This window comes from Nonomuraea sp. NPDC050786 (assembly GCF_040654115.1).
In the GTDB taxonomy this organism is placed as follows: domain Bacteria; phylum Actinomycetota; class Actinomycetes; order Streptosporangiales; family Streptosporangiaceae; genus Nonomuraea.
The window spans coordinates 1-113,294 of sequence record NZ_JBFAHJ010000024.1 but is presented as its reverse complement, the minus strand read 5'-3'; the positions used below and the strand labels follow the sequence as shown (position 1 = coordinate 113,294).

The 113,294-nt window shown below is 69.2% G+C and carries 106 protein-coding genes, 4 tRNA genes, 2 pseudogenes and 1 riboswitch (1 of these 113 running past the window's edge); of the genes and pseudogenes, 52 read left to right on the top strand and 60 right to left on the bottom strand.

What is annotated here, in order from left to right; genetic code table 11:
- Positions 1-374: the 5' portion of an ATP-binding protein gene (locus tag AB0H84_RS35400; RefSeq protein ID WP_357614243.1), read on the bottom strand. The gene continues 946 nt to the left of window position 1, outside the view; 374 of the gene's 1,320 nt are visible here — the first part of the coding sequence; it begins with the start codon at positions 372-374; its stop codon lies off the left edge, out of view.
- Positions 371-1,042 (bottom strand): response regulator transcription factor, encoded by a 672-nt coding sequence (locus tag AB0H84_RS35395; RefSeq protein WP_357614241.1) that lies wholly within the window; start codon positions 1,040-1,042, stop codon positions 371-373. Before AB0H84_RS35395 ends, AB0H84_RS35400 begins: the two co-directional genes overlap by 4 nt.
- A 123-nt stretch (positions 1,043-1,165) precedes the next feature.
- On the opposite strand from AB0H84_RS35395, the gene AB0H84_RS35390 reads away from it, so the two are divergent.
- On the top strand, positions 1,166-1,705 hold the full coding sequence (locus AB0H84_RS35390) for a hypothetical protein (protein WP_357614238.1): 540 nt from the start codon (positions 1,166-1,168) through the stop codon (positions 1,703-1,705).
- 2 nt (positions 1,706-1,707) lie between these two features.
- Here AB0H84_RS35390 and AB0H84_RS35385 read toward each other — a convergent pair whose 3' ends face one another.
- Both AB0H84_RS35385 and AB0H84_RS35380 read right to left on the bottom strand, forming a co-directional pair.
- Entirely contained in the window at positions 1,708-2,784 is a 1,077-nt protein-coding gene (locus AB0H84_RS35385; RefSeq protein WP_357614235.1) for a hypothetical protein, read from the bottom strand.
- Positions 2,785-2,901: 117 nt separating this feature from the next.
- A complete protein-coding gene (locus AB0H84_RS35380; protein ID WP_357614232.1) occupies positions 2,902-3,402 on the bottom strand; it encodes a YtxH domain-containing protein in 501 nt (166 codons plus the stop codon).
- A gap of 153 nt (positions 3,403-3,555) precedes the next feature.
- Between AB0H84_RS35380 and AB0H84_RS35375 the strand changes: the two genes are divergently transcribed.
- Together AB0H84_RS35375 and AB0H84_RS35370 are read left to right on the top strand one after the other, a co-directional pair.
- On the top strand, positions 3,556-4,092 hold the full coding sequence (locus tag AB0H84_RS35375) for a peptidylprolyl isomerase (RefSeq protein ID WP_357614230.1): 537 nt from the start codon (positions 3,556-3,558) through the stop codon (positions 4,090-4,092).
- Between the two features lie 324 nt (positions 4,093-4,416).
- Entirely contained in the window at positions 4,417-5,304 is an 888-nt protein-coding gene (locus AB0H84_RS35370; RefSeq protein WP_357614227.1) for a rhomboid family intramembrane serine protease, read from the top strand.
- 34 nt (positions 5,305-5,338) lie between these two features.
- Here the strand turns inward: AB0H84_RS35370 and AB0H84_RS35365 are convergent, their stop codons facing one another.
- Positions 5,339-5,584, bottom strand: a complete 246-nt coding sequence (locus AB0H84_RS35365; protein WP_357614224.1) for a cell division protein CrgA — start codon at positions 5,582-5,584, stop codon at positions 5,339-5,341.
- Positions 5,585-5,726: 142 nt separating this feature from the next.
- Between AB0H84_RS35365 and AB0H84_RS35360 the strand changes: the two genes are divergently transcribed.
- From AB0H84_RS35360 to AB0H84_RS35350, 3 genes are read left to right on the top strand one after another with little or no spacing between them, the layout of a single operon-like run.
- Positions 5,727-6,353 carry a class E sortase gene (locus AB0H84_RS35360; RefSeq protein ID WP_357614221.1) on the top strand — a complete coding sequence of 209 codons (627 nt, stop codon included), beginning with the start codon at positions 5,727-5,729 and terminating at the stop codon, positions 6,351-6,353.
- Between the two features lies 1 nt (position 6,354).
- A complete protein-coding gene (locus AB0H84_RS35355) occupies positions 6,355-6,513 on the top strand; it encodes a hypothetical protein (protein WP_357614218.1) in 159 nt (52 codons plus the stop codon).
- A complete protein-coding gene (locus AB0H84_RS35350) occupies positions 6,510-7,082 on the top strand; it encodes a gamma-glutamyl-gamma-aminobutyrate hydrolase family protein (RefSeq protein WP_357614216.1) in 573 nt (190 codons plus the stop codon). The genes AB0H84_RS35355 and AB0H84_RS35350 overlap by 4 nt, the downstream gene beginning before the upstream one ends.
- 155 nt (positions 7,083-7,237) lie before the next feature.
- Here AB0H84_RS35350 and pknB read toward each other — a convergent pair whose 3' ends face one another.
- From pknB to AB0H84_RS35315, 7 genes are all read right to left on the bottom strand, one after another.
- A complete protein-coding gene (pknB, locus tag AB0H84_RS35345) occupies positions 7,238-9,100 on the bottom strand; it encodes a Stk1 family PASTA domain-containing Ser/Thr kinase (RefSeq protein WP_357614214.1) in 1,863 nt (620 codons plus the stop codon).
- An 83-nt stretch (positions 9,101-9,183) separates the two neighbouring features.
- Entirely contained in the window at positions 9,184-10,536 is a 1,353-nt protein-coding gene (locus AB0H84_RS35340) for a serine/threonine-protein kinase (protein ID WP_357614211.1), read from the bottom strand.
- 21 nt (positions 10,537-10,557) lie between these two features.
- Positions 10,558-12,018, bottom strand: coding sequence for a penicillin-binding protein 2 (locus AB0H84_RS35335; protein ID WP_357614208.1), 1,461 nt, complete (start codon positions 12,016-12,018; stop codon positions 10,558-10,560).
- Positions 12,015-13,433 carry an FtsW/RodA/SpoVE family cell cycle protein gene (locus AB0H84_RS35330; protein ID WP_357614205.1) on the bottom strand — a complete coding sequence of 473 codons (1,419 nt, stop codon included), beginning with the start codon at positions 13,431-13,433 and terminating at the stop codon, positions 12,015-12,017. The genes AB0H84_RS35335 and AB0H84_RS35330 overlap by 4 nt, the downstream gene beginning before the upstream one ends.
- Positions 13,434-14,741: a Stp1/IreP family PP2C-type Ser/Thr phosphatase gene (locus tag AB0H84_RS35325; RefSeq protein ID WP_357614202.1), complete on the bottom strand. Its 1,308-nt coding sequence runs from the start codon at positions 14,739-14,741 to the stop codon at positions 13,434-13,436.
- A complete protein-coding gene (locus tag AB0H84_RS35320) occupies positions 14,738-15,205 on the bottom strand; it encodes an FHA domain-containing protein (protein WP_344999426.1) in 468 nt (155 codons plus the stop codon). Before AB0H84_RS35320 ends, AB0H84_RS35325 begins: the two co-directional genes overlap by 4 nt.
- Before the next feature lie 17 nt (positions 15,206-15,222).
- Entirely contained in the window at positions 15,223-15,963 is a 741-nt protein-coding gene (locus tag AB0H84_RS35315; protein ID WP_091081864.1) for a DUF3662 and FHA domain-containing protein, read from the bottom strand.
- A 200-nt stretch (positions 15,964-16,163) separates the two neighbouring features.
- On the opposite strand from AB0H84_RS35315, the gene AB0H84_RS35310 reads away from it, so the two are divergent.
- A tRNA-Leu gene (locus AB0H84_RS35310) sits at positions 16,164-16,246 on the top strand.
- Between the two features lie 254 nt (positions 16,247-16,500).
- On the opposite strand, the gene AB0H84_RS35305 is transcribed toward AB0H84_RS35310, so the two are convergent.
- Both AB0H84_RS35305 and AB0H84_RS35300 read right to left on the bottom strand, forming a co-directional pair.
- A complete protein-coding gene (locus tag AB0H84_RS35305; RefSeq protein ID WP_357614200.1) occupies positions 16,501-17,514 on the bottom strand; it encodes a hemolysin family protein in 1,014 nt (337 codons plus the stop codon).
- Positions 17,511-18,860, bottom strand: coding sequence for a hemolysin family protein (locus AB0H84_RS35300; RefSeq protein ID WP_357614197.1), 1,350 nt, complete (start codon positions 18,858-18,860; stop codon positions 17,511-17,513). Before AB0H84_RS35300 ends, AB0H84_RS35305 begins: the two co-directional genes overlap by 4 nt.
- A gap of 440 nt (positions 18,861-19,300) precedes the next feature.
- On the opposite strand from AB0H84_RS35300, the gene AB0H84_RS35295 reads away from it, so the two are divergent.
- The 6 genes from AB0H84_RS35295 to AB0H84_RS35270 all read left to right on the top strand — a co-directional run bounded on the left by AB0H84_RS35295 (position 19,301) and on the right by AB0H84_RS35270 (position 24,192).
- Entirely contained in the window at positions 19,301-20,347 is a 1,047-nt protein-coding gene (locus AB0H84_RS35295) for an LCP family protein (RefSeq protein ID WP_357614194.1), read from the top strand.
- Between the two features lie 17 nt (positions 20,348-20,364).
- Positions 20,365-20,970 carry a TenA family protein gene (locus AB0H84_RS35290; protein WP_357614191.1) on the top strand — a complete coding sequence of 202 codons (606 nt, stop codon included), beginning with the start codon at positions 20,365-20,367 and terminating at the stop codon, positions 20,968-20,970.
- Positions 20,971-20,988: 18 nt separating this feature from the next.
- Positions 20,989-21,867, top strand: coding sequence for a DNA-formamidopyrimidine glycosylase family protein (locus AB0H84_RS35285; RefSeq protein WP_357614188.1), 879 nt, complete (start codon positions 20,989-20,991; stop codon positions 21,865-21,867).
- Between the two features lie 105 nt (positions 21,868-21,972).
- Positions 21,973-22,362, top strand: coding sequence for a helix-turn-helix domain-containing protein (locus AB0H84_RS35280; protein WP_357614470.1), 390 nt, complete (start codon positions 21,973-21,975; stop codon positions 22,360-22,362).
- The gene (locus AB0H84_RS35275) at positions 22,359-22,682 is read left to right on the top strand and encodes a rhodanese-like domain-containing protein (protein WP_357614185.1); all 324 of its coding nucleotides are present in this window, start codon (positions 22,359-22,361) and stop codon (positions 22,680-22,682) included. Before AB0H84_RS35280 ends, AB0H84_RS35275 begins: the two co-directional genes overlap by 4 nt.
- 73 nt (positions 22,683-22,755) lie before the next feature.
- Positions 22,756-22,871, top strand: a riboswitch (TPP riboswitch).
- Positions 22,861-24,192, top strand: a complete 1,332-nt coding sequence (locus AB0H84_RS35270; RefSeq protein ID WP_357614182.1) for a cytosine permease — start codon at positions 22,861-22,863, stop codon at positions 24,190-24,192. (Overlaps the previous riboswitch by 11 nt.)
- Here AB0H84_RS35270 and AB0H84_RS35265 read toward each other — a convergent pair.
- Complete coding sequence (locus AB0H84_RS35265; protein WP_357614179.1) at positions 24,158-24,730, bottom strand: methylated-DNA--[protein]-cysteine S-methyltransferase; 573 nt, start codon at positions 24,728-24,730, stop codon at positions 24,158-24,160. The two genes, AB0H84_RS35270 and AB0H84_RS35265, sit on opposite strands and share 35 nt — an antisense overlap.
- Before the next feature lie 92 nt (positions 24,731-24,822).
- Here AB0H84_RS35265 and AB0H84_RS35260 point away from each other — a divergent pair, with 92 nt between their 5' ends.
- The gene (locus AB0H84_RS35260; protein ID WP_357614176.1) at positions 24,823-26,691 is read left to right on the top strand and encodes a PAS domain S-box protein; all 1,869 of its coding nucleotides are present in this window, start codon (positions 24,823-24,825) and stop codon (positions 26,689-26,691) included.
- A 136-nt stretch (positions 26,692-26,827) separates the two neighbouring features.
- A complete protein-coding gene (locus AB0H84_RS35255) occupies positions 26,828-27,265 on the top strand; it encodes an ATP-binding protein (protein ID WP_357614173.1) in 438 nt (145 codons plus the stop codon).
- Here the strand turns inward: AB0H84_RS35255 and yidC are convergent.
- From yidC to AB0H84_RS35240, 3 genes are all read right to left on the bottom strand, one after another.
- On the bottom strand, positions 27,249-27,890 hold the full coding sequence (gene yidC, locus AB0H84_RS35250; protein WP_357614171.1) for a membrane protein insertase YidC: 642 nt from the start codon (positions 27,888-27,890) through the stop codon (positions 27,249-27,251). The two genes, AB0H84_RS35255 and yidC, sit on opposite strands and share 17 nt — an antisense overlap.
- A gap of 83 nt (positions 27,891-27,973) precedes the next feature.
- Positions 27,974-28,174, bottom strand: coding sequence for a DUF6412 domain-containing protein (locus AB0H84_RS35245; RefSeq protein WP_357614168.1), 201 nt, complete (start codon positions 28,172-28,174; stop codon positions 27,974-27,976).
- The gene (locus AB0H84_RS35240) at positions 28,171-28,344 is read right to left on the bottom strand and encodes a hypothetical protein (RefSeq protein ID WP_357614165.1); all 174 of its coding nucleotides are present in this window, start codon (positions 28,342-28,344) and stop codon (positions 28,171-28,173) included. The genes AB0H84_RS35245 and AB0H84_RS35240 overlap by 4 nt, the downstream gene beginning before the upstream one ends.
- 94 nt (positions 28,345-28,438) lie before the next feature.
- Between AB0H84_RS35240 and AB0H84_RS35235 the strand changes: the two genes are divergently transcribed.
- Together AB0H84_RS35235 and AB0H84_RS35230 are read left to right on the top strand one after the other, a co-directional pair.
- The gene (locus tag AB0H84_RS35235) at positions 28,439-29,137 is read left to right on the top strand and encodes a response regulator transcription factor (RefSeq protein ID WP_357614162.1); all 699 of its coding nucleotides are present in this window, start codon (positions 28,439-28,441) and stop codon (positions 29,135-29,137) included.
- Positions 29,137-30,249, top strand: a complete 1,113-nt coding sequence (locus AB0H84_RS35230) for an ATP-binding protein (RefSeq protein WP_357614159.1) — start codon at positions 29,137-29,139, stop codon at positions 30,247-30,249. The genes AB0H84_RS35235 and AB0H84_RS35230 overlap by 1 nt, the downstream gene beginning before the upstream one ends.
- Before the next feature lie 21 nt (positions 30,250-30,270).
- Here AB0H84_RS35230 and AB0H84_RS35225 read toward each other — a convergent pair whose 3' ends face one another.
- A complete protein-coding gene (locus AB0H84_RS35225) occupies positions 30,271-30,699 on the bottom strand; it encodes a hypothetical protein (RefSeq protein ID WP_357614156.1) in 429 nt (142 codons plus the stop codon).
- Between the two features lie 187 nt (positions 30,700-30,886).
- On the opposite strand from AB0H84_RS35225, the gene AB0H84_RS35220 reads away from it, so the two are divergent.
- The 3 genes and pseudogenes from AB0H84_RS35220 to mptB form a co-directional block, all read left to right on the top strand.
- Positions 30,887-31,234, top strand: a complete 348-nt coding sequence (locus AB0H84_RS35220) for an STAS domain-containing protein (protein WP_344999369.1) — start codon at positions 30,887-30,889, stop codon at positions 31,232-31,234.
- A gap of 426 nt (positions 31,235-31,660) precedes the next feature.
- On the top strand, positions 31,661-32,395 hold the full coding sequence (locus AB0H84_RS35215; protein ID WP_357614153.1) for a glycosyltransferase: 735 nt from the start codon (positions 31,661-31,663) through the stop codon (positions 32,393-32,395).
- A gap of 162 nt (positions 32,396-32,557) precedes the next feature.
- Positions 32,558-33,742, top strand: a pseudogene (gene mptB, locus AB0H84_RS35210) (polyprenol phosphomannose-dependent alpha 1,6 mannosyltransferase MptB); the annotation flags it as partial.
- Positions 33,743-34,142: 400 nt separating this feature from the next.
- Here the strand turns inward: mptB and AB0H84_RS35205 are convergent.
- Positions 34,143-36,653, bottom strand: a complete 2,511-nt coding sequence (locus tag AB0H84_RS35205; RefSeq protein WP_357614150.1) for a hypothetical protein — start codon at positions 36,651-36,653, stop codon at positions 34,143-34,145.
- Positions 36,654-36,889: 236 nt separating this feature from the next.
- On the opposite strand from AB0H84_RS35205, the gene AB0H84_RS35200 reads away from it, so the two are divergent.
- The 4 genes from AB0H84_RS35200 to serS all read left to right on the top strand — a co-directional run bounded on the left by AB0H84_RS35200 (position 36,890) and on the right by serS (position 40,948).
- A complete protein-coding gene (locus AB0H84_RS35200) occupies positions 36,890-38,095 on the top strand; it encodes a glycosyltransferase 87 family protein (protein WP_357614148.1) in 1,206 nt (401 codons plus the stop codon).
- Positions 38,096-38,117: 22 nt separating this feature from the next.
- The gene (locus AB0H84_RS35195) at positions 38,118-38,537 is read left to right on the top strand and encodes a DUF4446 family protein (RefSeq protein WP_357614146.1); all 420 of its coding nucleotides are present in this window, start codon (positions 38,118-38,120) and stop codon (positions 38,535-38,537) included.
- Positions 38,538-38,587: 50 nt separating this feature from the next.
- Positions 38,588-39,511: a prephenate dehydratase gene (pheA, locus tag AB0H84_RS35190; RefSeq protein ID WP_357614143.1), complete on the top strand. Its 924-nt coding sequence runs from the start codon at positions 38,588-38,590 to the stop codon at positions 39,509-39,511.
- 174 nt (positions 39,512-39,685) lie between these two features.
- Complete coding sequence (serS, locus tag AB0H84_RS35185) at positions 39,686-40,948, top strand: serine--tRNA ligase (RefSeq protein ID WP_357614140.1); 1,263 nt, start codon at positions 39,686-39,688, stop codon at positions 40,946-40,948.
- On the opposite strand, the gene AB0H84_RS35180 is transcribed toward serS, so the two are convergent.
- A complete protein-coding gene (locus AB0H84_RS35180; RefSeq protein WP_357614137.1) occupies positions 40,912-42,270 on the bottom strand; it encodes a hypothetical protein in 1,359 nt (452 codons plus the stop codon). The two genes, serS and AB0H84_RS35180, sit on opposite strands and share 37 nt — an antisense overlap.
- Positions 42,271-42,409: 139 nt before the next feature.
- Positions 42,410-42,613, bottom strand: coding sequence for a cold-shock protein (locus AB0H84_RS35175; protein WP_043619750.1), 204 nt, complete (start codon positions 42,611-42,613; stop codon positions 42,410-42,412).
- Between the two features lie 250 nt (positions 42,614-42,863).
- On the opposite strand from AB0H84_RS35175, the gene AB0H84_RS35170 reads away from it, so the two are divergent.
- A complete protein-coding gene (locus AB0H84_RS35170; protein ID WP_357614135.1) occupies positions 42,864-43,634 on the top strand; it encodes an HAD family hydrolase in 771 nt (256 codons plus the stop codon).
- Between the two features lie 115 nt (positions 43,635-43,749).
- Here AB0H84_RS35170 and AB0H84_RS35165 read toward each other — a convergent pair whose 3' ends face one another.
- Complete coding sequence (locus AB0H84_RS35165; protein ID WP_344999351.1) at positions 43,750-44,265, bottom strand: bacterial proteasome activator family protein; 516 nt, start codon at positions 44,263-44,265, stop codon at positions 43,750-43,752.
- A 5-nt stretch (positions 44,266-44,270) separates the two neighbouring features.
- Positions 44,271-45,227: an NAD(P)H-quinone oxidoreductase gene (locus AB0H84_RS35160; protein WP_357614132.1), complete on the bottom strand. Its 957-nt coding sequence runs from the start codon at positions 45,225-45,227 to the stop codon at positions 44,271-44,273.
- A 114-nt stretch (positions 45,228-45,341) separates the two neighbouring features.
- Between AB0H84_RS35160 and AB0H84_RS35155 the strand changes: the two genes are divergently transcribed.
- The gene (locus tag AB0H84_RS35155; protein WP_357614129.1) at positions 45,342-47,372 is read left to right on the top strand and encodes an AAA family ATPase; all 2,031 of its coding nucleotides are present in this window, start codon (positions 45,342-45,344) and stop codon (positions 47,370-47,372) included.
- Position 47,373: 1 nt separating this feature from the next.
- Here AB0H84_RS35155 and AB0H84_RS35150 read toward each other — a convergent pair.
- Positions 47,374-47,460 (bottom strand) — tRNA-Ser (locus tag AB0H84_RS35150).
- 51 nt (positions 47,461-47,511) lie between these two features.
- Between AB0H84_RS35150 and AB0H84_RS35145 the strand changes: the two genes are divergently transcribed.
- Positions 47,512-47,838 (top strand): STAS domain-containing protein, encoded by a 327-nt coding sequence (locus AB0H84_RS35145; RefSeq protein ID WP_357614126.1) that lies wholly within the window; start codon positions 47,512-47,514, stop codon positions 47,836-47,838.
- Positions 47,839-47,850: 12 nt separating this feature from the next.
- Here AB0H84_RS35145 and AB0H84_RS35140 read toward each other — a convergent pair whose 3' ends face one another.
- From AB0H84_RS35140 to AB0H84_RS35115, 6 genes are read right to left on the bottom strand one after another with little or no spacing between them, the layout of a single operon-like run.
- A complete protein-coding gene (locus AB0H84_RS35140; protein WP_357614123.1) occupies positions 47,851-48,696 on the bottom strand; it encodes an NUDIX domain-containing protein in 846 nt (281 codons plus the stop codon).
- A 12-nt stretch (positions 48,697-48,708) separates the two neighbouring features.
- Entirely contained in the window at positions 48,709-49,428 is a 720-nt protein-coding gene (locus tag AB0H84_RS35135) for a M15 family metallopeptidase (protein WP_357614120.1), read from the bottom strand.
- A 47-nt stretch (positions 49,429-49,475) separates the two neighbouring features.
- Positions 49,476-49,952, bottom strand: a complete 477-nt coding sequence (locus AB0H84_RS35130) for a universal stress protein (RefSeq protein ID WP_357614117.1) — start codon at positions 49,950-49,952, stop codon at positions 49,476-49,478.
- 13 nt (positions 49,953-49,965) lie between these two features.
- Positions 49,966-50,202, bottom strand: coding sequence for a hypothetical protein (locus AB0H84_RS35125; protein WP_357614114.1), 237 nt, complete (start codon positions 50,200-50,202; stop codon positions 49,966-49,968).
- A complete protein-coding gene (locus tag AB0H84_RS35120) occupies positions 50,199-50,612 on the bottom strand; it encodes a hypothetical protein (protein ID WP_357614111.1) in 414 nt (137 codons plus the stop codon). The genes AB0H84_RS35125 and AB0H84_RS35120 overlap by 4 nt, the downstream gene beginning before the upstream one ends.
- Entirely contained in the window at positions 50,609-52,414 is a 1,806-nt protein-coding gene (locus AB0H84_RS35115; RefSeq protein ID WP_357614108.1) for an MDR family MFS transporter, read from the bottom strand. The genes AB0H84_RS35120 and AB0H84_RS35115 overlap by 4 nt, the downstream gene beginning before the upstream one ends.
- A gap of 94 nt (positions 52,415-52,508) precedes the next feature.
- On the opposite strand from AB0H84_RS35115, the gene AB0H84_RS35110 reads away from it, so the two are divergent.
- The 4 genes from AB0H84_RS35110 (at position 52,509) to AB0H84_RS35095 (ending at position 55,969) form a co-directional block, all read left to right on the top strand.
- On the top strand, positions 52,509-53,078 hold the full coding sequence (locus tag AB0H84_RS35110; RefSeq protein WP_357614105.1) for a TetR family transcriptional regulator: 570 nt from the start codon (positions 52,509-52,511) through the stop codon (positions 53,076-53,078).
- A gap of 128 nt (positions 53,079-53,206) precedes the next feature.
- Positions 53,207-54,535: a glycoside hydrolase family 6 protein gene (locus AB0H84_RS35105; protein ID WP_357614102.1), complete on the top strand. Its 1,329-nt coding sequence runs from the start codon at positions 53,207-53,209 to the stop codon at positions 54,533-54,535.
- 102 nt (positions 54,536-54,637) lie between these two features.
- Positions 54,638-55,618 carry an LLM class flavin-dependent oxidoreductase gene (locus AB0H84_RS35100; RefSeq protein WP_357614100.1) on the top strand — a complete coding sequence of 327 codons (981 nt, stop codon included), beginning with the start codon at positions 54,638-54,640 and terminating at the stop codon, positions 55,616-55,618.
- Between the two features lie 72 nt (positions 55,619-55,690).
- Positions 55,691-55,969 carry a hypothetical protein gene (locus AB0H84_RS35095; RefSeq protein ID WP_357614097.1) on the top strand — a complete coding sequence of 93 codons (279 nt, stop codon included), beginning with the start codon at positions 55,691-55,693 and terminating at the stop codon, positions 55,967-55,969.
- Here AB0H84_RS35095 and AB0H84_RS35090 read toward each other — a convergent pair.
- From AB0H84_RS35090 to rsgA, 4 genes are all read right to left on the bottom strand, one after another.
- Positions 55,966-57,588, bottom strand: coding sequence for a thiamine pyrophosphate-binding protein (locus tag AB0H84_RS35090; RefSeq protein WP_357614094.1), 1,623 nt, complete (start codon positions 57,586-57,588; stop codon positions 55,966-55,968). The genes AB0H84_RS35095 and AB0H84_RS35090 overlap by 4 nt on opposite strands.
- A 16-nt stretch (positions 57,589-57,604) precedes the next feature.
- Entirely contained in the window at positions 57,605-58,693 is a 1,089-nt protein-coding gene (locus AB0H84_RS35085; protein WP_357614092.1) for an FAD-dependent oxidoreductase, read from the bottom strand.
- Positions 58,694-58,870: 177 nt separating this feature from the next.
- The gene (locus AB0H84_RS35080) at positions 58,871-59,383 is read right to left on the bottom strand and encodes an N-acetyltransferase (protein WP_357614467.1); all 513 of its coding nucleotides are present in this window, start codon (positions 59,381-59,383) and stop codon (positions 58,871-58,873) included.
- A gap of 50 nt (positions 59,384-59,433) precedes the next feature.
- The gene (rsgA, locus tag AB0H84_RS35075) at positions 59,434-60,528 is read right to left on the bottom strand and encodes a ribosome small subunit-dependent GTPase A (protein WP_357614089.1); all 1,095 of its coding nucleotides are present in this window, start codon (positions 60,526-60,528) and stop codon (positions 59,434-59,436) included.
- Positions 60,529-60,890: 362 nt separating this feature from the next.
- On the opposite strand from rsgA, the gene AB0H84_RS35070 reads away from it, so the two are divergent.
- From AB0H84_RS35070 to AB0H84_RS35045, 6 genes are all read left to right on the top strand, one after another.
- On the top strand, positions 60,891-62,294 hold the full coding sequence (locus AB0H84_RS35070; protein ID WP_357614086.1) for an MFS transporter: 1,404 nt from the start codon (positions 60,891-60,893) through the stop codon (positions 62,292-62,294).
- Entirely contained in the window at positions 62,291-62,773 is a 483-nt protein-coding gene (locus AB0H84_RS35065) for a pyridoxamine 5'-phosphate oxidase family protein (RefSeq protein ID WP_357614083.1), read from the top strand. The genes AB0H84_RS35070 and AB0H84_RS35065 overlap by 4 nt, the downstream gene beginning before the upstream one ends.
- A 160-nt stretch (positions 62,774-62,933) precedes the next feature.
- Positions 62,934-63,491 (top strand): hypothetical protein, encoded by a 558-nt coding sequence (locus tag AB0H84_RS35060; RefSeq protein ID WP_357614080.1) that lies wholly within the window; start codon positions 62,934-62,936, stop codon positions 63,489-63,491.
- A gap of 78 nt (positions 63,492-63,569) precedes the next feature.
- Positions 63,570-64,499 carry a phosphotransferase gene (locus AB0H84_RS35055; RefSeq protein ID WP_357614077.1) on the top strand — a complete coding sequence of 310 codons (930 nt, stop codon included), beginning with the start codon at positions 63,570-63,572 and terminating at the stop codon, positions 64,497-64,499.
- An 82-nt stretch (positions 64,500-64,581) separates the two neighbouring features.
- Positions 64,582-65,607: an ATP-binding cassette domain-containing protein gene (locus AB0H84_RS35050; RefSeq protein ID WP_357614074.1), complete on the top strand. Its 1,026-nt coding sequence runs from the start codon at positions 64,582-64,584 to the stop codon at positions 65,605-65,607.
- A complete protein-coding gene (locus AB0H84_RS35045) occupies positions 65,604-66,440 on the top strand; it encodes an ABC transporter permease (RefSeq protein WP_357614071.1) in 837 nt (278 codons plus the stop codon). Before AB0H84_RS35050 ends, AB0H84_RS35045 begins: the two co-directional genes overlap by 4 nt.
- Positions 66,441-68,126: 1,686 nt before the next feature.
- Here the strand turns inward: AB0H84_RS35045 and AB0H84_RS35040 are convergent.
- A pseudogene (locus AB0H84_RS35040) lies at positions 68,127-69,317 on the bottom strand (BTAD domain-containing putative transcriptional regulator); the annotation flags it as partial.
- Between the two features lie 645 nt (positions 69,318-69,962).
- On the bottom strand, positions 69,963-73,094 hold the full coding sequence (locus AB0H84_RS35035; RefSeq protein WP_357614068.1) for a discoidin domain-containing protein: 3,132 nt from the start codon (positions 73,092-73,094) through the stop codon (positions 69,963-69,965).
- Positions 73,095-73,397: 303 nt separating this feature from the next.
- On the opposite strand from AB0H84_RS35035, the gene AB0H84_RS35030 reads away from it, so the two are divergent.
- Together AB0H84_RS35030 and AB0H84_RS35025 are read left to right on the top strand one after the other, a co-directional pair.
- Positions 73,398-77,477, top strand: a complete 4,080-nt coding sequence (locus AB0H84_RS35030; RefSeq protein WP_357614065.1) for a LamG-like jellyroll fold domain-containing protein — start codon at positions 73,398-73,400, stop codon at positions 77,475-77,477.
- 80 nt (positions 77,478-77,557) lie between these two features.
- On the top strand, positions 77,558-83,710 hold the full coding sequence (locus AB0H84_RS35025; protein WP_357614464.1) for an RHS repeat-associated core domain-containing protein: 6,153 nt from the start codon (positions 77,558-77,560) through the stop codon (positions 83,708-83,710).
- 498 nt (positions 83,711-84,208) lie between these two features.
- On the opposite strand, the gene AB0H84_RS35020 is transcribed toward AB0H84_RS35025, so the two are convergent.
- Positions 84,209-84,523, bottom strand: coding sequence for a hypothetical protein (locus AB0H84_RS35020; protein ID WP_357614062.1), 315 nt, complete (start codon positions 84,521-84,523; stop codon positions 84,209-84,211).
- A 258-nt stretch (positions 84,524-84,781) separates the two neighbouring features.
- Here AB0H84_RS35020 and AB0H84_RS35015 point away from each other — a divergent pair, with 258 nt between their 5' ends.
- A complete protein-coding gene (locus AB0H84_RS35015; protein WP_357614060.1) occupies positions 84,782-85,318 on the top strand; it encodes a transglutaminase domain-containing protein in 537 nt (178 codons plus the stop codon).
- Here the strand turns inward: AB0H84_RS35015 and AB0H84_RS35010 are convergent.
- The 3 genes from AB0H84_RS35010 to AB0H84_RS35000 all read right to left on the bottom strand — a co-directional run bounded on the left by AB0H84_RS35010 (position 85,306) and on the right by AB0H84_RS35000 (position 87,904).
- The gene (locus tag AB0H84_RS35010; protein WP_357614058.1) at positions 85,306-87,273 is read right to left on the bottom strand and encodes an AarF/UbiB family protein; all 1,968 of its coding nucleotides are present in this window, start codon (positions 87,271-87,273) and stop codon (positions 85,306-85,308) included. The two genes, AB0H84_RS35015 and AB0H84_RS35010, sit on opposite strands and share 13 nt — an antisense overlap.
- Positions 87,274-87,334: 61 nt before the next feature.
- Complete coding sequence (locus AB0H84_RS35005; protein WP_357614055.1) at positions 87,335-87,619, bottom strand: hypothetical protein; 285 nt, start codon at positions 87,617-87,619, stop codon at positions 87,335-87,337.
- Positions 87,620-87,831: 212 nt separating this feature from the next.
- Positions 87,832-87,904, bottom strand: a tRNA-Arg gene (locus AB0H84_RS35000).
- A 194-nt stretch (positions 87,905-88,098) separates the two neighbouring features.
- Between AB0H84_RS35000 and AB0H84_RS34995 the strand changes: the two genes are divergently transcribed.
- From AB0H84_RS34995 to AB0H84_RS34970, 6 genes are all read left to right on the top strand, one after another.
- Entirely contained in the window at positions 88,099-89,298 is a 1,200-nt protein-coding gene (locus tag AB0H84_RS34995; protein WP_357614052.1) for a histidine kinase, read from the top strand.
- The gene (locus AB0H84_RS34990; protein ID WP_357614049.1) at positions 89,295-89,936 is read left to right on the top strand and encodes a response regulator transcription factor; all 642 of its coding nucleotides are present in this window, start codon (positions 89,295-89,297) and stop codon (positions 89,934-89,936) included. The genes AB0H84_RS34995 and AB0H84_RS34990 overlap by 4 nt, the downstream gene beginning before the upstream one ends.
- A gap of 337 nt (positions 89,937-90,273) precedes the next feature.
- On the top strand, positions 90,274-90,564 hold the full coding sequence (locus AB0H84_RS34985; RefSeq protein ID WP_357614047.1) for a hypothetical protein: 291 nt from the start codon (positions 90,274-90,276) through the stop codon (positions 90,562-90,564).
- Positions 90,557-91,297 (top strand): prolipoprotein diacylglyceryl transferase family protein, encoded by a 741-nt coding sequence (locus AB0H84_RS34980; RefSeq protein ID WP_357614044.1) that lies wholly within the window; start codon positions 90,557-90,559, stop codon positions 91,295-91,297. The genes AB0H84_RS34985 and AB0H84_RS34980 overlap by 8 nt, the downstream gene beginning before the upstream one ends.
- Positions 91,294-92,835, top strand: a complete 1,542-nt coding sequence (locus AB0H84_RS34975; RefSeq protein WP_357614041.1) for a radical SAM protein — start codon at positions 91,294-91,296, stop codon at positions 92,833-92,835. Before AB0H84_RS34980 ends, AB0H84_RS34975 begins: the two co-directional genes overlap by 4 nt.
- A gap of 90 nt (positions 92,836-92,925) precedes the next feature.
- Positions 92,926-93,204 (top strand): hypothetical protein, encoded by a 279-nt coding sequence (locus tag AB0H84_RS34970; protein ID WP_357614038.1) that lies wholly within the window; start codon positions 92,926-92,928, stop codon positions 93,202-93,204.
- Here the strand turns inward: AB0H84_RS34970 and AB0H84_RS34965 are convergent.
- From AB0H84_RS34965 to AB0H84_RS34955, 3 genes are read right to left on the bottom strand one after another with little or no spacing between them, the layout of a single operon-like run.
- The gene (locus AB0H84_RS34965) at positions 93,194-94,405 is read right to left on the bottom strand and encodes a hypothetical protein (protein WP_357614035.1); all 1,212 of its coding nucleotides are present in this window, start codon (positions 94,403-94,405) and stop codon (positions 93,194-93,196) included. The genes AB0H84_RS34970 and AB0H84_RS34965 overlap by 11 nt on opposite strands.
- Positions 94,402-94,869, bottom strand: coding sequence for a SigE family RNA polymerase sigma factor (locus tag AB0H84_RS34960; RefSeq protein ID WP_357614032.1), 468 nt, complete (start codon positions 94,867-94,869; stop codon positions 94,402-94,404). The genes AB0H84_RS34965 and AB0H84_RS34960 overlap by 4 nt, the downstream gene beginning before the upstream one ends.
- 48 nt (positions 94,870-94,917) lie before the next feature.
- Entirely contained in the window at positions 94,918-95,376 is a 459-nt protein-coding gene (locus AB0H84_RS34955) for a MaoC family dehydratase (RefSeq protein ID WP_357614029.1), read from the bottom strand.
- A 320-nt stretch (positions 95,377-95,696) separates the two neighbouring features.
- Between AB0H84_RS34955 and AB0H84_RS34950 the strand changes: the two genes are divergently transcribed.
- Positions 95,697-96,878, top strand: a complete 1,182-nt coding sequence (locus tag AB0H84_RS34950) for an ATP-binding protein (RefSeq protein WP_357614026.1) — start codon at positions 95,697-95,699, stop codon at positions 96,876-96,878.
- Between the two features lie 103 nt (positions 96,879-96,981).
- Here the strand turns inward: AB0H84_RS34950 and AB0H84_RS34945 are convergent, their stop codons facing one another.
- Entirely contained in the window at positions 96,982-97,773 is a 792-nt protein-coding gene (locus AB0H84_RS34945) for a MauE/DoxX family redox-associated membrane protein (protein WP_357614024.1), read from the bottom strand.
- 7 nt (positions 97,774-97,780) lie between these two features.
- Positions 97,781-98,725, bottom strand: a complete 945-nt coding sequence (locus AB0H84_RS34940) for a hypothetical protein (protein WP_357614021.1) — start codon at positions 98,723-98,725, stop codon at positions 97,781-97,783.
- A 217-nt stretch (positions 98,726-98,942) separates the two neighbouring features.
- Here AB0H84_RS34940 and AB0H84_RS34935 point away from each other — a divergent pair, with 217 nt between their 5' ends.
- A complete protein-coding gene (locus tag AB0H84_RS34935) occupies positions 98,943-99,440 on the top strand; it encodes a SigE family RNA polymerase sigma factor (protein WP_357614018.1) in 498 nt (165 codons plus the stop codon).
- Positions 99,441-99,470: 30 nt separating this feature from the next.
- Here AB0H84_RS34935 and AB0H84_RS34930 read toward each other — a convergent pair whose 3' ends face one another.
- Positions 99,471-99,956 carry a MarR family transcriptional regulator gene (locus AB0H84_RS34930; RefSeq protein ID WP_357614461.1) on the bottom strand — a complete coding sequence of 162 codons (486 nt, stop codon included), beginning with the start codon at positions 99,954-99,956 and terminating at the stop codon, positions 99,471-99,473.
- Positions 99,957-100,062: 106 nt separating this feature from the next.
- On the opposite strand from AB0H84_RS34930, the gene AB0H84_RS34925 reads away from it, so the two are divergent.
- Positions 100,063-100,626 carry a YceI family protein gene (locus AB0H84_RS34925; protein ID WP_357614016.1) on the top strand — a complete coding sequence of 188 codons (564 nt, stop codon included), beginning with the start codon at positions 100,063-100,065 and terminating at the stop codon, positions 100,624-100,626.
- Between the two features lie 184 nt (positions 100,627-100,810).
- Positions 100,811-100,900, top strand: a tRNA-Ser gene (locus AB0H84_RS34920).
- Between the two features lie 86 nt (positions 100,901-100,986).
- Here the strand turns inward: AB0H84_RS34920 and AB0H84_RS34915 are convergent.
- From AB0H84_RS34915 to AB0H84_RS34870, 10 genes are all read right to left on the bottom strand, one after another.
- Positions 100,987-102,333: a site-specific integrase gene (locus tag AB0H84_RS34915; RefSeq protein WP_357614013.1), complete on the bottom strand. Its 1,347-nt coding sequence runs from the start codon at positions 102,331-102,333 to the stop codon at positions 100,987-100,989.
- Complete coding sequence (locus tag AB0H84_RS34910; RefSeq protein WP_357614010.1) at positions 102,333-102,536, bottom strand: helix-turn-helix domain-containing protein; 204 nt, start codon at positions 102,534-102,536, stop codon at positions 102,333-102,335. The genes AB0H84_RS34915 and AB0H84_RS34910 overlap by 1 nt, the downstream gene beginning before the upstream one ends.
- Positions 102,537-104,138: a replication initiator gene (locus AB0H84_RS34905; RefSeq protein ID WP_357614006.1), complete on the bottom strand. Its 1,602-nt coding sequence runs from the start codon at positions 104,136-104,138 to the stop codon at positions 102,537-102,539. It lies immediately after the preceding gene.
- Entirely contained in the window at positions 104,131-104,331 is a 201-nt protein-coding gene (locus AB0H84_RS34900; protein WP_357614003.1) for a hypothetical protein, read from the bottom strand. Before AB0H84_RS34900 ends, AB0H84_RS34905 begins: the two co-directional genes overlap by 8 nt.
- Entirely contained in the window at positions 104,331-105,758 is a 1,428-nt protein-coding gene (locus AB0H84_RS34895) for an FtsK/SpoIIIE domain-containing protein (RefSeq protein WP_357614000.1), read from the bottom strand. The genes AB0H84_RS34900 and AB0H84_RS34895 overlap by 1 nt, the downstream gene beginning before the upstream one ends.
- 87 nt (positions 105,759-105,845) lie before the next feature.
- Positions 105,846-106,163 carry a hypothetical protein gene (locus tag AB0H84_RS34890; RefSeq protein ID WP_357613997.1) on the bottom strand — a complete coding sequence of 106 codons (318 nt, stop codon included), beginning with the start codon at positions 106,161-106,163 and terminating at the stop codon, positions 105,846-105,848.
- Positions 106,160-106,570, bottom strand: a complete 411-nt coding sequence (locus tag AB0H84_RS34885; RefSeq protein ID WP_357613994.1) for a plasmid replication, integration and excision activator — start codon at positions 106,568-106,570, stop codon at positions 106,160-106,162. Before AB0H84_RS34885 ends, AB0H84_RS34890 begins: the two co-directional genes overlap by 4 nt.
- Before the next feature lie 122 nt (positions 106,571-106,692).
- A complete protein-coding gene (locus tag AB0H84_RS34880; protein WP_357613991.1) occupies positions 106,693-107,409 on the bottom strand; it encodes a GntR family transcriptional regulator in 717 nt (238 codons plus the stop codon).
- 287 nt (positions 107,410-107,696) lie between these two features.
- Positions 107,697-108,029, bottom strand: coding sequence for a hypothetical protein (locus tag AB0H84_RS34875; protein ID WP_357613988.1), 333 nt, complete (start codon positions 108,027-108,029; stop codon positions 107,697-107,699).
- Complete coding sequence (locus AB0H84_RS34870) at positions 108,026-108,364, bottom strand: hypothetical protein (protein ID WP_357613985.1); 339 nt, start codon at positions 108,362-108,364, stop codon at positions 108,026-108,028. Before AB0H84_RS34870 ends, AB0H84_RS34875 begins: the two co-directional genes overlap by 4 nt.
- A gap of 200 nt (positions 108,365-108,564) precedes the next feature.
- Between AB0H84_RS34870 and AB0H84_RS34865 the strand changes: the two genes are divergently transcribed.
- Positions 108,565-109,788 (top strand): XRE family transcriptional regulator, encoded by a 1,224-nt coding sequence (locus tag AB0H84_RS34865; protein ID WP_357613983.1) that lies wholly within the window; start codon positions 108,565-108,567, stop codon positions 109,786-109,788.
- On the opposite strand, the gene AB0H84_RS34860 is transcribed toward AB0H84_RS34865, so the two are convergent.
- The gene (locus AB0H84_RS34860; RefSeq protein WP_357613980.1) at positions 109,766-110,329 is read right to left on the bottom strand and encodes an NUDIX hydrolase; all 564 of its coding nucleotides are present in this window, start codon (positions 110,327-110,329) and stop codon (positions 109,766-109,768) included. The two genes, AB0H84_RS34865 and AB0H84_RS34860, sit on opposite strands and share 23 nt — an antisense overlap.
- Positions 110,330-110,558: 229 nt before the next feature.
- On the opposite strand from AB0H84_RS34860, the gene AB0H84_RS34855 reads away from it, so the two are divergent.
- Entirely contained in the window at positions 110,559-111,422 is an 864-nt protein-coding gene (locus AB0H84_RS34855) for an ATP-binding protein (RefSeq protein ID WP_357613977.1), read from the top strand.
- 64 nt (positions 111,423-111,486) lie between these two features.
- Here the strand turns inward: AB0H84_RS34855 and AB0H84_RS34850 are convergent, their stop codons facing one another.
- Positions 111,487-112,554 (bottom strand): hypothetical protein, encoded by a 1,068-nt coding sequence (locus tag AB0H84_RS34850; RefSeq protein WP_357613974.1) that lies wholly within the window; start codon positions 112,552-112,554, stop codon positions 111,487-111,489.
- Positions 112,555-113,075: 521 nt separating this feature from the next.
- Positions 113,076-113,294 (bottom strand): hypothetical protein (locus AB0H84_RS34845; protein WP_357613971.1); only part of this gene is annotated, 219 nt, incomplete at its 5' end.

Here is a 113,294-nt window from a genome sequence, read left to right as displayed (position 1 = left end):
GCGTACTTCCGCGGCTCCGCCCAGCCGGCGGTCGAGGCCGCCTTGTCGTCGGTCAGCAGCACGTCGGGGTCGGCGAACTTGGCCGTCGTGCCGTCGCTCAGCTGAATCACGCCGTCCTTGCTCGCGATCTGGATCGGCCCGGGCTCTCCCCCGGCAGGCGGCTCCTCCTTGGCCCGCTCGATCTTCAGGGTCTCCACGTACGGAGCCGCGGCCACGGCCTTCCTGGCCGCCTCGGCGTCGGCGTTGCGCTGCAGCGCGCCGCGCAGGACCGCCACCAGCGCCAGGGCAGCCAGGCCCAGGGCGAGGGCCACCACGAGGGTGGCGGCGACGGTCGCCTTCAGGCGCACGGAGGAGAGCACGGCCACCAGCTTCACGCCGCCTCCAACCGGTAGCCGGCCCCGCGGACCGTCATGAGCGTCGTCCTGCCGAAGGGAACGTCGATCTTGCGGCGCAGGGCGCTGATGTAGACCTCGACGATGTTCGGGTCGCCGTCGTAGGAGAAGTCCCAGGCCTGGGCCAGCAGCTCGCTCTTGGAGACCACCTCGCCGGCCCGGCGCGCGAGCGCGTGCAGCACCGCGAACTCCTTCGGCGTCAGCGCGATCTCCGCCTCGCCCCTGCGGCACTTCAGCGCGGCCGGGTCGAGGACCAGGTCGCCCACGGTGATCGAGACGGGCCGCTCCCGCCCGCCCCGCCGCACCAGCGCCCGTAACCTGGCCAGCAGCACTACGTACGAGAACGGCTTGGCCAGGTAGTCATCGGCCCCGTTGTCGAGCGCCTCGGCCTCGTCGTAGATGCCGTCCTTGGCCGTGAGCATCATGATCGGCGTCCAGTCGCCGGCCTCGCGCAGCCTGGAGCAGAGCGCGTACCCGTTCATCCTGGGCAGCATCACGTCCAGCACGATCACGTCGTACGTGTTCTCGGTGGCCATCCACAGGCCGTCGCGCCCGTCGTGGGCCACGTCCACCGCGAAGCCCTCGCCCGCCAGGCCGCCCTTCACCAGCTCGGCCAGCCGCTCCTCGTCCTCCACCAGTAGCACTCGCACACCGATCAGCGTGCCTCAGGTCACCTAAAGCCAACCTGAAGATCATTTAGGTCCTCTTCAGGATCGTTTAAGGTACGCCGCGCCAGGCTCGAGGCGTTCGACCGATCCCAGTGAGGAGAATCCATGTTCAAGCGACGTCTCGCGGTGCTCGGCGCGGTCGCCGTACTCGCCATCACCGGCCTGGCCGGCTCCGCCATGGCCGACGAGACCCCGGCCGCCCCCGGCGCCAAGGTGACCTGCAAGACCGCCGACGGCAAGACCATCACCCTGCCCGAGATCGGCGGCAAGGTCGCCACGGGCGACGGCAAGGCGAAGCTGATCCAGCCCGACGACAAGCTGAAGATCGACCGCGTTCCCGGCAGCGAGGCCCTTCCGCCGGACGTGGTGAAGGCCAAGCCGCTCCCGGACGGCGAGCTCCCGCCGGACGTGGTGAAGGCCAAGCCGCTCCCGAACGGCGAGCTCCCGCAGGGCGTGAAGATCGAGCGGCTCCGGGACGGCGTGAAGGTCGAGGCGCTCCCGGACGGGAAGCTCCCCGAAGGCGTGGAGGCCGCCCCCGCGCGGCCGGCGGAGCCCGGGGATGAGGCTTTCGAGCTTGCGCGGCCGCGGGCCGGCGCGCCCGAGGGCGCCGGGAAGGTGCTGCTCATCTGCGAGAAGGCCGGCTGAGCTCACTCCGCGAAGGACGGGTGCGGCCCCAGCGCCCAGTACTCGTAGAGTCCGTGGCCGACGAGCCCGTCGTACTCGAAGCGCCCGACGGCGTCCACCATGCCCCACATCCTCGCGGCGTCGTCGGGCAGCCGGTACGTCACGCCCTGCACGACGGGCCCCTCGCCCTGGTACATCCCGTGCTTCCAGTCCGGCTCGAGCCCGTAGCCGGTGCCGACCATGAGATGCACCGGCAGGAGGGGAGTGCAGCGCACGTCGAACGGCTTGCCGCCGGGCGGGGAGAAGGTGATCGTGGCCTCGACGACGTCGCGGGTGCCGGGGGCGTAGACCGGGCGGTACTCCGGCCTGCCGAGGTACTCCTCCTCGCGCCCGTCCGACCACACGCGTACGGCCTCCTCCAGCACCCGGCGGCCGCGCTCGTCCTCCTGGATGATGCAGAGAATGGCGTGGTCATCGAAGCGCATGGGCGCGTAGAGCCAGTAGAACGTGCCGGGGTTCTTGGCCTGGATGCCGGGCGGCTCGGGCTCGCCGACCGGCCTGATGCCCCAGGACCGGTCCCTGGTGCCCTGCCAGCGGTCGGGTGTGACCGGTATGTCCTCCTCGCCGATCCTGATATTTCCGGACCAGACCCCTGTCTGCGCCAGCCGTACCGAGTCGAACATGACCCGCTCCTGCCACCGCAGGAAGTGCCGGGGCTCCAGGGTCGCGGGGATCGTGCCCTCCCAGAGGAGGTCGAAGGAGAGGCCGTGCTCGTTCGGCTCCAGGACCACCCTGAGGCGCTTGAGCCCTTCGAGCACCTCGACGCGGAACGGGCCTGTCTCGGTGTTCATCCGGTCGGGGCCCAGCTCGCGGGAGGCCCGTACGACGCGGTGCAGGTCTCTGTGACGTACGCAGGCGAAGGCGTCGGTGACGCCCAGGTTGGGGTACTGGCCGAGGCCGACGATCAGCATGAGCTCGTCGGTGCCGGGGTGGCAGTTGAAGTAGTAGCGGTCGTAGAAGTTGCGATCGGAGGTGGCGACGTGCCGCATGACCTGGGCGGTCTGGTGGACGGGGTAGTCGTCCAACGGGGAGAGGGCCATGTCCGGGTTTGTAACAAGCGCTTGGTGGCGCGTCAACGGGCTCGGAACAGAGAAGCGCGCCCTCGGACTCGCATCCGGGGGCGCGCTTCTCTTGCCGGCGGCACCGGCAGCGGCAAATCAGGACATCTTGCGCGATGCCTCGTCCGCCTTGTTCGACACATTGGTCGCCATCCGGTCGGCGGACTCGGCCGTCCTGTCCGCCTTCTCGCTGACCCAGCGTGACGCATCCGAGGCGGATTCCTTCATGTGCTCGGTCCACTGCTGAGCGTTGCGGCGATAGAACATGTAACCCATCGTCCCCACCGCCACACCGGTCAGCAGCATGAGCATGGGCCATCGCCGCGACCGCGTGGGCTTGGGATCGATTCTCCTGGCCGCCCGGGTCAGCATCGAGCTGACCGCGGGAGCGACCTGCTCCTCGATCCCGTGCGCCGCGGACTCCAGCCGCGGCGCCGCCCAGTAACGGGCGTCCTCGAAGCGCTGGGCGGCGGCCATCTTGGCCTGGTCCGCCATGGGCGCCATTCGGTGGCCGGTTCGTACGGCCCGGGCCTTCATGCGGCCCATCCACGTGGCGGGAACCTCTATGACCACGCGGCGTCTCTTCAGTGTCAGGGACACGACAACCTCCCCTGTCGTTGGATCCCGAGCCTGACCTTCCCTGGACGAGGCGGCTCAATCCTGGACAGCCGTGGGAGGATGGCTCTAATGGCCGAACGGCCATGGCTCTGAAACATCACGAACCAACCCTGTACAGAGGGGGGCAGCTGTCTCGTGGCTGAGAAGCTGATCGCTAATCTGAAGACCAATCGCGGCGATATCAAGGTCGAACTCTTTCCCACCAAGGCGCCGAAGACGGTGCGTAACTTCGTCGAGCTTGCAGAAGGCACGCGCGAGTGGACGCACCCGGGCACCGGTGACAAGAGCACCGACCGTTACTACGACGGCACGATCTTCCACCGGGTCATCTCCGGCTTCATGATCCAGGGCGGTGACCCGCTCGGCCAGGGCATCGGCGGCCCCGGCTACGAATTCGACGACGAGATCCACCCCGAGCTCTACTTCAACCGCCCGTACCTGCTGGCCATGGCCAACGCGGGCGTCCGGTTCGGCAAGGGGACCAACGGGTCGCAGTTCTTCATCACGGTCGTGCCCACGCCTCACCTGAACGGCCGGCACACCATCTTCGGCGAGGTGGTCGAGGGCCAGGACGTCGTGGACGCCATCGCCAAGACCAGCACCGACCGCCGCGACCGACCGGTGGAGGACGTCGTCCTGGAGTCGGTCACCATCGACCGCGTCCAGTCCTGACCTGAACGCGCCTGCTCGGCCCGGAGCCTGGACCCACCCCTCCACCCAGGCTCCGCCCGGCCCTGCCCGCCCACCGTCCCCCACTCCCGCCCGGACCCCGCACGCTCGCCTGCCGCCGCGGCTCCCGCATGCGACAGTGCCGGGCGGGCAGCGCCGGGCAGGCAGCGCCGGGCAGGCAGCGCCGGGCAGGCAGTGCCGGACGGCCGGCTCGGGCTGGGCGGGCGAAGCAGCCCTGGAGGGGCGGCGTGGGGCGGGTGGCGAGCCTGGGGCGGCGGGCTGGCCGGTGGGACGCAGGCAGGGAGCGTAGGTCATAGGCTTCCGGTTATGACCAGCCAGCCGCCCAGCCCGCCACAGCAGCCCGAGCAGCCCGCTGAGGCGGTGCCCACGTGCTACCGGCACCCGGACAAGGAGACCTGGGTGCGCTGCCAGCGCTGCGAGCGCCCCATCTGCCCCGACTGCATGCGCGACGCCTCCGTGGGCTTCCAGTGCCCGGAGTGCGTGGCCGAGGGCAACGCGGCCATCCGCCAGGCCAGATCCACCTTCGGCGGCAGCGTCGTACGCACGCCGATCGTGACGTACGCGATCCTGGCCATCACCGCGTTGGTCTTCGGCGGCCAGCTGCTGACGGGCAACGCGCTCGGCGCCGCACTGGCGATGTGGACACCGGGAGTGGTCAACGGCGAGTATTACCGCCTGGTCACCGTCGCCCTGGTGCACGACAGCGGCAACCCGCTCCACCTGCTCTTCAACGGCTGGGCCATCTTCGTGATCGGCCCGTACCTCGAACGAGCCTTCGGCCATCTCCGTTACGCGGCCGTCTACCTGCTCAGCGCGCTGGGCGGCTCGGTGCTCAGCCTCTGGCTCGACCCGCTGACCACGGCCACGGTCGGCGCCTCGGGGGCCGTCTTCGGCATGTTCGGCGCCGTCTTCGTGGTGGGCCGCAGGCTCAATCTGGACGTGCGAGGCATCACCCTGATCATCGGGCTCAACCTCGCCATCACGTTCGTGCTGCCCGCGATCTCCGGTCTGCGCATCAGCTGGACCGGTCACGTCGGCGGCCTGATCACCGGGACGCTGCTGGCGGCGGCCCTGGCCTACGCCCCCACGCGCAACAGAGCCCTCTGGCACGTGCTGGCCATCGTGGGGACGCTGGCGGTGCTGGCCGTGCTCGTGATGGTGCGGACCTCGGCCATCATCGCCAGCGTGAGCTGACTTCCCCAGCCTGTGGAAAAGACTGTGGAAAGAACTAACGCCAGCGGGTGGAAAGCACTACACCGAAGACGATGAAAACAAACCCGATCAGCAGGTTCCAGTTCTGGAGGTCTTTGAAGAAGGGCGTCGTCGGTGCGACGTAGTAGACGGCGATCCACAGGATGCCGATGATCCACGCCACCACCATCGTGGGCGCCAGCCAGCGCGGGCTGACCTTGACCTGCTGCGTTCTCTGCGGCGGCGTGTAGACCGCCTTCTTGCGAGCCTTGGACTTGGGCACTGGTAACTCCTGCTGAGGGCCTGGGCATCCGGATCGTCCGCAGGCTCTGGCGTTAAGCGTAGTTGAAGGTCCCCAGGATAGTCGCCACGCGCGGGACATGGCGATCCCGGGCCGTCGCATCTCGCCGGAATAAACTCGTCGAATGCGGACCATGCTCCGGGCCATGGGGGAGACGAGCATCACCGCGGGCCTGATCCTGATGTTGTTCTGTGCCTACCTGCTCTGGGGCACCGGCGTGTACACCGAGCGAGAGCAGGAACGGCTCCAACACGAACTGGCGGTGACGAAGCAGGGCAGACCAGGGGCGAAGAAGCCGGACAAGCCCGTGCCGGGCTCGGCCCTCGCTCTGCTGCGCATCCCCAAGCTTGGCCCGCACTACTCGTACGCCGTGGTCGAGGGCGTGGAGACCGAGGACCTGAAGAAGGGTCCCGGGCACTATCCCGGCAGCGCCATGCCCGGCCAGGTCGGGAACTTCGCGCTGGCGGGGCACCGCACCACGTACGCGGCCCCGTTCAACGAGATCGACCAGCTCGAACGCGACGACGAGATCGTCGTGGAGTCCCGCGAGGCCCGCTACACGTACCGGGTGACCTCGCACGACGTCGTCGAGCCCACCGAGATCGACGAGTTCGCCCCTGTGCCCGGCAAGCCCGACATCCGGCCGATCCGGGCCTTCATCACGCTGTCCACCTGCCACCCCGAATACTCGGCCGCCCAGCGCTACATCGTGCACGGGGTGCTCAAGGACATCGAGCCGAGGGAGGAGTGACATGTACGCCTGGCTCTGGCGCAAGCTGCCCGGCACCGCGTGGGTCAAGATGCTGACGGCCGCCGTGCTGGTCGCTGTCACGGTGGCCGTACTGTGGGAGGTCGTCTTCCCGCTGCTCGAGCCCATGGTGACGCTTGACGAGGTGAACGTAAGGAAATGAGCCGTGTGCTGGTTGTGGACAACCACGACAGCTTCGTCCACACCATCGTGCAGTATCTGCGCGAGCTGGGTGCCGACTGCGACGTTCGCCCGCGCGACGACGTACGCGTGAGCGACGCCGACGGCTTCGACGGCGTCCTCATCAGCCCCGGCCCCGGCACCCCCGAGGCGGCCGGCGTGAGCGTGCCCCTGGTCCGTCACGCGGCCGAGAGCGGCCGGCCGCTGCTCGGCGTCTGCCTCGGCCACCAGGCCATCGCCGTCGCGTACGGCGCCACCGTCTCCCGCGCGCCCGAGCTCGTGCACGGCATGACCAGTGCCGTGGCCCACGACGGCAAGGGCGTGTTCGAGACGCTGCCCTCGCCCGTGCGGATGACCCGCTACCACTCGCTCGCCGTGCTGCCCGGGACCGTCCCCCAGGTGCTCGACGTGACCGCCCGCACCGAGGACGGCGTCATCATGGGCCTGCGCCACCGCGAGGCGCCCATCGAGGGCATCCAGTTCCACCCCGAGTCCGTGCTGTCGGAGCACGGCCACCGGCTGCTCCAGAATTGGCTGCGCCGGATCGTGTAACGAACGTCTTCCGCCGAGCGACTACCAAATGAGCGTCCCCGCCGTTGCCCCCGAGCGGCGGGGGCGTTTTGTGTGCGCGCAGGCGACAGAAGCCCCCCGGGAAGACGAAGAAAAGGGCCGCCCGGGAAACCGGGCGGCCCTTTTCGCTGCCTTGATCAGCCTCCGAGCCCGTCGTCGCCGAGCGGGTTGTCCTCGGTCTGCTGCTCGTCCTCGGACGGGGTGTCCGTCTGCTCCTCCGTGGGCTGCTCCGTCGGCTGCTCGTTGGTGGGCGGCTGCTCCGAGTTCAGCTCGGGACCGGTGGAGACCACGATCGTCACCGTCGTGCCCGCCGTGTACTTGGCGCCCTCACCCGGGTTCTGCTGGATGACCGTACCCTCGGGCTGGTCGCTCGGCTGCTCCGAGACCCTGGGCTTGAAGCCGGCAGCCCTGAGTTGGTCGGACGCGTCCTTGACGGTGAGCCCGATCACGCTGGGCACCTCGCCGAGCTCCTTGGGCACGTAGAGGGTGACGATGCTGTCCTTGTCGACTTCCTCGCCGGCCTTGGGGTCGGTCTCGATGACCGTGCCCTGCTTCTTGGAGGAGTTCTTGGTCTTGACCGTGCCGCGCAGCCCGGCGTCCTCCAGCGCCTTCATGGCGTCTTCCTGGGACATGCCGATGAGGCCGTCGGGCACCTTGATCTTGGCCGGGCCCTTGGAGATGACAAGCTTGACGTTGGAGCCCTTGTCGACCTTGGTGCCCTCGGGCGGATCGGTCTTGATTACGCTGCCCTTGTCGACGTCGTCGCTGTTCTCTTGGACGACTTCGACCTTGAACTGGAGATCCTCCAGCTGCTTCTTCGCGTAGTCCTTCTCCTGGCTGACCAGGGACGGGATCGCGATCTGGGTGTCGGTCGGCGTGCCCTTCGAACCGAACACCATGTAGCCGACCGTGATGAAGGCGCCGATGATCAGCAGCGGGATGACGATCCAGAGCGCGGTCTTGACGGCGTTGTTGCCGCCTCCGCCGCTCGCCCGGCGCCGCCCGCCGCGTCCGCCGCCGTCACCGTCGCCGTACTCGTACGGGGGGACCGCGGTGGTGCGCTGCGTGGCCGGGCCCTGCGCCGCCTGGGTCGCGGTCATCATCCGCGTGCCCTGGACGTTGTGGTTGGCGGTCATCGCCATCGTCTGGGCGTCGGTCGGCATCCCGGACATCGCCCGCTGGATGTCGGCCCGCATCTCGCCCGCGCTCTGGTAGCGGTGGGCCGGGTCCTTGGCCATGGCCTTGAGCACGATCGCGTCGGCCCACTGGGGGATGTCGCGGTCGATCTGCGACGGCGGGATCGGCTCCTCGCGTACGTGCTGGTAGGCGATCGCGACAGGGGAGTCGCCGGTGAACGGCGGCTGCCCGGTCAGCAGCTCGTAGAGCACGCAGCCGGTGGAGTAGATGTCGCTGCGCGCGTCGACCCGCTCGCCCCGCGCCTGCTCAGGCGACAGGTATTGAGCCGTGCCGATCACCTGGGCCGTCTGCGTCATCGTGGCCGCGGAGTCGGCCATCGCACGCGCGATGCCGAAGTCCATCACCTTGACGTCGCCCGCCCGCGTGATCATCACGTTGGCCGGCTTGATGTCGCGGTGGACGATGCCGCCACGGTGGCTGTAGTCGAGCGCCCGCAGGATGCCGTCGACCAGCTCGACCGCGCGCTCCGGCAGCAGCCGCTTGTCCTGGCGCAGCAGGTCGCGCAGCGTCCGGCCGTCGACGTACTCCATCACGATGTACGGCACGGGTGCGCCATCGGTGACGTCCTCGCCGGTGTCGTAGACCGCGACCACGGCCGGATGGTTCAGCGACGCCGCGGACTGGGCCTCGCGGCGGAACCGGGCCTGGAAGGTGTGGTCACGCGCCAGGTCGGACCGGAGGGTCTTGATCGCGACTATGCGGTCCAGCCGGATGTCTCGGGCACGATACACCTCGGCCATGCCGCCGCGCCCGACGACACCGTCGAGCTCGTAGCGACCTCCGAGTAGCCGAGGCTGAGTCATTTCCTGCACTGTCCCTTACCGTTCATCTTGGGTACCGGCCTGCTCGGGGGGCCGCCGGTGTCCATCATCGACCCCATAGCGCATCACGTCTCCTCCTTGGGCGGGTTTGTAGCACCCGGGTCCGGCGAGGCGGTGGGTGTCGGAGTTCTCTGTGTCGTGGTGGGCGTCGGGGTGGGTGTGGGTGTCGGGGTTCGGGTGGTCGGGGTCGGTTTCGGTGTCGGCTTCTTTGTGGGAGTTGCTGACTTGCTTACCGTAGCTGACCGCGAGGGTATAGGCCTCGGCGACTTCACCGGAACCACAGGGGGGCGCCTGGTGTGTTTCTTCTTCGGCGTGGGCGACGGCTGCTCCGACGTGCGTACGGCCGACCTGCTCGGCTCGGCCACCTCGGGCGTCGCCGTCTCGGCGGGCGGGCTGCCGCCGAGCGTGATGGCGGTGAGCCCCACCGCGGCCGCGCAGCCGGCGGCGGCCACCAGGGCGAGCGCCCTCTTGGGACGCCTTCCCCCGGCCGGCTCCTGCAGCGTGGTGGCCTGGTCGAGGTGGTCGGTCTCCTGCTCGTCCTCCAGCGCGGCCTCGCGTACGCGGAAGCCGCCCGGGTCGGTGAGCATGCTGAGGTCGGCGACCGGCGCGGCGCCGGCCAGCGACTCGCGCAGCACGTACGCCCGGTCGGCCGCCTCCATCGCCGTGGCGGGGCGCCGCGCGGGGTCCTTGGCCAGCAGCGCCATGACGAGGTCGCGCACCGGCGCGGGCACGTCCACGCCGAGCGGCGGCGGCAGCTCGTTGAGGTGCTGCAGCGCGATCGCCACCTGGCTCTCGCCCTGGAACGGCGTGCGCCCGGCCAGGCACTCGTAGGCCACCACGCCCAGCGAGTAGAGGTCGGTCGCGGGCGTGAGCGGGAACCCCTGGGCCTGCTCGGGGCTGACGTACTGGGCGGTGCCCAGCACGGTGCCCGTCTGCGTGACCGGCGCGGCCTCCAGTGCCCTGGCGATGCCGAAGTCCGTGACCTTGATGGCACCCTCGGAGGTGACCAGCAGGTTGCCCGGCTTGATGTCGCGGTGGATGATCCCGGCGGAGTGCGCCACGTGCAGCGCCTTGGCCGTCTGGTGGACCACGTCGAGCGTCACCTCGGGCCCGATGGCGCCGTTGCGGGCCAGGATGGCCGAGAGCGGCTCGCCGTGCACCAGCTCCATCACGAGATAGGCCAGATCGCTCTGCTCGCCGTAGTCGAAGATCTGCGCCACTCCCGGGTCGGCCAGGGCCGCGGTCAGGCGCGCCTCGTTCCTGAACCGCTCGCGGAAAGTGGGGTCCGCGTAGATGTGGCTACGCAGGATCTTCACCGCCACCTCACGCCCGAGCAGCTCGTCACGGGCACGCCACACCTCTCCCATACCGCCTGTGGCGATGCGGGAGAGCAGGAGGTAGCGGTTACGGAGCCGCATGACCCAGCAGGTTACCGTCACTCATTTGTTCAGCACCGCCTCCAGCACGGCCTTTGCGATCGGCGCGGCGGTGTGGCCGCCGGTCGCCTCCGCGCCGACGTTGGCCGCACCGGACTCGACGATGACCGCGAGGGCCACCTTCGGGTCCTGGGCAGGCGCGAAGGAGATGAACCAGGCGTGCGGCGGCTGGCCGTCGGCAGTCTCCGCGGTGCCCGTCTTACCCGCTACTTGGACGCCTGGGATCTGCGCCAGGTTGGCGGTGCCGTTCTGAACGACGCTCACCATCATCTCACGCAGCTTGCCCGCCGTCTCGGAGCTGACGGCTTCCGAGAGCTCTTGCGGGTCGGCCTGGTCGACCGTGTCGCCCTTGGCGTCGGTGATCTTGTTGACCAGGTACGGCTTCATCACCTTGCCGTCGTTGGCGATGCCCGCGGCGATCATGGCCATCTGCAGCGGCGTCATCCGGTTGCTGTTCTGGCCGATGGAGGCCATCGCCAGGGCGGCCTTGTCGTAGTCCTTGCCGAAGTCGCTCTGGGCCACCGCCATCGGCACGGCGAGCGGCTGGCCCATGCCGAACTTCTCGGTCTGCTCCTTCATCTTGTCGAAGCCCAGCTCCATGCCGATCTTGCCGAACGGCGTGTTGCAGGACTTCTCCAGCGCGTACGTCAGCGTGACCGAGCCGGAGCCGCAGGCCGTGCCGCCGTAGTTGGGCAGGCTGATGCTCGTGTTGGGCAGGGGCAGCCGCTGCGGCGCGTCCACGGTCGTCTGCGGCCCGCGCGAGGAGTCGTCCTCGAGGTAGGCCGCCGCGGTCACCACCTTGAACGTCGACCCCGGCGGGTACGTCTGGTCGATCGTACGGTTGAGCAGCGGCTGGCCCTTCTCCTTGGCCAGCTCGTCGTAGCGCGGGAAGACCTTGGTCTTGTCGGTGCCGGAGAGCTCGGTGGGGTCGTAGGTCGGCAGCGAGACCATCGCGAGGATCCCGCCGGTCTTCGGGTCGAGCGCGATGAGGGCGCCGCGCTTGCCGCTCTGGCGCAGCGCGTCGTAGGCCGCCTTCTGCGCCTTGGGGTTGATCGTCAGATCGACGTTGGCGCCCTTGGCCGGCTCGCCGGTGAACAGGTCGATGCTCCGCCGCAGCAGCAGGTCGGCGCTGGAGCCGTCGAGCAGCTGGTTCTCGGACTTCTCGATCGCGCTCTCGCTCTCGGGCGAGAAGAAGCCGGTGACGTGCGCGTAGAGCCTGGCCTCCGGGTACTCCCTGATGAACCGGAACTCGTCGCTCTTGGTCTCGACCGACTGTGCGAGCACCTTGCCGCCCGCGGTGATGCGCCCGCGCTCGATGGCGTAGCGCTCGTAGAAGTTGCGGGTGTTGCGAGCGTCCGTGCGGAAGTCCTCAGCCTTGACGGCCTGCAGGTAGTTCACGTTGATCATCAGGAGCGCGAACATGGCCAGACAGGCCACGGCGATGCGCTTCAGAGTGCCGTTCATCGCTGGAACACCTGTGTCAGTCCTTCGTTCTGGATCGCCTGGGGCGGGGGCCGCCGTGCCGCGTCCGACATGCGTACCAATAGCGCGATAAGGATCCAGTTAGCCAGCAATGCCGAGCCACCCTGGGACATGAACGGGGTGACCAGGCCGGTCAGGGGGATGAGGTTCGTCACACCGCCGACGATGATGAAGACCTGCCAGGCCAGGATGAACGACAGGCCGCCCGCCAGGATCTTGGAGAACGGGTCGCGGGCCGCGAGCGAGGTGCGCAGGCCGCGCTGGACCAGCAGGGCGTACATCATGAGCAGCGCCATCAGGCCGGTCAGGCCCAGCTCCTCGCCGGTCGCGGCGAAGATGAAGTCGGAGAAGGACAGCGGGATCAGGTAGGGGTGCCCCTGGCCGAGCCCCGTGCCCAGGATGCCGCCCGCGCCGAACCCGAACAGGCCCTGCATGGTCTGGAAGCTCTTGCCGCACATCGGGTCGCCCGCGCCGCCCTGCTGGCAGACGTCGGCGTTGCCGTAGTAGACCTCGTTGGTGGGGTCGAGCCAGACGTCGAAGCGGGCGCCCACGTGGTCGAAGATCTGCCCGGCGACGAAGGCGCCGCCGACGAAGAGCAGGATGCCGATCAGCACCCACGACGTGCGCTGGGTCGCGATGTAGAGCATCGCGATGAACGTGCCGAAGATCAGCAGCGAGGTGCCCAGGTCCTTCTCGAAGACCAGCACCAGCAGGCTGAAGCCCCAGGTGACGAGGACCGGGCCGAGGTCCCTGGCCCTGGGCAGGTCGATGAAGAGCAGCCGCCGCCCGGCCAGGGCCAGCACGTCGCGCTTGGCCACCAGATAGCCGGCGAAGAAGACGACCAGCGCCAGCTTGGCGAACTCGCCGGGCTGGATGGAGAAGCCGCCGATGCGGATCCAGATCTTGGCGCCCTGCACCTCGCTGAGGCTGCCGGGCAGCACCGCGGGGATGGCGAGCAGCACCAGGCCGACGGCGCCCGCGGTGTAGGTCAGCCGCTGGAGCATCCGGTGGTCGCGCAGCACGATCAGGGTGATCGAGAACATGACGACGCCGAGACCGGTCCACATGATCTGGCTGGCGGCGGACGCGCCGCGCATCCCGGAGGCCTCGAGCCGGTAGATCGTCACCAGGCCGAGGCCGTTGATCAGGGTCACCAGCGGCAGGATCAGCGGATCGGCCCAGGGGGCGAACTTGGCCAGGACGAGATAGGCGGCCAGCATCAGACCGCCCAGGCCCAGGCCGTACGCCAGCATGCCGGCGGGGATCTTGCCGTCGACCGCCAGGCCCACGTTGGCGTAGGCGCCCATGATGATGGCCACCGCGAGGGCCAGCATGACGAGCTGGGCCAAGCGGCGCTTGGCCGGCATCGGGACGGGGGAGGGTGCGACTTCGCTCATTTACCGTTGCTTCGTCTTGGTCGCGCTCGCGGATGGCGTGGGCGACGAGCCGGCGGTCGTGGAGGGGGTGTCGCTGCTCTTCTGGTCCGCGCTCTTCTGGTCTGCGGAGAACTTCAAAGCATTGATCCTCGTCATGCCTTCGTCGACGTTGGTGACCGGGATGCCACTCCTGATCAGCGCCTGGTCGGCCTCGGACAGCTGGGAGAGCTGTCGGCCCGTGGCCTTGGAGACCTGGAAGAGCTGGAACGGCCCCAGCTCCCTCTTGACCCCTTGAAAAACGACCACTTCGTCGCCCCTAGCGCCGACGAAGAACTGGTCCTGGGTCCACTGGTATCCGAAGTAGCCGCCGACACTGACGGCGACCACCCCTACGCCGAGCACGGTGACCAGCACGGGCCACAGACGACGACGCTTGCGCCGGGGCGCCTCGGCGACCGGCTCATCGAAGTCGTCATCGGTGAACACCGGCTGGGGTGCGGTCACCGCGCCGGCTCGCCCCGGCTGGGTCTCCTGCGGGCTGCCGTGCAGCCGGTTCATGCCCGCGGCCCCGACAACGGCGGCCTCGGTGGCCGCCTGCTGCCCATCGGTGAGCTCCAGCACGTCGGCCAGCACGCAGGTGATGTTGTCCGGCCCGCCACCCCGGTTGGCGAGGTCGATGAGCTGGCGCACGACCTCTTCGGGATCGTCGATGTTGGTGAGCGTGGCGTGCAGCGTCTCCGCGCTCACCACGCCCGACAGGCCGTCGGAGCAGAGCAGGTAGCGGTCGCCCACCTGCGCCTCGCGGAGCGTGAGGTCGGGATCGACCTCGCCGCTGCCGTCGAGCGCGCGCAGCAGGATCGAGCGCTGCGGATGCGTGGCGGCCTCTTCCGGCGTGATGCGCCCGTCGTCGACGAGCTGCTGCACCAGCGTGTGGTCATGGGTGATCTGGTAGAGCTCCCCGCGCCGGAGCAGGTAGGCGCGCGAGTCGCCCACATGCACCAGGGCGACCTGGGTGCCGTGCCAGAGCATGGCCGTGAGAGTCGTGCCCATGCCTTTGAGGCTGGGATCCCGCCCCACCATTTCGTGCAGCCTGCGGTTGGCGTCGCGTACCGCTGCCTCGATGGTGTTGAGCAGGTCACCCCCCTGTTGGGCCTCTTCCAGAGAGGCCATGGCGGCGATGGCGACTGAGCTCGCCACCTCGCCGTGTGCGTGCCCGCCCATGCCGTCTGCGACGGCGAGCAGGCGGCCGCTAGCGTACGCCGAGTCCTCGTTCCCTTCGCGGAGGAGGCCGACGTCCGAGCGGGCGGCGTAGCGGAGTGCGATGGTCATTTGCGCAATTCAATGACTGTCTTGCCGACGCGGATCGGAACACCGAGCGGCACCGGGGTCGGGCGGGTGACTTTCGAGCGGTCGAGATACGTGCCGTTGGTCGAACCGAGATCTTCCACGATCCACTGACCGTCCTGGGGGAAGAGCCGGGCGTGCCGGCTGGAAGCGTAGTCGTCCGTGACTACCAGCGTGGCGTCATTGGCCCGGCCAATGGTGATGGGCGTCTCCGTGAGGTTAATGGTGGTGCCTTGCAGCGGGCCACCCGTAACGATGAGCTGGCGTGGCTCGCCCTTTTTGCTTTTGGGCTTCGCCACGGGTTTGGCGGGTTTCACGTTACGTGGGCCCGCGGGAGCCGTGCGTGAACCGAACAAGTCAGTCCGGATCACGCCGACTGCGGCAATGACGAAGAACCACAGCACCGCCAGGAAAGCGAGCCGGATCAGCAGCAGCGTGAGCTCGGACATGGACCGTTTGTCTACCCCTAATCGCGCCGGAACACCAGGGTCGTGCGCCCCAACGTCACTCGCGTGCCGTTCTGGAGCTCGATCCTGCGTACCGGCTGGCCGTTGACGAAAGTGCCGTTGGTGGACCCGAGGTCGACGAGGGCCACCGTCTGGCCCTCTACCCGCAACTCCGCATGGTGTCGCGAGACGCCCGGATCGACCAGACGAAGATCGCAGTCGGTGCCCCTGCCGAGCAAGGTCACCGGAGTGGTGAGCTCGTAGGAACGGTCGCCCTGCGGGTCGTCCTGGGTGGAGACGAGCAGCCTCGGCCGCCCGTTGAACGCGTTCGGCCTCGACGGAGGCAGGTCGCTCGCCGGCTGGCGAATCTCGTCCTGCTCGACCGTCGCACCGCGGATGACGCCGGACCTGATGCGGAACAGCCCCACAGCCAGGTCGCCGGCGGTCTCGAAGCGGACCCGGACCGGTCCCACAAAGGAGTAGCCCTGCTCCTTGGCGTACTCCCTGGCGAGGTTGGCCAGCTCGTGGCTGATGCTGTCGGCGTAGACCTCAAGCCGCTCGCTGTCGGTCGTGGACAGCTCAACCACGAAGTCGTTGGGTACGAGCGTGCGACCTTGAGCGACGATCGCCGCACGCTCATCCATCTCCCGCTGAACCGCGCTGGCGACCTCGACCGGCTGAAGGTCAGATTTGAACGCCCGCGCAAAGGCCCCCTCAACCAAGCCTTCGAGCCTTCGCTCGAAGCGCTGAAGGACTCCCACCGGGTACCTCCCTTCCTCCGTGCATATGATCGCGGCCCCCAGGCGCGTATGGCGCCCGGTTTCCGCTCGTTCCCACGTCACGGTGTCCCTGGCGCTCGTCGGCTGTCGCGCCCAGCTCCTCCGCTCCCGTGTCTTATGCGATCGTATCCGGGTTCAGTACCACTGGCTGTTCCGTGCTAGTGTTCTTTCCGCACCCACAAGGGCGGGTGGCGGAACGGCAGACGCGCACGGTTCAGGTCCGTGTGTCCGAAAGGACGTGAGGGTTCAAATCCCTCCTCGCCCACTCGTTGGCTGGGGGCTCCTGGTCGCAAACCTGGTGGTTTGCTCCCTCGAGCCCCCTCGTCATTTCTCCCGGGGGATAACCCCCGGACCCCCAGCGTTTTCTGGGGGAGTTCCCCCAGGCCCCCCGTCCGGGAGGTCTCCCTCCCGGGCCCTCCATCCTTGTGGGCGGGTTTGGTGCATCGCAAGGGGTGGCGTCAAAGAACCTGTGATGGGCGTGCCTTTTTTTGGAGGCACGCCCTTGTGATTTAGGTCACATTATGCTGCTTTGGTGTCCAGGAGTTCGCCCAAGAGGTCGGTGAGGCTGACCATTCCGATCACTTCGCCTGGTTGATTTGTGACCAGGGCGAGGTGGGCTCTGGCCTCCTGGAGGGCCGTTACCGCTTCTGGGACCTGGGTCACGCAGGGGAGTTTTGGTAGGGGGCGGGAGAGGTCTGCTGCGGTGCTTGACGGCTGCAGGAGAGCGTCTCGGGCGTGTAGGGCGCCTCTTACGTTGCCTGGGGTGCCTACCAGGAGGCGGAGGTGGCCGCTCTTGGCTGCCGAGTCCTTGATTGTTGTGGTGTCTGCCGATGGGGGGACCATTGCCGCCTGGTCTATGGGAACCATCAGGCGTTCTATGCCCTCGTCGTCGAGTCTCAGGGCTCTGGTGAGGAGGTCGTGCTCCTCTCTGTCCAGGAGTCCCATTCTGCCGGACTCGCCTACCAGCATGGCGAGTTGGCGGGGGGTTCTTGTGGTTGCGAGTTCGTTGCGGGGCTTTACTCCGAACAGGCGGAGGATGGCGTTCGTCAGGCCGTTCAGGGCTGACAGGAGGGGGCGCATCAGCCACGTGAAGGCTCGGAACGGGAGGGTCAGGAGGAGGGCCGAGCGCTCCGGGTGGGTCAGGGCCCAGGACTTGGGGGCCATTTCGCCTACCACCATGTGGAGGAAGGTCACCAGGGCCAGGGCGATGGTGAGGGCTATGGGGAGGCGCAGGGACTCTGGGACGCCTACGGCGGCGAAGACGGGCTCCAGGGCGTGTTCTATGGCCGGCTCCGTTACCTGGCCCAGGCCCAGGGTGCAGAGGGTGATGCCCAGTTGGGCGCCGGCGAGCATGAGGGAGAGTTGTTTGCCGCCGCCGATCGCCGATCTTGCCGTCAGTCTGATCAGGCGGTTGTTGTTGCGGGAGGCTATCTCCTCCAGGCGGTGGCGCCTCGAGGAGACGAAGGCGAACTCCGCGGCCACGAAGAGCGCGTTGAAGGCCAGCAGTGCCAGGCTGAGGATGAGCAGGGTCATCGGGCCGCCTCCGCGTGCTTGACCGGGGACAGGCGGACCCATTCGGGCACCCTGCGGTTGAGGGAGATCACTGTCAGCTCTGCCAGGTGTTCCTGTTCGTCTTCCGCGAACGGGTCGGGGTCCTGCTCGATCGGGACCGTCACTGTGTCGCCCTCGTCGGGCATCCTTCCGAGCTTCGCGAGGATCAGGCCCGCGAGCGTGTCGTAGTCGTCGCTCTCCGGAAGTGCCACGCCTGTGGCGCGTTCGACCTCGTCCAGTCGTAGGGTGCCGGGCACCTCCCAGACGCCGTCCGGCCGCTCGACCGCGCCGACCGGCTCCGGGTCGTTCTCGTCGACCAGCTCGCCGACCAGCTCCTCCGCCAGGTCCTCCACCGTGATGACGCCGGCCAGGCCGCCGTACTCGTCGATGACGCAGGCGATGTCGTCCTTGGCCGCGCGCATCTTGTCCAGGACCGCCGGGATCGGCACCGAGTCGGGGATGAGCAGGGCCGGCCGGGAGATTTCCGCGATCTCGCCCTCCTCGAGGCCCGAGGAGAGGAGCTCGCGTACGCCTGTCACGCCCGCCACGTCGCCGTCCTCGTTGAGGACCGGATAGCGGGAGTGGCCGCAGCTGCGCATGATCTCGATGAGGTCGCTGATCGGCTGGTCGGCGCGGAGCACCACTACGCGGGGGCGGGGGACCATGATCTCCTCCGCGGTCCTGTCGCCGAACTCCAGAGCCCTTTCCAGGAGGTCGGAGAGTCTCGGCGGCAGTTCGCCGGCCCTCGTCGACTCCTCGATGATGCGGGAGAGCTCCTCCGGCGTCGCGCCGTGCTCGACCTCCTCGACCGGCTCGATGCCCACGCGCCGGAGCAGACCGGTCGCCGCGGAGTCGAAGAGCTTGACCAGGGGTCCCACCACGGCCAGGTAGACCAGCGTCGAGCTCGCCAGGAACTTGGCCACCGGCTCCGGCCTGGCTATGCCGAGGTTCTTGGGGGCGAGCTCGCCCAGGACCATCTGGACGACGGTCGCCACGAAGACGCCGATGGCGACCGAGAGGCCGGTGATCACGGTGTCGGGCATCCCGGCGTCCGCCAGCCACGGCCGTACGATCGTGGCGATGGCCGGCTCGGCCAGGAAGCCGACCAGCAGCGCCGTGACGGTGATGCCGAGCTGGGCGCCCGAGAGCATGAAGGAGAGGCGGGAAGTGACCTGGAGCGCCTTGTCGGCGGCTTGGTCGCCCGCCGCGGCCTGCTCGCGCAGAAGTGCGCGGTCCGCGGCTACGAAGGCGAACTCCTGGGCGACGAAGTAACCGGTCGCCGCCGTGAGGAGAAAGAGGGCCAGGAGGCCCAGATAAGCGCTCACCATGGTGAGCCCTCAGAGGAACCCGTGCCAGAGCACGGGCGAAGACTCCACGGGTCCGGAGCGGACACGATCTTCCTTTCGATAGAGGTCGTCCATAACCGTAACGATGCGGTTGGCGTCTATGTTTCCGAAGTGACTCATCGCTGGTTCCGCGTACTTTTACGTGGGAAAACCTTGGCCGAGAGTCTTCACTGACGCGGGGTTCGACGTAGCGTTTATGACAACCGAAGGAAGAGGGCAAAGTGTCTGAGGACGACCGGACGCGGGCCATGCGGTCACCAGGCGACGGCCGCCCGCTGCCACCGAAGCCCAATGACGGGCTGGTGCGTTCAGGGGGTGCGCCGGCCCATGAGAGCCCGTTCGGCGGGCCGGGCGCGCCGACGCACAAGCTTCCGGCAGTTCCACAGGGACCCCCTTCGGATGCGCCGCCCAAGGGTGGGCGCGTGTACGGCAAGGCCCGTGCCGGTAACAGTCCGGTCCGGCCGCTGCGCTCGAAGGGCGGTGAGCCGGCCGGTCCCGCGCGGCCGCGCATCCGGCTCTCCGGCAAGACCATTCTGAAGATCGTGGCCGGGCTGCTGGTCGTCCTGCTCGTCGCGGCCGTGGGCCTGTTCTTCTGGATCAACTCCCGGATCACCGGCATCGAGGGCGTGCTCGACGACTACCAGGGCCGCATCGCCGACACTCCGGGCACCAACTGGCTGCTCGTCGGCTCCGACAGCCGCAAGGGCCTGTCGGCCGCGGAGCGGAAGAAGCTGGCCACCGGCAGGGCCGTCGGGCAGCGTACGGACTCCATGATGCTGCTGCACATTCCCGACACCGGCGACAAGCCGACGCTGGTGAGCCTGCCGCGCGACTCGGCGGTCACCATCCCCGGCAAGGGGCGCGACAAGCTCAACGCCGCCTACAACGGCGGGCCGCAGCTGCTGGTCCGCACCGTCGAGTCGGTCACCGGCGTGCACATCGACCACTACATGGAGATCGGGTTCGCCGGGTTCGTGAACATCGTGGACGCCATCGGCGGGGTCGAGATCAACGTACGGGCCGCCGTGGACGACCCGAAGGCGGGACTCAAGCTGAAGAAGGGCACCCAGGTGCTCAACGGCGCCCAGGCCCTGGGATACGTGCGAACCCGCAAGGGCGGCGCGCTGCCCGACTTCGAGCGGACCAAGCGGCAGCGGCAGTTCCTGGGCGCGGTCGTGAAGAAGGCGGCCAGTCCTGGGGTGCTGATCAACCCGTTCACCTCGATCCCGCTGGCCATGAGCGCCACCGACGCGGTCGCCGTCGACTCGGGGACGGGGGCCTTCGACATGCTGTCGCTGGGGCTGGCGATGGGCGACAGCCCGGTGACGACGGTGGTGCCGTTCGGCGGGAACGAGACCGTCCCGAGCGGCGGCACGGCGGTCAAGTGGGACCGCACCAAGGCCCTGGCCCTCTTCGACGCTCTCAAGAGCGACAAGCCGGTTCCCCAGAACATCATCGACAGCAACTGAGCACTAACCTGCCGGCCATGGCCATCTCGGAGAAACTGCACAGCATCGGCCGTCCGATGCTCCAGGCGCAGCTGGAGCATCCCACCGTGGCCGGCATCGGGCGGGGCGACCTGCCCGAGCCGGTGTTCAGGTCGTGGCTGGAGCAGGACTACCTGTTCCTGCTCGACTACGTACGGGTCTTCGCCCGGCTGGCCTGGCAGGCTCCCGCCGGGCACCTGGGCGACCTGGTGGACCTGGCGCACACCACGTACCACGACGAGCTGAGCCTGCACAGGTCGCTGTCGGCGGAGTTCGGGGCGGATCTGGAGGGGGCGGTGAAGGGGCCGGCGTGCGCGGCGTACACGGCGTTCCTGCTGGAGTCCGCGGCGTCGTACGGGGAGGGGCTGGCGGCGCTTTATCCGTGTATGTGGGGATATTCGAGCCTTGGGCGGATATTGGCGGAGAATCCGCCTGATGAGCCGAGATATCGGGCTTGGGTGGACACGTACGCGGATCCGGGGTTCGAGGCGCTGACCGTGCGGATCGCGCAGATGATCGACGAGGCGGAGCCGGACCCGGCGCGGGCGGAGGCGCTGTTCGCCGAGGGGATGGCCCACGAGCTGGCCTTCTGGAACGTCCCCTAGCCGCCGTACGCTGGTGGCATGCCGGAACTTCCTGAAGTGGAGTCTCTCACCCACTTCCTGCGCGAGCGGGCCGTGGGACGTACGGTCCTGGGGGTCGACGTCGTGGCCATCCAGGCGCTCAAGACGTTCGACCCGCCCGTGACCGCGCTCGGCGGGCTGTCCGTCACCGGCGTGTCGCGGCACGGCAAGTTCCTCGACCTCGACTGTGACGGCCTCCACCTGGTCATCCACCTGGCCAGGGCGGGGTGGCTGCGCTGGCGCGACGACCTCTCGGGCGCGAAGCCGGTGCGCCCCGGCAAGGGGCCGCTCGCGGTACGGGTCCGGCTGGCGCCCGACGAGGAGGGGCCGGCGCCCGGGTTCGAGCTGACGGAGGCGGGGACGCAGAAGCGCCTCGCCGTCTATGTCACGAAAAATCCGGAAGACGTCCCCGGCATCGCCTCCCTCGGCCCCGACCCTCTCCGCGAGTCCTTCACCGTCGACGCGCTCAAGCGCATCGTGAGCGGCAACCGCACCCAGATCAAGGGGCTGCTGCGCGACCAGAAGATCATCGCGGGCATCGGCAACGCGTACTCGGACGAGGTGCTGCACGCGGCCAGAATGTCCCCGTTCAAGATCGCGGCGTCGTTGACCGACGCGCAGATCGCCGACCTGCACGAGGCCATCGTCACCATGTTGAGCGAGGCGGTGGAGCGGGCGCACGGGCTGGCGGCCAAGGACCTCAAGGCGGAGAAGAAGTCCGGGCTGCGCGTCCACAACCGGACGGGCCAGCCGTGCGACGTGTGCGGCGACACGATCCGCGAGGTGTCCTTCGCCGACTCGTCCCTGCAGTACTGCCCCACCTGCCAGACCGGCGGCAAGCCGCTCGCCGACCGGCGCCTGTCCCGCCTGCTGAAATGAGCCGCGCTCCGGTTATCGCTCGGCGGGTCGGTTCTCTCTTGTAACCGGGGCATGTTTTCGGCGAGCATGGGCACCGTGGAATCACCCGGTCACTGCGACAGCGCCATGGAAGACGACTACGACGTCCGCCAGTGGGACACGCGGGAGGACTGCGAGGTCCGTCAGATACTCGACCGCATCGCGGACAAGTGGTCGCTGCTGGTGATCGCGCTGCTCGACTGCCAGAGCCTGCGCTTCACCCAGCTCCGCCGCGAGATCGACGGCGTCAGCCAGCGCATGCTCAGCGTGACCCTGCGCCAGTTGGAGCGCGACGGCCTGGTCACCCGCACGGTCCACCCCGTCGTGCCGCCCAGGGTCGACTACGCGCTGACGCCGCTCGGCCGCACGCTCCACCAGACCATCAAGACGCTGGTCACCTGGACGGAGGAGCACCAGCAGGAGATCGCCGCCGCGCGTGCCGCCTACGACGCGAGGCGCGAGATGATGGAAGCATGACCGTACCTGAGATCGAGGCCAGCGCAGTTCCCGACGACGCCTACCTGCTCGACGTCCGAGAGCAGGACGAGTGGGTCGCCGGGCACGCGCCAGAGGCCGTCCACATCCCCATGACCCAGATCCAAGGGCGGGTGGACGAGGTGCCCGGCGACCGCACGGTCTACGTCGTCTGCCGGGTGGGCGGCCGGTCCCTGCAGGTGGCGGCCTGGCTCAACCAGCTCGGGCGCGACGCGGTCAACGTCGGTGGCGGCATGCAGTCGTGGGAGTACGCGCGCCGTCCGATGGTGAGCGAGACCGGGCAAACGCCCTTCGTGGCGTAAAAAGCTACAAAAGCGGGCGTAAAGCCTCCTGTGGCATTTCCGCCGCCACTAGGGCATGATGAGGGCGCCAACTTCAGATCGTCGCGGGAGCTCGGGGTTCGCCGGGCTGAGAGGGCAGCACAGATCCGCTGCCGACCGCCTGAACCTGTCCGGGTAATGCCGGCGTAGGGAGTGTGCGATGACGCATGTCGCCGACGAAGTTCCCCTGACCCTCGAGGGCAGGCCGCCGAAGACCCTGGGCGTGCTCGACCAGGGTGCGCTCTGGGCGAACCTCGGGGTCAGCCTCCTGGGCTTCTCCGGGGCGCTGCTCCTGCTCGACCCGCTCGGCGGGGCCCCGCTCAGCCTGGCCGCCGCGCTGGTGGCCGTCGTGGTGGGCAGCCTCGTCGGCACGGCCATGGTGGGCCTGTCCGCCGTCCCTGGCACGCGGACGGGGCAGCCCGCGATGGTGCTGCTGCGGGGGCTGTTCGGGGCGAGGATCTCGTACGTGCCCACGGTGCTGAACATCGTGCAGATGATCGGCTGGGGTGCGTTCGAGCTGTGGGTGATCGCCAAGGCGGCCGGCGCGATCTTCGGCGCGGTGCCGTACCAGGTGTGGGTGATCGCGGCGGGGGCGCTGACCACCGCGCTCTCCATCTGGCCGCTCGGGTCGGTGCGGATCCTGCGGCGGTACGTCACCATCGGGGTGGTCGTGTCGCTGGTCTGGTTCGCCTGGTTCTTCCTGACCCGGGCGCCCGCGCACACCGGCGGGTCCTGGGCGGCGTTCGCCCCGGCCGTGGACTACGTGATCGCGCTGTCGGTGTCGTGGGTGCCGATGGCGGCCGACTTCGCCCGGCACTCCCGGTCGAGCGGGGCGGCGTTCACCGGCGTGGTCGCCGGGTACACGCTGGCGCAGGTGGCCTGCCTGGGGCTGGGCGTGTACGCGGTGGCCCTGGCGGGGGCGGACGCGGTGCGGGCCGACGGGACGTCGGTGTTCGGCCCGTTCGTCGCGGTGCCGCTGGGCGCGCTCTTCTTCGCGATCCTGGTGCTCCGCGAGACCGACCAGTCGTTCGCCAACGTCTACTCCACCACGCTCTCGCTGCAGAACCTGATGCCGCGCGTGGACCGGCGCATCTTCTCCACCGCCATCGGCGTGCTGACCGTCGCGATCGCCCTGTTCGTGGACGTCAACTCGTATGGGGCGTTCCTGGGCGTGATCGGGGCGGTGTTCGTGCCGATGTTCGCGGTGCTGGCCGTGGACTACTTCGTGCTGGGCGGCTCGCGCGGCTGGAACACCGAGGAGCACGCGCCCTCGCGCTGGTCGAGGCTGGTGCCGTGGGCCCTCGGCTTCGTGGCGTACTGGCTGACGACCTCCACGCCCACGCTCCCGCAGTGGGACGCCTACTGGCAGTCGGTCCGCGAGGCCATCGGCTTCGCCCGGCAGCCGTGGATGAACGGGGCGCTCGGCGCGGCCGTCGTGGCCGCGCTGGTGACCCTGCTCATCGGCGCGTTGACGCCCGCTGCTCGACGTTGAGCAGGTGCTGCTTGGCCGCTTGGCCGCCCGCGTAGTCGCCGAGCCCGCCGTCCTCGCGCACCACGCGGTGGCACGGCACGATCACGCACACGGGGTTGGAGGCCAGCGCGTTGCCGATCGCCCGCAGCGCGCGCGGCCTGCCGATGCTCGCGCCGATCTCCTCCAAGGTCGTCGTCGTGCCGTACGGGATCGCCGTCGTCTTCTGCAGCACCGTGCGGGCGAACGGCGTGGCCAGCGTCAGGTTCACCGGTGTGGCGAACGCGCGCAGGCGGCCGGAGAAGTACGCGTCCAGCTCCCTGCGCACCGGGTCGAGCCGGCGGGCGTCCTGCCCGATGAAGCTGCCCACATGCCTGGTGAGCAGCTCGAACACATTGTTCTCCGGCTCGAAGCTGCACGCCACGATGCCCTTGGCCGTCACCGCGAGCACCAGCCTGCCGACGGCGCCGTCATAGGTGCCGAACGCGATGTCAGGGGGCGTCTCACCTCGATAGGTGCTGGACGTCACGCGCAACAGGGCTTCAAGATCGCCACTCGACATGCGCCCACCCGTCCCCACCGAGAATCACCGTGACCGCAGCGTATCGGACGGATCGCCCGACGGACCCACCTTGCCACGTGCACTATGGAGGAGTGGGGGACGAATGGGCCGGGAGTGACGACGAGATAGCTCGTGCTGCCCTCGCCAGTTCGCCCAACGCCGTCGTGGTCGTCGACCGGGACCAGAGCGTGCTGGTCTGGAACGAGGCTGCCGAGCGGCTGTTCGGGTGGACCGCGGAGGAGATGCTCGGGCGCCGGGCGCCGATCGTGCCCGGCGAGCTCACCGCCGAGCACAACGCCGTCCTGGAGCGCGTACGCACCGGCGGCCAGGTCTCGGTTCGCACCAAGCGCCTGCGCGGCGACGGGACCGTTCTGGACGTCCGGGTCGACATCAGCGCGCTGCGCCTGGGCAGCGCCGTGGCCGGATACGTCTGCGTCCACCATCTCGCGCGCGCCGACGAGCTGGCCAGGAACCGCATGGCCCGCAGGGCGCGGCTGGTGCGCAGGCTGACCGACGTGGTCGGCGACATCAACTCCGAGCTCGAGCTCTCCGCCGTGCTCGACCGGATCTCGGCCAGCCTCACCGAGCTCACGGGGGCGGACGCGGGCGGGTTCGTGCTGATCGAGGGCGACCGGTTACGCCTGGTCAGCACGTACCAGCTGCCGGCCGCCATCAGGGGCACCACCACGGACCTGCGTACGAGCCTCGTGGACAAGCTCTTACGCACCGGCAAGACCGTCCTGCTGCAGTCGGACGAGCTGGACGACCTGGTGTGGGCGCGGCTGAAGGGCCTGCACACGATCGCGCTCGGGCTGGCCGCCGTCGGCGGGCGCCCCTACGGGGCTCTGTACGCGCTGTTCGCCGAGAGCACGCCCGGACACCTCGAGCTGGAGCTGCTGGAGCTGCTGGCCGGGCACGCCGGCATCGCCGTCGGCAACGCGGTGGCCTACCAGGAGGCGGTCCGGCAGCGGGCGCACGAGCAGGCCGTCTTCGACGCCAGTGCCGACGGCATCGCGGTGCTCGACGAGGCCGGCCGCGTGGTGCGGTGGAACCCGGCCGCCGTCGAGCTCACCGCGTTCCCCGCCGAGGCCGTCATCGGCGGGCCGCCGCCGTTCCCGCTGCCCAAACCGGGCGAGAAGGTCACGTTCCAGATGGAGAGCGGGCGGTGGCTGGACGTCGTGAGCGCGCGGATCGAGGAGACCGGCGAGGTGGTCATCGACTTCCGCGACGTGACCACGGCCAAGGAGCTCGAGGAGGCCAAGGACCTGTTCCTGGCCACGACCAGCCACGAGCTGCGTACGCCCATCACGATCGTGCGCGGGTTCGCCAGCACCCTCGACAGGCGCTGGGACAAGATGAGCGACCCCGAGCGCCGCTCGGCCGTCCACACGATCGCCGAGCGCGCCAGGTCGCTGGGCGAGCTCATGGACCACCTGCTGCTCGGGGCCAGGGCGGGGGCGGACGAGCTGAAGGTGCGCATCGAGGAGTTCGACCTGGCGGAGCGGATCGACGCGGCCACCCTGGGGCTGCCCGCGCTGTCGGACAAGCACCGGGTCGAGGTGGACATCCGTGACGGGCTGCCGTACGTGCTCGGTGACGCGCTGGCCACGGACATCGTCCTGGGGCAGCTGCTGGAGAACGCGTTCAAGTATTCGCCCGAGGGCGGGCTGATCAGCGTGGCGGCCTGGCCCGAGGGCGACAACGTGGTCGTGGTCGTGGACGACGAAGGCGTGGGTATCGCGCCGACGGACCGCGAGCGGATCTTTGAGAGGTTTGTCCAGGTGGACAGCGGGGACCGGAGAAGGTTTGGTGGAGTAGGGCTCGGTCTTTACATCGTCCGTAGCCTCGCGAGAGCCCAGGGCGGAGACGTGAGCGCCCATCCGCGACCGGAAGGGGGGACGAGAATGCGGCTCTCGCTACGAGCTGTTTCCCCTATCCGATCCGACACACCGATGCGGTAACGAGGTGGTCACAGTTCCGCTGATCTATCGTCCAATGTGCACAAGCTGTGATCGAGATGCGGTTTCTGGGATCGAGTAACGGGGCATTTCGGTCGTACCGGGGAGTGTTCCCGCGGGGGGCACAGGGAACGGGGAGGTGGGTGTGTCAAGCGTGGTGCTGCTGCCGTACGCGCCGTCCAGCGTCGCCGTCGCCCGCCAGCGTCTGAGCAATGAGCTGCAGGACAGCGGGGTTTTTTCCGCGGCGATCGACGATGCCGTGCTGGTGGTGAGCGAGCTGCTGAGCAACGCGCTTAGGCATGCGCACCCCCTGCCGTCGGGCATGGTCAGAGTGGCCTGGCTGCGGAGTGACGATCACCTCGAGGTGGCGGTGAGCGACGGGGGCGCGGCGACCGAGCCGCGGGCCGGCCGCCCGACCCTCTCATCGCTCGGAGGCCGGGGGCTCGGCATCGTGGAGTACGTCGCGGAGAGCTGGGGGGTCCGGCACGACGGTGACACGACGACGGTGTGGGCCATCCTGCCCGCTCCTCGGGTGTCGATGAACGGGCAGGTCAAGGCCCTTAAAGAGGCCGGCTAGCGAGCACTGCCCGCTCTCCCGCGGCCCACGCCGTGGAGACGAGCAGGTAGAGCGCGCCCGCGAGCGGGAGCACCAGCGCGGCGAGCACGGAGCCGTACGGCAGCCACGGCAGGAGCCTCCTCAGCCACTGCGGTTGATCTTCTGCAACCTTGATGTTTCGGGCGGAGAGCCACGCCACCGCTGCGACCAGCGCAATGACCATAACGAAGACCAAAACCGGCATGCTGACCAGACCGTAATTAGCTACCACGCCGGCCACCTGCTGCCCCAGTGGAGCCCCGAACAGGTCATGACCCACCAGCGCGGTCGGATGCGTGGCCACCCGGTACATCAGCCACATGAACGGCAGCTGCGCCAGCATGGGCAGGAATCCGGCGAAGGGCGAGGTGCCTTCCTTGGCGAAGAGCGCGGACATCTCCCCGGACAGGCGCTCGGGGTTGCGCGCGTGGCGTTTCTGCAGCTCGCGCAGCTTGGGGGCGAGCCGTTCGCGGACCTTCATCGCCCGGTCCCTGCGTACGTCGAGCGGCAGCAGCAGGAGCCGTACGGCCAGGGTGAACAGCACGATCCCGAGCGCGGCGCTGCCCCCGGACAGGTTGATGACGAACGTGACAAGAGAGTCGATCATGAGCCCTACTTCGAGTGATCGAATGGATCAGGGCTCACCCGTCGCGTTCGAGGAGCCCCGCTTGACGTCGAAGCGGGGCATGCTCAAGGAGCTCGTGGACGCGAGCGGCCTGCCGCGTCCGGGTCGCGCTGGCGCTGGAAGGCCGTGCGGCGCGCGTACGACAGCGGAAAGCTTGCCGGCTCCCCACTGAGAACGGGCAGCAACATGGCTGCCCACGTGGCAAGCAGCAGGATCGCCATCATGGTGATCCCGATCAGCCACGGGTCGAACAGGAAGGACGTCAACTCGACCGGGAGGACTTGCCCATCACGGTCACCACGATGAAGACCAGGAAGGCCACCACACCGATGATCAGGGCGACCTTGAGCAGGCCCATCACCATCGGCAGGAGGAAGTTGAAGAGCACGAAGAGGCCGAGCAGGCCCCCGATGACGAGCATTACGACTCTACCCATGCAGCCACCGTACGTCCTCGGACCATGATCCGCGAGGCTTACGAACCAATGACGTCCATGACACTTCCCCGGGTCCTGGCCGTACCGTGAAGGCGTGAACACGCGCATCCTGGTCGTCGATGACGATCCGACCGTCTCCGAGGTCGTCGCGCGCTATCTGGAGCGTGACGGGCACGACGTCGAATGCGTCGGCGACGGCGTGGAGGCACTGCGCAGGGCGCTGGCCGACCCGCCCGATCTCATGGTGCTCGACCTGATGCTGCCCAAGATCGACGGGCTGCAGGTGTGCAGGAAGCTCCGGGAGCGCTGGCCCGTACCCGTGATCATGCTGACCGCGCTCGGCGAGGAGATCGACCGGGTGGTGGGGCTGGAGACGGGGGCCGACGACTACGTGGTCAAGCCGTTCAGCCCGCGCGAGCTGGCGCTGCGCGTGCAGTCCGTGCTGCGGCGGGCCCGCGGGGCCTCCGTCACCGGCGGCACCGGCGTGCTGCGGGACGGGGACCTGGTGGTGGACGTGGGAGCCCACGAGGTACGCCTGCGGGGCGACGAGGTGATGCTGACCGCCCGGGAGTTCGATCTGCTCGCCCACCTCATGCGCAATCCGCGGCAGGCCTTCAGCCGCTCCGCGCTGCTGAACCAGGTGTGGGGGTGGTCGTTCGGCGACTCCTCCACCGTGACCGTGCACGTCCGGCGGCTGCGGGAGAAGATCGAGCGGGATCCGACCGAGCCGCGGAGGATCGTCACGGTGTGGGGGGTCGGCTACCGGTACGAGCCGATGGAGGGCGGCACCTGATGGTGCGCTCCGGCGAGCTGCTCATGGTCGTGGCCGTCACCGCGGGGCTCGGCCTGGTGATCGCGCTGCTCGGCATCGGGGTGATGTGGCGCCTGCGCACCAGGTCCATCGGCGTGATGCTGGCCGTGGTCGTGGTGGTCGCCGTGGCGGCGACGCTGGCCGGGGTCGTGGCCATCATCATGAAGATGATCATCGGCGGGCCCGTCAAGGACTTCGTGCTGAGCGTGGTGGCCGTGGGCGGGCTGGTCGGGCTCGGGGTGGCGTTCGTGCTGGCCAGACGGGTGGTCAGGGAGAGCAGGAGGCTGGTGTCCGCCGTGCGGGCCGTGCCGTTCGAGGCGCCGCGCGGGCTGCCGGCCGAGCTCCAGACCATCGCGAACACCCTGGAGGAGGCGTACGCGCGGGAGCGGGCGCTCGAAGGGGCGCGGCGCGAGCTCGTCGCCTGGGTGAGCCACGACCTGCGGACGCCGCTGGCCGGGATGCGGGCAATGGTCGAGGCGCTGCAGGACGGGGTGGTGTCGGACCCGCCGACGGTCGCGCGCTACCACGCGCAGATCAAGCTGGAGGTGGAGCGGCTCTCGGCGATGGTGGACGACCTGTTCGAGCTGTCGCGGATCCACGCGGGGGCGCTGCGGCTCTCCCGGTCGCGCATCGGGCTGGCCGACCTCGTGGCCGACACGCTCGCCGGGGCCGAGCCGCTCGCCAGGGCCAAGGGCGTGCTGCTCACGGCGGAGGCGTCGGAGTCCGTGCCGGTGGAGGCCGACGCGGGGGCGCTGGGCCGTGCGCTGGGGAATCTCGTGGTCAACGCCATCCGGCACACGCCGTCGGACCGGACCGTGGTGTTGCGGGCCGGGGTGGACGACGACGGGATGGCCTGTCTGTCGGTCGCTGATTGTTGTGGGGGGATTCCTGCGGAGGACCTGCCCCGGGTGTTCGAGGTGGCCTTCCGCGGGGAGGCGGCCCGTACTCCTGCCGCCGGAGGCGGGGCGGGGCTGGGGCTGGCCATCGCGCAAGGGATCGTGGAGGCGCACGACGGGGTGATCGGGGTGGTCAACGACGGGCCGGGCTGCCGGTTCGAGATCCGGCTTCCGGCGGTCGGCTCCGGAGGCCTTTGACCCCCCTGGATCGCCCCCGTCTCAGGCGCTCTCGGGAAGTGTCGCTTCGGGTGGTGGTGGCGCCTCCGCCTGGTCTCTGGGGACGCCGAACGACTCCAACATCGCCCGAAATGTCGGACAAGGCCAGCGCCACATGCAGCTCCGGCACCTCAGGATCGGGTGGGCGGCGTCGCTGGTGATGCCGCCCGCGTCCCTCGGCTGATGGAGATCCAGCAACCGCAGCCCGAGCTCCGAGAACCTGAGCAGGTCACTGCGGGCGCCCGACAGGAAGTCGAGGTCCTCGACCGCGAGCCGGGTGCGGATGGGGACGTAGCCTTCGCGGTTCACCAGGCCGCGGAGGCGTTCGGCTTCTTCATGCCATGACGTGGCCTTCTCTGTGCGGATGAGGATGGTCTCCAGGCTCTCCCGGAGCCCTTGGCGCTGGGGGTCTTCAGGTTTGTCTGTTTTCATCGATGCGGGGCCCGCCTGTCCTGCCCCAGCCCCTCCCTCTCCATGAGGCTGCGCTGGTTCTGGTATCACGCTGTCAAGCTTCGCGTACTCTCCGTTTCCGTGGAGCCCAAACGGAGGACAAAAACCTGTGGTTCCCCTATCGGCGTGAGAACGTGACCGGAAGCCTCCGCGCCGCTAGCCTGCCCATGTGGAGCTCAAGGTCTCGACTCGATCACATGCCGGGTCAGCACTCGTTGCCATCACCGGAGAAATCGACCTCTACACGGCGCCTCACCTGCAGACCGAGTTCACTCGGCTGTTGAAGGAGGGGCCCAGCCGAGTGGTCATCGACATGTCCGCCGTGGATTTCTGCGACTCCACGGGGATGAACGTGCTGCTGTCGGCGCTCAAACGGATGAAGGAGCAGGGAGGGACGCTCGAAGTGGCTGCCCCGCGTCCTGCCGTACGCAAGATTCTGCAGGTCACCGGGCTCGACTCGGTGTTCACCGTGCATGACGAGGTGCCGCAGGAGTTCCTCATAACCGAGGGATCATGACGGTGTCCGTGCGCGGGCGGCGCTTCGGCGCGCCTCCCGGCCGGTGGCGTGCCGCGCAGGGGTACGGATGTCGGCTACGGTGGCGATGGTGACCTGGCCAGGGCCGCCGGTGCCGATCGCCCCGCGTGCGGGGTGCCGGCAGCGGTGCTCGGGCATGGTTTTGGGCGTCGGTCGTGGCGCTCGGGCGGGGTCGTGTTCGGGGCGTCGGCTGTGGCGTCCGGGCGGGTCGTGTTCGGGGCGTCGGCTGTGGCGTCCGGATGCGGCTACGTTCGCGATGCCGACGGCGTCCGGGCGGGAGCCGTGTCCGGGACGCCGGCGGTGGCGCTCGGAGCAGGTCGCGTTCGGGCCGGCCATGGTGCCCGGCCATGGTCCTGGGCCATGGTGCTCGGCTTCGGGAGGGTGTCGTGGGTGTGGAGGTGATGCTCGGTGAGCAGTGGCGGTGACACAGCGGTCGTCATCCCGGCCGTCAACGAAGCCGACCGCATCGCGGCCACCGTCGCGGCCGCCGCGGATCTGCCCGGCGTGGATCTGGTCGTGGTCGTGGACGACGGCTCGACCGACCAGACCGGCAGGGTGGCGCGCGCGGCGGGAGCCCGGGTGGTGCGTCACAGCCGCAACAAGGGCAAGGCCGCCGCCATGGAGACGGGAGCGGAGGCGGTCCGCCTCCTGGACGAGGAGCGCAGCCCTCGCCACCTCCTCTTCCTGGACGCCGACCTGGGCGCAACGGCGGGCGCCGCCGCGCCTCTCATCGAGCCCGTACGCGCGGCCAAGGCCGACATGACCATCGCGGTCTTCACGACGAGAGTGAAGCTGGGCGGCCACGGCTTAGTCGTACGCCTGTCGAAGGAGGGCATCCGCCGCGCCACCGGCTTGGAGCTGGCGCAGCCCCTCAACGGCCAGCGCTGCCTCACCAGAGCCGCCTTCGAAGCGGCGCGCCCGCTGGCGCACGGGTTCGGGGTGGAGACGGCTTTGACGATCGACCTGCTGCGCAAGGGGTTCCGGGTGGTGGAGGTCGAGGTCGAGATGGCCCACCGCGCCACGGGGACGGACTGGCGCGCACAGCTCCACCGAGCCAGACAACTCCGGGACGTGGCACTCGCCCTGGCCGCCAGAGACCCGCTTGTCGTCCAAAATCTCGACAAACTTCGCCCCCATCGCTGACCATCTCCACACCTTTCGATCGTCGATCTGATCATCCGGGCTGTGACGTGCGGGGCCGCTCCGTCTGTCTGTGGCGGGCCGGCTCCACGCGTACGTAATCCACAGAGGGCCTGACCCCGATCCGGGTTGTCCACAGGAACGCCTCGCCCGTCGGAAGCCGCCATGCGAGTGTGCTGGAATTTGCCGGTGACTTCGGAGAAGCGGCACGACAAGGCACGAGGCCGGCTCGCGTGGCCGGCCACGGCGGCGATCGGCGCCTCGATCCTGCTGACGATCACCATAGGTCTTCTGGGCCCGTCGGCGATGGTTCCCGCCCTGACCGGCCCGAGCCGGCACCCGCCGTACTCTCTGGATGTCCACCCCGAGCCCCACCTGGTGATCGCCCTCGCCGCGACCGCGCTCCTCCTGGGCGGCCTCGGCCTCCTGGCCGCCCTCGCCTCGATCCGCACCCCCTCCCCAGGGCTTCCCGGCTCAAAGAGGGGCGAGACACGCACCCTCTGGGTGCCCAGCGCCCGCATCCTCGTGCTCACGGGCTGCGTGGCCGCCGCGATCCTCGCGTTCCTGCCTCCCTCCGGCTCCGGCGACCACCTCAACTACGCCGCCTACGGCCGCATGGTGACGCTCGGCCTGAGCCCCTACACCCATGGGGCGGTCGACCTGCCGGGCGACCCCATCGCCGACGCGGTCGAGGATCCGTGGCGTGAGGAGCCGAGCGTGTACGGCCCCGTGGCAACGGCTCTGCAAGCTGTGGCGAGCTGGATCGGCGGCGACTCGCTCCGCCTGACGATATTCGTGCTGGCCCTGTTCAACGCCGCCGCGTTCATCGTTACGGGCCTCCTCATAGACCGCTTCACCCGGGACGACCCGATCAGGCGGCTGAGGGCCGCTCTCCTGTGGACGGCCAACCCCCTCCTGCTCTACCAGCTGGTGGCGGGCATGCATGTCGACACCCTCGCCATCGCCTGCATGGTCGCCGCCCTCCTGGCCAGAAGCCGCCCCCTGGGCTCCGGCCTCCTCCTGGGGCTGGGCGTGGCGATCAAGGTCAACGCCGGCCTGGTGGCGCTCGGCCCGGCCTGGGAGCTACGGCGACGGCCCGCCCGCCTGGCCCTCATGGCGGCGTGCGCGCTCGCTGTGGTGGTCGCCGGGTACGCGATCGTCGGGCCGGAGGCGATCGCCCCGGTGACGCGCACCAGCAAGTCGATCTCCCACGTCTCGTTCTGGAAACTCGTCCAGGGCTGGCTCCAGGCGATCGTGGGCACCGGCAGCGCTTACCGGGCGGAAATCCAGATCGGCTCGCTCCTCGTCCTCACACTCATCGCCTGGTCCCTGCTGCGCCTGGCCTCCCGCTCCCGAGGCCCAGGCGGGCTCGGGGCGAGCGCGCGGGGGATCGAGCCGGTCGGGGAGAGCAGCCACGCCGCCCCGACGCTGGGCCCCACCACGCGCGAGACAGACACCGCCGCGGCCTCCGGCGAGAGCAGCAACCGCGCAGGACAGAGGGTTGGCGGCGGGCAGGGAGCCGGTGGGCTTGCGGCGCCGGTTGTCGCGGTGGGGCTGGTGGTGGCGTACCTGTTCGCCACCCCGTACATCCTGCCCTGGTACGACGGCCTGGCGCTCGGCTTGCTGGCGCTGGTGGCGGCCTCCGCGGTGGACGGGTTCGTGGTCGCGCACCTGCTGGTGCTGTCGCTGGCGTACCTTCCGGCGAGGGTGGTGGGGCCGCCACAGGACCTCGACTGGCTCAGGACCGTGCTCAGACCTCAGCTCGCGTGGGCGCTGCTTGCTCTGACGGCGGGGCTGATCCTGTGGGCCTGGCGAGCTGCAGGGCGCGAACGCAGGCCGCCAGCGTCAGAGGCACGGCCACTGTCAGGGCCATAGCGGGGATGGCGATGCCGGAGTCGTTCATCAGGAAGCCGACGAAGGCACATGTGAGCGCGCCGAAAAGCCCCGCCCGGAGCGTCGGGGCCAGGTGGTACGCCTGGCTGAGGGCCGAGACGCCCCAGCGCGACGGACGGGCGAGCACCAGGAAGAGGAAGGCCAGCGCGACCAGCGAGAGGAGAGTCAGTGACCAGTTCCCGATGGTCACACCGATCATGGCGCTGAACTTGCGCCAGACGACGGTCCATGCCTGGCCGTCGATGATCTGCTGGACGAAGTTGCCCAGGTGGGTCCGCTGGTCATCCGGGCGCAGCCAGTCGACGACGGAGAGGGCGCCCACCAGCACGGCCCCCACCAGGCCGACGAGCAGCAGCCTCAGCAGGGACACACGCCTGCCGGACAGCAGTATGAGGAAGACCGCCAAGCCGATCACGAACGCCGGGACACCGCCGAAGTCAGCGCCCCAAGAAGGCCACCCGTCCGCGAAGACCGCGAGCCCTCCGTACACGCCGCACACCCCGACGACCACCGTCCTGGACACGCCCCGGCCGAGCAACCACTGGGACACCCCGGCCAGCCCGAGGATGGTGCCTGTGGCGTAGACGGCGAAGGCGATGTTGCTGAAGCCGTAGAAACGTCCTCCGGTCACGGGCTCGTAGCCGGTCACGGCGTTCACCTGGAGCTTGGAGCCCGTCATGACATCGATGAGGAGGGCCAGGGAGGTCACGGCGGCGACCACGGTGAGCGGGCCCAGCACGTGAGTCCGCCATGGACCGGCGAAGGCCAGGGCGGTGACCAGACCGGCGATGGCCACGATCGTCACGATCACCGACAGCATCGGCACCGGCAGCGTCCACCACGGCACCAGCTGGGCCAGGAATGTGGAGATGGCGATGGAACCGCTGACCACCGCCACGATCTGGACGGCTCGGAGGAGCGTTGAGGTCTCCGCGAAGTCGGCGGGCAAGGGAGCGTGAGCCGCTCCAGTGCTGGTGGGGGAGGTGGAGTGGGGCGCTGTGGTGCCGGCGGGTGAGGCGGAGGCGGAAGCGGAAGCGGGGGTGGGGGTGGAGTCGGGTGCTGTGCTGCCAGGAGAGCCGTGGTCTGCGGGGTCGGTGGCGAGGGGCGATGAGTCGGACGTTTCGGGGCGGTTCGGGGAGCGGCGGCGGCGGAGGGCCAGGGCGGCGAAGGCGTAGAAGAGGAGCTGGACCGTGACCAGGACGGTGAAGAACGGGCCGCGGACCTCCCGTAGCACCTGGCTGGCCAGGTCGCCGTCCGCCAGCTCCGACACCGTGTCGGCCGGTGCGGCGGAGGCGGTGCCGTCGGGTTGCCAGGGGCGGCCGACCACCTGGCGCTGGGCGGGAAGGCCGAGGAGCTGGATGGTGGTGGCGGTGAGGTCGGTGATCGTGACCAGGGCGTCCTGGCGGGTGGAGGTGGCGGTCAGGTAGCCGTGGCCGTACGGGCGGCCGTTCGGGGACTTGGCGATCGCCACGTGGAGGTGGGCGTTCGGGGTCACGTCAGAGACGCCTGCCACCAGGACGGTGGTGTCGGGGGGAAGCTTGGCGAGCAGGGTGCCGATCTGGTGGTCCGCTCGGGCCACGGCTGCCTGGCGGGCGGCGGCCGGCAGCGGGGTGGGGACGCCGTACTCGTCCAAGGGCTGCCTGGCCCAGGCGGTGGCCAGGTCGGGGGCTTCCATGATGATCAGGTTGTACGGGTTCAGGGCGCCGATGGCGTCGACAGTGGGGGCGTATTTGGCGATATTTCCGGACTTGTCGGCTGCCGCGATCGCGGCGCCCGGACCTATGGCGGCGACCTTGCCTCCGTTGTCCGCCACCGACTGGCCCAGGGTGCCGAGCTGGGCGTCGTAGCCGGTTTCGGATTGGTACGCGGTCAGGGCCTGCCAGTTCGGGATCCTGGCGGCCTCTCCTGTGGGTTGCGGGAGCGGGGGCTGGGGGCAGCCCTTGCCCGCGGTGCCCGCTCGCTGGCCCGCTGAGACGGTCAGCCAGCCCGCCGTGGGGCAGGTGGTGCCGCGGTCCGGGGGCGGTACGGCACGCGTCGAGAGGGAGCCCGAGGCGCCCTGGCCGACGAGGGCCCACAGGCTGGGGGTCCGTGACGGGTCCAGGTCACTCCATTCGAGGCCTGGTACGCCGATGAGGGCGACCCGAGCCGCCTGGGCGACCGGCTCTGTCCCGGTGACTCGGCGGGAGACGGAGGTGGTGGCGGAAGCTGGTGCGCGCGTGTCCGCCGCAAGCCCATGCGTGTGGAGGCCGGTGCTGGTGGCCGCGCCGGTGGCGGTGGTGAGAGAGGTCGCGGCGGCGGCCGGCGAGGGGAGGAGGCATGTCGCCGCGGCCATGCAGAGGATGAGCGCGGCGAAGGCCCGTCGGCTCATCGGGATGGCGAGGGTGCGCCCGCCTGCCCAGGTGGCGGGGGTGCGTCCGCTTGCCCGGCTGGCGAGAGTACGCGCGTGTGTCCAGATGCCGAGGGTTTGCGTGCATGGCCGGGGCGCGAGGGTCCGTGCGCGCGTCCGCACGTCGAGGACGTGCTTCGGTGTTGGCGCGTGTGGCATGGACGGAACCCCCAGTGATTGCCCCTCGATCAACAACAGCCACGGTAACGTGCCACATCGTGACAAGTGGCGAGGTACGCGTGATGCGGCGGCAGTGGTGGGCGTGGGCGGTCGCGGGGCTCGTGGTCGCCGCGGCCGCCGTGCCCCTGGTGCACATGTGGCTCACCAATCCCGACGATCAACGCCTGGTCGACCTCGACGTTTACCGTACCGGCGGGCAGATGCTGCTCGAGGGCCGGCCGGTGTACGAGTACGTCACGCCGGCCCCGCAGCTGTTGCCGTTCACCTATCCTCCCATCGCGGCGATGATGGCCGTGGCGCTGGCCGAGATGTCCTGGGGGACGGCCCAGTGGGTGTGGACGGCCGGGATCTTCGTGGCGCTGGCCGTGACCGTGGGGTTCTCGTTCAGGGAGGTCCTGCGAGGAGAGGCGCTGCGGAAGTACGCGCCGTGGGCGTTCGCGGCGCTGATGATCGCCTGCACGTACCTGATGCCGATCAGGGACCAGGTGCGGTTCGGGCAGGTGGACATCCTGCTGGTCGCGCTCTGTGTGGCCGACTGCATGGCGAAGAGGCCCTGGTGGCCGCGGGGGTTCCTGATCGGGCTGGCCACGGCCGTGAAGCTCACGCCGGGCGTCTTCCTGATCTACCTGCTGCTCACGCGGCAGTGGCGGACGTTCTCCATGGCGGCATTCACAACGGCGCTGCTGACGTTGCTGCCGTTCGCGGTGATCCCGCGGGACGCGGCCGACTTCTGGTTCTGGGCGCTGCTCGATCCCGGCCGGGTCGGCGCGAACGCGGCCACCACCAACCAGTCGATCCGCGGCATGCTGCTCCGCCTCTACCTGCCCGATCCGGCGACGTCCCTGATCTGGGTCGTGGTGGTGGCCGTGGTCGCGTGGTACGGGTTCCGCGGCGCGCGGGCCGCGTACCAGGCGAACGACCAGCTGACCGCGGTCGCGCTGGTGGGGCTGATGGCCGTGCTGCTCTCCCCGGTCGCCTGGATCCACCATCTGGCCTGGGTGGTCGTGGTGCTCGCCGCGATCGTGGGGGACGGGCGGGATCCGGTCAGGCTGCGGGTGGCGGCGGGCGTGTGGCTCTTCTACGTGGTGCCCGTCCCCTGGTGGGGGGTGTCGTTGAAGGCGGCCGACATCCCGGGGGTCAGCCTGGTGCTGGGGAAGATCGTCCAGAACGGGTACGGGCTGGGCGCGCTGGCTCTCGTGTGGTTGTTGGCGTCGTGGTTGCCGAAACGGCGCGAGATCGCATGACCGAACCATTACCCTCTGTGCCGTGCTCGTTACCACCTGGGTGATCGTGGGCGTCATCGCCGGAGTCAGCGGCGTGTTCATCGGGTATAGGGCGCTCCGGCAGGCCAGAGCGGTCGTGGAGGACTGCCAGCGGATGCTCGCTCGGCAGATCAGCGAGGGCATGGGCGATCTCAAGGCCATCAGGGACGTGGCCGTCTGCCGGTACGACGCGCTCTCCGAGATGACCGGGCGGCTGTCGTTCTCGGTGGCGATGATCAACGGCCTCGGTGACGGCATCGTGCTGACCTCGATCAACGGGCGGAGCGAGACCCGTACGTACATCCGCCCCGTGGTCGGCGGGAAGGGGCGGGAGCCGCTGTCGCCGGAGGAGGAAGAGGCGGTGCGGGCGGCCAGGCTGGGGCTCGGGCCGTTGGTCCCGTCGCGGGCCTCAGAGGCGCTGTAGACACACGCCGTATGGGCGCACGGCTGTCCACCTGCGGATACTCTTGATGCATGCCCAGACTCGCCTATCTCGGACCGGAAGGCACCTTCACCGAAGAGGCCCTGCGGCTCCTCGACCCGACGGCCGAGCGTCTGCCCTGCGCGTCCGTGAGCGCCGCGCTCAACGCCGCGCGCGCCGGCGACGCCGACGGCGCCGTCGTCCCGCTGGAGAACTCCATCGAGGGCGCGATCACCTCGACGCTCGACGAGTTCGCCTGGGGCGAGCCGTTGCTGATCACGGCCGAGCTGCTGCTGCCGGTGCAGTTCTCGCTGCTGGCCCGGCCCGGCACCGAGATCGCCCACATCAAGCGGGTCTACACGCATCCCGCGGCCATCACCCAGTGCCGCGCCTACGTCGCGCGCGAGCTGCCCGAAGCCGTCGTGGTGGCCGCCCCTTCGACCGCGGCGGCGGCGCAGGAGGTGTCGCTGCCCGGCTCGCCGTACGACGCCGCCATCGCCGCCCGCATCGCCGGCGAGCACTACGGGCTGGTCCAGCTGGCCGCCGACATCGGCGACAGGTCCGACACCGTGACCAGGTTCATCAAGGTGAGCCGGCCTGGCGGTCCGCTGCCCGAGCCGACCGGCTCCGACCGCACCACGCTGGTCGTCTTCCTCGCCGACGACCACCCGGGCGCGCTGCTGGAGATGCTGACGGAGTTCTCCGTGCGCGGGGTCAACCTGACGCGCATCGAGTCCCGGCCGACCGGTGACGGCATCGGGCGCTACTTCTTCCACTTCGACTTCGAGGGCCACATCGCCGACGCCCGGGTCGGGGAGGCCATCGCGGGGCTGCACCGCATCTGCGGCGAGGTGCGCTTCCTCGGCAGCTACCCGCGGGCCGACGGCATCGCGCCGCAGATCAAGCGGGGCACGTCCGACCCGGAGTTCGCCGAGGCGGGCGACTGGCTCGCGCGCATCCGCGCGGGCCAGGTCTGAGGGCCGGGCGGGCATCCGCGCGGGCCAGGTCTGAGGCCGGACACGCATCCGCGCGGGCCAGGTCTGAGGCCGGGCACGCATCCGTGCAGGCAAGGTCTGAGGGTGGGGTACGCATCCGCGTGTACTCGGTAATCCGGGGGCGAGGTGCTGCCGCGCGCCGGTAGCCTTTGGCTTGTGATTGACCTGCGTACCCTTCGTGAGGATCCCGACCGGCTACGGGCGTCGCAGCGTGCCCGCGGTGAGGACGACTCCGTCGTCGACACGCTGCTCGACCTCGACGAGCGCCGCCGATCCGCGCTGACCTCGTTCGAGTCCATGCGCGCCGAGCAGAAGAGCATGGGCAAGTCGGTCTCCAAGGCGCAGGGCGAGGAGAAGGCCGCGCTGCTCCAGCGCGCCAAGGACCTCGCGAGCCAGGTCAAGGCCGCGGAGGCGGAGGCGGAGAAGCTCGGGGCCGAGCTCGACGAGCTCCTGCAGACGGTGCCCAACATCGTCGAGGAGGGCGCGCCGGAGGGCGGCGAGGACGACTACGTCGTGCTCGAGACCCACGGTGAGCCGAGGACGTTCGACTTCGAGCCCAAGGACCACCTGGAGCTGGGCGAGGCGCTTGGCGCCATCGACATGGAGCGGGGCGCCAAGGTGTCCGGCTCGCGGTTCTTCTTCCTCAAGGGCGTCGGCGCCCGCCTGCAGCTCGGCCTGCTCAACATGGCCATGCAGCAGGCCGTCGAGGCCGGGTTCACGCCGATGATCACGCCGGTGCTCGTCAAGCCGGAGACCATGCAGGGCACCGGCTTCCACGTGGCCCACGACAAGGAGATCTACCGGCTTCCCGAGGACGACCTCTACCTCGTCGGCACGTCGGAGGTGGCGCTGGCCGGATACCACGCCCAGGAGATCCTCGACGCCGGTGACCTGCCGCTGCGCTACGCGGGCTGGTCGTCGTGCTTCCGCCGCGAGGCCGGCTCGTACGGCAAGGACACCAGGGGCATCATCCGCGTCCACCAGTTCGACAAGGTCGAGATGTTCTCCTACGTGCGCCCCGAGGACGCGCACGAGGAGCACCTGCGCCTGCTCGCCTGGGAGAAGGAGATGCTGGCCAAGATCGAGGTCCCGTACCGGATCATCGACACGGCGGCGGGCGACCTCGGCATGTCGGCCGCCCGCAAGTTCGACTGCGAGGCGTGGATCCCCACCCAGGGCCGCTACCGCGAGCTGACCTCGACCTCCAACTGCACGGAGTTCCAGGCGCGCCGGCTCGCCGTCCGCTACCGCGACAAGGACGGCAAGCCCCAGCACCTGGCCACGCTCAACGGCACCCTGGCCACGACCCGCTGGATCGTCGCGATCCTGGAGAACCACCAGCAGGCCGACGGCTCCGTGGTGGTTCCCGAGGCGCTGCGGCCCTACGTGGGCCTCGACGTGCTGGAGCCGTCCAAGTAGGCGCGGCGGGCGTCGTTCCTGATCAGGACGGCGCCCCCCAGCAGCACCAGGGCGGTCAGCACCACGGCCAGGACGACGGCGGCCCAGTACGGGTCCGGGATGCCCTCCGACCAGCCGTAGAAGGGCGTGTAGACGGTCGCGAACACGAGCGGCGCGGCCAGCACCCCGACTGCGGCGGGCACGGGCCGGGCCTGGCCGGCGACCGCCAGCACGAGGCAGACCACGCTGCCCGCCAGGGTGGCGAGCGCGCCGATGAGGGTCAGGACGGGCCCCATGTTCATGCTCAGCGACCACGTCCCCGTCCAGCCTGTGAGAACGGCGAGCACGCCCAGGGAGGCGGCCACCGCGAAGCCGAGATAGGCGCGAGTGAACTGCCGCAGCCCCGCTCCGGCGCCGCCGAACAGCATGCAGGCGGCCAGGAAGAGCGCGACGTTGCGCTCCGGGGACAGGTCGACCGCGTCGATCTCGAAATCGCCCGGCCAGCCGACCCGCCGCCACTCACCGGACACGTCGCGGATCAGGATGCCGTCGAGGCCGTTCGCGACGACCACGACGTGCCCACCCGGGCGGGCCTGCACGGCCAGCGCCATCGAGGCCCGCGCGTCCTTGCGGGAGTAGCGCCTGTCGAGCCGGTCGCGGTCGTCGCCGGTCAGCGCCCACGACGGGCCCCACGTCCGGCCGCCGTCGTCGGACTGCTCGACGGCCATCCGGCCGGCCACCACCCGGTAGCACCGTGTCGCCTGCATGGGCACGCAGGCGGCGCTCTGGAGCGGGTGTCGCTCCTTCTCGTTCCAGGTGTTCCCCTCCGACCAGGTCACCCCGCCGTCCTCGGAGATCCGCGCATCGCCGTCCCGTACATGGACGACGATCCGGTCGCCGTCCACCTCGACGGAGCCGGCGGTGGGTGAGGGCGCGGCCGAGGTGGCGGTCACCGCCAGCACGGCCAGCGGCATCGTGACGATGAGCCGCCAGCGCGCGGAGGGCGCCCGCAGGCTGCGGTGGCGGACCCACCAGGCCAGGGCGAGCGCGGGAAGGGCGAGGAGGTCCGTAGGATCGGCCAGGACGCGCGATGGGCCCGCGACCAGGGTCCAGGCATGGGAGGCGAGCTCCGCGCCCGTCTCCGTGCTTTTCACGAGCGTGAAGAGCACCCCGGTCAGTACGGTGGCCGCCAGGTCGGCCCGCCGCCGGAAGAGCAGCGCCACCAGCGCGGGCGCCACGACGAGCCCCGCGACGTCACTGAGCTTGCCCGTGACGAACCCGGGCCAGGCCTGTTTGAGCAGGTGGTCGTTGACCAAGAGCACGAAAACCCCGGCAACGGTCACGGGGTGACATAACCAGGCGTACCTCATGTAGAGGTGGATGGCCGCGAAGCGGGGAAGGTTCGCGGCCGTGACCAACCTGGAACAAGCAAAAGACCGAGGCCCGCTGGAAGCGAACCCCGGCCTGTCTAGCTGCTACAGGTCAGATGGCTCGGACCTGAGAGGCCTGCGGCCCCTTCTGGCCCTGCGTGATCTCGAACTCGACCCGCTGGCCGTCTTCAAGGCTGCGGTAGCCGTTGCCGACGATCTCAGAGAAGTGCACGAACACGTCCGGCGCACCGCCGTCCGGGGCGATGAAGCCGAAGCCCTTCTCGGCGTTGAACCACTTGACGGTTCCCTGAGCCATAAAAGCTCTCCCTCAGGATGTGAATCTATGGGACCCACACCTCGTGGGTCCCGGTGTGTCGTACAGCAAGCACCCGGGGTGGCTCAGACAAAGTCATGCTGGTTTTCACTACGGGATCAGCTAATACAACGCCATCACATCTAACACCATTCTGGAGCGTTGGTGTTCCCGTACCTACGAAGATTTCTGTCAGGCGGCATCACCGGGCAAACTGGAACCTGTTATGCAGAGCCTTCCCACACCCCGTCTAGTGGCCACCGACCTCGACGGAACCGCGTTGCGCACCGACGGAACCGTGTCTCCCCGGACGGCGGCGGCCTTCGGCAAAGTCGAGGAATCGGGTGCCTTGCTCGTGTTCGTGACGGGGCGTCCGCCCCGCTGGATGGGTGAGGTCGCGGGTGCCGTACGTCACCGTGGGCTCGCAATCTGTGCGAACGGGGCACTGATCTACGATCTCCATACCGAACGGATAGTGGAATCTCACCTGATCACGGTGGACGTGCTCCAGGAAGTCGTGGATCAGCTAAGAGCGAACGTGTCCGATCTCGCATTTTCGGTCGAGTATGAAGTGGGTTTTGCGCATGAGTCCGATTTCCTGCTCGGCGGCCTGGACAAGCAGGCCCGAGCGGTACGTGTCGACTCCGTGACCATGCGTCCATGCGTGAAGCTGCTGGCGCTGCACCCCGTCATGGGCCCGGACGAGCTGCAGGCCACCGTGCACGAGCTGGTCGGGCATCTGGTGACCGCGACGCACTCCAGCCGCAGGGGCCTGATCGAGATGAGCGCTCAGGGCGTGACGAAGGCGTCGGCCCTGGCGGCCTTCGCCGGGCAGCACGAGATCAAGCCCTCAGAGGCGATCGCGTTCGGGGACATGCCGAACGACCTGCCCATGCTGAGCTGGGCAGGCACGTCGTACGCGGTCGCGAACGCCCATCCCGACGTGCTGGCGGCGGTCGACCATGTGACCGCGGCCAACGACGAGGACGGCGTCGCCCAGGTGATCGAGCGGCTCTACAGATAGCTGCGTTCAGCAGCTATCTGCAGCAGGCGCTTGCGCCGCTACAGATAGCCACGGGCCGACGACCATCCACAGCAGGCGCTTGCGCCGCTACGGACAGCCTCGGCCGGCGGCTGTCCTACAGGTAGGGGCCCGAGCCGCCGGGCGGCCGGTGCTGGTCGTCGCCCTGCGGCACGCCGGGCAGCGCCCTGCGCATCTGCTCCAACTGGGCACGGGCGGCCATCTGCTGCGCGAACAGCGTGGTCTGGATGCCGTGGAACAACCCTTCGAGCCAACCGACCAGCTGGGCGTGCGCGATGCGCAGCTCCGCCTCGCTCGGCGGCGCGCCGTTCTCCTCCGTGAACGGCAGCGACAGGCGCTCCAACTCGTCGACCAGCTCCGGTGCCAGGCCGTCCTCGAGCTCCTTGATGGAGGACTCGTGGATCTCCTTCAACCGCTTGCGGCTGGCCTCGTCGAGCGGAGCCGCCCGGACCTCGTCGAGGAGCTGCCTGATCATGCTGCCGATGCGCATCACCTTGGCGGGCTGCTCGACCAGGTTCGTGACCGATCGATCATCTTCACCGCTATCGCCCTGACCTTGGAAGTCAGGGCCCACCACCACGATGTGGGGGGTGTTGTTGTCCTCAGCATTCATAACACTCACCGTACTAGCAGGATCTTGCCGACGTGCTCCCCCGAATCCAACATTCGGTGCGCTTCAGCGGCATCCGGCATCGGCACTTTCGCGTGCACCACAGGGCGCACGGCTCCCGCGCCGACCAGGGGCCAGACGTTGTCCACGACACTTCGGACGATGACGCCCTTCTCGTCCACGGGACGCGAGCGGAGCGTCGTGCCGTGGACGGCGGCGCGCTTGGCGAGCAGCGCTCCCAGGTCGAGCTCGGCCTTGCGGCCGCCCTGCAGCCCGATGATCACCAGCCGGCCGCCGGTGCGCAGCGCGCGGACGTTTCCCGCCAGGTATTTCGCGCCCATGATGTCGAGGATCACGTCCGCCTGCACCTTGTCGGCGAAGTCCTCCTCACGGTAGTTGACGACCTCGTCCGCGCCGAGCTCCCTGACCCGCTCGCCCTTGGCCGCGCTGCCGACGGTCGCGACGACGTACGAGCCGAGCGCCTTGGCCAGTTGCACCGCGAACGTGCCGATGCCGCTGGCGCCGCCGTGCACCAGCAGCGTCTCGCCCCTGCGCAACCGCCCGACCATGAAGACGTTGGACCACACCGTGCACGCCACCTCCGGCAGCCCGGCGGCCTCCACCAGCGGCACCCCGTCAGGCGCCGGCATGACCTGCTGCCAGGGCACGGCTACGCGCTCGGCGTAACCGCCGCCTCCGAGCAGGGCGCACACCTCGTCACCCGGCTTGAAGTGCTCGACGTCCGAGCCGACCTCGGCCACCACGCCGGAGACCTCCAGCCCCGGATAGGGCGGCGCGCCGGGCGGCGGATCGTAAAATCCCTGTCTCTGTATGACATCGGCCCGGTTGACCGCCGAGGCGGCCACGTCGATGAGCACGTCGCCGCGCCCGACGCGCGGCTCCGGCACCTCGCGCCACTCCAGCACCTCGGGTCCGCCCGGCTCGGCGATCTCAATGGCTCGCATGCGAACTACGGTAGCCGGGCAAAGAAGTTGTGGGTTGCCGAGCTTCGCGGTGGCCCATGGCGTTAACCTGCAATGTATTTGCTGCCCCTTTAGACCCACCCGAGGGGGAACACGGTGGCAAGACACGATCGAGAGGAATCGCTAGAGGAACAGCTGGCCTGGCTCGACGCGATCAAGGAGACGGAGGAGGCCCCCGTCCCTGTCAGCGCCTCGACGGCTGTTCCTGACGAGCCGATCGCCTCGCCGTACCCCCAGGACCCGTGGCGGCTGGTCCCGGCGCAGCAGGACACGCCGACGCCACCGCTGTTCCGCGCGGCCGTCGACTCCGTGTACGGCGCCGAGGCGGCCGAGGATCTCCCCGACGGAGAGACCGAGGCCGCCGAGTGGCTCGGCACGGCCCGCGCGGCGACGAAGGAGCCGGCGGCGCCGAGCGTGGACGACGACCCGTTCCACGCTCCGCTGAAGCCGTTGCCGCGCCCTGACGACACCGACACGTACACGCTGTCGTTCACCCCGCCGGAGGCCCCCGAGCAGGCCGCCGGCGAGGAGGAGGACACGTCCTGGTCGACGGTGCCCGAGTGGGCGCGCGCCCCCGAGCCGGCCCCCGAGGAGCCGGAGGGGCCCGCGGCGGAGACCGAGATCGACGCCGAAGAGGAAGCCGCCGACGAGGAGGACGACGAGGAGGCCGCCTGGGCCGACACCTCGCCGAGGCACGAGCGCCCGCAGTGGACGGAGCCGTCTGACACCCTCCCGGCGATCCAGCCCCCTCAGTGGAGAGACAGGGACGGCTCCGCGGAGGACGAGCGCCCCCAGCACACCGAGGCCGAGGAACGGCACTCGTGGGCGGAGCCTCTCCACCGGGAGGAGCCGGCCAAGCCGTCGTGGGACGAGCCCCTGCAACGGGAGGAGCCGGCCAAGCCGTCGTGGTCCGAGCCTCCCCACCGGGAGGAGCCGGCCAAGCCGTCGTGGTCCGAGCCTCCCCACCGGGAGGAGCCGGCCAAGCCGTCGTGGTCCGAGCCTCCCCACCGGGAGGAGCCGGCCAAGCCGTCATGGGCCGAGCCCCTTCACCGGGAGGAGCCCGCCCACGAGCCCGAGCGTCCTCAGCAGCACGAGTGGCGGCCCGCGGAGCGCGAGATCCCGCCGCCTCCCCAGCGGCACCGCCGCCCGGCCCCGATCCCGGTGTTCACCGCCCCGCCGCGCCCCCCGGTCACCGGACGCCCCACCGCGGACAGCCTGGACCCGGAGTCGCTGCTACGCGGACGGCGTAACGCCCCCTCCAAGGGCTGGCGGCGCCTCGTCTACAAGGCGTCGGGAGGCTGGATCAAGCCCGGCGAGCCCCCGGAGGTGCGCCGCCGCCGCGAGCTGCTGAACAGGGCCCGCACGCCGGTCACCGCCGGTCATCACCGGGTGGCCGTGCTGAGCCTGAAGGGCGGCGTGGGCAAGACCACGACCACGGTCGGACTCGGCGCCACCCTGGCTTCGATGCGCGGCGACCGCGTCATCGCCGTGGACGCCAACCCCGACAGGGGCACCCTGTCCGACAAGCTCGTCCTGGAGACCTCGGCCACCGTGCGCGACCTGCTCAACGAGCGCGACCAGGTCAAGCGCTACGTCGACATCAGGGCGTTCACCTCGCAGGCGCCCTCGCGCCTCGAGGTGCTCGCCTCCGACCGCGACCCGTCGGTCTCCGAGGCGTTCAGCGGCGCGGACTACCAGGCCGTCTCCCAGGTGCTGGAGAACTTCTACTCGATCTGCATCACCGACTGCGGCACCGGCCTGCTGCACTCCGCGATGGGCGGCGTGCTCGGGCTGGCCGACCAGATCGTGCTGGTCAGCTCCCCGTCCGTGGACGGCGCCAGGGCGGCCTCGGCGACGCTCGACTGGCTGGAGGCGCATCACTACGCCGATCTGGTGAAGAACGCGACCGTGGTGCTGTGCAGCGTCCGGCCGCGCTCGAAGTCGGCGGTCGACATCAAAAAGCTGGAGGCCCACTTCGCCGCCAGGTGCCGCGCGGTGATCCGGGTGCCGTACGACCCGCATCTGGAGGAGGGCGCGGAGATCGACCTCGACCGGCTCCAGGAGCCGACCAGGGACGCCTTCCTCCAGCTCGCCGCCTACGTGGGCGACGGCTTCGCACCCAGATGAGCGGAGGGTGTGGGATTCGAACCCACGAGGCCATCGCTGACCTGGCCGCTTTCAAGGCGGCTGCACTCGTCCACTATGCGAACCCTCCCGTGCGGAAACCACGATAGCGGCTGCGGTGACAGCGGTGTACGTTCAGGAGGTGGCGGATCTCAACGTCGAGGTGGAGCGCGGCGACGCGGCGGCGCTCGTACGCCTCGACGGTGACCTGGACAAGCTCACCGCGCCGCAGCTCAAGGATTGCCTAGTCAAGCTGCTCGCCGAGGGCCGGGTGAGGGTCGTCGTCGACGCCGGGGAGCTGGAGTTCTGCGATTCGAGCGGCCTGTGGGCGCTGGTGGAGCACCAGCGCCGGGTCGCAGCGCACGCCGGCTCCTTACGCCTGGTCGGCGTGCACGGGGTGCTGCAGCGGGTGCTCGACGTGACGGGCCTCAAGGCCGCCTTCGACGATGTGCTCCGCGCGGAGCGGTAAAAACCCGCAGGGTCACCCGCCGAGCTGCGACAGCAGCCACTTGGGGCCGACGGTCTCGGCGCCCAGCTCGTGCACGCGCTCCCGCAGCCCGCGATCGGCGGTGACGACGAGCACGCGCTCCCACGGCTTGGCCTGGCGCACCACGTCCACGATCGCGTCGTCCCCGCTCCCCGTGGCCCCGACCACCTGGATCCCCGGCACGGCCGGCGCGCTCCTGGCCGCGCCCTCCACGACGGCGACCACGCGCGGGTACCACTGCGCCAGCACGGGATGCGCCAGGCGCAGCCTCGACACGTCCTCGAGCAGCCGCGTCGCCGCCCCGAGCCGGTCGCGCCACCAGCCGCGCTCGGCCCGCGCGCCCACGATGTTGGCCACGTCGAGCACGACGGTCTCCGGCCTGATCTCCCCTTGGATCTCGCCCCAGGTGGCGGCGAAGCCGGGATGCAGCCGCCGGTCAGGCACCTCCGGCAGCGGCAGCCAGCGCAGCTCGCTGCTCTCGCTGTTGGCGGGCACCGCGGCCAGCAGCTCGGCCGACTCGGCGATCACCGTCTCGAACGCCCACCCGCCGTGATCGTCGAGGTAGACGCCCTGCACCCGCAGCTCGTCGCCGGCGAGCGCCGCCTCTTCACGGGCCTCGCGGAGCGCGGTGGTGACGGCGTCCTCGTGGCTGTCGCGCGCCCCTCCCGGCAGCCCCCACGTGCCGCCGTGATGGCTCCACCAGGAGCGCTTCTGCATGAGCACATACGGCACGCCGCGCTCGTCATGGTGTACGACAAGGAGCCCGGAGGCGCCGTGCAGGCCCCAGTGCCGGTGGCCCTGGGAGCACTCGGTCCAGCCGTCGCCGTCCTTAGCCGCCATGGAGTGATTCTCTCAGCCTCCGCCCTTGCTGAAATGCTGCAGATCCTTGGCGCCCGACCAATAGCCGCCCCACTCCCAGCCGACCTGAGAGAAGGCCTTTACCACCTTGTCACCAGGATTTATTACGCCCTTCCCCTTCATGGGGCGCTTTGTGAACTTCTTGGACGCTTTGTGCGCTGTTTCGCCGCTTGCAGTGATGTATGGGTTAATGAGCGGGTTGACGTCTATCGCTTCCCCGTACGCGTGCTTCGACCAGTGACTTGACCCGGTCGCCTGGCGGCAGTTGAACGCCGAAGTGTTGTTGGCCTCGATGGAGGCGAAGTCGTCGGCCTTGTACGCGTCCACCAGCTTCATCTGCTGGATCGGCCAGCGCCAGCCGTACAGCTTCCTGAAGACCGTCACGATGTCGTCGGTGACCGTCTTCCGCACCACCAGCTCGCCGGTGTGCGGCTTGCCGTCGAAGCCCCAGTACGTCATCGTGATCAGCCGCAGGTCGCGGTAGCTGACCGGGCAGCCGGGACGCCACGAGTACGGCAGGCGGTCGCGGGAGACCTGCGAGACCTTGGCCTTGAACGCCGGCGGAGCCGTCGAGCTGGGCGTTGGCGTGGGCGGTGGCGTGGGCGTGGCCGACTCGGCAGGCTGTTGCGCGGGCGCCGGCACCGTCGATGAGGAGCCGGTGGTGGCAGGCGCCCGCGTCCCGCACGAAACGGAGGCGAGCACCACGAACGCCATGGCGGCAGCACGTTTCATCTCGCCACAATATGCGACGTTCAAGCAGCTCAAGGTACTATCAGCACGGTATGGCGAGCCCTTTTCGCCAGCCCGACCGCCACCGAGCCGTGCCACATGGAGCGTGAGCGGCCCACCACGATGGCGTCGGCCATGTACGCGCTGGCCAGCGTCTCCAGCTCGCGCGCCGCGTCACCGCGCAGGCTGACGAACTGCCACGGCACGCCCGCGCCCCTCAGCTCGTCCCGCAGGTCCTCGCTCAGGTCGCCCGCCGCGTCGGGGATGATCGGCGACCCGGCGAAGAACCACAGGGCGGCGCTGTTGAGGGATTCGACGAAGGCGACGAGCAGGGCGGCGCGGTCTCTCCGGGCGAGCCCGGCCGCGTACGCGAGCGCGTTGCGGCTCGGGCCCGATCCGTCGAAGCCCACCACGAGCAGGCCGGCGCCGTCCTTGCCGATCTCGAACTCCCCTGCGGGGAGCCTGCCGGTCAGAGGCTCCCGTGCGGGGTCTGTGTCACCGCCGAACACGGCATGTCCCGCGTCAGGCGTCTGAGTGCTTACCGCGGCGGGCCAGCTCGCGCAGGGCGTCGGCCGCGTAGATCACCAGGGACACGAACGAGATCCCGGCGATCGCGCCGCCGAGCCACAGGTCGTTGATCGTCGCGTCCACGTAGGGCGCGCCCCTGTCTTGATAACCGACCGCGAACGGCGCGGCGACCAGCCACAGGCCGCCCAGGAACAGCAGGACGAGGGCGGAGACGCCCAGTTTTGCCTTCATCGGTTCTCCTCCACTCCGACCAGGGTTGCCTTGCCGTTCCGGCGGTGCTCAGCCGAGCTGTTGAGGTCCTCGCGCAGCGCCTCGACGAGCGGAGCCAGCAGGCTCGCCAGTTCGGCGGAGGACGCCTGGGGCGCCGCCGGCACGGGCTCGGGCTCCGGCTCGGGCCGGCGCTGACGTACGACCACCAGGCCCCTCGCCACGAGCTCCTCGTAGATCGCCGCCACGAAGCAGATCGCGCCGATCAGCCCCACGACGGCCACGACCAGGCCGCTGAAGAACTCGGACTGGGTGGCGTTCGTCCAGTCGGCGTCCTCCGGCTGGGTGCCGAGCGCGAAGGGGGCGATCATCAGCCACAGCCCGGCCAGCACGGCCAGGGCGGCGGCGACGGTGCCCACGAACTTGCGAATCATTGTGAGATTCCTCCTGTTACGAGGTCTTTCTGCGGGGGCGCGGCCTGGGCGATCAGGGCGCGCGAGGTGGGTCGCAGCACGCTGTTCGCGACCGACCTGGCCCGCTCCCGTTCGGTCCGGCCGTCCGGCGGCGCCATCCTGGCGACCGCGCTGAGCAGCGCGGAGCGTTCGCCGTTGGTCCGCTCGATGCGCTGGGCGATGAGCTCGAGCAGCAGCCCGGCGAGGACGAGGTCGTCCTTGCTGAGCGGCTTCGGCGCCGGGGGCGGCGTCGAGGAGCCGCGCAGCGGCAGCTCCTTGAGGAAGACCGTGGCCACGAACCCGATCAGCGCGATGGGCACGCCCACCAGGAACACCGTCTCCAGGCCCCGCGTGAACGACTCCAGCACGATGTGCTTGATCGGCTCGGGCAGGTGCTGGATGGCTCCCGGGCTGCCGAGCTTGACGTCCCCGCCGCCGGGCAGCGCGATGTGCGCGGCCCTGAGCATGTCGGCCATCTCGTCCTTGAGGCGGTTCGTCAGGATCGCGCCGAACGCCGCCACACCGACGGCGCCGCCCAGCGAGCGGAAGAACGACACGCCGGACGTGGTCGAGGCCATGTCACGTAGCTCCGAGCCGTTCTGGGCGGCCAGGATGAGCATCTGCATGGACAGGCCGAGCCCGGTGCCCAGCACCGCCACGTCGAAGCCGATGAGCCACTCGCTGGAGTCGACGTGGAGCTTGGAGAGCATGAACAGCCCGACGGCCACGATCAGCAGGCCCGCGACCGGGAAGATCTTCCACTTGCCCGTCTGTGTGACGATCTTCCCGGAGATCACGCCGGCCAGGAACAGCGCCACCACCATGGGCAGCGTCATCAGGCCGGACTTGGTCGGGCTGAGGCCCTTGACGATCTGCAGGTACTGCGGCAGGTAGATCATCGCGCCGAACATCGCCATGCCGACGAACAGCGAGGCGAGGCTGGTCAGCACGAACGTGCGGTTGCGGAACAGCCGCGGCGGCAGGATCGGGTTACGCGCGGTCCGCTCCGACACCACCGCCAGGGCCAGCATGAGCAGGCAGAGCGCCGCCAGGAAGTACGTCCAGAACGAGTTCCACTCGAACTCCACACCGCCCAGCGTCAGCAGCAGCATGAGCGAGCTCGCGCTGGCCGTGATCGTGGTCGCGCCCCAGATGTCGATGGAGGTGCTCCGCTTGACCTTCGGCAGCTTCAGCACCTTCTGGATCACGATGAAGGCCACCACGGCGAAGGGCACCACGACGTAGAAGCACGAGCGCCAGCCCAGCCAGTCGGTGTCCACCAGGAAGCCGCCGAGCAGCGGACCCGCGACCGTGGAGATCCCGAAGACCGCGCCCATGTAGCCCGAGTAACGGCCGCGCTCGCGGGGCGAGACGATGTCCCCGAGGATCACCTGCGCGAGCGCCGACAAACCACCCACGCCAAGGCCCTGCACGGCTCGCGCCGCGATGAGCTGCCCGATGTCCTGGGAGAGACCGGCCACCAGCGAGGCCGCCACGAACAGCCCCAGCGCCGTCTGGAAGAGGAGCTTCCGTCCGAACAGGTCGGACAGCTTGCCCCACAACGGCGTGGAGACCGTCATCGTCAGCATGGTCGCCGAGGCGACCCATGAGTACTGGTCCTGACCGCCCAGCTCCCCCACGATCGTCGGCAGTGCCGTGCCCACCACCGAAGTCGAGATCATCGACGTGAGCATCGCGAGCATGAGCCCGGACATGACCTCGAGGATCTCGCGGTGGGTGTACTGCCGCCTCGCGGGGGGTGCGGCCTGAGCCTGCGCAACCACTACACCATCCCCTTACTACAGCTTTACTCCACGTGAGTATACGCGCGTTTACTAGCCGCGCGGCAAGTGGGGGTCCGTTGAGTAGAGTGCGGGCATGGACGCCCAGGTGACGGACGCCCGGCCACGCGGCCGCGAGGCCACTCGCGAGAGGATCTTGCGTGCGGCCCGCACGCTGTTCGGGGAGCATGGCTACGAGCGCGTGACCGTGCGGATGATCGCGGCGGCCGCGGACGCCAACATCGCCCTGGTGGGGCGCTATTTCGGCTCCAAGGCCGGCCTCTTCGGCGCGGTTCTCGACGGCGAGCCGGCCTTCAGCGACCTGTTCACCGGCGATCAGGAGAGCCTGCCGCGGCGGCTGGCCGAATACGCGGCCGAGCGCATGGAGCACCCGCCGGAGAGTCCGATCCTGCGCACACTGGAGCGCTCGGCGGGCCATCCCGAGGTCCAGGCGGTGGCCCGGGAGCGCCTGCTCACGGCCGTGCTCAACCCGTTGGAGGAGCGCCTGGAGGGCCCGGACGCGCACGCCAGGGCCCGCATGGCCACCGCGGTCCTCCTCGGCGTCGGCGCCATGCGCCGCCGCATCGGCCCAGAGACGCCCACCCCGGCCGACGTCGATCGACTGACCGCGGTCTTCGAGGCGTGCTTGAAAGTTTCACCTTCCTAGGTGGCCCTGGCCTGGGAGATGCCGCGCGCGGCGGTCGGAGGTCTTTGAGCGGGCAGTGACGGCTACCTACCATCCGTATGCGGGTGGGAGCGCTCCCAAACTCCCGCACGACGGACGGAGTGAATTCCATGTCTCGCAGAAGGCCCGTGCTGGCGGTGCTCCTCGCGGCGGCCGCCATGGCCGTGGCGGGGTCGGTCGTCCTCTCCTCGACCACCACCGCCCAGGCCGCCGACTCCGCTTTCTACGTGGATCCGCAGACCAAGGCGGCCACGTGGGTCGCCGCGAACCCCAACGACAGCCGTACCCCGGTGATCAGGGACCGGATCGCCGCCGTTCCTCAGGGCAGGTGGTTCGCGTCGTACAACCCCTCCACCGTGCGCGGCGAGGTCAACGCGTACGTCGGCGCGGCCGCCGCGGCAGGCAAGATCCCCATCATGGTCGTCTACGACATGCCGAACCGCGACTGCGGCGGCGCGAGCGCGGGCGGCGCGCCGGACCACGCGGCGTACCGGGCCTGGATCGACCAGATCGCGGCCGGACTCGGCGGCCGGCCCGCCACGATCGTGCTGGAGCCGGACGCGCTGGCCATCATGACGAACTGCATGAGCTCCGCGCAGCAGGCCGAGGTCAAGGCCTCCATGGCCTACGCCGGCAAGAAGTTCAAGGGGACGTCGTCGCAGGTGAAGGTGTACTTCGACATCGGCCACGACGCGTGGCTGTCTCCCTCGGAGGCCGCCTCCAGGCTGGGCGGGGCCGACGTGGCCAACAGCGCCGACGGCATCGCGGTCAACACCTCCAACTACCGCTCCACGCCCGGACTGGTGTCGTACGCCAAGAGCGTCATCGCGGCGACCGGCGTGTCCAGGCTGAAGGCGGTCATCGACACCAGCCGCAACGGCAACGGGCCGCAGGGCAGCGAGTGGTGCGACCCGGCGGGCCGCGCGACGGGCACCTGGAGCACCACCAACACGGGTGACCCGGCGATCGCCGCCTTCCTCTGGGTCAAGCCGCCGGGCGAGTCCGACGGGTGCATCGCGCCGGCCGGGCAGTTCGTGCCGCAGCGGGCGTACGACCTGGCCATGGCCGCGCCCCAGCCCACTGTGACCCCCACCGTGACGCCGACGGTCACCCCCACCGTGACCCCCACAACGGGTCCCGGGGGCTGCACGGCCACCTACAAGGTGACGGGCCAGTGGCAGGGAGGCTTCCAGGGTGAGGTCACGGTGAAGGCCGGCTCGTCTGCCATCTCCGGCTGGAAGGTCGGCTGGACGTTCCCCAACGGGCAGACGATCACTCAGCTCTGGAACGGCACCCTGGCCGGCAGCAACCCCGTCACCGTCACGAACGCCGGCCACAACGGCAGCCTGCCTGCCGGCGCCACCACCACATTCGGCTTCCTGGGCAACTGGAACGGCCAGAACGGCACCCCCGCTCCGGTGACCTGCACGGCCTCCTGAGATCCGATGGGCCCCGGTCAAGGGGCCCATCGGCGAAATAACGGCGCCTTCGCGGCTGTTGCACAGTGCCAGGTCGACACCCTCGGGGAAAGGCGCGTACTCATGGCACTGCCGCTGTCCATCCTTGATCTGGCGATCATCGGCGAGGAGGAGACGGCGGCCGACAGCCTCGCCGCCAGCGTGACCCTCGCCCAGCGGGCCGAGGAGCTGGGCTACCGGCGGGTCTGGTACGCCGAGCACCACAACATGCCGAGCATCGCCTCCTCGGCGACCAGCGTGCTGATCGCTCACGTCGCCGCCCACACCCGGACGATCCGCCTCGGGGCGGGCGGCGTCATGCTCCCCAACCACTCCCCGCTCACCATCGCCGAGCAGTTCGGCACCCTCGAAACCCTGCATCCCGGACGCATCGACCTCGGCCTCGGCCGCGCGCCGGGCAGCGACCAGCAGACCATGCGCGCCCTGCGGCGCACCCCGTCGTCCGCCGACTCGTTCCCCGAGGACGTTCTGGAGCTGCAGGGCTATCTCAGGGGTGAGTCCCGCATCCCGGGTGTGGACGCCACGCCGGGCAAGGGCACGGACGTGCCGCTGTACATCCTCGGCTCCTCGCTGTTCGGGGCCCAGCTCGCCGCCGCGCTGGGGCTCCCGTACGCGTTCGCCTCCCACTTCGCGCCCACCGCGCTGGAGGAGGCCGTGGCGCTCTACCGGCGCGACTTCAAGCCGTCCGCGCAGCTCGACCGCCCATACGTCATCGCCGCGCTCAACGTGATCGCGGCGGAGACGTCGGAGGAGGCGCAGGAGCAGTTCCTCGCCTCGAAGCGGCTGAGGGTGAGCAGGTTCCTGGGGCGGGGGCGCACGTTCACGCCGGAGGAGGCCGACATGATCCTCGAGTCCCCGGCGGGGCGGCAGATCGTGCAGATGGCCAAATACTCGGCGGTCGGCGACCCGGCCGAGGTCAAGGACTATGTCGCCCGGTTCGCCGAGCATGCCGGGGCCGACGAGCTGATCGTGGCCTTCTCCGCGCCTGACAGGAAGGCGGCGCTGCGCTCGGCCGAGCTGCTGGCGGAGGCACACGGCCTCTGATCAGCCCGCCAGTACGTGCCTCGGCGCGCACGGCACTTCACGGCTCTCGAACCGCCGCGCCACAATGAACCCATGTCCGGCTTCAAACGGCTCACCATCGACGAAGCGCGTACGCTCACCCGTTCCGAGCTCCTGCCCAGGATCGAGGAGGAGCAGAAATACTGGTACGAGCGCATCCGCCGCAGCCGGATGCAGCCGGGGGACGACGAGGCGTTCAAGACCTTCAACAAGATCCTGCATGCCGCCGCCGACCTCGACCGCACCCGTGCCGACACCGAGGCCCTGCTCCAGAGCAGACCCCTGGACAAGGACTACTGGCGCACGCCGCTCGGGGAGCTCGGCGTGCTCTAGGAGAGCTCGGCCGGGAGGCCGTGCGGATCGACCTTCGCGACGATCAGGGCCGGGGCGCCGGACGCCTTCGCCGTGGCGAGGGCCTGGTCGAAGGCCGCCGCGGTGCTGACCGACTGGGCGGACTGCACGCCGAGCCCGTTCGCCACCTTGACGAAGTCCCACCGGTCGAGCACCACGTACGGCTTCGGCTGCGCGCTGGGATTGCCGAAATATCCGTCGTCGATGAGGAACTGCTCGAAGGCGTAGATGCCGTTGTCGATGACGACGACGACCGGGTTGCGGGCGTACCGCGCGAGAGTGGAGAGCGCCTGCGCGGTCATGTGGAAACCGCCGTCGCCGCAGATGACCAGGGGCCGCCTGCTCGATCCGAACGACGCGCCGACCGCGGCGGCCACGGAATGCCCGATCGAGGCCCACACGGCACCGCACATGAACGAGTCGTGCCCTTTCACCGGCAGGTTCGCGGCCGAGGCGACGCCCAGGAAAGTGTCGGGGACCACGAGCCAGGAGTCGTCCAGCGCGGCGCCGATGCGCTCGAAAACCTGGCGGTAGGTCAACGGGCCCGTGGCCGGCGCGGGAGCGGGCGGATCGACCGCGGCGGGCACCGGCTTCGGTGGCGCTTTCGCCGCCTCGCTGACGAGCGCCGACACGAGAGCGCCGATCTCCGCGTTCTGCTTGGGGCCGCCCTTGATCCTCACCTTGCCGTCATAGGCCGAGACGATGCGGTTGCCGCCGGTCGTCACCAGCGGCGCGTAGTTGCTGGGAAACACGCAGCCGAGCATCACGAGCAGGTCGGCGTGCTCGACGGCGTTCGCGGCGGCGGGGGTGGAGTGCGGCGGGGCATAGACCCCGACCCAGCCGTTGCCCTCCTCGGGCAGCGCCGACTTGGCGAGCAGCGCGGTCGACCAGCGGATGCCCAGCTTGGCGATCAATTCGGCCACCTTGCCGGCGAGCCCGTAACGCTGGATCTCGGCGCCGACGAGAATGACCGGCGACGTCGCGGCGCGGATCAGCCCGACGATCGTGGTCGCGAGCTGCTGCTCCGTGCCCGCCGCCGGGATGGCGAGCGGCAGCGGCCCGGCCGGCATCGGGCAGGGCAGATTCCAGATGTCCCTGTTGATCTCGACATAGACCGGCCGCTTCTTCCTGATCGCGGTCGCGATCGCGCCGTCCACCACGGCCGGCACTTCCGCCGCCTTTTCGGCACGCGCCGCGCTCGCGGTGACGAGCCTGTACGCGGCCAGATCCGTGTCCGGCTGCCCGGTCGAATGCGAGAACAGGACGTCGAAGTCCCGCAAGTTGGTGAGGTTGCCGGTGTTCGGGCCGCCATTGAGGACGACGACCGGGCTGCGCTCGACGAAGGCGCCGGCAATCGCGTTGATCATGCTCAGCATGCCGACCCCGTTGGCGACCGCCACGGCCCCGAGGCCCTTCATCCGTGCGTACCCGTCGGCCGCGTAACCGGCCTCCAGATCGCTCGCGGTGACGACCGCTCTGACGCCGTGGGGGCCGACCGCGTCGAACAGCGGCGCGCAGAAGGCGGCCGGCACGCCGAAAAGCGTGTCGACCTGCTGCCGGCTCAGCCGCGTCAGGATGTAGTCGGCGACGGTGAAGGCCATTTCCGTGGACCCCGGATCAGACGCGGACCGGCATCGCCGGATTGACCATTGCCGCGTTGCGCGGGTGGTGGATGTGGATCTCCGGCATGGGCCTGGGCGCGGTCTTGCCGAAGAGCGCGGCCATGTGCTTGACCAGGCCCTTGCACACTGCCTTGTCGAACAGTTCGTTGTTCACGCCCTCTTCGAAGGTGCCGCCGATGACGACATGGTCGGCGCGGGGGAACATGTAGCCGTCCTGGCCGTAGAGATACTGCAGATTCGGCTGGGCCGGCAGCATCGCGAGCTGCCCCTTGATGGGGACCATCTTCGCGTCGTTCCACAGCGTCTTCGCGCCGAGCCCCGTGCAGTTGACGATGAGCTTCTGCGTCAGCGACGTGAACACGTGCTGCTTGCTCGTGAAGGACCGATGCACGAACATGACGCCGCGTGCCTTCAGGTCGCTCTCCAGCCGCGGGAGGAAGATCGGCGGCTCCACCAGCAACGTCTGATACCTGAACCCTGGCTTGGTGTGGCCTTCGAACGGCAGGCGGGTCAGCGGGACGCGAGCCGGCAGCAGCCCCGGCACGAGCTGCTCCACGACATCGAGATTGGGCGACGGCTTGGGCGTGAAGTTGGGGCGCTCGGACACGCCGAATCCATGGCCGATGCTGCTCTTGAAGGTCGTGTAGGACGTCCTGAGTATGTCCTTGAGCTCGTTCTCCTTGCCCTCGTACGTGACGACGGACACGGCCCAGTGGCCGCCCGCCTTGAACGACGTGGTCTGCACCGGGTCGCGCTCCGTGTAGATCGTGACCCTGAGTCCGAGGTCGAGCAGCAAGGTGGCGGCGGTCATCCCCATGACCCCGGCGCCGAGGACCGCGACCTCCGTGTCGTGCGACACGGCGATGCGCTTCTGGACCATCTCCTTGACCTTGGCGGCACAGCCCCAGCTCAACGTGATGCCGCAGCCGCCATGGCCGTAATTGTGGACGACGAACCTGCCGGAGTCCGTCTCGGCGTCGAGCCGGAAGGAACCGGTACGGTACGGCCGGACCCCGGCGAGACACGCACCTGGCGCATTCGGGTCGAAGGTGAAGTCAGGCGTCGGCAGGTTGGCGGATGCCATGTTCCACCCCTCGAATCAGTCGCGGCTCGGTCCACTCTGACGCTTACCCACTGTCATGGACCGTGATCGCATCGTAGCCAAGCGCTCGGCGTTCTGCCAGGCCGCCGTTTCCGTTCAGCGATCCGACCATCCGGCCATGCGGCGGGCGCCCCGGTGGCAGGCGCCCGCCGCATCGGCTCAGACGCCGAAGGCGGCCGGGTAGCGGATCGTGCCGGACGGCACGGGCCGGGTGGGATCGAAGACGAGCGCCATCATGTACTTGTCCTCGACGTCGAAGGGCGGCCGGATGGCGTGGCGCGAGGCCGGGGCGAAGCCGAAGCGCGGGTAGTACTCGGCGTGGCCGAGCACCAGGACCAGGTTCTCGCCCTGCTGCCGGGCGGCGTCCAGGGCGGCGCGGACGGCCGCCGAACCGGCGCCACGACGCTGGTGCTCGGGCCGCACCGCGCAGGGGCCCAGGGTGAGGGCGGGGAGGCCGTCGACGTGGCAGCGCGTGAGCAGCGCGAACCCGGCGACGGCGCCGCCGGGCTCCTGCGCGATCCACGACAGGCCGGGCAGCCAGGCCGCCGGGTCGGCGCGCAGCGCCTCCACCAGATCGGCCTCGTGCGAGGTGGGGAAGGCGGCGAGGTTGACCTCCCGGATCTGGTCGCGGTCGGCGTCGGTCTCGGTACGGGTGATCCAAGGTGTGGTCATGGCGGTGCGGAAGTCCTTTTCTACGGTCATGTCCGAGGGGTAGTGCGCGTTCACAGCTGCCGGTCCCGGAACTTGTAGGTGGCGCGGAGATGGCTGGTGATGGATCTCTGCCGGTTGACGCGCTCGTCCCGCAGCCGGGCGTCGGTGCGCGAAGCCTGCCAGGCGGTCTCGCGCTGGAGCTTGCGGTAGCTGTCCAGCCGGCGTCGGGCCAGGTCACCTGCCTGGATGGCGGCCTGTACGGCGCAGCCGGGCTCGGCGTCGTGGGCGCAGTCGCCGAAGCGGCAGCCTTCTGCGAGCTGTTCGATCTCGGCGAAGACCTGCTCCAGGCTGTCTGTGGCGTCATGGAGGCTGATCGCGCGCAGGCCCGGAGTGTCGATGAGCACGCCGCCGCCGGGCAGGCGGACCAGCTCGCGGCGGACGGTGGTGTGCCGGCCCTTGCCGTCCTGCTCCCGCACCATGCCGGTGTCCAGCAGTTCCTCACCGAGCAGGGCGTTGCCGAGCGTGGACTTGCCCGCGCCGGAGGGTCCGAGCAGGACCGTGGTGCCATCGCCCAGCAGCGCGGTCAGGACGTCGAGGTTGTGGCCGGTGGCGGCGCTGGTGGCCACGATGCCGACGCCGGGCGCGAGCGCGCCGACCTCGGCATGCGCGGCGTCGGCGTCGGCCGCCTGATCGGCCTTGGTCAGGACGACCAACGGCTGCGCGCCGCTGCTCCATGCGAGGGCGATGAAGCGCTCCAGCCGGGCGGCGTTCAGAGGGGCGGCCAGGGAGACCGCGATGACGACCGTGTCGATGTTGGCGGCCAGCACCTGCCCGTGGGAGGTGCGTGACGCCGACGAGCGCACGATCGCGCTGTGCCGGGGCAGTACGGCCGCCAGCTCGGGATCTCGGCCGGGGCGCAGCGCCGCCCAGTCACCGGTGCACGGCGCGGCCAGGGGGTCGGCGGCATGCCGCGCCGGGATGGCGGCCCGGACCGGGCCGTGCTCGGTGATCGCGTCACACGAGCCCCGATGCACCCGCATGATCCGCGCGGGTACCAGGCCGGCCCTGCGGTGATCGGCGAAGACGTCGTCGAGTGCCGGCGTCCACCCGTACTGGGACAGGTCGACATCGGCGGGAACGGAGGAATCCGTGAAGGAAGGGTTCAACGTGAGACACCTTGCGGGAAGGGACCCCGGCAGGACTCAGGCGTCATCCACTCCGTGAGCCGGACGGCTCATGACAGGAGGGCAGAAGTCGGTCAGACCGGGGCCCGGGACGTGAGGATTGTCCGGGCGCTGCACAGGGCAGCGGTCTTCACCGCGGTCATCAAACCTCACCTCCCCTCATCCCATGTCCAACATCAGCTTGGGGCACCGTAGCACTCCTTGCCGCGGAGTGCCGCGTACGCCCCTGGTCGTCCTTGGTTCCTGTGCGGTAACTCGGTGCCTTTGAAGTGCCGTCTTCCCTGGTTGCCCACGGTCACGCAAGATTCCTCTGTTACCAAAAAGAACTATGGGAGAGGTTTCCTGTGTCCGCCACCGTTCAATCACCGCCGCCGTCCTTGCGCCTGACGCCGCGGGCCTGGGGAATGCTGCTCGTCCTGTGCGGGGCGATCTTCCTGGAAGGCATCAACGTCGCCATGCTCAACGTGGCGCTGCCGGCCATCCGGGCCGACCTCGGCCTGTCCACCGGCGAGCTGCAGTGGGTGATCAGCGCCTACGTCCTGGGCTATGGCGGGTTCATGCTGGTCGGGGGCAGGGCCGCCGACCTGTTCGGCCGCCGGCGCATGTTCCTGCTCTGGCTCGCGATCTTCCTCGTCGTCTCCGCCCTGGGCGGGATGGCCGGCGAGGGCTGGATGCTCATCGCCGCCCGCTTCGTCGCGGGCGTCGCCGCCGCGGTCATGACGCCGGCCGGGCTGTCGATCATCACCACCAGTTTCGAGGAAGGGCCGCAACGCAACCAGGCGCTGCTGGTCTACTCCGGTACCGCGGCGGGCGGCTTCTCGCTCGGCCTGGTGCTCGGCGGACTGCTGGCGGCCGTGAACTGGCGGCTGGTGCTCTTCGCACCCGCCGTACTGGCCCTGATCATCCTGGTCCTGGCGCTGCCGCTGGTCCCCGCCGGCTCGGTGGAACGCTCCGGAGATCGGCGCGTGGACGCGCTGGGAGCGGTCACCATCACCGCCGCCATCATGCTGCTGGTGCTCGGCGTCGAGCGGGCCGCCCATGCGGACGCGGGGTGGACCGCCGCCATCATCGCCGCGGGGCTCGTCCTCATCGCCCTGTTCGTCGTGATCGAACGCAGGTCCGCCGCTCCGCTCGTACGGCTGGGCATCCTGCGCTCCGGGCCGCTGGTACGGGCGAACCTGGCGAGCCTGCTGTTCTCCGGCGCCTTCTTCGGGTTCCAGTTCATCGCGGTGCTGTACCTGCAGGAGCTGCGCGGCTGGAGCTCGCTGGAGACCAGCCTGGCCATGCTGGCCATCGGCGCGGACGCCATCCTCGCCCCCACTCTCACACCCCGGCTGGTCAACCGCTACGGCAACCCGAAGGTCATCCTGGCCGGGCTGCTGCTCGCCGTCCTTTCCTATGTTCTGTTCCTGCCGATCGGCCTGGACACCGTCTACCTCGCCATGTTCCCCACCATGATCATTCTTGGGGTGGCGTTCGCCCTCGCGTACGGGCCGCTGACCATCGTCGCCACCGACGGCGTGGAGGAGAGCGAGCAGGGACTGGCGGGCGGACTGCTGTACACCTCCTTCCAGTTCGGCGCCGCGCTCGGCCTCGCCGCCAGCACCGCCGTCATCGTCGCCACCACGACGGCGGGCGGCGGAGCGGCGGACGTGCTCGCCGGCTATCGCGCCGCCCTGGTCGTACCCATCGTCGCCGCGTCCCTGGCGGTCGTGGTCAGCGCCTTCGGCCTGAGGAGGGGGCGATGACCTCCACGGTGGCCTCCTTCGCGGAGATCGAGAGCGAGTTCAACGCCTTCGTCGGCGCCATCGTGTACGCCACCATGGTCACCGTCGACGCCAGGAACCGCCCCCGCACCCGCGTCCTCATCCCGATCTGGGAAGCCGTGGACGGGCAGCCGCGCGGCTGGCTGGCCACGTACCGGACCCCGGTCAAGGCGGCCCACCTCGCGGGCAACCCGCACACCTCCTTCTCCTACTGGAAACCGGGCAACAACTCGGTCGCCATCGACGCCGTGGCCACGTGGGTCGAGGAACCGGACGTCAAGCGGCACGTCTGGGACCTCTACCGTGCCACCAGCCCGCGTGGGGCCGGCTACGACCTCGGCAACTTCTGGCGATCGCCCGCCGATCCCAAGCTGCACGTTCTTCGCCTCGACCCCTGGCGCATCCAGGTGATCCGCGGCATGGACCTGCGCAGCCGCATCTGGACGACGCCGGACGCGTGACGCCGGGCCGGCTGGTGCACGCCGGCGTGCCTGCTGCGGGGGAGGCCTGCCATGAGACCCGACATCGTGGCAGGCCTCCCCACCGACCAGCTCACCAAGATTTCGGACTTCGAGCGCGCAAGTCCTGTCCCGCCGGCGGCCCACCGGCGACCCTTGGCTCATGACACAGACTTCCGCCCCGTCCGGCGCGCTGCCGGCCGTCGCCCATCGCTGGCCCACCCTGCTCGGGCTGGGCTTCGCCGCCCTCAGCCTCCTCGACATGGAGGACGGCCGCAGCCTGGCGTTCGTGGTCTTCCTGGCAGCGCTCATCTACCTCGGTACGGCGGTGCTCGGCAAGCCTGGCACGGTGTGGGCCCTCTTCATCATCAGCACCGTGGCGTGGGTGGTGCTGGACAAGCTCGAGATCGACCCCTGGCCCGGTCTGGTCGGCGGCGCGCTCTCGCTCATCGTCCTCGGACTGGTGGGCGGGCTGTTGCGCAAGCCGGTGCTGACGGCGGCGCAGGTCCCGGCCATGCTGCTCTTCGGCGGGGCGGCACTGCTGGCGCTCACCCTCTCGCCCCAGGCCGGCGGCTTCCTGGTCGCGGCGGCGCTGATCGGCCACGCCGTACAGGACGTGCTCGTCTGGCGGGCCAAGCAGGTGGTGGCGCGCTCGATGGCCGAGTTCTGCATGGTCCTCGACTTCATCCTCGGCGTGGGCATCGTGGTGCTGAGCCTGTGAACCCGTTCCCCGCACCGTCCAGCACCTGCTGGAAAAGGGAGAGACGGGTCCCGGACGTCCGTGTCAGCATGCTCGACCATGGTGGAATACGAGACTGACGACGACACTTTGGCCGCCATCGCCCGCCTGCACGGGATCACCTTCGAGCAGGTACGGCCCCTCCCGCAGGGGGTGGCCAACCACGTCCTCCTTCTCGGCGACGACCTGGTCCTGCGCATCCCACGGGCCAAGCAGTTCCTCCCGGACCTGGTCAAGGAGGTCGCGGTCATCCCCGCCGCCCGGCACGCGGGCGTGCGGACGCCGGAGGTCGTCGCCTTCGACGACAGCTGTTCGGTGGTGGACGTGCCTTACATGGTGCTCGCCCGAGCGCACGGGGTGGATCTGGCAGGCCTCGACCTACCTCCCGCCACCACCGACCGTGTCGCCCACCAGGCGGGACGGGAACTGGCCAGACTGCACCGGCTGTCCCCGGCCACCGCACCTGACCTTCCTGCCGTCCCCGTGGAGGACGGCAGCGCCGACCCCTGGGCGCTCGTCGACCACCTTCTCGTGGCGGGCTGGATCGACGCCGAGGCCGCCCGCTGGCTCACCGGCTGGTTCGACCGGCTCGCGGCGCATCTCCCCGCGGACCCGCCCTTGGTCCTGGTGCACGGCGACCTCGCTCCGCAGAACCTCCTGGTCTCCCCGGCGACAGCCCAGCTCAGTGCGATCGTGGACTGGGGCGACGCCCAATGGGCCGACCCTGCTGCCGACTTCGCCAAGATGCCCTTGACCAGCATCCCGGCCATGCTCGACGGCTACCGGCAGGAAAGCGGCGAAGGAGCCTCAGCACCGACCTGGGAGGCCCGCGTCTTGTGGTTCCACCTCACCTGGGCACTCGGACGCCTGGCAGATCCCGTCCCGCACCCGGGCGAACGCCACTGGACCGCCCCTCCAGCCGGCCGGCTCCTGGGCCTGCTCCGCTTCTTCGCCTCGACCCCACCCGCCCCCTGGGCCGAGCTGGCCTGACGCAGCGGCTCCCCAGGTCTCCCCGCAAGCGGTGAAACTCGGTCGAGGGTGCCGTGAAACCGACACCGCCGAGAGTGAGGCCATGAGCATCACAGAACTCGGACGTACCGGGGGCGGCCCGGCGGCCGGCGGGGACGCCGATCTGGCCGTACGTGCGGAAGGGCTTGCCAAGACGTTCGGCGAGCACCGCGCCGTCGACGGGATCGACCTGGACGTACGCCTCGGTGAGATCTTCGGCGTCCTCGGCCCGAACGGCGCAGGCAAGACCACCACGCTACGGATGCTGGCCACCCTGTTGAAGATCGACGCGGGCCGCGCCGAGATCTTCGGGGTCGACGTGGCCGGCAACCCCCACGTGATCCGCCAGCTGGTCGGCGTCACCGGACAGTACGCGTCGGTCGACGAGAACCTGACCGCCCGCGAGAACCTCTGGCTCTTCAGCCGCCTGCAGGGCATCGCCGGGCCGCGTGCTCGGCGCATCGCCGGCGAGCTGCTGGGCCAGTTCGGCCTGGAGGATGCCGCCGACAAACCGATCGCGCAGTTCTCCGGCGGCATGCGCCGGCGCCTCGACCTGGCGGCCAGCCTGATCACCAGGCCGCCGCTGATCTTCCTCGACGAGCCGACCACCGGTCTCGATCCGCGCACGCGCGGCCAGATGTGGGAGACCATCCGCGGTCTGGTCGCCGACGGCTGCACGGTGCTGCTGACCACGCAATATCTCGACGAGGCCGACCAGCTCGCCGACCGCGTCGCCGTCATCGACCACGGCCGCAAGGTCGCCGAGGGCACCCCCGACGAGTTGAAGACCGCGGTCGGCAACTCCACCCTCCAGTTGCTGCTCGCCGAGCCGGGGGAGGTGCCCGCCGCCGTGGAGGTCGTGCGGCGCGTGCTCGGCTCCGACCCGGTCCTCAGCCCGGAGCAGGGCCGCCTCAACGTCGCCCTCGACCGGGCCGACCTGGCCGCCGACGTACTGATCGCGCTGCGCAACGCGGGGGTGTCGATCTCCTCGGTGAGCGTGGCCAAACCCAGCCTGGACGAGGTGTTCCTCGCCCTCACCGGCCACGGGACGGACGAGGGCGACGGAACCGGCACGGAGGAGAACCGATGAGCACCACGATCGCACCCGCACGCGAGGCGGTCCAGGCCGCCGACCGCGTGGCCGCCGCCAGACGGCGGGTCTCCATGGGGGAGACGATCAGTCAGACCCTGACGATGGCGTGGCGGGCGCTCAAGAAGATGCGCCGCAACCCCGAGCAGTTCTTCGACGTGGCGTTGCAGCCCATCCTGTTCACCCCGATGTTCGCGTTCGTCTTCGGCGGCGCCGTCTCCGGCGACGTGGAGAGATACCTGCCCCTGATGATTCCCGGCATCCTCGCCCAGACCGTGTTGACGACGTGCATGGCGACGGGCACGCAGCTACGGGAGGACATGGAGAAGGGCGTTTTCGACCGGTTCAAGGCGTTGCCGATCGCTCGGATCGCGCCGCTCGCCGGCCCGATGGTGGCCGACCTGGTGCGCTACGCGACCGCGGCCACTCTGACCTTCTCCATGGGCCTGGTGCTGGGCTACCGTCCGGGCGGCGGAGCGGGCGGCGTGCTCGCCGCGATCCTGCTGGCGATCATCACGGGCTGGTCGCTGGCGTGGGTCTTCACCTGGGTCGGCACGATCGCCCGGAGCGCCCAGGCCGTGCAGGGCATCTCTATGATGATCTTGTTCCCGCTGACGTTCCTGTCGAACGCGTTCGTCCCCGTCGAGACCCTGCCCGGCTGGCTGGCCGCGTTCGTACGGGTAAACCCGGTCTCACACCTGGTCACGGCCGCCCGCGACCTCGCCAACAGCGCCCTCGTCAGCGGAGAGGTGGCCTGGACGCTCCTGGCCTGCCTGATCGTCATCGCGATCTTCGCGCCGCTGTCGGTACGCAGCTACAAGCGGCACATGTGACCTCCGCCCGTCACGGCCGGAGACCTGATCAAGGAGGCTCCGCGCCTCGTCCAGCAGCTCGGGGCCGCGTCGATCGCCGTACTCGGCCCGCATGGCGGCGATCATGCCTGGCGCGGCCCGCTCCGCGTACGGCTCGATCCGCTCGAAGGCCATGCTGGGCAAGGTGTGGTTGTACGCGAACCGCTCGGCCAGCACCAGCAGCCCGATGGCGTCGCGGGGGGCCGTGGCTCTCCGTAGCAGCCCCCAGGCGCCGAGGGCGAAGATCATCGAGCCGCACATGGGGTAGTCCAGGATGGGATTACCCCAGGTCAGCAGGTCGTAGCCCAGGGCGGTGGCGAACAGCTCCGCGCCGTACCGGACGTCTTCCGGCGGGGCGTGGTACGCGTACGCCGTCAGGGTGACCGACTCCGCGACGATCGTCCACGGGGTGAACTCCGTGCGCGGCACCCCGGCCAGGCGCAGGTCGCGCGCCCGCTGGACGGCCAGGCGGTACTCCGCGAGTGCGGCGGCCGTCTCGCCGCGGGCGAGGGCGAGCTCGGCCGCGCACAACGAGACGAGCGCCACCCCGCCGAGCACCGACTTGTTGTCGTTGACCCGGGCGATCTCGGCGAGCTCGGTCTCCGCGGTGTCGAGGTCGCCGTCGGCGAGCGCGGCGATCAGCAGCACCGCGCGGAGCTGGGTCTCGTCGTCGGTGGCGCCGACCCGGCTCAGCACCGGGATGGCGGTCCGCGCGTGTCCGACCGCCCGCCGGCGGTCGCCGAGCTGCATGACCAGGTGGGCCAGTACGGCGTGCATGACCGCGGCGAACCACGGCCCCACGTCCTCGCGGAGCATCGTCAGGGTCCGCTCGGCGGTCTCGATCGCCCCGGTCACGTCGGCCTCGTTCTCCAGGACGTGGACGCTCATCTGCGTCGCCGCCAAGGCCACGTCATGGTCGGCGCTGCGGCGCAACTCCGCCAGCCGGCGGCGCAGCTCGCCCTCGGGGGCGTCGCACGCGAGCGCCACCGTGGCCATCGCCGCCACGCGGGGATCCGTCCTGTCACTGATGGGCAGCGTACGGAGGAGATCGCGCAGCGGATCGCTGGTGCGGTCGTTGACGATCATGATGTTCACGAGGGTGATCAGCATGGCGGCCCTGGTCACCTCGACGAGGTGCGGTGGCGGCATCCAGCCGGTGATCACCTGGGCGATCGCATGCCGGTGAACGAAGACCCGGGCGTGGTCGCCGCGGATCGACCACAGCGCGCCGACGCCTGCCAGCAACTGGACCGTCGTGACGGGATCGGGCTCGCCGAGAGCCTGCCGGAGCAGATCCGCGAGGTTGCTCTCCTCGGCATGCAGCGCGTCGGCCGCCGCGAACTGCGCCGGGCTGAACAGCCGGGAGCCGTGCTCGAGGGCGTACGCCGTCGCCCAGTCCCGCTGCGCCGCCCGAGCGGGCGCCTCCTCGCCGGCCTCCTTCAGCCGCATCCGCCCGAATTCCCGGACGGTCTCCAGCATCCGGTAGCGCAGGCCGTACGTCGTCTCGCGGACGCTCAGCATCGACTGCTCGGTCAGCGCGTCCACGACGCGCAGGGCGTCCTGGCCGAGTACGTGCTCGGCCGCGGCCAGCGTGAACCCGTCGCCGAACAGCGACAACCACCGCAACGCCTGCCGTTCTGGCTCGTCCAGCAGGTTCCACGACCAGTCGATGACCGCGAGCAGCGTCTGGTGCCGGTCGGGGGCCGTCCGGTTCCCGCCGCGCAGCAGGGCGAACCGGTCCGCCAGGCGCCGCGCGATCTCCTCCACCGACATCACGCGTACCTTGGCCGCGGCCAGCTCGATCGCGAGCGGCAGCCCGTCGAGGCGGGCGACGATCTCCTCGACCGCTCCCTCGTCGATCCGCGCATCCTGGCGGGCGGCCGTGGCGCGCTGGCGGAACAACTCGACCGCGTCGCCCGTGGGCAGCTCGCCGAGCAGGTAGGCGCGTTCGGCGGGGATCGACAAGGGGGCGCGCGAGGTGATGAGCACCCGCAGGTCGCGGGTCGTCACCGTCAGGAACGCCACCAGGTCGGCGACGGCCTCGATCACGTGCTCGCAGTTGTCCAGGATCAGCAGTGCAGGTGCCTGGTCGAGATGTTGCGCGATCCGGGCGCGAACGTCGGAGCGCTGCTCGGCGGTCAGGACACGACGCCCGCTGACCGAGTCCCGGACTCCGAGCGCCGAGCCCACCTCGCCCACCACGCCCTCCGGCGAGGAGACCCCGACGAGCTCGATGAAGTGAACGACGGGCTGCGCGGCGTTCCTGCCGACGACATGAGCCAGCCGCGTCTTGCCCAGCCCGCCAGGGCCGATGATGGAGACCACCCGCTGGGTCTGCAGCAGGGCGTGCACCGCGCGGATGTCGCCGTCGCGGCCCAGCAGCGAGGAACCGTCGAACAGGACGCCCGCACGCACCGGCCGGTCCGCGACGAGGAGTTCGGCGTACACGCGGGCGAGCTCGGGCCCTGGTTCGGTGCCGAGCCGCGCGACCAGGTGCGCGCGGTACCGCTCGTAGCGTTCCAGGGCGGCGGCGGCACCTCGCACGGCGGCCTCGCTGCGCAGCAGGCAGGCGAGCAGCTCCTCGTCGTACGGCCGATCGGCCGCGGCCTCCTCCAGCAGCGGCAGCGCGCTCTCGTGAGCGCCGCTCCGGCCCCGCGCGATCGCCGCCACCCGTCGCGCCTCGGCCACCCACCCTGCCGCGACGCCCCTCAGCTCAGCCAGCGCGCCCGTGGCGCCGTCCAAGCCGCCGGCCACGAGACCCATGGCCTCTTCGGCGCGGCGGAGCGCGAGCACCATGTCGTCCTCGCCCAGCGCGGCCCGTGCCTGCTCCACCAGCGCGCCGAGCAGCAGCGCGTCCACCTGGCCGGCGGGCAGCCCGAGCCGGTAACCACGGGAGATCCGCACCACGGCGTCGGCGGAGGTCGCCGCCCTGGTCCGCGAGACGACCACCTGCAGCGCCTTCGTCGGGTTGGCCGGCGCCTCGTCGGGCCACAACTCCTCGACCAGGCGCTCGTCACTGACCCCCGCACGCCCGTGCAGGGCGAGCACGGCCAGCAGGGTGTGCGCGCGATCACCGACCACGCGCACACCCCGCCAGCGGACGCCGTCGAGCAGGACCAGTGCGGGGGACACATCCTCAGCTTACGGAGAAGCCGCCGGCGGCGAGGCTGACGACGGCGGTTCCGCGGCGTGCGCGTACGACGACCTGGTGGCCCGACCGCGCGTCGGCGTGCACCCACCGCTTCGCCGCCACTGTGTTCGCGATCGACCCCGCCGGACCGATCGACTTCGCCGACCTCGCCGGTGGTCGTGCCCGTGGTGTTCGGGTCCGGCAAGCGCTACTTCGGGTCGGTCGACGCCCGGCACCTGTTGGCGGATCCTGATGTGGTGATCCAGGGCAATCGGGTGCTCCACCTGCGCTATCGGGTGCGCCGATGACCGGCCCGGCCTCGGCCGGTGAGGAGGTGGCCGCTGTGACATGGCCACCTCCTCAGCTGTGTGGTTCTAGGCGCCCACCTCGATCTCCGCGAACTGCATCACCTTGCCCGTCCCGGTGACGCGTACATATCTGGTGGTGACCGGGTCGAAGGTGAAGGTCTGGCCGGCGGCGTCGGGCCGTTCATAGCCGTTCCGGGTTGTGACAGTGGTCCACGCCGAGCCGTTCTCCGACACGTCGATGGTGAAGTCGGCGGGGAAGCCGTCGCCCGTGTTGGCCCCGTCGTTCCTGGCGTAGAGGGTCACCTGGCCGACCCGGGTGGGCCCGCCGAGGTCGACCTGCAGCCATTCGGGGTGGTCGGTCGTACCGATGAGGCTGCTCCAGCCCATGGAGTACCAGAGGTTGGAGTGGCGGACCCCGTCAGTGGCGTTGACGCGCAGCCAGCTCTCGGCCGGATACTCCACGGAGCTGGAGGAGATGACCGTACGGCCCGCGGCCAGGTTGCCTCCGGCGGCCTCGATCTCGGCGAACTGCATGTGGTACTCGCCGCGTTGGTCGGTGCTCAACCTGGTCCCGGTGATCTTGATGTAGCGGGCCTTGACCGGGGCGAACGGGAAGGTCTGGGCTCCGGCGCCCGGCCTGGCGTACCCGGTCACGGTCGCGGCGTTGGTCCAGTCCGAGCCGTTCTCCGACACGTCGATGGTGAAGTCGATGGGGAAGCCCGCGCCGGTGTCGGCCCCGTCGTCGCGGGGGTACAGGTCCACCCGGCTCACGGATCGTGCCGAGCCGAGATCGGCCTGGATCCACTCCTTGTGGTCGACGTTCAGGCTGTCGGAGCTGCTCCAGCCGAGGGCTCCGGTGGCCGAGGAGCGGCGGCCGTCCACCGAGGCGGTGGCACTCCAGCCGTCGGCCTCGTACGAGCTGGAGGAGGTGATGGTGGCGCCCTCGGCGGCGTTGGTCATGGGATTGATGTGCACATTGTCGAAGCGGGCGGCGGCGCCGCCGGTGACGAGCGCGATGTTGCCGACGGGGAAGGCCGCGTCGTTCACCGTCAGCGCGGGAACCCGGCCGGTGCCGCTGTAGACCCTCAGCGTGCTGCCCTTGGCCACCACCCGGAGGCGGTTCCACCGGCCCGCCGCGTAGCCGGGGGCGTCGGCCTCGGCCAGCGGAGCTCCGTTGCGGTAGACGAACACCTTTCCGTTGTTGCGCTGGGCGATGAGGTAGCCGGTGTCCATGTCCGAGCCGTTGAGGCTGCGGACCATGAGCCCGGCCCAGTTGGTGCTGCCGCCGTTGGGCGACACACCCGTGATCTTGAGGTCGACGCCGGCGGCCACGTCACGATAGGCGCGGCCCTCCAGGACGGAGGTCACTCCCCAGTCGGCGGCGGTACTGGCCTGGACGTACTCCTGCCCGCTGACCGACCATGAGCCCCTGGAGGTGCGCCAGTGCTGGGCGGCGGTGCTGAAGTCGTCGTTGTACGGGAAGGCGAGGTCCGGGGAGCCGGCGGCGAGCTCGTCCAGGATCTGCTTGTGCCGCTGCACCACCTCGGCGCCCGAGCGCTCGTAGTGCGTGGCGTCCAGGATCAGGCTGTTGGCGATGGCCTGGGCGGCCACGGGCTTGGTCTTGGCGAGCTGGTTGAGCAGCTCGAAGTCCTCCAGGCCGTCCGTCTGGGCCTCGCTGCGCAGGCTGTCGTAGACGTCGAGGGCGCCCTTGTTGGGCCGTACCAGCCAGTTGTCGCCGCTCTGGGAGGCGGTGAAGGTGTCGAGGTGCTGGCCGGGCCTGGCGAAGTCCCACCAGTAGTTCCAGCCCCAGTGCAGGTATCCGGTGCCGCCGATCTTCCACACCAGCCACGGCAGGAGCCGCGTCTCGGCCAGGTGGTGGCTGATGAAGCGGTTCATGTAGTCGCTCTCCGGGATGTTGGCGGTGTAGAGCCACAGGTCCTTTCCGGCCAACCGCTGGGACTGGTAGTGCGCGATGTTGGGCTGGTAGAGGAACGTGGCCGGCGTCAGGGTGGTCAGCGACGGTTCGTCGCCGGGGTAGAGGTTGTTGTGCGCCTCGTTGGTGCGGGGAGCGGGGAAATACTGGCGGTACTTGCCGTACAGCCAGTTGGCGGCGTTGGCCCAGGCGGGGTCGGAGGGCTCGTCCACCGCGCTCATGTAGAACCTGTCGGTCCACTTGCTGAGGTCCAGGTGCGCTTTGAGCGCCGGTAGCACCTTGTCCAGGTAGGCGCCGGCCTTCGGGTCGTTGTAGGGCACCAGGACCCGCTTGAGCTTGCCGCTCACCCCGTTGGCGGGGACCAGCATCTCCAGCTGGTTGCCTCCCTCTATCAGGGTCGGGGTGTAGATGTACTGCAGCGCGCCCGCGGCCTCGAACAGCTTCACGAACCGGTCGAAGTCCTGCCAGTCGAAGGTGAAGTTCCCGGCCGCGTCCACGGTCGAGTGGGGAATGAGCAGCGCCTGGAAGTCGGCGTAGATCATGTTGTTGCGGTGCTTGGCGTGGTTGGCCGCGAAGTTCTTGATGACCGTCCACCAGCGCTCGTCGAACATCTCGACGCCGTACTGGTCCGGAATCGCGGTGATCGTGCCCGTGTAGTCCCAGCCGGCGGAGGTGAACCAGTTGTTCATCTTGAAGGTCGACTGGTCGGCCGGCGGGACGGTGACGTCGTAGACGCGCAGGCTCACGGGCACGGTGACATCGCCGGACGCGCTCTGGACCACGGCGTCGCCGGTGTAGACGCCGGGCGCCTGATCCGCGGGCACGAACACCTGGTAGAACCAGGGCAGCGTCGTGTTCGCCGCCGGGCTTCGCGGGGTGTTCTCCACCAGGGCGTCGTAGTAGTCGTCACTGCCGTCCGGCGGGTTCTGGAACGTGGTGCCGATCTTCTGGATCGTCAGATGGTTGTATTCCAGCCGGACCGTCGGGACCAGCTGGTCTCCAGGACCCGTCAACGGGCTCACGCTGACCGACACGCCGCTCTGCGCGGAGGTGGACCGGGCCAGGATCTGGGCGGCCTCGAACTCCCCGCGCGCGGCATGCAACGCGATGGACTTGGTGGATCCCACCGGTGACGAGGCGAAGGGCCGGTCGGCCGCGTTCACCGTCCACACCGACAACCCTGCCGCGGCCCGCACCGGAACGGCGAGGACGGCCAGGCATAACAGGCTGACGACAGTCACCAGCAGCGTCCTGTTGGTCTTCATTGAGGGCCTCCCTGTCCTCCTGTATGTGGAGAAAATTTTCGACGTCTGCAACAGAGTGTGATCGCTCTTGCCGGGCGTCAAGAGGAAAAGTGAGAAATGCCGTAGTTGCAGTGGGCGAGCTATAGATAATTTTTCTCTTTGACCGCTATATGTCCGCTGAAAGCCCTGGAGTCAGGAGCACGGAGCCGCTCACACTGAGCCTCGGCCGACCATCGCCTGGAACGGCCTACCCACTCATGTCGGCCCGATCATTCGTTTCTGGGAGGCGCGGTGCGTTGGCGTATGGGCGCTCTTGTCATGGGAGTGACGACACTTCTGTCCGGCTTGTTACCGGTGACGACGCAGGTGAGCGCGGCGAAGGCAAGCTCGGCGGCGGTGGCTCCGGTGGGCTCGGCGCCCTGGGCCGTCGAGGAGGCGAAGCGGACCGGCAAGCGGGTCGCGGTGTCGTCGGAGCAGGCCGAGGCGCGGGAGGTCTATGCCAACCCGAACGGGTCGTTCACGGCCGAGCTGCACACCGTCCCGGTCCGCGTGCGACGCGGCACGGGATGGGTGCCGGTGGATGCGACGTTGCGGCAGCGCGCCGACGGCGGCGTGGAACCGGCCGCGACCACGGTTCCGGTCGTCTTCTCCGGCGGCGGCGACCAGCCTCTGGCACGGCTCGGGCAGGGCCGGACCCAGGTCGAACTGCGCTGGCCGGGCTCACTGCCGAAGCCGGTGTTGAGCGGTGACACGGCGACCTATCCCGAGGTCTTCCCTGGTGTGGACCTGCGCATGGCGGCGACGGCCCAGAGCTTCTCCCAGACGCTGGTGGTCAAGGACAGGGCCGCCGCGGCTGATCCGAAGCTGGCCGAGCTGCCTGTCGGTCTGGCCGTCAAGGGGGCCGAGATCCGCGCCGGCGGCGTGTACGGCGAGAAGGGCGAGTTGGTGCTCGCAGCCGGTGCCTCGACGATGTGGGACTCGGCGCCGTCGGCCGCCATGCGACCGGTGGAACGGCTCGCGCGGGGCAAGGACTCGCTGGTGCTGCGGCCGGATCGGAAGGTGCTGACCGATCCGGCGACGACGTTCCCGGTGCAGATCATGGCGGACTACCCGGCCACGTTCACCGGGTGGGCGCTGCTGTTCTCCGGCGGCGGTCACTTCTGGGGCGGTGACACGGAGAAGCTGGCCAAGGTCGGATACTGCGGCTGGAGCGGCTGCAACGGCGTCGGGGTCGCCAGGACCTACTTCCAGTACGACGCGTCGTTCCTGGCCGGCAAGCACGTGCTGACCGCGGAGTTCAACGTCTTCGAGGATTACTCGCCGTCGTGCACCAAGAAGGACCTGGAGGCGTACGGCACCGATCCGGTCGACTCGGGGACCACCTGGACCACCCAGCCGTACCCCGGAGGCCGGCCGGTCCATCTGGGCACGCAGAGCCTCGCCCACGGCTACAGCGCGACCTGCCCCGGATCGTGGGTCTCGTTCGATGCCCTGGCGGCGGTCGACAAGGGACTGACCTCGAACGGCGGCCAGACGGCGATCTTGCTGAAGGCGTCGGACCAGGACGAGAACGCGCACGACAAGTACGCCTGGAAGAAGTTCAGGACGCAGGACAAGGAGGGCGACAAGGCCCGGCCGGACCTGGTCGTCACCTACAACACGGTCCCCGGCATGCCGAGCGGTCAGACGGTGGAGGGCAGGACCTGCGCGCTCGAGCCGGACGAGCCGCGGGTCAACCCGTACATCGACGGCGACCCCAACCACGGGGTGCGCGGGCCGCAGCTGGCGGCAGTGCTCTCCGACCTCGACGGCACGGTGCAGGCCGAGTTCGAGTGGTACGCCAGAGGCGGCGCGCGGCTGGGCGGGGTCGTCACCGAGCCCAAGCAGTCGGGTTCGACCTTCACCGCCGATGTGCCGTCCGCGTCCGCCGCCGATGGGGCCAAGCTGTCGTACCGGGTACGCGGCACCGACGGCATCGATTCCGGTCCATGGAGTCCGTGGTGTGACGTCACTGTCGACAGGACAGGCCCGGACAAGACACCGAAGGTGACCTCGGTGACCTACCCCGAGTGTGCGCCGCCGGACTACGACCCCTGCCCCGGGGGCGGTGCGATCGGGTTCACCGGCGGGTTCACCTTCGAGGCCGGCGGCGTGGCGGACGTGGCGGGGTTCGAGTACTACCTGCTGGGCTTCCAGGCCAGGTCGTATGTCGCCGCCGAGTCAGGCACCGCGAACGTGCTGATCACACCCCCTGAGGACGCCCGCAGGGACCTGTATGTCCGCAGCGTGGACCGGGCCGGCAACGTGGGCCCGGAGTACCGCTACAGCTTCTGGGTCGGCTCGGGCACCCCGCCGAAGGGGCATTGGAAGCTGGACGGGTACGTCGAGCCCACAGTGGTCGACGACTCGCCGAACGGCCATGACGCGACGATCGCCCTCGGGCCGGCGGCGCAGTGGCAGATCGGCCGGCACGGGGACGCGTTGTGGCTGAACGGGACCACCGGGTACGCCGGCACCGGTGGCGGGGCCACCGTGGAGACGGACAAGACGTTCACCGTCTCGGCCTGGGTGAAGCCGGATCGCCTGGACACCACCACCCGGACGGCGGTCAGCCAGGACGGCGGTCAGGTCAGCGCCTTCTCGCTGCAGTACAACCCGGCCACCAAGAAGTGGAACTTCACGATGCCCGCCGCCGACAGCTCCGGCGCGGAGCGGCACATCGCCGAGTCGGCGACGGCGGCGGTGGCCGGCCGCTGGACGCATCTCCTGGGCACGTACGACGCGGCCGCCAAACAGCTGAAGATCTATGTGGACGGGGTGGCCGGCACCACCGCCGGCCACCCCACGCCGTGGAAGGGGAGCGGGTCGGTGCAGCTCGGCCGCGCCCAGGCGGCGGGCGGGCCGGTGGAGCACTGGCCGGGCTCGCTGGACGAGGTCCGGGTCTATGACCGGTCGCTGACGGCCGGCGAGATCCACGACCTGGCCGCCGCTCCGGCGACCGAGGAGCTGTTCCTGCCGCTGGACGACGGGTCGGGCAGCACGGCGCAGGACGTCTCCGGCAACTACCGGCTCGGCGCCCTCGCCAGCGGCGCCTCCTGGACCACCGGCCAGGTGGGCACCGGAGCGGTGCGGCTCAGCGGGGGCTCCGTGTCGACCGGCGCTCCCGCGGTCCGCACCGACGCGAGCTTCACCGTCACCGCCTGGGTCAAGCTGGACGCCGCCGACAGCCGGACGCGTACGGTCCTCAGCCAGGATGCCGGCCAGGGCAGCGGCTTCCAGCTGCGTTACCGCGGCGACACGCGCAAATGGTCGTTCGCGCTGCCGAGCTCGGCGAGCGACACCCAGCTGACCCTCAGCGCCGACTCGGCCGATGACGCGCAGGCCGGAGAGTGGACCTATCTGGCCGGCGTCTACGACGCGGCGGCCAAGGAGGCCCGTCTCCACGTCTACGTCGAGACCACGAAGACGACCAGGACGACGGCGACGGCCACGGTGAACGCCACCGGCGCGTTCCAGGTCGGCCAGGGGCGGCAGAACAGCGCCCCGGCGACGCCGTTCGCGGGGGTGATCGACGACGTGCACGCGTGGACCGGCGTACGCACACCGGCCCAGATCGCGGAGGAGCGGAAGAATCCGGTCACCAAGCGTTCCACGCCATATGCTGGCCAGCTCGGGCGGTTCTTCAACCTGGCCGGCCGGCACGTCGTGACGACCGGGCCGGTGCCGCCGGGCTCGCACTTCGAGTTCTCCCTCGGCATGCCGGCTCCGGCCGACGCGCCCAACACCCAGACCGTCTACTCCTGCCGCAACGGCGCGGCCGACTACTTCCTCGACCTCGACTGCGGCACCTACACCAACCTCGGCAGCGTCGGCCGGCTGTACACCACGCCGCCGGCCGGCGTGCCCACACTGCTCGTCCACCGCTGCCTGATCCCCGGCGTGGGGCACTTCGCCTCTGTCGATCCCAACTGCGAGGGTCAGACCAAGGAGTTCCCGCTCGGCTACACCCGCGCCTACAGCAACCTGATCAGGCACCTGGAAACCGGATTCCCGTACGACCACGCCAGTGCCACCGAGCGGATGGAAGCGAACTACCGTCCGGAACTCGGCTACGGGAGTCTGGCGATGACCCAGCTGCCCGGCACCACCGCGCTGATGAGCTGCCGCGCCGGCGCCGACGCCTTCACCTCCGTCGACCCGGCCTGCGAGGGCAGCACGGTCGTGGGCAGGCTCGGCTACATCTGGACGAGCCCACCGCAGAACGTGCCAGGCGCGCCGGGCGCGGTCGGCGCCGAACTGTTCCGCTGCCGCGCGAGCTGGGGTGACCTCTTCGAGTCGCGCGACCGCAACTGCGAGAACCAGGAACTGGACCGCTCTCTCGGCTTCGTCGTCACCGGCCTGTGACCCAGGAAGGAATCGAGCAACTCATGCGTCATACGCGTTGGCGATCGTGGTCGATCGCGCTCTTATGTGGCTTGTTCATCGTGTTGACGGCCTCCACGCCGGCCGGGGCGACACCGGCCCGGATCGTGGCTGCCATGGCCCTGTCGGCGCCGGTCGAGCCGAGCGATCCGGACGAGGTCGAACCGGTGCCGGGCGAGGACTTCGTGCCCCCGGCGGCCCGGCCCGACCCTGAGGCGAAGTTCGCGCGCCGACCGGCCGCGAAGGCGGACTGGCCGGAGGCGGGAGCGGCCGAGGTGGTGCTGCCCGCCGCACAGGCTCGTTCCGCTGGGGCGGCCAGGACACGCGCCGGGTCGCTGCCGGTGTGGGTGGCGGCGACCGGACAGCCGGGCCCCGAGAAGGTGAAGGTCGAGATCCAGGATCGGGCTGTCGCCGAGAAGTCGGGCGTGTCCGGGCTGCTCCTGTCCGTCAAGCGCACCGACGGCAGGACCGAGCGCGGTCCGGTGACCCTGACCGTGGACTACTCGGCCTTCAAGGGCGCGTACGGCGGTGACTGGGCATCGCGCCTGAGGCTCGCCCCCGCTCCAGGCGACCCGACCCCGGTCACCGCCGTGCGTAACGACCTCAAGGCCGGCACGGTCTCGGCGCAGGTGTCGATCGGCGACGCGGCGAGCACGCTGGCGCTGTCCGCGGCGGCCGAGGGTTCGAAGGGCGACTACAAGGCCACGTCGCTGGCCCCATCGGGAATGTGGCAGGTTTCCACCCAGAGCGGCGACTTCTCCTGGTCGTATCCGATACGTACGCCGCCCGTGCCCGGGGAGCTCGTCCCCAAGTTCGCGCTGTCGTATTCCTCCGGCGCGGTGGACGGGCGCACCGTCTCGACCAACAACCAGCCGTCCTGGATCGGCGAGGGCTGGAACCTGACGCCCGGGTTCATCGAGCGGGCGTACAAGAGCTGCGCGGAGGATCTCGACGGCAACAACGGCAAGATCAAGACCGGGGACATGTGCTGGGAGACCGACAACGCCACCATGTCGTTCGGCAAGATCTCCGGCCGGATGGTGTTCGAGAACAACGTATGGCGGCCCAAGAACGACGACGGCACCCGGGTCGAGCGCGTGACCCGGAACGACCCGCAGGCGAACGGCGACGACAACGGTGAGTACTGGAAGGTCACCACGACCGACGGCACGCAGTACTACTTCGGCCTGAACCGGCTGCCCGGCTGGCGGGCGGACCGTCCCGCCGCCGAGCAGCCCACCACGCAGTCCACCTGGACCATGCCGGTGTTCGGCAACGACACCGGCGAGCCCTGCCGCGCGACCACGTTCGCCGCCTCGGCCTGCAAGCAGGCCTACCGGTGGAACCTCGACTACGTCGTGGACGCGCACGGCAACTCGATGACCTACTTCTACAACCAGGAGACCAACAAGTACGCCCAGAACAAGGGCCAGACCACGGCCACCTACGTGCGCGGCGGCACCCTGGCCCGCATCGAGTACGGCACCCGCGCCGGCCAGGAGTACTCCGGCCAGGCCCCGGCGCGGGTGATGTTCGAGTCGGCCGACCGCTGTCTGCCCGGCCAGAACTGCGCCACCCACACCTCCGCGGTCTGGCCGGACGTGCCCTGGGACACCGAGTGCACGACCGCCACGTGCGGGGAGAAACAGTCGCCGACGTTCTGGTCCACCAAGCGCCTGGCGAAGATCACCACGCAGATCTCGGCGGGCAACGGCGCCTACCGTGACGTGGATCGTTGGGAGCTGGCCCACGCCTACCCGCCGGCCGACGACGGCACCGAGGACAGCGCGCTGTGGCTGAACGGCATCACCCACACCGGCCTGGCCAAGGGCACCCCGATCGCGCTCGGAGCGGTGGGTTTCGACGGCACGATGATGCCCAACCGGGTCAACTACTCCACCGACGGCGGTCTGCCCGCACTGAACAAGCCGCGCATCACCCGGATCACCTCCGAGTCCGGCAGCGCAACGGACGTGTCCTACGCGCCGCCGGAGTGCGCCCAGGGCAATCTGCCGACCGCGGCGGAGACCAACACGATGCGCTGCTTCCCGGTCAAGTGGGCGATGCCGCCGGCGAGCGAGCCGGTCAACGACTGGTTCCACAAGTACGTGGTGGCCAAGGTGGTCGAGGACGACCTGCTGACCGACTCCAAGGACATGGTGACCAGGTACGAGTACGACACCGTCAAGGGCGGCGCCTGGGCGTACGGCGACGACCCGCTGGTCGAGGAGAAGAAGCGGACCTGGTCGGAATGGCGCGGCTATGAGCGCGTCGTGGTCCGCGAGGGCGACCCGGCCAACGATGAGAACAAGCCCGAGACCAGGACCGCATACCTGTACTTCCGTGGGATGAACGGGGACCGGCTCAACCCCGCGGGCGGCACCAAGCCGGTGAAGATCAAGGACTCCACCGGAACGGAGATCAACGATGACGAGCCGCTGTCGGGCTTCCTCCGCGAGGAGATCACCTACGACGGCTCCACCCCGCTGACCACCGAGATCAACGAGCCGAGCACCCGGCTCACCGCCACCCAGGGCACTTTCAAGGCCTATCAGGTGGAGGTCAAGCGCGTGGAGACCCGGGAGCGGCGGGCCGACGGCACCTATCTGGTCACCCAGCAGGAGAAGACCTACGACCAGTACGGCAACGAGACCCAGGTCAACGACTTCGGCGACGTCTCCAAGACGGACGACGACCAGTGCACGACCACCACGTACGTGCACAATCCGGAAAAGTTGCTGTTCGGGTTCCCGAGCACGGCCACGACCGTAGCCGTGGCCTGCGGCGCGACCGCCTCGTACCCGGATGACGTCATCTCCGACACCCGGCTGTCCTACGACGGCCAGAAGCCCGGCGAGCCGCCGCTCAAGGGCGACGTGACCACGTCCGAGGAGGCCAGGTCCTACACCGGCAGCACGCCCGAGTACCTGGTCACCGAGGTCGCGACGTTCGACGCCTACGGCCGGAAGACGGAGTCGAAGGACAAGCTGGAGCGGACGACGAGCACCGCGTACAAGGAGGTCAACGGCCTGACCACCGAGACCGCGGTGACCAACGCGGCCGATCAGGTGGCCACCACCACCTTCGACCCCGCCTGGGGGAGCCCCGTCACGGAGACGGACACCAACAACCGCAGGACCTCGCTGACGTACGACGCTCTCGGCAGGTTGGTGAAGGTGTACAAGCCGGGCCGTACCGAGGCGGACGGCGACCCTGACGTCACGTACGAGTACGGCGTGAACCGCGGCGGCGGCCCGAACTGGACGCGTACCAGCACGCTGAAGGCCAACGGCAACCAGGTCGTCAGCTACCAGCTGCTGGACGGGTTCCTGCGGCCCCGGCAGACCCAGGCGCCCAGTCCGGGCGGCGGCCGGATCGTGACCGACACCCAGTACGACTCACGCGGCCTGGTCAGCGTCAACCGTCCCGCCTACCACGCCACCGGCGACCCTGGAACGACGCTGTACTCGCTGGCGAACACGGAGGCCGGCAAGCTGCCACCCGCGACCGTCACCACCTACGACGGCACGGAACGCAGAATCGCGGAGATCTACCTCGAGCACAACGCCGAGCGATGGCGCACCACCACTTCCTACGGCCCTGACTGGGTCACCACGATCCCGCCGGAGGGCGGGACGGTGACCACCAAGCGGACTGACGTCCGCGACCGGGTGATCGCGCTGGAGCAGTACCAGGGCAGGACGCCCACGGGCACGCCGGACGTCACGCGGTACGCCTATACCAAGGGCGGTGATCTGGCGAAGGTCACCGACGCGGCGGGCAACGTGTGGCGGTACACCTACGACGTGCTGGGCCGCAGGACCAGGTCCGAGGATCCGGACAGGGGCACGTCGACGATGACCTACGACGACGCCGATCAGCTGCTGACCACCACTGACGCTCGCGGCAAGACCGTCGCCTCGGTGTACGACCGGCTCGGACGGGTCGTGGAGACCCGTCTGGGGTCGCAGACCGGGACGCTGTTGACCAAGGTGGTCTATGACAGGGGCGACCTGGTCTCTTCGACCAGGTACGTCAACGGGCAGGCGTACGTGAGCGAGGTCACCGGCTACGACGGGGCCGGGCGCCCCAAGGGCACCAAGGTGACCATCCCGAGCGTGGAAGGGGGGCTCGCCGGGGAGTACACCACGACGATGACGTACGCGGCAGACGGCAGCCTGGACACCAAGACTCTGCCCAAACTGGGTGATCTGGCTGCCGAGACCCTGGACTACGACTACAACGAGCTGGGCCGGCTGACCACGCTGAAGAACGACGAAGAGAACGTCTACCTCTCCAACGCGACGTACACCCAGCTCGGCGAGGTCGCCCAGGTGCAGCTCGGCACCGGCGACAAGAGGCTCTGGCGCACCACCTACTACGAGGACGGCACCCGCCGCGTCTCCGAGACGCTGACCGAGCGTGAGCAGGCGGGCCGTGTCCCCGTCAACGATCTGACCTACGGTTATGACGACGCTGGCAATGTCACGCGGATCACGGACGGCACCGCCGGTCAGACCAAGGACACGCAGTGTTTCAAGGTCGACCACCTGCGCCGCGTCACCGAGGCCTGGACCCAGAACAGCGACACCTGCGCCGCCACGCCGTCCGAGATCGGCGGCCCGGCGCCCTACTGGCACCAGTACACCTACGACCTGATCGGCAACCGCACGACCAAGACGGTCAAGGGCGTGGCCGGCGCCGCCGACGTCACGACCACCTACTCCTACCCCGAGCCCGGCGACGGCGTGGTCCGGCCGCACGCCGTGACCGCCACCGTTGGCGCGACGAGCGGCAGCTATGCCTACGACGCCGCCGGCAACACCACCAGCAGGCCCGGACCCAACGGCACCCAGTCTCTAGTCTGGGACGACGAGGGGTTGCTGGAGTCCGTCACCGCCGGTGGCAAGAGCACGTCCTATCTCTATGACGTCGAGGGTGAGCAGCTGATTCGCCGCGATCCGGGTTCGGTGACGTTGTTCGTCGGCGACGGTGAGCTGAGGCTGAACACCGCGACGGGTTCGAAGACCGGGACTCGTTACTACGAGGGGCTGGGCACGCGTACCGGGGACGGCCTCACCTGGACGGTGGAGGACCACCACGGCACCTCCCAGGTGGCCGTCAACGCCACCACCTTGGCGGTCACCACGCGCAGGATGGACCTGTTCGGCAACCCGCGGGGGGCGGTCCCGAACTGGCCTGCCGGCAGTCGTGGCTTCGTCGGCGGCACGCTCAACGCCGACACCGGCCTGACCCGGCTGGGGGCCCGCGAGTACGACCCGGCGAGCGGCAGGTTCGTCTCGGTCGATCCGATCATCGATCCGTACGACCCGCAACAGATGAACGCCTACGCCTACGCCAACAACAACCCCGCCACCATGAGCGACCCCGACGGGGAGATGTACCTGGAGGGCGACTACGGCCGGAAGACGATTTACACCAAGCCCAAGCCGAGGAAGCCCAAGAAGCCGAAGAAGCCCAAGTCGGTCGCGTACCTCAGGGACTTCGGAGGACGTTGCGAGGGCGGCCGCGACTACTGCAGGAACCTTCCCCTGATCGTGGCCCAGAAGCGCGCCGCCCGCAGCCGCGCCGCACAGCACGACTGGAACGGGCCCGACGGCGCCCGCGGCCGCGTCGGCGGATACAACTCGAAGCCCATCCCGTACCACAAGCCGAAGCCGAAGGACGACGGCTGCCACGGCTTCTGGGGCTGCATCGGAAGTGGCCTGGAGACTCTGGGCGGGGCCATGCACGACGGTGCCATGGCGCTCGGGAAGGCCGCGAAGTGGGTCGGTGACAACTTCGGCACCGTGATTGGTGTCGCCGGCTTCGGCATCTGTATCTTCGCGACCGCGGGCTTGTGCACGGCCGCGGGCGCGATCGCCATGGGCATCAGCTTCATGGGGAACGCCTATGACTGCGCCAGCGACCCCAGCTGGGGGCGATGTCTCCAGGACGGGGCCCATGTCGTGGTCGACGTCGTGTCATGGAGGATGGGCGGCCCGGCGATGAGGAGCCCGGTGAAGAGCCCGGTCCCCACCGTAGGCGCCAGACAGCTGCCCCTCGGGCAGGCCGCTCGGAGAGCCGACTATCGAAACGCGGTGGGCACGCACATGGTGATGGTCACCGGGCGTCAGATGGGTGCCTGGATGGTCGGGTCCATGTGGGGAGTTTCGACCGGGACGCAATGGCATGACCCGCTGGGATCCGGTTGACCTTGGCTCGGGTGAGGCTCTCCGGGGTGGTGTGCGTACATCCACCGGGGGCCTCATTCACCCGCGCCAATGCACCGTGCGGTTGAGCTCCAACGCACGGTCACCTGGGTGGGGCTGCGCGGCGGTGAGGACTCGAACCCCTGACCTCCTGATCCGTAGGGAAGGGCAGATGCCCCGTCAACGCGCGGCCGTCCTGCTCAAGTGGTGATCGCGGAGAGTCGGCATGCGGTCTGGTAAGACGGCGTTGCTGTACATGCTGCTGTACAGCCCTCCATCCGTGCGGGTTCAGGACTTCCAGTGCGACGAACCCTTTGCGCCAGGCGTGGTCGTCGGCCGAGCCCTGCCAGCGCTCCGCCACCTCCCGGGCACGCCTCTCGAACTCGTCAGACGAGGCGCCGTGGGACCCGCTGGGCGAGGTATGAGAGACCCAGCCGCAGGAGGACAGGAGCAGCACCAGGGACAGGCACGCGATCATTCTTCGCACGAGACCTCCTCCCGTTATGAGGGGAGCCACGAAGGCCACCATGGCAGAACGCAATCGCCCGGGGTGCCCTCAGTGGCCACGTCGTACAGGGTCATCGTTATCGGTCCGGCGATGGAGCCGGCAACGGTGAGGGCCAGCAGAATGGGTTCTGGCCATATGCGACGGGCGAGCCAGGGCAGCCGGGTCAGCAGATGGAACGACAGTGCGACAAGCGCTGACAGCACCGAGATGACGGGAAAGATCAGGATCCGGCTCAGGGCCCAGATGGTGCCGGCGAAGTTCTCTCCGGCGCTCAGGTCGCCCAGGCAGTAGAGCTGTGCGCGAGCCACCAGGTGGATATCGAAAAAGGTCCCGAACGTTCCGCATGCTATTGCGATGATCGCGGATAACCCGCATCCGAACGTCCAGTAGACCTCGCGCCTCCGGCGTTCGCCGCTCTGTCACGGCGCCATCAAAGCAGCCGTGTATGCGAGCGAGGCGCAGCATGTGTGAGGATCTGGTGCAGGATTCGTTGGCCTGCAAGTAGTCGAGTGGTCTGAGATCATCGTCGCAGGCGGTGCGTCAGGGCCCGAAGATATGATCACTGCGTGAAACTGGCGCTTTTACGTCGCGGCGGTGGTCCGGCCGTTTCCCCACGGAAAACGGCTGCGGGCAGCTTGGCGGCCACGCCCATCCTCGACTGGAAGCATCCTCGGGTGCTGGGGTTCGCGGCCGAGATCCGGGGCGTCGGTGCGGGGATAGAGCGAGCATTCCTGATCACAGCCCACCGGCTCATCGCAGCCCGGGTGCGGCCGGTATACGCGATGAACGAAAGGCAGCCTGCCTCTACGACCCTGGGTTTGGGACGTGGCTCGTGCAGCCAGCGGCTGGCGCTGCTGGAGGCCGTGGCGCGCGGCTGCGGGATCGCTACTCGGGTGAGAGGGTTGCTGGTCGATGGACGTTTTTGGCATCAGCGGTTCCCGCGGCTGCGTGCGCTGATCCCTCGACAGGTGGTGCTCGCCTGGCCGGAATTCCTGCTCGGCGATCAGTGGGTGGCCGAGGTGAAGCTCCGGCTCAGCGCCGGCGAAACGGCCGTGCTGGAGGCGCCCTACCGGCCTCGCGAGCCGTTCGGCTACGAGTGGTGATCGTCCGAGGCGCGCGGGCGGCGGAAGATCACGGCCAGGACGCGCAGCACCAGGATGGCGGAGATCCCCAGCAGGTTGTAGCCGATGAGCTGGAACAACGAGATGTTCGACAGCACCTGCGGGCCGCCGTCCGTCCCGAGGAGGATGACCGCCATCACCCCGGCCGTGGCGCCGAGCACCGTCAGGAGCACCTGGTGGAGCAGGCCCGTCACGTAGCTGCGGTCGCGGTCGTCGGCGAGCAGCCGGACGTTCATGGTGAACCTGCCGTGCTCCGCGGCGCTCGCGATGCGCTCGACGCGGCGCGGCAGGCGGCGCAGCATCGGCAGCAGCGCGGCCAGCTCCTGGGTGACGGTCTCCCTGACCGTCTCAGGGCCGACCCGCTCGGCGAGGTAACGGCCCGCGAACGCGCGCGCCTCGCCGATCAGGTCGAATCCGGGGGAGAGGCGTACGAGGGTCCCCTCCAGCGTGGCCAGTGCGCGGAACACGGCGGCGACCTCCGGCGGGATCGACAGCCCGTACGCGGAGACGATCTTGAACAGGTCGGTGAACAGCTGCACGCTGTCCATGCCGGGCGCCAGATGCCTGGCCATGAACTGGCCGAGCGCACGCTCTAACGCGGCCTCGTCGATGTCCTCCGGCCTGGGCACCACCTCCAGCAGCGCGTCGGTGACGCCGAGGGGGTCCTGCCGGTTCATGGCGAGCAGGAAGCGCTGCAGCGCCGAGCGCACCGAGCCGTCGAGCCGGCCGACGGAGCCGAAGTCGAGCAGCCCTAGGGTGCCGTCCTCGAGCAGCATGAGATTGCCGGGATGCGGGTCGGCGTGGAAGACGCCCTCGACGAGGATCTGCCTGAGCAGGCAGTCGAGCAGGTCGCGGGCCAGCCGTGGCCCCTGCTCGGGTGTGGCCGTGGTGACCGGTCTGCCCGACAGGCGGCGCATGACGAGCACGCGTTCGGTGCACATGGCGCTGATCGGGGCGGGGTAGGTGACGCCGCCGCCGTCGGAGGCCGCGACGGCCGCCATGTTGGCCGCCTCCACGCGGAAGTCGAGCTCCTCGCGGATGGCGGTCGCGAACCCCTCGGCCAGGTCGCCCAGGCCGAGCGAGCGGCCCCAGCGGGTGCGCGACTCCAGTGTGGCCGCCAGCCGCCTGACGATGTCGAGGTCCTTCGCGACGACCGACTGGATCCCCGGCCGCCGCACCTTGACCACGATGCTCTCGCCGGTGTGCAGGCGGGCCGTGTGGACCTGCCCGATGGAGGCGGCGGCCAGCGGCGTCCTGCCGAACTCGGCGAACACCTCCTCCACCGGCCCGCCCAACTCGGCCCTGAGCACCGGCTCGATCTGCTCCCAGGGCGCCGGGGCGACCTGGTCCTGCAGCCGCCCCAGCTCCTCGACGAACTCGGCGGGCAGCAGGTCACGCCGGGTGGACAGGATCTGGCCGAGCTTGACGAACGTGACCCCGCCGTCGTCGAGCGCCTCGCGCAGCGACCTGGCCAGCCGTACCTTGCCCGAACGGTCCTCCAGCCGCTCGCCCCGGCCGCGCAGGTAGGGGCCGAGGCCGTGCCTGATCGCGATCCTGGTGATCTGCGAGTAGCGCCTGGATCGGGAGACGCGGCCGCGGACGGACCTGATCAGCTCCAGCGGCCCCGGCACCGAGCCGGGCGGCACCAGCGCCTCGGCCAGCACGAGGATCACCATGGGGATGAGCACCACGCACATGACGATGAGCAGCAGGAGCCCCAGGGCCGCCGCGGCGGGCGGGTGCTGCGCGTCGACCGCGCCGAGCGAGCCCAGGATCGGCTCCAGCACCGGCCGCGCCAGCCCGAAGGCGGCCAGCGCGGCCAGGAACGTGCGCAGCCTGCCGAACCTGACGTTCAGCAGGCGCTGCGCCGCCGTGGCCAGCGCCATGATCGTCAGGAGCGTGAAGACGCCGAGAACCAGCTGGACGGGGAGATCCATAGGTGAGGATCATTCCACGGCGACGCGTCCCCTCCTAGCCGGTCGCGGCGCGCTGGAAGGGTCAGCGTGCCGCCGCGGCGCGTGCCCGGCGCTCCGCCCAGCGCTCGACGAACCTGGCGGCCGTCGCCTCGGTCTTGGCCAGGAACGCGGCGAGCTCGTCGCGGGCCTTCTCGCCGTCGGCGCCCAGCCCCGTCTTGTCGAACACCGACCACTGCCGCAGCACCCGCATCAGCACGTCGTCCAGGTGGAGCGCAGGTCGTAGATGCCTTCGTTGGGGATGATCATGGCCTGGCGAGCAGCCGCTCACGGTGTGCCCGCCCACGTCGTGGCGGCCCGCCTCGGCCACGCCGATCCTTCGATCACATTGCGCGTCCACGCTCACGTGATCCGCGCCGCGGAAGCGTCGGCGGCGGACATCTTCGCCCAGGCGATCGGCGAGCAGCGGGAGCCGCCCGGGGGCCACCGTGTTAGCAAAGGTGTTAGCAAGATCCCGAGATTGTCCTGACAAAGCACGAAGGCCCGCTCCAGATCTCCCTGGTAGCGGGCCTTTCTGCTGTGCGCGGCCGAGAGGACTCGAACCCCTAACCTTCTGATCCGTAGTCAGATGCTCTATCCATTGAGCTACGGCCGCTCGCTGCGTAAGCAAGCATAGCGGGTTCTGGGGAGTACCTCGAACCAGATACGCCAATCATGGGCTCCGCCCTCCCCTGGATACATCGAAGGGTGTATCCACAGGCGGGTCCTTCGCAGGAGGGAAGTGGGCGCGTGGGGTGGTGGGATGGGGGCATGAAGCGGGAGGCGGTGGGAGCCGGGGTGGCCTTCGCGGTGGGCGTGGTGCTCATCGCGGGCGGGGCGGTTCTGGAACGTGGGGCGCCCACCTGGGCCCTGTGTGTGCCGCTGGCGATCGCCTGTGCGGGGGTGGTGGTGCGGCAGCGGGCGCCGCTGGTCTCGCTGGGGCTGGGGGTTGTGGCGGTCACGATCGACGCCTTTGTGGGGCCGTCCTTGGCGACGGTCCTGACTTTCACCGACAACCTCTACGCCGCCGCGCTTTACGGGCCTGCGCGGTTCGCCCGGTGGTTGCTCTACATCACCGCTGCGCTCGCGGTGGGGGCCGGGGCCGTGGCCGGGTTGCTGGCCGAGAACTGGTGGATGCTCGCCGTCATGGGGGTGCAGGCGGGGCTGGTGCTGGTCACCCCCGTCACCACCGCGATCGTTCTGCGGGAGCAGCGGGATCGGGCGGCGGCGGAGCGGGTGCGAGCTGAGCAGGTGGCTCATCTGGCGGAGCTCGATCGGCAGGCGGCCGTGGCGGGTGAGCGGACGCGGATGGCGCGGGAGTTGCACGACATGATCGCGAATCACTTCAGTGCCATTGCCATCCAGTCCACCGCCGCGCTTTCCCGTAAGGACCTGGATCCGGCCACGGTTCGGAGGATCATGGAGTCCGTACGGGAGAACAGCGTGCAGGGGCTGGCCGAGATGCGAGCCATGATCGGGCTGCTGCGTCAGGAGGGTGACGATTTCGCGGAGGCCACCCGGCCTCGGCTGGCCGATGCGGGGACACTGGTGGAGAGGGTGGCGCGGGCCGGGTTGGTCGTCGAATTACGGGTGCAGGGGGAGCTTCGGGAGCTGCCGGCCTCTGTTGATCTCGCCGGATACCGGATCGTGCAGGAGGCTCTCACGAACGCGCTCAAGCATGGCGGCTCGCCCGTTCGAGCGGTCATTTCGTACGAGGCGGGGCGGGTCCTGGTGAGTGTCGAGAACGCGCTCGTCGGGCGTGGGGCGCGGTTGCCCGGGGCCGGGGCCGGGGTGATCGGCATGCGGGAGCGGGCCCGGCTGGTCGGCGGCTCTTTCGAGGCCGGATTGGCGGGGGACGGTGATGTGTGGAGAGTCGTAGCAGACCTCCCCGTCGGCGATGATCAGGGCACTGCTGTCGATGAGCAGGCCGTGCTGTTCCGATTTGCCGTCGGTCCCTCCGAAACGGAAGCCGGCGGTGTCGGGTCGGGCGGAGGGGGCGTGAGCCGATGACCATCAGGGTGTTGGTGGTTGACGATCATGCGGCTGTCCGCGCGGGGATCGTGCTGATTCTGGAGGGCGTCAGCGATATCGAGGTGGTCGGCGAGGCGGGGGATGGAGAGCAGGCCGTGGCCATGGCCCGGGAGATGCGGCCCGACGTGGTGTTGATGGACGTACGCATGCCGCGGCTCGACGGCATCTCCGCCACCCGGGAGCTGGCGGGCATCAGTGATGTGCTGATCCTCACCACGTTCGACCTCGATGAATATGTTTTCGGAGCGCTCCGGGCGGGAGCCGCCGGATTCCTGCTGAAGAACACGGACGCCGACTCGCTGGTCGAGGCCGTGCGGTTGGTGGCGCGCGGGGATGGGCTGATCTCTCCCGGGGTCACCCGGAAATTGATCGCGGCCTTTGCCGGTCAGGCGCCGCGCAGGGAGCCGGAGCCCGATCCAGGAAGCTTGACGCCCCGGGAACGGGAGGTGCTGGCGTGCATCGGGCGGGGGCTGTCCAACGCTGAGATCGCCAGAGAGCTGGATATGGCGGAGGCCACGACGAAGACGCATGTCAGCCGGGTGTTGAACAAGCTGGGGTTGAGGAGCCGGGTGCAGGCGGCGATTTACTACTCGGGAGAGAGGGGGCTGGAGGCTTAGTCTGGGCGTTGTGAGTACGCCGCCGCCCTCGCCGCCAGAAGGGCCCACACCGCCTCGGGAAGGCCCGTCTGAAGGGCAGGCGGGGCGGGAAGGGCAAGCGGGGCCGGCTGGACCACCGGGGCAGGCGGGGTGGGTGCCGCCGTCTCAGGGTCCGCCGTCTCAGGGTCCGCCGTCTCAGGGTCCGCCGTCTCAGGGTCCGCCGTCTCAGGGTCCGCCGTCACAGGGTCCGCCACCTCCCGGCCCGCCGTCTCAGATGCCGCCTTATGGTCAGCCGCCCCCGTACGGCCAGCCGCCCTATGGCCCGCCACCACCCCCATCCACGGGCACCTCCACCGGCGTGCTCATCGCGCTGGTCTTCGCCGGCCTGGCCATCTACAGCGTCCTCAACGTCGTCATCGGCGTCCTCGTGTTCATCGTCGTGGGCTCCCAGGGCGGCAACACCACCCCCTACCTGATCGCCGGCACGGTCGCGCTCGCTCTCATCGGCCTCGGCGCGGGCATCGGCCTGCTCTTCGTACGCAGGCCGTGGACCAAGGGCCTCGGCCTCGGCCTCATGATCGGGTGGGCCCTCTGGTCCATCGTGTCCGCGGGCTACTGCACAGGTCTCAACCCGGGTCTGTATGGCTGACCTGCCCTACCACGAGATCTTCGTCGGTCTCGGCGTGCTCGTGGCCTCCGTCGTCTTCGTACGGGAGGCGAGGAGGAGAGGCGCGCTCAACGAGCAGTCGCTGACGGCGGTCGCCGGCGCCCTGGTCGGGGGAGCGATCGGGATGCGGCTGGCGGGCTGGCTGGAGACGCTCGACCTGCAGGACCTCTGGCTGTACGGCTCCCGCAGCATCCTCGGCGGCCTGACCGGCGCGTACGTGGGCGTGCTGATGGCCAAGAGGATCATCGGCTACAGGGAGCGGACCGGCGACCTGTTCGCCCCGGCCGTGGCGCTCGGCATGGCGGTCGGCAGGATCGGCTGCCACCTGACGGAGGCGCCGGGCAGGCCGACAGATCTGCCGTGGGGAGTGCACGCGCCCCCGACCACCCCCGAGTGTCCCGGCTGCCTCACCGGCCAGGCCATGCACCCGTCGTTCGTGTACGAGATCGTCTTCCAGCTGGCGGCGTTCGCCGCGCTCCAGTGGGCGCGCAAGCGGCTGACCCAGCCGGGGGAGCTGTTCACGCTCTACCTCGCCGCGTACGCCGCCTTCCGCTTCCTCGTCGAGTTCACCCGGGCGAACGAGACGGTCTGGCTCGACCTGACCAGGCCCCAGTGGTTCCTGATCCCGAGCCTGCTGCTGCTCGCCCTCAGGGTCGGGTACGGCTGGCGGCGCGGCTACTACGATCCCCTCTTCGAGCGAAAGGTCATGACATGAGCGCAGGCATGGGTCTGCGGGGCGACCGCATCCACAGGTACGTCAACGCGTTCTGCCCGCACTGCCACGGCCAGGACCTCGACCAGGTCGAACGGCTGAGTGGCTACCTGGCCGAGCGCGACGGCAAGGTGTGGCTGGAGCGCGGCTGCCGCGAGCACGGCCTGATCAGGACGTTGTACGACGAAGACCCAGAAATCCTGAAATATCTCGAAGAGTGGACCGCTCCGACGAAGCAGCACGTACCCGATATTTCGGGGAACTTCCTTCCGATCCCCTCCGCCTACCTCCACGGCCTCCCCGAGATGCAGACCCAGCACACCTGCATCCTCCTGGAGGACATCGCCGAAACCTGCAACCTGCGCTGCCCCACCTGCTTCGCCGACAGCTCCCCTGACCTGACCGGCATCGTCCCCGTGCACGACATCCTCGCGAACGTCGACCAGCGCCTCGAAAGGGAGAACGGCAAGCTCGACGTCCTCATGCTGAGCGGCGGCGAGCCCACGCTCCACCCCGAGCTCAAAACCCTCCTCGCCGAGCTCGAAACGCGGCCCGTCACCCGCATCCTGATCAACACCAACGGCGTGCTCATCGCCAGGGACGACTCCCTCCTCGACCTCCTCACGGAGCACAGGGAGCGAGTGGAGATCTACCTCCAGTACGACGGGCCGTCGGCCGAGGCCTCCAAGCACCACAGGGGAGGCGACCTCACCCGTACCAAGGCCCAGGCGATCAGCAGGCTGTCCGAGCGGGAGATCTTCACGACGCTCGTCATGACCGCCGCGCTGGGGGTCAACGACGGGGAGATCGGCGAGGTCGTACGACTCGCCCTCGACACCCCGTACGTCGGGGGAGTGTCGCTCCAGCCCCAGTTCGCGTCGGGCAGATCAGCCGCCATCGACCCCATGGACAGGCTCACCCACACCGGCGTGCTCAAGCGCCTCGGCCCCCAGACCGAAGGCCTGGTGACCTGGCGCGACCTGACCGCCCTGCCCTGCTCTCACCCGCACTGCTGCTCGGTCGGCTACCTCCTCCGCGACGACTCGAGAAAGTGGCGCTCGCTCACGGCGCTGATCGGGCACGACCGCCTCAAGGAGAACCTCGGCCTGGTCTCCAACCGCATCGCCGACAGCGAGCTCCCGCGCGAGCTGCGCCTGGCCGTACAGGAGTCCCTGCTCGGCCTGCTGTCGGAGCAGTCGTCGCTGTCGCATCCCCAGATCGGCGACGTGTGGCGGACCATCTGCGAGAACTGCGACCTCGGCATGTCCACCCTGCTGGCCCTGACGGTCAGGCGGAAGAAGCTGCGCAGGATGCTGGGGGAGCGGGTGGTGCGCATCACGGTCAAGCCGTTCATGGACATCTCGACCATGATCGAGGAGCGGCTCACGCAGTGCTGCGTGCACGTGGGGACGCGCGCCGAACAGGACCAGTGCGCGCCGTTCTGCGCCGTGCAGGCCTGGCCGCAGCTCTCCAGGCAGCGGCTGTCGGCGGTGACGGCGCGGGGCGCGGCTCCGGTTGCCGGACCGGTGGTGGCGTCGTGACGGCCCGGGGCACGGCTCCGGCTGCCGGGCCGGTGGTGGCGTCGTGACGGCGCGGGGCACGGCTCCGGCTGCCGGACCCGCGGTGGCGTCGTGACGGCGCCACGATCCGCTCCGGCCACCGGCGATGGCCAGGCGAAGGGGCAGCCGTACGACCCGCTCCGGCTGTGCGTGTACGCGACCGTCGCGCTGCTGGCCTGGCTGCTCGGGCCGTGGGCGGTGCTGGGGTTCGCGGCCCTGGGGTTCGCCGGTTACTGGAAGGCGCGGCGAGCCGGGCTGACCCGGAGCAAGTGCCTGCTCAGGGACACCCGGCTCGTCCTGGCCTACCTCGGGCTCCTCGCCGTCGTGGCGGTCGTGGCGATCATCGTCTGACGGCCAGGAGGTTCAGGACGGTCCACTCCTTGGCGTTCTCGCGCCGTTGCGCGTCCGAGGGCCAGAAGAGGGTCGTGGAGGGGGTGGAGGACAGGAGGCCGTCCGTCACGGTCCGGCCCGACGTGCCGGGAATCCGCTCGCCGAGCCCCGCCATTTGCCCGGTGGACAGGTCGTACAGCGCGCCGAGCGGAGCCCCGCGCTGATCTCCGCCCGCGCCCACGAGGGCGACCGCATACCGGTCTCCCGCCAGCAAGCGCAGTTGGTACGGCAGCAGCTCGGCCGGCAGGATCTTCCGCCCGGCCCCGTCCACGCGCTGCACGAACATCCGGCCCTTCAGCTCGCCGGCGCACCACTGGGACGTGCACTGCGTGCGCCGGGCCTTCTCCGGCAGCCGCACGTCGAAGGACTGGCCGGTCTCCAGATTGACCACCCGGTTCTGGTTGCGGTTCGACGCCTTACTGTCGTAGCCGGCCGCCCAGGGCCAGGCGACCAGGTGGAGCCCGTCGCTGCCGGTCAGCCGCGACGGAGCTTCGCCGGCCAGCGGAACCCGGTAGACGCCGCTGCCGTCCTTGAGCGACCAGACGAGGGAGTCGTCCGTGAGGCCGACGCTGTCCACGCTCGCGGTGGTCTGCGCGACATGCACGGCCGTGCCGCCCGAGCGCGGCATGATCCAGAAGTGCGTGGGCTTGCCGAACCTGGGGCCGTACCAGGCGAAGTACCGAGAGCCCACCGCCAGGCCCGTCGGGCCGGTCATCTGCTTGATCTCGGGAATCGTGCCGAGCACGCGACTCGTTTTGCGCGCCATGTCATAGACCTCCAGCCGAGAAGGCTGACCGACGTGCGGGGCGTTCGCGAACATCAGCACCTCGGTGGCGCTAAGCGCGGTCACCGGGCGTACCAGCTCGCCCTCGGCGGTGCTGGCCGGCACCTTGGCGACGGCGTTCGGCCACAGCTCGGCGGCGGACCTGTACCGCGGCGCCGAAGGCGACACGGCCGGCTGTGCCCGCTGGTCCTCGCCGGACAGCGCCGCCGTCGTCCCGCCCGCCACCGCCACCACCGCGGCCGCCGCGAGCAGCACCCGCACCCGCTGCCTGGTACGGCGTACGCGCCGCCGCGCCGCCACCCCCGCCACGAGATCGAGCCGCTCCACCCGGTCCGCGGCCGTCCGCAGGGTCCGGATCAGGTCCTGTTCGCCTCTCATCGTGCCTCCTGCAGCACTCGCTTGATGCGGAGCTTGTCCAGGGCACGGGCCGCCTGGCTGCGTACGGTTCCACGGGAGATGCCGAGGACGTCGGCGATCTCCTGGTCCGACAGGTCCTCGTAGTAACGCAGCACGAGCACGGCCCGCTGCTTGCGGGGCAACTCCTGGAGTTCGGACCACAGGTCGGCGTCGCCGTACCGGTCGGGCTCGCCGTGCTCCGGGACGTCGGCGACCAGGTTCTCCCTGCGCCGTCTGCGCCACGACTTGATGTGCAGCCTGACCATGGTCGTGCGCACGTACCCCTCGGGGTCGTCCTTGTTGCGCACGCGGGACCAGGCGTCGCCGAGGCGGGCCAGCGCCTCCTGCACGAGATCGGCCGCGTCCTCGGAATCACCGGACAGCACGTAGCCGTACCGGAGGAGCGCGTCGCCCCGGGCTCGGACGAACTCGTCGAAGTCTTCCACGAACCCAGGGATCGGCGAGGGCGCGTTACTGTTGCACGTGAAACCTGGTTATTCGGCGGGGACGTACAGGCTGAGCGTCTCGGCGATGCAGGCCGGCCGCTTCTCGCCCTCCACCTCGATCGACATCTTCAGGCTGGACAGGTAGCCGGCCGGCGTGCCCTTGACGTCGAGCAGCTCGCCCACGGCCCTGATCCGGGCGCCGACGGGGATCGGCCTGGGGAAGCGGACCTTGTTGAGGCCGTAGTTGACCCCCATCGCGATGCCCTCGACCTTGACCATCTCGAACATGAACGACGGCAGCAGCGACAGGCTCAGATAGCCGTGGGCGATCGTGCCCCCGAACGGCCCCTCCTTGGCCCGCTCCACGTCGACGTGGATCCACTGGTGGTCGTCCGTGGCGTCGGCGAAGAGGTTGACCTGTTCCTGGGTGACGGTGCGCCACTCGGTCGGGCCGAACTTCTCGCCGACGGCCGCCTTGAGCTCCTGAACATTCGCGAAGGTCCGCATGGTTCCGAACGCTATTGCGCGGGCGGGACGGCTGCCAAGTTCGGGACCCGCGCGCCGCGCGCGTGGCCGCGGTTTCCGGACTCCGCAACGCCGAGCCACGCGGCGGTGCTCGCCCGTTGCGAAGATCTTTACTCGAAACCATCGCATAGGTGTTCGAGTCCGCGCTACAGTTCTAGGTACCGCAATCGAACAAGGGTTCGGCCTGGTGAGAGGGGGTGTGTCCGATGACGGTGCTCGCGCCCGCCCGTGCTCGGACACGCCGTAGCACTTTCTTCCCAAATCTAAGACGGCCGCTATATCCGGCAATAAAGTCCGAGAGCGTGGACCCTGTGCGAAACCCCTACGCCCCCGGCGCCGGGCAACGTCCGCCGGAGCTCGCCGGGCGCGACCGTGAGCTGCAGCAGTTCGAGGTCGTGCTGGAGCGGGTGGCCCGTGGCCGTCCCGAGCGCAGCATGGTCGTCACCGGCCTGCGGGGCGTCGGCAAGACCGTCCTGCTCAACACGTTCAAGTCCATGGCCATGCAGCGGCTGTGGGGCACGGGCAAGATCGAGGCCCGGCCCGACCAGTCGATCAGGCGTCCCGTGGCGGCCGCGCTGCACATGGCCATCCGCGAGCTGGCCCCACGCCACCGCGCTCCCGAGCGCATCGAGGAGTTCCTGGGGGTGCTGAAGGCGTTCGCCATGCGCGACCCGGCGGCGGCCAAGGGCACCTCGCACTGGTCGCCCGGCATCGAGGTGCCCGCCAGCCGCGGGCGCGCCGACTCCGGCGACCTGGAGATCGACCTCACCGAGCTTTTCGTCGACGCGGCGGGCGTGGCCACCGACCTGGCGGTGGGCATCGCGCTGTTCATCGACGAGATGCAGGACGTGCAGCCCGCCGACGTCTCCGCGCTCTGCGCCGCCTGCCACGAGCTGTCGCAGTCGGGCGGGCCGCTGATCGTCGTGGGCGCCGGGCTGCCGCACCTGCCGAGCGTGCTGTCGGCCAGCAAGAGCTATTCCGAACGGCTCTTCCGCTACGCGCGCATCGACAAGCTCGACCGGGAGGCGGCCGATCTCGCGCTGATCCTGCCGGCGCGCGAGGAAGAGGTGGAGTTCACCCAGGAGGCCCTCGACGCCCTCTACGAGGCGGCCGACGGCTATCCCTACTTCGTGCAGGCGTACGGCAAGGTCGCCTGGGACCTCGCCCCGCGCAGCCCCATCACCCTCGACGACGTCAAGGTCTCCGCGCCGGAGGCCGAGGAAGAGCTCGCGGTCGGGTTCTTCGGCAGCCGCTACGAGCGGGCCACCCCGGCCGAGCGCGACTACATGCACGCCATGGCCCAGATCGGCGACGAGCCGGTCGCCACCGCGGAGGTGGCCGACGCCCTCGGGCGAAAGCCGTCCAGCCTCTCGCCCGCCCGTGACAGCCTCATCAAGAAAGGGCTCATCTACAGCGCCGAGCGCGGCCTGATCGCGTTCACGGTGCCGCACTTCGGGAAGTTCCTGCGCGCTCAGCCGGTCTGAGCGGCGCCCCTAGACCTCTATTGGGCTGTCTAGTGGGGAAGCTAGACAGCCCAATAGAGCAATATCGTCATACCTGTCGAGCGGAATCTAACGCTCTATAGCGTCAGGCCGATATCGGCGTATATTCCGGCAGAGATCCGCTGCCCTCCCCGCTGACCACGGCCATCCGCACTGCCGGGCGCCGGCCGCTGAGGTAGACGGCGAAGACCACGTCGTCCTGGGCGTGGTTCCGGAAGGCGAAGAAGCGCCAGCAGAGCTCGCGCCAGGTGTCGTACGGCACGGCCGAGGTCAGCTCGCCCTCGTGAGCCCGCCACGTGCCGCTCGACTTGAGGCGCGCGAGGGTGACCGACTCGGCGGGGCCGCGGCGCTGCTCGCAGGGGGCGCGGAACCGTACGCGGTCGATCAGCTCCTCGATCTCGGGAGAGAGGAGCGCGAGCACGACGACCCCGGCGGCCGTCAGCCAGGACGGGTGGGTCACGGCCTGCCATCCCGGCACCGGCGCCCAGGCCGACAATCCCGCCATTCCGGTCAGCACGAGTGTCCTGCCGATCGAGCGCAATCCGACGGGCGCGGCGCTCACCTCTCCGAAGCAGCCACAGCCCGCGTCCGGCCGTCGCCTGCGCAGCTCTAGCAGCACGTACGTGGACAGGGCGAAGAAGGCGACCGTACCCCACCGGAAGATCGGATGCGTGGTGACCAGCAGCCCCGCGGCCAGCGCCACCTCGCCGCCCGCGCAGATCAGCAGCGCGAGGGTCTGCATGCGGCCCGGCACGAGGGCCGCGGGCCCCAGCCTGGACAGCCCGCCGGGCTCGCCTCCGGAGCGTACGGTGCTCACCTTGGCCACCGTGCCCGCGAGAAGCAGCACGATCAGAAGCGGCAGTTGCGATCCGAGCACGCCCGCGTCACCCCAATCCGATCTGAGCGTTGAAGCACCCTTTGACCAGGTCGCCGCCGAGCTCCACGTAGGAGAACGGCGAAAGCTCCACGATCCTCCCGCGCGGCGAGGTGTCACATTCGACGCAGCGGTCGCAGAAACGCCCGGCCACGCACCCGCACGCCACCACGGGCACGTTGGCGTTCCGCTGTGAGCACAAGTTCCTGACCTGCAGCAACGACCCCACCGCCAGGTATGGCAGGCCGGTGCACGACACCCCGGCGTCCGGGCAGCCGGTGTCCTGCCGCTCCAGCATCGGGTACGCGGCGCCACGCTCTTCCTGGTCGAACGTGTCCGACCAGGTGGCTGGGCCCGAGATGCGGGACTGCAGCCCGGCGTACGCGGGCGGCGGGGCGGGCACGGCGCGGGCCGGGTAGGGAGGCTGTGAGGTTGCCGGCAGCAGGGCCAGGCTCGCCCCGTGCTGCCTGAGGCCGATCGCGTCGAACAGGTACCCGGGCTCGAACATGGGGTGCCGCACCTGCAGCCGTCCCGACGCGCGGTAGGGGATGGTGATCGTGCGGTGGCCGCGGTGGGGCCCGCAGTCGAGCTCGACCGTGAGGTCCCTGCGCCCGCTGATCGACTGGATCGTCCCGGTGATGCGGGTGGTGTCGGCCCAGATCCGCTCGACGACCCGCCCGGCGCGGGTCCGCATCGTGACCATGGAGCCCGCGGTGAGATCGGCGGGCGCGACGTCCTGGCCGTGCCAGGCGGTGGCCCAGGGGGCGATCACGAGCCGCTCCTCGGCGCCCGCGGGCGTCTCGATGATGATCAGGTGCGGGCTGACGTCCATGATCTCGCCGGCGACGGCCCGGATGGGCTCTCCGTCGTCCGGGTCGGGGCCCGGTGTCCCGGACTCGCGGCCGAGCGCGGCCGCGGCGAGCACTCTGCGGCGATCAACGCTCGGATACCCCATCGGCCCCTCCCTCGTCGGGTACTAGATTCACACGACTTGGGGGTAGCTCACACCGTACCGGCGCAGACGGGAGCAAAATACGCATCCCCGGGGAAGTGAGTTGACATCCGGCGACGAACAAACCGCCACCGACCTTGACCGACCTTTATCGTTGGCGGACCGAAACCTGAATTCTGGTTCAGGCTCAATAGGGCATCAGGCTGCGATTCTGGCGACGATGCAGACCACCGGGTGGGAAGACGAGTTCCGCGAGTACGTGAGGGCGCGCGGTCCCGCCTTGCTGCGCGCCGCCCATCAGCTCACCGGGCACCCGCTGGACGCGGAGGATCTGCTGCAGAACGCGCTGACCAAGACGTACCTGGCCTGGAACCGGATCGAGGACCGGGGGGCGCTCGACGGCTATGTGCGGCGGGCCATGGTGAACATCAACATCTCACAGTGGCGGCGGCGCAAGCTGGAGGAGTACCCGTCGGACGAACTGCCCGAGACGTGCACCTCTTCGGAGGAGCCGCACGGGGATGTGCACGAGCAGCTGGAGCAGGCCCTGGACGAGCTGCCGGAGCGGATGAGGGCGGCGATCGTGCTGCGATACTACGAGGACATGACGGAGCCGGAGATCGCCAGGACGCTGGGGATCAGCGTGGGCACGGTCAAGAGCACGGTGTCACGGGCCATGGCCAAGCTCAGGAACGCGCTGGGGCGCCGTACCTCCTGAGCGTGTCATGCGTCTTCGGTCTCGTACGTGTCATGCGTCTTCTGTCTCGTACGTGTCGTGCGCGCCGGCCGTGGCGCATGGCCGTACGACGTCCCTGATCTTCCTCAGCGTGGCCAGGAACGCGACAAGCTCGCCCTCGCCCAGCAGCCCGGTGAACCACTCTTCGATGTCCTTCAGGTGCTGCGGCAGCACCGACTCCAGCCGCTTCCGCCCGGCGTCGGTGAGCACGGCGTAGGAGGCCCGCCGGTCGCTGGAGCACGCCGCCCTGGCCACCAGCCCCTCTCGTTCGAGCCGGTCGACGACCCTGGTCACCCCGCTGGTCGACAGCTCGGTCTGCGCGGCCAGATCGCTCATCCGCAGCCGCTGCCCCGGCGAGCGGGCCAGCCTGATGACGGTCTCGAAATCGACCTCCGACAACCTCGCGGCGCTGAGCGCCGGCTGGAGCCTGGCCATCAGCCCGGTGTGCGCCTCCGCCAGAAGTCCAATCGCCGTCAAGCGCGGGTCGTCAAAATCCATCACGTCCATAGAGTATCGGACGATAGTTGACGCGAGGAATATTCCTCGTGTAGAAATTTGTTGCCGCAGACATCCGCACAGCAACTACCCCTCTGAGGAGAACCCCATGACCACCCGCACCTGGGAGTCCCTGACCGTCCCCGCCGCCGGGACCTACAACCTGGACGTTGCCCACACCCGCATCGGTTTCATGGTCAAGCACATGATGGTCAGCAAGGTCCGCGGCCACTTCGGCACCTTCAACGGCTCGGTCACGATCGCCGAGAACCCGCTCGAGTCCACCGCCGAGCTCACCATCGACGCCTCCAGCATCGACACGGGCATGCCCGACCGCGACGGCCACCTGCGCAGCGACGACTTCCTGGCCGCCGAGAAGTTCCCGCAGATCACCTTCAGGAACGGCCGCGTGGTCAGCCACTCCGGCGACGAGTTCACCGTCGTCGGCGACCTGACCATCCGCGACGTGACCAAGGAGGTCGAGCTCACGGTCGAGTACGGAGGCGCCGGCACCAACCCGTGGGGCGCCGCCGTATGGGGCTTCTCGATCAGCACGGAGTTCGACCGCGAGGACTTCGGCCTGACCTGGAACCAGGCCCTGGAGACCGGTGGCGTCCTGGTGGGCAAGAAGGTCAAGATCGAGATCGAGGGCGAGGCGAACCCGGCCGCGTAGCGGTGGCGTCGCCTGTTTGGATGTACGTTATCCACAGCCTTGAAGCCCGTCCACGCTCTGGGCGGGCTTCATCCACAGGCAGTTACCCACAGGCTGTTGATAAGTCTTGGTGAAGGACGGGGAGCAATCGCTTTGCCGCCTCGCCCGAAGGCCGGTACGCTGTGCTGTGCCGCGATGGCTTCCAGGAGGATTCGCCTAGTCAGGTCTATGGCGCCGCACTGCTAATGCGGTTTGGGTTTACCGCCCATCCGGGGTTCAAATCCCCGATCCTCCGCAGGTGAGAGGCCCTTCCCCGTTCTTCGGGGGAGGGCCTCTTTCGATCTTCAGAGGGGCCGTAGTTGCAGCGCTAGTTGCAACTGCTTACGGAGAACCCCAGAGAGCGGAGGCGAGGCGCTCCCCCGCGTCGCGCATCAGGGGTGTGGATACGTGGGTGTACCGCTCTGTGGTCGTGACCCGCGTGTGGCCGAGAACCTGCTGCACGACTCGGATGTTCACGCCCTGCTCGATGAGGAGCGTGGCAGCGGTGTGCCGGGCGTCGTGCACCCGTACGTCACGGACGCCGGCCTGCTTGAGGATGGCCTTCCAGCGCTTCCAGTCCTCGGTCCGCTCGATCGGTGTGCCGTGCTTGGTGGCGAACACCAGGTCATGGTCCTCCCAGCGGTCCCCCGCCTTCTCACGCTCGGCATCCTGGATCTCGCGGTGCGCCTTGAGCTGGGCGAGTAGTTCGGGAGGGCATTGGAGAGTGAGTTTGCTCTTGCCCTTGCGCTGGCGGAAGATCAGGCCGCCGCCCGTCCGCTTGGGGCACTTCTCCGCATGGCCCGTGCAGTCCTTGAGGCAGGGCCGCTTGTAGCAGACGTGGCCCGGTTTTGCGCAGCCTGGCTTGCAGGTCGGCCGGTGGTCGTGGAGCTTGCACTTCTTGTGGCACGGCCGGCGGTGCCACTTGTCGCCGCAGGCGTGCGGGTCGTCGCAGCCGTGCCGCCACTCCTGGCGCTGCACCTGGAACCAGGCGCGGATCTCGCCGGTGTCCATGTCGATGTACGACCAGCGGAGCCCGAGGGCCTCGCCCTGGCGGATGCCGAGCGCCAGGGCCACGGACCAGCGGGCTCCGTTCCTCTTGGTCCTGGCTACGTCGAGGATGCGGCGAGCCTCCTCGCGCGTCAGTGGCTCGATCTCGGTCTCCGCGGCTGTGGGCGCCTCCACGAGAGTGGCCACGTTTCGCGTGACCTTGTCGCGCCGGACGGCGACCTTGAGGGCGCGCGAGATGATGCGGTGCACCTTAAGGACCGTGCTCGTGGACAGACCCTTGTCCAGCATCGTCGTGTACGCGGTGTCGAGGTGCTCGGGGGCGAGCCGGTTCAGACGGTGGCGGCCCAGGAGCGGGATGATCCAGTGACGGGCCTTGGAGCGGTAGTCGGCCAGCGTGCGCGGAGCCATCTTCCCCGAGGCGACGAGGCGCTCGCAGATCACGTCGAGGTACTCCGCCATCCACTCGGCCACCGTGGGCGCACGGCCTGGCTTCGTGACCTGTCCGGTCTCCCGGTTGCCCTCCAACTCCGCGACCTTGCGGGTTACCTCTGCCTCCGTCTTCGCCATCCGGTGGCGGCGATCAGGCGAGCCGTCAGGCTTGATGCCGATGGTTACCCAGCCGTGCCAGTAGCCGTCCTTGCCGAGGTAGATGGAGGAGCGTCCGTTCGGTTTCTTCGCCATCACGCCGCATCCTCCTCTCGTACGAGACCCGCTTTAAGTTCCAGCGCACGAGCGAACTCGATCAGCGCCCAACGTGGAACCAGGCGGTAGCCGTCGTCCTTGATGGACTTGAGCTCACCGCTCTTGATCAGCCGAAAGACAGCCGTCCGGCTCATCCCGAGCATCATGGCCGCGTCCTTCGGTCGGTAAAACAGAGGCTCCATCTACGCTGCCTCCTCTCGCATTGCTGAAGGATCTTGGCCGTCTGCTTGGGCTTGGAGTTGGGCCATGTGGGTTCGCCAGCGTTGGCGTTCGGCGACTGACCGGAGGAGGCGTATGGCCAGTGGCGACACGTTGGCGTCGCCGGCCGGGACGGGTTTCCAGACGTAGCGGTGCGGGTCGATCGGCTCGTCTGCCTGGCCGAGGGCTTCCAGGACCCAGGTGCGGCGGTCTTGGCGGTGTTCGGCGAGGGTCTTGTTGGACCACTTGCGGGAGACCAGGACGCGACGGCCGGCGTAGCCGAGGTGGCCGGGCTTGTGTGCCTTGCCCCGGCACTGGCCCGGAGCCATGCCTGGCTTGGCGTCCTTGGGCTGTACGCCGTAGCGCAGCCAGTTCGGACACCTCGGAGAGCAGGGCTCGAACCGCAGCGCCTCGACCATCCGAGCGGCGTGCTCACGTTGGGCGGGATTGTCAGTGTCGAGGCTGTCGCCGAGGCTCTTGGTGAGGTACTTGGACAGGTAGCGGATGCACTGGTCGGCGTCCGGGGTACCGGCGAGCACGCCCTTGACGTCGAGCTGGTCGCCGAAGCGGATCACGTGCAGGGGTTCGACCTTCTGGTCGGCGTCGAGCTGGTCGAGTGCTTGGTCCCAGGTGGGCAGGACCTCTCCGGTTGCGGGGTCGATATAGCCGGCCCCGTCCTGCCAGACGGGCAGGTGGTCGCCGTCGAACCGCACCTCGTCGGCCGGTGGCCACCACACCTGGTGGTAGGTGGCGGCGGCGATCTGCTTGACCTCCGCCCTCGGGAGGGTGCCGCGGATGGCCATGTGGAGGTGCGGAGCAAGCCGCTTCTGAGGCTCCACGGTGGCGAAGTACTGCACGTCATAGCCCGCCACCCGGCGCAGGTTCTGCACGAACCGATCCACGAGCTTGGAGAAGTGGAGTGCGTCGCGAGCGGCCCGCGCGTAGTCGTAGCTCTCCGGCTCGACCGGGACGCCGTCGCGCACCTTGCCATAGGACGGCAGGGTCAGGGTTACAAACAGCGACGGCCGGTAGACCTTGCCATCCGAGGTAGTGAACGTCCGCCCGAGCGTGGTCGGTGCCATCCGGCGCTTGGGCAGGTTCGGCGCGTCCTGGCGCCGCCTGGTCGAACGGGTGCGCTTGGGGACGGTACGGCCGAGCACGTTGCCGCGCATGCCCGCCTCGTTGATCTCGGCGTCAACGCCCTCGATGGCGGCGTCCCAGTCCGAAGTGTCCTCACCCAGCGATGCGGCCTCATCGCGTCGGGCCTGGAGGTCGGCGCGGAACTCGACCAGCCACCGCTGATCGTCGGTTGGCTCGTCCGGGGTGATGGCCGGCTCGTGGTCGAGGTGCCAGCCTTCCCGGCACTGTGCCCGCCGGAGTTGCCGGTTGCGCTTGGCGCAGGACGGGCACTTGGCCTCCAAGGTGGCCCCGCAGGGGACGTCCACGATCTCCCAGCGGCCGGTGTGGGTGTCGAGCCGCTTGAGCGGGACAGGCCGGATGCACACGCCATACTGCTTGGCGACCTCCCGAGCCACCTCACGGGCCGGCGGCATCGCCTGCCGGACAGCACGAGGCAGCTCAGCCATGGACACCTCCCTCGTCCTCCGTCAGGTCGGCGCACAGCCGGAACAGGCCGTTGTACGGGTGCTTGAGCGTCCGGGGGTGGAGCAGCGCGAAGACGCGCAGCCGGGGAAGGCCGCGACGGGTGAGCAGGACCATGAGCGGCCGACCCGAGACGAGCTCGAGTTCCTCGGCCGTTCCGTGGAAGCAGACCTTCATCAGGCAGCGTCCTTTCCAGCGGCAAAGGTGTCGGCCATGTCGTGGATGTCACTGTCGGAGACGTAAGCGGCGCGCACCCGGATCGGGTCCGGCGAGGTCTCCAACCGGACATAGCCGACGCCCGCACCGCGCTCGGGGACGGGTGAGATGTGGTCGGCCAGAGCGCCCCGGTCACGGGCGCCGTCGCCGAGGACCATGTCCACCTGTTCGGACTCGTCCAGCCGGAGCGCGATCTTGTCGGGGAACAGGTTGCGGATGTTCATGACCTCCTTGCGCGGGTCCTGGAGCGCTGCCATGACGCCGATGCCGACCGCCCGCCCTTGGGTGGTGAGCGTGGCCAGGGCAGCGGAGATGCGCTGCTTGAGCTGCCGGTCTGCCTGGTAAGCGGTCAGGAACGCCACCTCGTCGACGACGACCAGGACGAACGGGTCTTCCACGGTCGGCGAGTGGGAGCGCTGAAGGCCGGCGAAGCGGGCCGCCCGGGTCTGCATCACGTTGACGGCCTGGTCGAGCAGGTCGGCGCAGTCCTCAGGCGTGGCCGCGTACCGGTCGCCGAACAGGGCGCGCCCGTACGAGAGCTCCATCAGCTTGGGATCGAGCGCCCAGATCTCGACCAGGCCCGCCTGCACGGCCGGGAGGAGGGCGCGGATGGTGGACCAGATGATCGAGCCCTTGCCAGCCCCGGTGGCGCCCGCGACCAGGACGTGAGTGCCGTGCACCTTGAGCAGCCACGGTTGCCCGTCCTCCTGCTTGCCGACCTCTACCGGCCCCACGGTCGGTGCGTCTGGCAGTGGCAGAGCCGCCAAGGGAACGCCCAGTGGATCGGTGCGGGGGAACGTAAGTTGAAGGCGACCGCCCCGCGTGACGGCCACTCGGGAGGACGCCGCGCCGAAGCCCTGCGCGAGGTGGTCGAGGCGGTCGGCCCAGTCTTTGACCGACTGCCCCTTGAGCATGCGCACGGTCACCAGGTCGGCCCACGCCGTACAGGTGACCTTGCCGAGGCGTGGCAGGTAGTCGCGCCCCCACAGGTGCCGGCCGAGCCCGGACACGATCATGACGGCTTGCCAGTGTCGCCGGTAGATCCAGATCAGTCGCCACCAGGCGAGCAGTCGCAGGCTGATCATGCGGGTGAAGCTCGCCCGGTCGGTGACGGCCCACGCGAGGAGCCCGGTCGGGACGGGCGCGAGGAGCATGAGCGTGGTTTGCCAGTCGTACGCCAGCGTGAGCGCGCCGGGCGAGAGCGTGACGAGGACGGCGACGGGATGCCGCCACACGAGCCGGACGCATCCGGCGAGGACGCGCAACGCGAAGATGAGCAGGGTCAGGATGGCGGGTGTGGTGACGACGGTCGGGCGGAAGACGACGGCCGTGTCGGGCGTGGTGGTGACGAGGTTGCGCGCCTCGTCGCCAGGCAGCCGCTTGAACATAAGCTTGGAACCTCTCGTGATGTGGAAGTCGTGGGAGAACCGAGGGGCCGCCGGAAGTTGCCGCTTCCAGCGGCCCCGCCTTACGTGTCAGGCCGCCGTCTGGTCGGTGGACTTGCCGGTGGCCGGCTGCTCGGTGTACAGGCGCTCGCAGTCGGCCAGGTAGCGAGCGGCAGCGTTGAAGATGTCCTGTGCCAGGGCCAGGTCCGCGTCGGTGACCGGCCCGCCGCCCGTGGTGGAGACGGAGAAGTTCGCCTCCGGGGTGCTGAACGCCAGGTACGGGCGGCGCTCGTCGATCACGCGGGCGAGGACGTGCACCTCGTCGGTGTGGAAGGAGACCGTGAGGTGCGACCGTTGGTCGGCGCGCGGCATCGACAGCGTGACGTAGGTGTACGGTTCGAGCCTCACGCCGCCGCCTCCTTGCCGGCCGGAGCCTGCTTGGCGCGCGGCGGGCGCATCCCCGTGGCGCGCAGGGAGTAGGCCAGGCGTCCGTTCTGGCCAACGTACGGCGTGACGGTCATCCCGACGAACTCGACGGGCGTGATCGGGAGGCCGGGCACGGCCGGCGGGAGGGGCGGTTCGGTCGAGGACAGGATCTTGACCGCGACCGTCTTCTGGGACGCCTTCACAGTGGGGTCGGCGTCCATGACGGGGACCTGCCAGACCGGCTCACCGGTCGTCTTGTCCTTGGCGTAGACGGTCCTGCCGTTGGTCGAGGCGTCGAAGTCCTTGACCTGTTCGACCTGTCCCACGAGGTAGCAGCCGTATGGGAAGACCTGGTCGAAGCTGATCGGGATGGGTCCCTGGATTGCCATGTGGTTCCTCTCAGTTGCGGCGACGAGCCCTTCAATCGCTCGTCCACTTGTCCGCATGAGTTGAGAGTAGGCTCTGGCCACTCGTCCGCACAAGTGGTTGAGCCAGAGTAGCGCGGTAAGAGTTACCTGACCTTGTAGACATCCTCAAGCTCGTGCAGGCTGCCCGGCAGCGCCAGAGCCATGGCCAGCAACACGGAACCGGCAGGGTCATGCACGGTCGCCGTCACAGCGAGCACCGGGTTGGACGTGCCCAACAGCTCCGCCTCGTCCTTGGTCGGCTTACGAGCCGACAGCCGCTCCGTGATGCGATCGAACCGCACATGCTTCACCGCCTGGAGATGCCGCCGGATCCCGCCCCGCAGCGGTTCGCCCTTCTCCAGGTCGGTGCCCACGGCGATCTCCAGTGGAATCCACACCGTCTCCACGGCCGAGACGACGTCCGCATGTCGCGCCACCCTCTTACGCATGATCACCGGGGTACGCTCGGCGACCTCGAGCAGCTTAGCGACATGCCGAGGCGCCGCAACGCGTGCCACCTCAACGAGGCTGTCGGCCGTCTCGCCTTGCTCGGCCGCGGTCAAGCCAGGACGCACCGTCTCGGCCTCGCTGTCCGGCCGGCCCTTCACGAACGACCCGCGCCCGTGCTCCCGCTCGATCCATCCCTGCATGGCCAACGTCTGAAGCGCGCGGACCACGGTGGTGCGTCCCACGCCCAGCTCACGCACGAGCTGTGTCTCGGACGGCAGCATGTCGCCAGGCGCGTACTCGCCCGACTCGATACGCTCCTGAATAGCCCTCATGACCTGGGCATATTTCGGCGGGGCGAAGTCCATGCTCATGTTGGCCGTCCGTTCACTCTTGCGCTTGTCCGCATAAGCACAGTACCGGCTGAGCCAAGACTTGTCAGGCCAGGATTATGAGTCCATCCGGCGCGCCAGCAGGCGCGCGCACTCCTGGCAGGAACTCGACAGTGTGGGCACGAACGGCATATGCCAGTCGAAGATCAGCACGAGCCTGACCTCCTCGCCGCACATCGCCTTTGACGTCCCGAGCACAACCGCGTGTTGGATTCGTGGGTATTGACGCCGCGCGTTCCCCACGCCGCAGACCACCCGAAGCCGGATCATTATTCGGCCTCGTCCACTAGTTTGGAGATCATCGGGGATAGCGGGTGCGCCTTTCGGAGATCCGCATAGTGCATAGAGATACGGCGAGCGGCCCGTACCGGATCAATCGCGGGATGCCAGGCATAGATGACGCGGCGACGTTCGGCATTCCAGCCAGTTCGCCACCAGAAATACTGACCGTCGCACCACACCACCAGGCCGACCCAGACCGACACGAGCGCCAGACCGTATCCGTGGTGGATATCGGCCGTGACGGCGTTCCGCTCCAGAGCCTGCCGGAGCAGTTCGGCGGAATGGCGCGGATCGATCGTGATCAGAGCTGGGGCACTCATTCGGCCACCCGCTCGAACCGCACCGAGCCGGCCGGGTCAAGGTACGCCCGGAAGATCTCACGACGCGACGCCTCGTCCGCCACCGCCCCGAGCCCGTAGACGCTGAGGGCGATCCGCCCACGGACCGGCGCCTCCGCCGGCATCCCCCGCATCGCCTTACGCAGCTCGTCCATCGCCGTGGCCTGGAACGGGCTCGACCCGCACGCCTCCAGCTCGTCAGCGGCGCCGGCCCCGACGCGCACCTCCCACTCGAAGACCTCGCCGGCCGGAGAAGCGTGCTCGGCGCCGTCGCAGTGATCGCACTCAGCTTGAGCGGAGGAGGCCACGCCCAGCATGGACGCCGCCACATTTCCGCGCCGAGTGACGACCTTCCATCCCCGTCCATCGCACTCTGTGCACCTGACTGGAGTTGTCATGCGCCAGAGCATGAACGGCCAGACCGTTTATACATATCCCACGGTGATATGCAGCGGTGGCATATAGAGTGCGCGGCACAGCAATGCACCACCTCGGAGCCGACTTCCGGAGGTTTCGCATGCGCCCGAGCGCTTTCGACCCGATCGAAATACCGGACGCCATCTGGGATCGCGACGAAAGCCGGGAAATCCTGAAAAAACGTGACGTCGCCGGACTATTCCGACTCGCGGTCAAATATGCCGGAGCCAGCCAGAATCGCATCGCCACGGCAACCGGCCTCTCGCAACCACGCGTCAACAAGATCCTCAACGGCGCCGCCGGCCCCATTCAAGAACTGGCGGTTTTCGAGCGCATCGCCACCGGCCTGGACCTGCCCGACCACGCCCGCATGCTACTCGGCCTCGCCCCGCTCGACATCGCGTCCCCCACGGGCGACGTCGACGACGAGCACCAGGAGCAGACCGACGAACTCACCGCCCGGCTGGACGCCGCCGTAGCCATCGACGACACCATGGTCATGATTCTGCGGACGGACACCAACAATCTTCGTCTCCAGGACCGCCGACTCGGCAGCGTCGCCATCGCCGACAAGATGCGCGCCCAGATGGCCCAGATCGAACGAGCCCACCGCCACGCCGTACGCCCACGCATCCGCACCCAGCTCGCCCACCTACTTGCCGAAACAGCGTCACTCGCCGGATGGCAAGCCATCAACACCGTCGCCCTCAACGACGCGTGGAACCACTACGAACACGCCAAGGCCGCCGCCCGCGAAGCCGACGACCCCTCCGTCCTCGCCTACGTCTCCGGCGAACAGGCGTACGTCCTCATGGACCTGGGCCGTCCCGCCGAAGCCGCGGAACTCCTCCAGTACATCCACGCCACCCACCGCGACCGCGTCCCCGCCCGCCTCAGGACATGGCTTGCCTCCGCCGAGGCAGAAGCCGCAGCCGTACTCGGCGACGAGACCGCCTGCCGTCGAGCGCTCGACCAGGCCGCCGCCGTGTTGCCGGAGGGGGACGCTGACCCGGACATGCCCTACCTGTCCATCAACGTCCACCACTTCGCCCGCTGGCGCGGAAGCTGCCTCCTTCGCTTCGGCGACCCCAGCACCGTCGAAGACCTCCGCTCATCACTTGCCGGAATGGACGGCACCTACAACCGTGCCGAAGCGGGCGTGCGCTGCGACCTCGGCCACGCCCTCCTCGCGGCCGGCGAACCGGACGCAGCCCAGCCCCACATCCACCGCGCCAAGCAGCTCGCCACCATGACCGGCTCACGCCGTCAACGGCGCCGCATCGAGGAACTGTCGAGAGCGGTCAACCGCGCCCTTGGCCGTTGAGCCGCTGCTGAGCCTGAAGCAGACCGATCAACGTGCCTGACGTCCAGATGTCACCGCGGGCAATCATGTCGGGGATCTCCGCCATCGGAATCCACTCGATCCGGTCGGCCTCCACCTCGCCCTCCGGCTTGCCGACCAGCTCGGCCCCGCGCGCCAGGAACAGGATGTGCTCGGAGTCCACCATGCCCGCCATCGGCTGATAGCTCACCAGGTGCTCAACCTGCTTGGGCCGATATCCGGTCTCCTCTTCCACCTCGCGGATGGCCGTGGCCATAGGGTCCTCGCCAGCCTCGATCAGACCGCCAGGCAGCTCCCACCCCCACCGATCGAACACGAACCGATGCCGCCACATCAGCAACACCCGATCCTGCTCGTCCACGACGACGGCGATAGCGGCCCGGTCCAGGTGCACCACATGATGCTCGAACCGCTCCCCGCCGGGGATCTCGACATCGGCCATGCCAAGCCGGATCCACCGGTTGTCGTAGATCAGCCGCTCCCCGTGTACGACCCAGCGCGTCAGCTCAGCGTCATCAGCCACACCGCGAAGCTACCGGCCCACATCCCCGCCGTACAGGCACTTCCCGGTGACAGCGGAGATCGTTGCCGAATAATCCCTATGAAGATCAAGGGGCGGCGCTGCGCGCCGCCACGCGGCCCGAGCTTGCGGGCCGCGCGCTGCGCGTGCGGCCCGGGGGCCGTTCTCGCGCGCACCCGCCACTCGGGCCGCGCCACACCAGCAAGCCACAATCAGGCCTTATCGTACGTTCATGGAATTACTCGATCGCTTCGGCGTGCCAGCTGACCTTACATCTCTCCGAGGGCTTGAACGCTTGGTAAGCGAGCACACGCCAGAGACGAGGCACCTCGACTTCAAGCGTCAACTTAGCAACTCCGAAGATCTCGCTGACGACTTAGTTGCAATGGTAAACAGCGGTGGAGGGGTGCTAGTGATTGGAGTGGGCACGGATCGACACGATCGCGCATCATCCCTACACCCCCTCGTACTTCGAACCGCTGAACAACAGGCCGTCCAAGCCGCTCGCGAAGGTGTGGATGAATCCATAAGGATCGACCCGATTCCGATCCCGACGGAAAATGACCCAGGTACTGGTTATCTTGTCATCCTTATACCACCGAGCAGCAGGCTTCCGCACCTAAGCTCGAAGCGAGGGCGAGTTCTTCACCGAGTCGGGACGCACAACAAGCCCATGACACGAAGAGAAATAGGTGTCGCCTTCTGTGCGGGTGGAGCAAATTTTGCACGCGAGTTCGGGTTAATTGCAGCGAGCGAACCCGCATCCTTAGTGGCATCTGCGAGTCAGCAGTACGCCAGCACACAAGGACGTATCCATTTAACAAACAGGGGTGGATCTACCGCCTTCAACATCACAATTTCTGCTTTAGCGTGCCCGCTTCTATATGAAGCGCCGCCCGGTCCCGACGATCCCCCCTGGGGACCGATTGAGACCGAGACTCCGCCATACCTTCCTATAATCTCTCTACCACCGGGCGCAGAGGTCAGCTTCGCCGTTACCCGCACCTGGGGGGCTACTAGCCAGGACGTTCTCACTTTTACGTGGGATGATGAATTAGGGGGAACCCATCAAGCTAGTCAGGCGGTTACCTGGTAGTCGCGAGTATTCGCGATAGCGCTTCAAGTAGACCCACTCAATACGCCTCCCTATTCAGCCCAACCTACTCTCCCTCGATCGATGGAATCTGACCTCTACGCAAAAGGGCGCGACCTGCGGCTAGAGTGCTGTGGATCTGCTGGGCCGTGATCGGGATGGAGTCTTCGCCACTACGCCTCACAATGCTGATGTATGCGCCCTCCACGCGGCCACCAACGATGGCCCCATGAACAAGGAAAGGCTTCAATTCCTCTTCTTGTGCTGGAACAGAAATAACAACCAGGCCATGGCCAGAAGTAGTTTCGATGGGGTCAATTTTGAGCGCCGCAGGAAATGGGAAGACTCGACTCTCTATAGCCTGTCGATAGCGGCGCATAGTAGCCGTGTCAACAGGAACTGGCCTAACAGACTTAATTACCTCGCCGCCAGGAATTCGCTTCGTATCCATGCCAACGACTACGACGCCGCCGTCCTCTGCGTTAGCAAACCGGCTCACGGCTTCGGCTAGCGATATCTTGCCCCGATCTACTGACAGGTCGTAATGGCAAGCCTTAACATCAAGCCATGGACCTTCCGGAAGGCCAATAAGAAGGTCAGGCCGTCCTCCTAAAACGAGATCTGCAACGGTTTCACGAGTTACCCGTCCGGCGTAAGCTGCGGCCAGTAGGGCATCAATGCTAACCCCGATCTCGTAAAGCTGATCCAAGGTTTTATCACGTGTGGCGGCTGTAATAATAATATCGTGATAGTAAGGGGCGGTAGAGCGATAGCCGTCCGCTCGAACGGCAACCAATTTAGCCCTCAGGCGTCGCAGTAGCGGTTCAATGAGTGGCGCGACTATTTCATGCGCTTCTTCATCATCGTCCACGTAGACGTCGGTATCAAAGGTGCAGCGAATCGCGAGACTACCATTATCGAGGAGAGTGAAAGAGATGGGTTCAACGACGGATTCCTTCGGCGAGTATTCATCGTCGGGAGCGAGGTCGATGGTTACATCATCCGGACAGGCGTCGTTCTGTCGCGCCTTCCGAAGAGCGCGAACAAGGTCAGTAGCCGTAGCTACATAGAGATCAGTGCGCTTAATAACGAGGGAGCCGGCGCCGTCGAATGAACGCCATTTATCGCCGAACAACCACGCGTCGTCGCGAGGGGCGTATCGAACCGTGGGAGTCACATCTGTTAGGTTCTCACAGATGCGGAGATTCGGCTGGCGACTATCTGCGCAGCAAGTGGAGGCAAGTAGCCTCCTCATCGGATCCAAGGCGACCGTCCGGTCGCGTCAATCCAGATGGGCTGCCGGGCGAGACCAGTGCCCTGCCGTACGGTTGGCTCCACTGTAAGCGGCCATCTAAAACTCCAGGTCGACGGACAGGTGAATCCAGGCGGATGGCCAGAAGGGTACCGATAGGCGGACATCGGAAATCCTGGTCGATGGCCACGTAATCTCTTGATCTTGCCGTTTCTACCGGAGCTCCTGGAAGAACGACAATGACTGACCGCGATCAAGAAGAACGCGACGCGACGTGCCAGCTTGTCCTAAGATACGGCCGTCCTGCTTTGCGACGACTGGCCGCCGCGCAGGACGAACCCCGATGACCTCGCCGCTGTGGGGCATCCGTACCGTCAGCGTGCCGGTGGGGTGGCGTTCGAGAGTCAGCCGGTCTGATCATCGGATCGGACCAATCGGCGTTCCCAGGCCAGGGCCGCGACCACACCGATGGCATAGGCGACCAGGTCCCATGGGTCGGGGAACGCGCCGACCAGGACACCGCCGATGCCCGGCGGGGTCATGCCGACTATTTGGTAGAACTCGACGGCGGCGGCGATCGCGGCCGTGGCCAGGGTGCGGCGTGCGGCGGTGGTGCGCCACAG

Coding starts and splice junctions, on each gene's coding strand:
- AB0H84_RS35390 (WP_357614238.1), top strand. CDS start 1,166: ATGTTCAAGCGACGTCTCGCGGTGCTCGGCGCGGTCGCCGTACTCGCC.
- AB0H84_RS35385 (WP_357614235.1), bottom strand. CDS start 2,784: ATGGCCCTCTCCCCGTTGGACGACTACCCCGTCCACCAGACCGCCCAG.
- AB0H84_RS35370 (WP_357614227.1), top strand. CDS start 4,417: ATGACCAGCCAGCCGCCCAGCCCGCCACAGCAGCCCGAGCAGCCCGCT.
- AB0H84_RS35360 (WP_357614221.1), top strand. CDS start 5,727: ATGCGGACCATGCTCCGGGCCATGGGGGAGACGAGCATCACCGCGGGC.
- AB0H84_RS35355 (WP_357614218.1), top strand. CDS start 6,355: ATGTACGCCTGGCTCTGGCGCAAGCTGCCCGGCACCGCGTGGGTCAAG.
- AB0H84_RS35350 (WP_357614216.1), top strand. CDS start 6,510: ATGAGCCGTGTGCTGGTTGTGGACAACCACGACAGCTTCGTCCACACC.
- pknB (WP_357614214.1), bottom strand. CDS start 9,100: ATGACTCAGCCTCGGCTACTCGGAGGTCGCTACGAGCTCGACGGTGTC.
- AB0H84_RS35340 (WP_357614211.1), bottom strand. CDS start 10,536: ATGCGGCTCCGTAACCGCTACCTCCTGCTCTCCCGCATCGCCACAGGC.
- AB0H84_RS35335 (WP_357614208.1), bottom strand. CDS start 12,018: ATGAACGGCACTCTGAAGCGCATCGCCGTGGCCTGTCTGGCCATGTTC.
- AB0H84_RS35330 (WP_357614205.1), bottom strand. CDS start 13,433: ATGAGCGAAGTCGCACCCTCCCCCGTCCCGATGCCGGCCAAGCGCCGC.
- AB0H84_RS35325 (WP_357614202.1), bottom strand. CDS start 14,741: ATGACCATCGCACTCCGCTACGCCGCCCGCTCGGACGTCGGCCTCCTC.
- AB0H84_RS35320 (WP_344999426.1), bottom strand. CDS start 15,205: ATGTCCGAGCTCACGCTGCTGCTGATCCGGCTCGCTTTCCTGGCGGTG.
- AB0H84_RS35305 (WP_357614200.1), bottom strand. CDS start 17,514: ATGACCCTGCTCATCCTCAGCCTGGCACTGCTGGCCTTCAACGCGCTC.
- AB0H84_RS35300 (WP_357614197.1), bottom strand. CDS start 18,860: ATGGTGAGCGCTTATCTGGGCCTCCTGGCCCTCTTTCTCCTCACGGCG.
- AB0H84_RS35290 (WP_357614191.1), top strand. CDS start 20,365: ATGGCCATCTCGGAGAAACTGCACAGCATCGGCCGTCCGATGCTCCAG.
- AB0H84_RS35285 (WP_357614188.1), top strand. CDS start 20,989: ATGCCGGAACTTCCTGAAGTGGAGTCTCTCACCCACTTCCTGCGCGAG.
- AB0H84_RS35280 (WP_357614470.1), top strand. CDS start 21,973: ATGGAAGACGACTACGACGTCCGCCAGTGGGACACGCGGGAGGACTGC.
- AB0H84_RS35275 (WP_357614185.1), top strand. CDS start 22,359: ATGACCGTACCTGAGATCGAGGCCAGCGCAGTTCCCGACGACGCCTAC.
- AB0H84_RS35270 (WP_357614182.1), top strand. CDS start 22,861: ATGACGCATGTCGCCGACGAAGTTCCCCTGACCCTCGAGGGCAGGCCG.
- AB0H84_RS35265 (WP_357614179.1), bottom strand. CDS start 24,730: ATGTCGAGTGGCGATCTTGAAGCCCTGTTGCGCGTGACGTCCAGCACC.
- yidC (WP_357614171.1), bottom strand. CDS start 27,890: ATGATCGACTCTCTTGTCACGTTCGTCATCAACCTGTCCGGGGGCAGC.
- AB0H84_RS35240 (WP_357614165.1), bottom strand. CDS start 28,344: ATGGGTAGAGTCGTAATGCTCGTCATCGGGGGCCTGCTCGGCCTCTTC.
- AB0H84_RS35230 (WP_357614159.1), top strand. CDS start 29,137: ATGGTGCGCTCCGGCGAGCTGCTCATGGTCGTGGCCGTCACCGCGGGG.
- AB0H84_RS35225 (WP_357614156.1), bottom strand. CDS start 30,699: ATGAAAACAGACAAACCTGAAGACCCCCAGCGCCAAGGGCTCCGGGAG.
- AB0H84_RS35205 (WP_357614150.1), bottom strand. CDS start 36,653: ATGAGCCGACGGGCCTTCGCCGCGCTCATCCTCTGCATGGCCGCGGCG.
- pheA (WP_357614143.1), top strand. CDS start 38,588: ATGCCCAGACTCGCCTATCTCGGACCGGAAGGCACCTTCACCGAAGAG.
- AB0H84_RS35175 (WP_043619750.1), bottom strand. CDS start 42,613: ATGGCTCAGGGAACCGTCAAGTGGTTCAACGCCGAGAAGGGCTTCGGC.
- AB0H84_RS35165 (WP_344999351.1), bottom strand. CDS start 44,265: ATGAATGCTGAGGACAACAACACCCCCCACATCGTGGTGGTGGGCCCT.
- AB0H84_RS35160 (WP_357614132.1), bottom strand. CDS start 45,227: ATGCGAGCCATTGAGATCGCCGAGCCGGGCGGACCCGAGGTGCTGGAG.
- AB0H84_RS35140 (WP_357614123.1), bottom strand. CDS start 48,696: ATGGCGGCTAAGGACGGCGACGGCTGGACCGAGTGCTCCCAGGGCCAC.
- AB0H84_RS35135 (WP_357614120.1), bottom strand. CDS start 49,428: ATGGCGTTCGTGGTGCTCGCCTCCGTTTCGTGCGGGACGCGGGCGCCT.
- AB0H84_RS35125 (WP_357614114.1), bottom strand. CDS start 50,202: ATGAAGGCAAAACTGGGCGTCTCCGCCCTCGTCCTGCTGTTCCTGGGC.
- AB0H84_RS35120 (WP_357614111.1), bottom strand. CDS start 50,612: ATGATTCGCAAGTTCGTGGGCACCGTCGCCGCCGCCCTGGCCGTGCTG.
- AB0H84_RS35110 (WP_357614105.1), top strand. CDS start 52,509: ATGGACGCCCAGGTGACGGACGCCCGGCCACGCGGCCGCGAGGCCACT.
- AB0H84_RS35105 (WP_357614102.1), top strand. CDS start 53,207: ATGTCTCGCAGAAGGCCCGTGCTGGCGGTGCTCCTCGCGGCGGCCGCC.
- AB0H84_RS35100 (WP_357614100.1), top strand. CDS start 54,638: ATGGCACTGCCGCTGTCCATCCTTGATCTGGCGATCATCGGCGAGGAG.
- AB0H84_RS35095 (WP_357614097.1), top strand. CDS start 55,691: ATGTCCGGCTTCAAACGGCTCACCATCGACGAAGCGCGTACGCTCACC.
- AB0H84_RS35090 (WP_357614094.1), bottom strand. CDS start 57,588: ATGGCCTTCACCGTCGCCGACTACATCCTGACGCGGCTGAGCCGGCAG.
- AB0H84_RS35085 (WP_357614092.1), bottom strand. CDS start 58,693: ATGGCATCCGCCAACCTGCCGACGCCTGACTTCACCTTCGACCCGAAT.
- AB0H84_RS35080 (WP_357614467.1), bottom strand. CDS start 59,383: ATGACCACACCTTGGATCACCCGTACCGAGACCGACGCCGACCGCGAC.
- AB0H84_RS35065 (WP_357614083.1), top strand. CDS start 62,291: ATGACCTCCACGGTGGCCTCCTTCGCGGAGATCGAGAGCGAGTTCAAC.
- AB0H84_RS35060 (WP_357614080.1), top strand. CDS start 62,934: ATGACACAGACTTCCGCCCCGTCCGGCGCGCTGCCGGCCGTCGCCCAT.
- AB0H84_RS35055 (WP_357614077.1), top strand. CDS start 63,570: ATGGTGGAATACGAGACTGACGACGACACTTTGGCCGCCATCGCCCGC.
- AB0H84_RS35050 (WP_357614074.1), top strand. CDS start 64,582: ATGAGCATCACAGAACTCGGACGTACCGGGGGCGGCCCGGCGGCCGGC.
- AB0H84_RS35045 (WP_357614071.1), top strand. CDS start 65,604: ATGAGCACCACGATCGCACCCGCACGCGAGGCGGTCCAGGCCGCCGAC.
- AB0H84_RS35035 (WP_357614068.1), bottom strand. CDS start 73,094: ATGAAGACCAACAGGACGCTGCTGGTGACTGTCGTCAGCCTGTTATGC.
- AB0H84_RS35010 (WP_357614058.1), bottom strand. CDS start 87,273: ATGGATCTCCCCGTCCAGCTGGTTCTCGGCGTCTTCACGCTCCTGACG.
- AB0H84_RS34990 (WP_357614049.1), top strand. CDS start 89,295: ATGACCATCAGGGTGTTGGTGGTTGACGATCATGCGGCTGTCCGCGCG.
- AB0H84_RS34980 (WP_357614044.1), top strand. CDS start 90,557: ATGGCTGACCTGCCCTACCACGAGATCTTCGTCGGTCTCGGCGTGCTC.
- AB0H84_RS34975 (WP_357614041.1), top strand. CDS start 91,294: ATGAGCGCAGGCATGGGTCTGCGGGGCGACCGCATCCACAGGTACGTC.
- AB0H84_RS34965 (WP_357614035.1), bottom strand. CDS start 94,405: ATGAGAGGCGAACAGGACCTGATCCGGACCCTGCGGACGGCCGCGGAC.
- AB0H84_RS34955 (WP_357614029.1), bottom strand. CDS start 95,376: ATGCGGACCTTCGCGAATGTTCAGGAGCTCAAGGCGGCCGTCGGCGAG.
- AB0H84_RS34940 (WP_357614021.1), bottom strand. CDS start 98,725: ATGGGGTATCCGAGCGTTGATCGCCGCAGAGTGCTCGCCGCGGCCGCG.
- AB0H84_RS34935 (WP_357614018.1), top strand. CDS start 98,943: ATGCAGACCACCGGGTGGGAAGACGAGTTCCGCGAGTACGTGAGGGCG.
- AB0H84_RS34930 (WP_357614461.1), bottom strand. CDS start 99,956: ATGGATTTTGACGACCCGCGCTTGACGGCGATTGGACTTCTGGCGGAG.
- AB0H84_RS34925 (WP_357614016.1), top strand. CDS start 100,063: ATGACCACCCGCACCTGGGAGTCCCTGACCGTCCCCGCCGCCGGGACC.
- AB0H84_RS34915 (WP_357614013.1), bottom strand. CDS start 102,333: ATGGCGAAGAAACCGAACGGACGCTCCTCCATCTACCTCGGCAAGGAC.
- AB0H84_RS34910 (WP_357614010.1), bottom strand. CDS start 102,536: ATGGAGCCTCTGTTTTACCGACCGAAGGACGCGGCCATGATGCTCGGG.
- AB0H84_RS34905 (WP_357614006.1), bottom strand. CDS start 104,138: ATGGCTGAGCTGCCTCGTGCTGTCCGGCAGGCGATGCCGCCGGCCCGT.
- AB0H84_RS34900 (WP_357614003.1), bottom strand. CDS start 104,331: ATGAAGGTCTGCTTCCACGGAACGGCCGAGGAACTCGAGCTCGTCTCG.
- AB0H84_RS34895 (WP_357614000.1), bottom strand. CDS start 105,758: ATGTTCAAGCGGCTGCCTGGCGACGAGGCGCGCAACCTCGTCACCACC.
- AB0H84_RS34885 (WP_357613994.1), bottom strand. CDS start 106,570: ATGGCAATCCAGGGACCCATCCCGATCAGCTTCGACCAGGTCTTCCCA.
- AB0H84_RS34880 (WP_357613991.1), bottom strand. CDS start 107,409: ATGAGCATGGACTTCGCCCCGCCGAAATATGCCCAGGTCATGAGGGCT.
- AB0H84_RS34875 (WP_357613988.1), bottom strand. CDS start 108,029: ATGAGTGCCCCAGCTCTGATCACGATCGATCCGCGCCATTCCGCCGAA.
- AB0H84_RS34870 (WP_357613985.1), bottom strand. CDS start 108,364: ATGCTGGGCGTGGCCTCCTCCGCTCAAGCTGAGTGCGATCACTGCGAC.
- AB0H84_RS34865 (WP_357613983.1), top strand. CDS start 108,565: ATGCGCCCGAGCGCTTTCGACCCGATCGAAATACCGGACGCCATCTGG.
- AB0H84_RS34855 (WP_357613977.1), top strand. CDS start 110,559: ATGGAATTACTCGATCGCTTCGGCGTGCCAGCTGACCTTACATCTCTC.